This is a genomic window from Lentzea sp. NPDC036949, from assembly GCF_055608075.1.
Window position 1 is genome coordinate 168,058 of the sequence record NZ_JBVJRA010000011.1, and the last position, 110,252, is coordinate 278,309.

Sequence of the window (110,252 nt, forward strand, 5' to 3'; positions counted from 1 at the left end):
CGGCGACCAGCCACGAGATGTGCCAGACGTTCACCAGCACCAGCGCGCCGATCAGCAGCCACGCGTACAGCGAGGCGCCGAAGAACAGCGAGACGGCATTGGCCAGCGCGAACGTCCTGGTGCGCCACAGCCTCGTCTCGAGCGCGGGCACCGGGTGCCGCCACGAGCGCACGATGGCGACCGCCAGCAGCACCGCACCGGCGCCGAGCGCGGTGAGCGCCCGCCAGTCCCAGCGCCAGGTCTGCCCCTCGGTCACGCCCAGGGTGAGCAGGCCGACACCGCACGCCAGCACCGCCGTGCCGAGCAGGTCGGGCAGCTTCCCGCTGTGCCGCGCGGACTTCTCGGTCTTGCGGATGCCAAGCAGCAGCGCGACGCCCAGCGGCAGGTTGACCAGGAACACCGACCGCCAGCCGAACGCGTCGATCAGCACGCCGCCCAGCACGGGTCCGGCGGCAGCGGCGGCGGAGGCAGCGGCAGCCCACAGGCCGATGGCCTCCGCACGGCGTTCCGGCGGTGAGTCGACCAGCGCCACGGCCAGCGACGCGGGGATCATCGCGGCCGCGCCCACGCCCTGCAGCCCGCGGGCGATCAGCAGCACCGGCAGGGTCGGGGCGACGGCGCACAGCACCGACGCCGCGGTGAACAGGCCCACGCCGAACGTGTACAGCGAACGCCGTCCCACGACGTCGGCGAGCCGGCCGGCGGGTGCGAGCAGCGACGCGAACAGCACCGCGTACAGGGAGATCACCCAGGTGACGTCGGTGGCGGAGGCGTCGGGGAAGGTGCGGTGCAGGTCGGTGATGGCGAGGTTCGTGATGGTCGCGTCGAGCAGCGACAGGAACGTCGCTCCGCACGCGAGCAGCACGACGGTGGTGAAGCCGGGCCGGGTCATGGAGTCGACCATGGCAGTGATCGCCGGGCGGCTCTGGCGGTTTTGCGACATCACCCGTCCGGGCCGTGACCCGGTGCGGATCGTGTCGCAAAACTGCCAGTCAAGCGCCGGGGAATGCGCCACCATGATCAGGTGACGTCAGCACCACTGCCACCCGTGGAGTTCGCGGTCCCGCTCGGGGGACCGCGCAGGTTCACCATCACCCCCACGCCCATCGGGGAGCTGCTGCTCCTGGGCGACGGGGAGTCGATCACCGGCATCTACATGATGCCGGACCAGATGTACATGCCGGCGATCGCCGACGACTGGGTGCGCGACTCCGGCCTGTTCGGGGAGCTGGAACGCCAGCTGGACGCGTACTTCGCCGGCGAGCTGAAGGTGTTCGACGTGCCGCTCGCGCCACGGGGAACGCCCTTCCAGCTGGAGGTGTGGCGTGAGCTGAGCACGGTGCCGTGCGGTGTCACCACGACGTACGGCGCGATCGCCCTGGCCATCGGCAAGCCGACCGCGTCACGCGCGGTCGGTGCCGCCAACGGGCGCAACCCGATCTCGATCATCCTGCCCTGTCATCGGGTCGTGGGCGCGAACGGCTCGTTGACCGGTTACGGCGGCGGGCTACCGCGCAAGATGCGGTTGCTGGAGATGGAACGCGTCTGAGCAGCCGCGGCAGGCAGCCGCGTCCACCCCCGCGCGGCTGCCTGCTCCACCAGCACCGGGTCCTCGCCCACCACCACGGCGGTGCCGACGGCCAGCAGCATCGGCAGGTCCGTCGAGTGGTCGCCGTAGGCGGTGCACAGCGCCGGGTCCAGGCCGTGCGCCGCCATCACGGCGTTCGCCACGTCGGCCTTGTCCGGCCCGATCATCGGCGTGACGACCTCACCGGTGTAGCGCCCGTCGCGCACCGCGAGCCGGGTGCCGTGCACGAGGTCGGCGCCCAGCCAGGCGGCGATCGGCGCCAGGCACACCTCGAACGACCCGGACACCAGCACGGTGAGGTCGCCGCGGTCGCGGTGCCACCGGAACGCCTCCAGCGGGGCGGGCAGGAACAGCTCCTCCGGGTCGGGGTACGCGGAGAACCACTCCCTGCCCGCCGCCGCCAGCTCCGCGACCGCCTCACCGGCGAACACGCGGTAGTAGTCGCCGATCACCTCGGCCCGCGACCACCCGGCCGCGGCGAGCGCGCGCAGCCGGGTGGTGACCTCGGTGAACCGGTCGGGCCGGTGGTGCTGCAGGAAGCGGAACATGCTGCGGACGGCCAGCAACGTCTCGTCGACGTCGAAGAACGCGGCGCTCAGTCCCATGCGACCGGGAGCTCCTCCCACCCGCCGAGCGCGGCGTAGTCCTTCCACCGCAGCTCCTCCAGCGGCACCGCGACCCGCAGGCCGGGGAACCGGTCGAACAGGCTGCGCAGCGCGATCTCCAGCTCGGCCTTGGCGAGGTTCGCGCCGATGCAGAAGTGCGGCCCGAAGCCGAACCCGAGCTGCGTGGTCTCGGCGCGGGTGATGTCGCAGGTGTCCGGGTTCTCGATCACGGACTCGTCGCGGCAGCCGGACGCCACCGACGCGATCACCGCCGACCCCGAGGGGATCTTGACCCCGCTCAGCTCCACGTCGTCGACCGTGACGCGGATGGACGTGCCGCCGCCCAGCCCGTTGAGCCGCACCATCTCGTTGACCGCGGCGGGGTAGAGCGACGGGTCCTCGAGCAGCATCGCGAGCTGGTCGGGGTTGCGCACCAGCGTCACCACCGACGAACCGAGCACGGTGACCGTCGTGTCGTGCCCGGCGAGCAGCAGCAGCACGCCGAGGCTCACGATCTCGGTCTCGGTGATCGTCTCGTCGCCCTCGCTGTCGTGCTTGGCGACGAGCGAGCTGATCATGTCGTCGCCCGGCTCCGCCCGCTTGTCCTCGATCAGCTTGGCGAAGTACGCGCGCATGTCGGCGTTGGCCTTGGCGATCTCCTCGCCGGGGTACTTGGTCAGCGACATGAACCGGTCGGTCCAGCCGCCGAACAGGTGGTGGTCGGCGAACGGCACGCCGAGGATCGAGCAGATCATCCGCAGCGCCAGCGGCCGCGCCAGGTGCTCCAGCAGGTCGGCCGGCTGCGGTTGCGCGGCCAGCCCGTCCAGCAGCTCGTCGGTGACCTTCTGCAGGTGCGGGCGCATCGCGTCGATCTTCGCCGCGGTCAGCGTGGGGTTGGCGAGCTTGCGGAGCCGCGTGTGCCGCGGCGGGTCCATGCTCAGCATGCTGTTCGGGTCGGGCAGCACGTGCTGCGCCTTGGGCACGCCCGGCAGGAACACCGCCTCGCGGCTGAACCGGCGGTCGTTCAGCACGACCCGCGCGTCGTCGTGCCTCGTGACGATCCAGCCGGGGTCACCGGTCGCGAGCGAGACCGGGCACACCGGTTGTTCCCTGCGCAGCTGCGCGTACTCCTCCGGCGGGTCCACGGGACTCGTGCGCAGCAACGGGTAGGCGAACCGCGGAGTGTGTTCGGCCATGGCGGAACGTCCTTCCTCAGTGGGCGGTCAGTGCGGTGCGGATCAGGTGGTCGAGCTGCCGCGCGTCGAGCTCGGGGAGCCGGTCGAGCTCGTCGGCCACCTCCTGCGGGACACCGGTCGCGAGCAGCTTCGCCCGTGCCATGGCGCGGTGCTCGCGCCTGGTCTCCTCGCCGGCCGAGCCGGCGGCGTGGGCACGGCCCTCGGTGAGCCTGCGGCCGTCCTTGAAGACGAGGGTCACCACGGCACCCACGGCCTTGGTCGCGTTCTCGAAGGTCGTGCTGGGCGGACCGGGCGGTGGCGCGGCCCTGCCACCGGAGAAGTCGGCCAGCCACCCGCGGGCCCGCTCGCCCGCCTGCCTGACCGCCTCGCCCAGCGGGGCCGTCGCCCGCAGCAGGTTGCGGCTCAGCTCCGGGTCGAACCGCAGCCGCGTCCGCTCGGCGAGCTCCCAGCGGCGCGGGTCCGCGGTGGCGGGTCCGGTCAGGTCCGCGGGCGTGACGGCACCGGTGAGCAGCGCGGTGGCCACGTTGTACCCGACGGAGAGGTTCAGCGCCATGATCGCCGAACGTTCCCGGTCCAGGTACGGCGCGCCGTCCGCGTCCATGGCGATGGTCAGCCCGGCCGCCCGCACCTCGACCTCCGCGATGTCGTCCGCGTCCTGCGCGGTCAGCTTGTCGTGCAACGCCATCGCGCAGTCGATCGCGGCGTCCACGTAGGCACCGGCGGGGTGCAGCTTCACCGTCAGCGTCTCGGTGTGCCACCGCTCGCCGAACCCGCTCGTGATCACCTCGGGCGAGGGGACCTGGGAGACCTTGGCCAGCAGCCCGTTCGGGTGCTCCAACAGGTCCGGTGCGCCGGTGAGCCCCGCCGCCGCGGCGTCGCAGGCGTCCAGCGCGATGCGCACCGGCACCGCCGCGGACAGCACCTTGGCGTCGCTGCCCAGGAATGCCCTGCGCAGCGGCCACGGCGGTGCGCTCAGCGCGATGCCCCACGCGTTCACCCACGCCTCGACCGGGTCGCCCTGGGCGTGGGAGCGCGCGGCCACCGCGCCGACCAGCTGCGCGTAGCTCGCGCCCTGGCCGCGCAACGTGCCCAGCGCCGCCGCTGCGGTGACCCGCGCGGCGCACTCGCTCGACGCCACCACGGCGGCGAGCAGCGCGCGTCCGTCCAGACCGGACTGCCTGCGGTAGGCCAGCGGCACGTTGACCGTCGAGTGCGTCACGTGCCCCACGTACATGCTGTCCTCGTAGTACAGGCACGAGGACAGCCCGGCCAGCACGTGCGCGGCCCGCGCCGGGTCGTCGGCCAGCGGTGAGCCGAACGCCTTCAGCAGCTTCCACCCCAACGGGTGCGAGATGCCCGCCCGGAGCACCCCCAGGTGCGAGATGACCGCGCTGACCGCGTAGTCGGTGATCCGGGTGGGGAGGTCCGCGTACGTCAGCCGGGCGGCCCAGGTGGCCAGCTCCGTCGCGAGAGTGCGCTCACCGCTCATGCGTGCGTTCCCTGCGCTCGTCGTCCATCGTCCACAGTGCACAGCTGGTGGCGACCACCGAGGCCCTGGCCGACGCCAGCGCCTCCCTGGTGGGTTCGACCAGGTTCGGGTTGCCCCGCTGCGCCCCCTCGGAGACCGTCACGAGCCGCAGCGCGCACTCGACGGCCGCGATGCTGGCCTCCACCAGTGCTTCCTCCCTGCGGCCTGCCTCCAGGAGCTCGCCCAGCGCGTGCTCCAGCATGTCCCGCACCGACTTCCCCCCGGCCACGGCGGGTCAGTCCTGTTTCGAGACCAGGAACCGGCCGAGCACCAGGTGGTCGATCTCGGTGTTGAGGAAGCACTCGACGGCGTCGCGCGGGGAGCACACGATCGGTTCGCCCGCGACGTTGAACGAGGTGTTGACCAGGCAGGGGATGCCGGTCAGCTCGGTGAACCGGCCGAGCAGCTCCGCCAGCAGCGGGTTGCCCTCCTCGGTCACCGTCTGGATGCGCGACGTGCCGTCCACGTGCACGGCACCGGGGATGACGCTCACGTACTCCGGCCTCACCGGGAACACGAACGTCATGTACGGCGAGGACTTCTTCTTGCCCAGTTCGAACACCTTCGCCGCGTCGTCCTCCAGCACGATCGGGGCGAAGGGGCGGAACGGCTCGCGGTGCTTCACCCTGGTGTTGATGATGTCCTTGATGTCGGGGAAGCTCGGGTTCGCGAGGATGCTGCGGTTGCCCAGCGCCCGCGGGCCGTACTCGGTCCTGCCGTGGAACCAGCCGATGACCGTCTTCTCCGTCAGCAGCTTGGCGGTCTCACCGGCGATGTCGTCCATCACGACCCAGCGGACGCGGTCGGTGTACTGCCGCAGAACGGTTTCCACCTCGTCGTCGGAGTAGTGCGGGCCGAGGTAGGGGGAGGGGTCGCGGGTGGTGGTGCCGCCCGCGTACACCGCCGCGCCGATCGCGACGCCGGGGTCGCTCGCCCCGAAGCTCACGTGCGCGTCGGCGAACCGGGAGTTCTCCAGCAGCTTGGTGTTGTTGACGCAGTTGAGCGCCAGGCCGCCCTCGATCAGCAGCTGCGGCGCGGTGGTCCGCCGTTCGAGCTCCGCGACCTGGTGTGCCGTCACGACCTCCACCATGTCCTGCGCGGCCCGCGCCACCCTGGCCTGGTAGGACGGTTCCTCCCGGACGTCCTCGGAACCGCCGAAGATCCGGTCCAGCAGGGCGTAGTAGCCCCTGGTGCCGGCCGGGTCGTTCGGGATGGCGAGGGCGTAGCGGCCGTTCGGCAGCAGCTGCACGACCTCGTGCTCGATCAGCGGGTTGGGCTGCTCGGTGTCCGCGAACGCCGACAGGCCCATCACCTTGTACTCGTCGTTGTTCGGCATGAAGCCCAGGTAGCGGGTGATCTCGCCGTACAGCAGCGCGAGCGAGTGGGTGACGGTGATCGTCATGTCGTCGAAGACGGTGATCTCGCCGTCGCGGATCTCGCCTGCGATGGCGGAGCACATCTCCGCCCGGCCGTCGCTGATGAGGAACGCGGCGTCCCCGCCGTCGCTGAAGTGGCGGCCGCAGCTGAGGTGCGCCAGGTGGTGGGGGACCGTGACGATCTTCTCCGCCGGCACGTCGAAGCCGGTCCTCGCCGCGAGGTCGGCCCGGATGGCCTGGTGGCTCAGGATTCCGGTGTGGAGGTCGCCGAACCTGCGCAGCCGGTCGAACTTGGCCGCGTCCGGCAGCTCGGTGGCGGCGATCGCGTTGATCATCGTGGTGACCGTGGACGAGGGGAAGGACCAGGGGAAGGCGAACCTGTCCACCTGGTCGATCGCCACCCCCGCCTGGTCCAGGCAGTAGCGCAGGGACTCGATGGGGAAGTCCGAGGTCTTCTTCTCCCGGTTGAGCCGTTCCTCCTCCACGGCCACGACCAGCTCGCCGTCGATCATCAGCGCCACCGCGGCGTCGTGGCCGAGGATGCTGTGGCGGTCCCTGCCCGTGGCCCCGTAGAGGCCGGCGAAGAGTTCGGCGCCTCGGGTGAATCCGTTGTAACCGACGACGATCACTGCTGATCTCCCTTACCGGTCGGCCGTGAACTGGACTCATGCAACACGAGGGCGCTGACATCGCTCTGAGAACGGGCTGAGACCCGAACTTCAGCGCCGCGCCCCCGGTTGTCCGGTACGGCCTCCGGTCACCGGGGTCAGGCGGTGCGCTCCTCGTCCTGGCGCTTCCACAGCACCAGCAACGCCTCCAGCAACGTGGTCGCGGCGATGGCGTGGCCGCGGGCGTTGCAGTGGATCCGGTCGGAGGAGAAGATGCTCGGGTCGGCGGCCAGCGGGTGCGCGTGGTTCTCCGACTGCACACCGCCGTGCGCCTGCGCGACGCGCTTGGTCAGCGCGTCGAAGCGGTCGAACCGCTCGGCCAGCGCCGGTGCGTGCTCCGCGGGCACGAGCCCGGAGCGGGCGAGGTCGAACAGGCCGATCATCGCCAGCTGCGCGCCCTGCGCCACCAGCGGTCCGACGACGGCGGTCAGCTCGGTCTCCACGTACTGCTCGTCGAACTTGCGGCCGAGCACGTCGTTGCCGCCCGCCGCCACGATCGCGAGGTCCGGTGCGAACTCCAGCGCCGGTTCCAGCTGGGTGGCGCGGATCTCGGCGATGCGCAGGTCGCGTACCCCCAGGTTCAGGTACTCCACCGAGGAGCCGAAGGCGTCCGCGACCCGGCCGGTGCCGTCGAGGTCGCGGTAGCCCTCCAGCGGCTCGCGGATGCCCGCGGCCACGCTGTCGCCGACCACCACGACCCGCTTCCACGGGCTGGCGCGGACGAGCAGGTCGGCCTCGGCGGGCCAGGCGCAGTAGGGGTCGGCTTCCTCGCGCGCGTAACTGGTCATGCGGGCAACTCCACCACCGGGTGAGGGGTCCGTCTGGCGGTTTTGCGACATCACCACCCGTACGGATCACCGTGTCGCATTCCTGCTAGACCGCACCGGGGTGCCGGGGTGATGCTCGTGGTGTGCACAACGACAGCGAGCGGTGCCTTCGTGCCGTGCGGTCCAAGGACGCCCGGTTCGACGGGTGGTTCTTCACCGCCGTCGTCACGACGAAGATCTACTGCCGGCCCAGCTGCCCGGTGGTGCCGCCCAAGGTGGAGAACATGCGGTTCTACCCCAGCGCGGCGGCCGCCCAGCAGGCCGGGTTCCGCGCCTGCAAGCGGTGCCGGCCGGACGCGAGCCCCGGTTCGCCCGCGTGGAACGTGCGCGCGGACCTGGTGGCGCGGGCCATGCGGCTGATCGCCGACGGGGTGGTCGACCGGGAGGGCGTTCCCGGGCTGGCCCGGCGCCTCGGGTACAGCACCCGCCAGGTCGAGCGGCAGCTGCTCGCCGAGATCGGTGCCGGTCCGCTGGCGCTGGCCAGGGCCCAGCGGGCGCAGACGGCCAGGCTGCTGATCGAGACCAGCGCCCTGCCGATGGTCGAGGTGGCGCTGGCGGCCGGGTTCTCCAGCGTGCGGACGTTCAACGACACCGTGCGCGAGGTCTTCGCCCTGTCCCCCACGGAACTGCGGGCGCGCGCCGGCAAGAGGAAGAGCCCGGTGGGAACGGCGGGCGCGCTGACGTTGCGGCTGCCCTTCCGCGCCCCGCTGGCGCCGGACGAGCTGTTCGAGCAGCTGGTCGCCACCGCGGTGCCCGGTGTGGAGGAGTGGCGCGACGGCGCCTACCGCCGCACCCTGCGGCTGCCGCACGGCCCCGCGATCGCCGAGCTGCGGGCCCTGCCCGACCACGTGAGCTGCCACCTGACGCTCACGGACCTGCGCGACCTGTCGATCGCGATCAGCCGGTGCCGCTTCCTGCTCGACCTCGACGCGGACCCGGTGGCCGTGGACGACCTGCTGGGCCGCGACCCGGTGCTCGCGCCGCTCGTGGCCAAGGTGCCGGGCCGGCGGGTGCCGCGCACCGTGGACGGCGCCGAGTTCGCCGTGCGCGCCGTCGCGGGCTCGTCGTCGGCGAAGCTGGTGGCCGCGCACGGCGACCCCGTCGTGGACCCGGGCGGCGGGCTCACGCACCTGTTCCCGAGCCCGGACCGGCTGCACGAGGCGGACCTGCCCGTGTCACCGCGCAGGGCGGCCGCGATCCACTCGGTGGCCGGCGCGCTGGTCTCCGGTGCGGTGGACCTGAGTGTCGGCGGCGACTGGGCGCAGGCCCGCGCGGTGCTGGGCGGTCTCACCGGCATGGGCGGCACCACCGTGGAGACGATCGCGATGCGGGCGCTGGGCGACCCCGACGCGTTCGCGGTGGACACGCGGGTCCGGCAGGCGGCGGGGGAGCTGGGGCTGCCGTCGTCCGCGGAGGCGCTGGAGCAGCGGACGGGGCAGTGGCGGCCGTGGCGGGCGTACGCGGCCCAGCACCTGGCAGGCCGCTGACACCCGCCCGCCGCGGTTCCCGGAACCGTGTCCGGGGAGGCGGCCGTCAGCAGCGCAACGGCTCGATCTCCAGGTTCAGGACCGGGTCGCCAGGACGCCCGGCGAAGCCGAGCCGCCCGGTGCCGGACTCCCAGCGGAACGAGTAGTCGCCACTCGCCACCGGCAGGTACCCGTCGTCGGTGCGGTAGGAGCCGACGCGGGTGCCGACGCCCAGCGGCCCGGTCAGGAACACGTCACCGGAGCCCGCGAACAGGAACGACGTCTCGCGCACCACGACCCGGCAGCCGTCCGGCGGCAGCACGGTGTAGGTCGCCAGGGCGTCGCCCAGCCCGGACAGCAGGGTCGCGAGCGTGGTCAGCACGGCGACCACCCGGAACGGCCACGGGGTCCGGCCCCGCCAGCGGACCACCACGACCAGTCCGGCCGCCACCAGCAGCGCACCGGTGACCGCCCAGTCCGGGACGACCCACCCGCCGGCGACCACCACCAGCCCGGCCGTCCAGGCCACCAGCGCGGACGTTCCGGCAGCGACCACCAGCACGACGACGGCCACCCGCGACCGCTCCAGTTCCCCCAGCACGTGCCGCACGCTAGGTCCGAGTTGTGCGCGAACCGTGAAGGCGTTGTGGAGGATCAGAAAGCGGTGTCGCGCAGTTACCGGGGAGCGGCCCGGCCTCGGTCGTGGATACCGTGTGGCCACAATGCTCAGAGGGGGCCTGGAGATGAGGCGGATTCCGTCGTTTCCCGCTCGGATCGCGTCGCTGAACGACGGTGTCGTGGCGACGGCGGACGCGTACGGCGCGTGGCTGAGGACGTTCTACGACGTCCGCGCCCGCTGGCACCGGCGGTTCTACCGCCTCAGCGGCGTCGCGGTGATCTTCGTCGGCGCGGCGCTGCCCGTGCTGACCAGCCTGGAGTACCCCGGCAAGAGCTGGCTGATCTCGCTCGCCGGTGTGCTCGTCGCGGGCCTGACCGGGCTGCGCGCGTTCTACCGGTGGGACCAGTCGTGGATCCTGTTGCGCAACACCGAGATGGCGGTGACCGCCGCCTACCTGGAGTGGAAGGCCGCGCCGGGCAACTTCCCGGTGACCGAGGAGCCAGAGCAGCGGCTGGTGCAGGAGAAGAACGCCGCCGCGTTCATCGACCGGCTGGGGGAGCTGCGGGAACGCGAGGCGACCACCTACTTCAAGGACATGGCGTTCCCGAGCACCAAGTCGTGACGGGATCGCCGGCGGTCGTCCTCGCGTTGCTCGACGGCCGGGAATAGCAGCGGCCGTGCGGCGTTGTAGGCGGCGGAAGGAGGTTTCATGAAGGACAACTTCACCGACTACCTGCCGAACGGCCACGTGTCGCCGGACCGGTGGGTGACCGCGACGCACCTGTTCGACACCGGCCACGAGGAGACCGCGGCCGAGAAGTGGGAACGCGCCCAGCTGCTCTTCGAGGCCAAGGAGTACACCAGGGCCGCGACGCTGCTGGCCGAGGTGGTCGACGAGGTGCCGTTCCAGGCGGACCTCTGCCTCCTGCTCGCCCGCGCCTACTACCACTCGGCCCAGCTGACCAAGGCCGAGGCGCAGCTGCGGGTGCTCGTCGACCGCGACCCGGTCGACCACTACGCCCACCTGCTGCTCGGCCGCACGCTGGAGCGCCAGGGGCGGTCCGACGAGGCCACGCCGTGGCTCCGCCTGGCTGCCGCCCTCTCCGGCGAACCGGTGGCCTGAGCACCTCCGGTCCCGCGCCGGTCTCGATGAACGCGGCCGGCGCGGTCACCCCGGTTGCCGGCGCCACTTCTTGAACGACTTGATCACGTCGCCGTTCGTGAGCTTGCCGTACCACTCGCTGTGCGAGTCCTCGAGCTGCGAGGCGAGCGACTCGATGCGGAGCCTGCCCTCCGGCCTGGCCCGCAACGCCCAGGTCGCGGCGGCGGCCACCCCCTGTCCCCTGGCGATGGTCTCCGCGGTGCGCTCGACCTGGCGTCGGTCGCGGCCGCTGAGCCCGAACGACGCCCAGACGCCCGTGATGATCCAGTCCGCGGCGGTGATCCACACGAGGTTCGTGAGCGGCCCGCTCTTCCAGTCCCGCACCCCCACACCGTCGAGGTTGCGGTTCGTGATGGAGCCGTTGGGGTGCCGGACCCGTTCGATCTCCGCGGCGAGTTCGCGCAGCGAGCTCGCCGGGAGGTCCGACAGGTTGCGCAGCAGGAAGTCGCCCGCGTCGGGCAGACGCTCAGCCACCCCCGGATCGACGGGGACGTTCTCCACGTCGACGGTCTGAACTTCCTCGCGACGGCCGAAAATGCCCATGGCTGCTCCTGGTCGGGGACGCGGTGGTCAGGAGATCGTCTGTCCGACCGTGTGCGTGCACCTGCCGTTGCACTTCGGGCAGTGCTGCGTCTTGCACTCGTAGCGGCCGTACGGTCCGTCGGCCTTCTGCACGGTCTCGTAAATCCACATGGAGACATCGCAATGTGGACACTTCGGAGCCATAGTGGACACACCTTTCCGGCTTGGTGTCGAGGTCTTACGGCACCTGTTTCGACGCGTGCCGACAGCTCGTTACACCGGATCGGCGGGTTGCTCTGTTCGGGGAAACCTTTCCCGCTCCAGGGGAATCCTGTTGTCCTAGACGATGTCCAGTTTCGCGAACGCCCGCAACAACCCCGGCGCCGCCCGGCTGGCCAGCCGGGCCGCCTTCGCCTCCGCGGTCACCGGCACCACCGCCCGGTTGCGCCGCACCGCCGTGACGATCTCCGCCGCCACCCGCTCCGGCCCGAAGCCGCGCCGCGCGTAGAGCCGTGACGCGCGGTCCTGCTTGCGCCGCTCCTCGTCGGCGCTGACCCCGGAGAACGTCGTGGTGGCCGTGATGTTCGTGTTCACCACCCCTGGGCAGATCGCGCTGACCCCGATCGCGTGCGGTGCGAGCTCGGCACGCAGGCAGTCCGACAGCATGAACACCGCCGCCTTGCTGGTGGCGTACGCCGAGAGGATCTTCGACGGCAGGTAGGCGGCCGCCGAGGACAGGTTGACGATGTGGCCGCCCTCGCCGCGTTCCACCATCAGCTCGCCGAACGCGCGGCACCCGTGCACGACGCCCCACAGGTTGACGTCCAGCACCCGTTGCCACTGCTCGGTCGAGGTCGACAGGAACGACCCCGAGTGCCCGATGCCAGCGTTGTTCACGACCACGTCCGGCACACCGTGCTCGTCGGCGACCTGCCGCGCCCACGCCCGCACCGCCTCCTCCGACCGCACGTCCACCTCGTAGGCGTGCCCGTCGGCCAGCGCCGCGGTCTCCTCAGCCGCCGTGAAGTCCACATCGGACACCACGACCCGCGCACCCGTCGCGGCGAAGGCGAGAGCCGTCGCCCGCCCGATTCCGCTGCCGCCGCCGGTGATCACGACGAGCTCGCGCGGGGGAGTGGAGTCCGCGATGAACTCCCTGATCATCCGCGCCACCGGCTCCGGGTGGCTCAGCGGCGCCCAGTGACCGGCGGCGATCCGGCGCCGGCGCAGGGACGGCACCCAGCGTTCGAGGTCGAGCGGCTCGGTGCGGATGTAGCGGTCGCGGGTCGGCTGCACGACCTGCACCGGCATGGGGGCGACGCGCTGCCGCGGCGAGCGCATCACCTGCCGGATGTTGGCCCGGTACAACGAGATGCCGTTCACGGCGTCGGACGCGATGGTCCTCGCCGGCCGCGCGTCAACGCCCTCCAGCCGCTGCAGCACGCCACCCCAGCGGCGTGCGAGGTACAGGCGCCAGAACGCGGGCGCGACGACCGGCAGCTGGAACGCGGCGACGTACCAGGAGCGGAGGAACTGCTTGACGTGGGCGAGCGACAACCGCTTCCGCGACCAGTGGCCCAGGTGGTCGAGGCACGGTCCGGAGATCGAGGTGAACGTCGCGATCCGCGCGCCCGGCGTCGTGACCGCCTCCCACGACTGGATCGACCCCCAGTCGTGCCCGACCAGGTGCACCGGCTCGTCCGGACTGACCGCGTCGACCACCGCGAACAGGTCCCGCGCCAGGTGTTCGAGCCGATAACCGTCCTCAGTGGACGGCGCGGTGGACCCACCCGCGCCGCGCACGTCGTAGGTGACGACCCGGAAGTCCCCCTCCAGCAACGCCGCGACCCGGTCCCACACCGCGTGCGTGTCGGGGTAGCCGTGCACCAGCACCACCACCGGTCCCGACGTCCCGCGCACCTGCACGGCCAGGTCGACCTCTCCGGAGCGAACCTTCACATCTCCTCCAACACCAGGCAGTCGCCGCAGATCCGCACGCCGCACGTGCCGGCACGTCGAGGGTTACCCGCTGCGGTGCGGTCCCACCGCGAACGGTTGTCCGGCTCCGTCCTCGGCCCGACGATTACTACGCACGCGTAGCTTTGTGAAAGCTACGCCACCGTAGCAATATGGACCCGTGAGCACAACGCGCAGGAAGTACGCCCCCCGCCTGCCCCCGGAAGAACGCCGCGAGCAGCTGCTGGACGCCGCCCTGGGTCTCATCTCCGCCGGCTTTGACACGGTGACCATGGAGTCGGTGGCCCGCGCGGCGGCCGTCACGAAGCCCGTGCTCTACGACCTGTTCGCCAACCGCGCCGAGCTGATCTCCGCCCTGCTGGACCGCGAGGCCACCCGCGCCACCGACCAGGTCCTCGCCGCCCTGCCCACCGACTTCGCGACCCGCGCCCCCGACGACGCCTTCGCCGACGCCGTCCGCGTGTTCGTGCAGGCCGTCGTCGACTGCCCGGACCGCTGGCGCCTGGTGCTGCTGCCCCCCGAGGGCACCCCGCGCGAGTTCCGCGCACAGGTCGAGCTGGTGCGCTCCGGCGTGCTGGCGCAGATCGAGGAGCTCGCCGCACTCGGCCTGGAGGAGCTCGGCGGCCTCGGCGGCCTCGACTCCGCCCTGCTGGGGCACGCGATGCTGGCGCTGGCGGAGATGTCAGGGCGGCTGGTGCTGACCGATCCGGAGAAGTTCACACCGGACCGGCTGGTGGCGTTCGTGACTCGGATCGCGCACGGCCTGCGCTGAGAACCTCGCGTGAGCCGTTCAGCTCCACGCGGGTGTGGGTGGCTGCTTCCTGTGACCTCTTCGGCGCAACGGCGTGTCACTTTGCGTCATCGTGGAGAGTTATCGGAATTCTCCACGTCAACATGCAACTCGTACGGCGGATGCAGTCGATTGAGTTGCGCTTCCCCGATGCGAAAAAGTGACAGTAGAAGGACAAAAGCTGGACACCATCTTATTTGACGCGTGGTGCCGCGAGTAGATCGTGCCTACCGTGTTGAGCAGGAGTTATGTGTCCAAACCGGTCTGACTCCGACTTTGCTGCGGGTGGTTGACCCTCTATCGCGTGATCCTTGTGCGATGTTACGGCGGTGCTTCTTGCGTCATTCAACTGACTGTGCCGCTGGCTTCATTGGGCCGTTCGAGCGCAATTGAGCCAATTGCACTGCTCCACTCAGGTGATCTTGAGCGGTGGCCCGTCCGGTTCCGTTGGAGTGAGGCGTACAACTACACACCGTGACAGTCGTCGCCGATGTCTCCAACGAACTGCGCAGGTGGCTCAAAACGCTCGACGACGCCGACCTCGGTGTCGTCGTGGTGTTGAGCGGGCCGCTGCAAGCGGCAGCCAAGCTCTCCCACGGTGCGGTCACCACACGCCTGCCGGTGCGCCGCGAGCTCAAAGCGGTCCGCGCCTGGCTGGCCAAGGCGCACACCCACCAGCTGGCACTGGTCGCGGAGGCCGTGCTGAGCCCCGCTGCCCACTTGCTGATCCACCACCTGTCGTTCAGCGAGGCCGAGGTCGCCGATCCGACCGACGAGCAGTTGAGCGCGATGCTCGTCGCCCTCGGACAGCTGGTGGGGCGGCTGACGCTGTACGGCCTCCTGCTCGGCAACGCCAGGGCCACTCCGGCCGCCACGCGTCATCGCGACGAGCTCGAACGCGCTGTGGGCGGCGCGGCCAGGAAGACCTTGTCAGACCTCATCGGGAGCGGGGAACACCACGTGACAGACCGTGCGAGCGCCGTGGGGGACGGCTACCGACTCGCCGAGAACGAGCTGCGGCTGACCGGGCTCCGCGACCTCGCCGCGGAGGTCTCGGCTGCTCTGCGGGCTGCGGCGCAGGTCGCCGACCGGGGAGGAGCGGTCGTCCTGACGGCGCCTCTCGAGGAGTACGCGAGCCAGCGGGAACAGTTGGTGCTGGCGCTGGACCTCCCGGAGCACGTGGAGTTCGTGGAGATCGAGGCGCGGGTGGAGGAGCTGCGCGCGGAGGAAGCCGACCGCCTGCGGGCAGAGGCCTCGGTCGCGGCGCGCGCCGAGGAGCTGCGCGGTCAGATCGCCGGCTTGGAAGCCCTGCTCGCCACTCTTCCCGAGGAGGCCAAGGCCGGGCTGCTGGACAGTTTGGCGGTGCTGCGCAGGGACCACGCGGCGTTGACGACCACAACGGACGCCGGCCCTGTGAGAACACCGGAGGAGAAGCCCGCGTCGGGACCGCGGCCGGACCCGGTCGCCGTGACGCCGGTCGCCGTGACGCCGGTCGCCGTGGCGGTCGACGAGGCGCTGCCCGAGACCGAGCCGAAGATCGTGGCCGAGCCCGTGAGCGAGCCGGAGCTCGTGCCACTGCCCCAGCCTGCGATCGAGCAGGAGACGTCCCAGTCGCCGTACGAGCTCGTTCACGGGTGGGACGAGGGCGACCCTCCGCTCGCGGTGGCGTTGACGCGTGCGGGCCGCCTCGGCGAGGCGTACTGGGTGACGGCCATGTCGGGTGAGGTCGACCGGCGCGCGTCCGCGCTGCGCTTCGCGGCCGCCGCCTACTCGGTGACGAGCAACGCCGAGGCCACAGCGGTGCTCGCGGCACTCGACCTCGGCGCACGGGAACTGAGCGAGGACCCGGAGGCCGCCGTCGTCGTGACCACGGCCGCGCTGCGGGCCGGCCTGGTGGCGGGCTGGGGGCACCCCCTGCTGGCTCAGCTCGAAGACGACCTCCCGTTGCCCGCGCCGTGGAAGACGCTGGTGGAAGCCTGCGTCGCCGCTGTGCGCCGTGAGTACCGGGTCGACTTCGAGGTCGGGCTGGTGCAGCCCGAGGAGGACGTGCACGAGGCACGGGCGGAGCTGGGCAGGCGGGCAGCCGTGCTGCTGGAGGAACTGCCCAGGCGCAAGAACAACTACCAGCGCGCCACCAGGGTGCTGCAGCGGCTGATGGTGACCGGACAGCCCTTGTGGAGCGCGCTCACGGTGGTGGTCGACTGGGGACGGGGAGCGCCGAACGGGCAGGCGGTGTCCGACCTGGTCGCCGAGCTCGCCGCACCGGACGCCGTCGAGCAGATGATCGAGGCCGCCGACGCCGAGATGCGCACCCCCAAACAGGCTCGGGTACCGATCGTCGCCACGGCCTTGCGCACACTGCAACGTGCCATCGAGGAGGTCAGGGCGGTCGTCCAGGAGGCGGACGCGGTGAACCGCCGGCTGACCGCCGCCGAGGCCGACGACGCGGCTCTCGGGGCGAAGGTCCTCCGCGAAGCGGCGGCGGCCGGTGCCGCGGAGGTCCCGCCGGGCATGGTGGGCGCTGCGGTCTCGTTGCTGCGCAGCTGGCTCGAGTCGACCACGACCGCGGTGTGGACCGGTTTCAGCGCCGACGAGCCACCGCTGCCCGGTGGGGAACCCCGCATCGCGGAGCCGAGCGTCGACGTCCTCCTGCCGCTGCCGGACCTGCCCCGCGACCAGAACGGCCGCCCCGACCAGGAGGACCCGCGCACATCGGGCGTGCTGGCCAGGCTCGCCGAGCCGCTCGACCTGGACGCGGTGGTCCAGTCCTACTGCGACACCGGCGACCTCCGCAGTGCGCTGAAGGTGGTCGAGCTGGCCGAAGCCGGTTTCTGGCGAGAGAGCGAGGTGGCGGCCGCAGCGCGCGAGAAGGTCGCGGCAGCGAGGGAGACGCTCACCCGGCAGTTCCGCGGCGAACTGATGAAGGCGCAGGAGCTGTTCGCCAGGGTGCGCACCCAGAACCTCCTCGACCAGGACGAGGAAACGGTGGTGCACGGCCGCTTGGTCGCACTGGGCACCGTGCGCGACGACCGGTTCGACGAGGCCGCACGCCACGTGCGCGACCTGGTCGCCGACCTGCTGGCGAAGCAGCGGTCGTGGGTCGCCGAGCTGCGTGCGGAGCTCGCCGCGTTGAAGCTCGCAGACGAGGACGAGCGGCGGGTGACCGCGTTGCTCGACGACGACGACACCGTGACCGCTGCGGAGTTCCTGGCGTTCCTGCGCGAGGGCAAACCGCTGCCGGAGCACGCCGAGCTGATCGGTCACGACCTGAAGTCGTTCGCCGCGGTGCTGGCGGACGGTGCGGGGCGCGGCCTCGCGGCTCCGCAGACCGGTGCGGCGCCGTGGGCCAGGCTGGTGGTGCGCGACGGTGCGCCCGCCGAGCTCGGCCGGGTCGGTGTGCGGGCGTGGGACTCGTTGACGGACAGCAGACGGCACGGCAACGACGCGCTGCCCGGAGTCGTCAAGGACATCCTGCGCACCCTCGGCCTCAACTCCTCGGTCCGGCCGCGCGAGTACCAGCTGCGGCAGAGCCGCGGCTTCCGGAAGTTCCGCGTGCAGGGCGTCCCGAGCGACGGGTCCTACGTGTCGGTGCTCGGGTCCGCCGCCTCCGAGTTCACCGTGACCGTGGTGGTCGAGGAACGCCGTGGCCGGTCCGTCCTCGACGTGCTCGGTGCGGAGGAGGCAGGCCGGGCCAACATCATCCTGTACCTGCACCCGATGGACCTGTCCGCGCGGCGCCGGCTCGCGGCACAGGCCGTCAACTCCGCGGTGCAGGCGCTGGTGGTGGACCCCGCGGTGTTCGGCTGGGTCGCCGCGACGGCGCCGGGCTCGTGGAAGGCCACGCAACGCGTCACGCTGCCCTGGACGGCGCTGAGCCCCTACACGCCGTTCGTCGCGGGTCTGGTGCCGCCGGAGGTGTTCGTCGGACGGGCCAAGGAGATGGCCGAGGTGATCGACCCGAACGGCGGGTTGTTCGTCTACGGCGGCCGGCAGCTCGGCAAGTCCGCCCTGCTGCGCCGGGTGGAGGCCACGTTCAACGCGGTGGTGGACCAGCACGCCATCTACCTCGACCTGAAGGGCCGCGGCATCGGCGAGGCGGAGCCGGCGGGACGGATCTGGCGCGAGATCGTCGTCGAGCTCAAGGAACGCGGTGTGCTGACGTCGAAGGTGCCCGCGGACGTCTCCGCGGACGACGTGGTCACGCAGGTGCGGGCGTGGCTCGCCCACAGCCCGGGCAAGCGGCTGCTCCTGCTGGCGGACGAGGCCGATGCCTTCCTGACCGCGGACTCGCGCGGCGTGCCGACGGCGAGCGGTGTGGCGACCTTCTCGAACGTCTCGCGGCTCAAGGACCTGATGGAGTCCACCGAGCGCCGGTTCAAGGTCGTGTTCGCCGGTCTGCACCAGGTGCAGCGGTTCAGCGACCTGTCGAACGTGCCGCTCGTGCACGGCGGACCGGACATCCTGGTCGGTCCGCTCGCTCCCGCCGACGCGCGGCGGCTGGTCACCGAGCCGCTCGCGGCGCTGGGGTACACCTTCGAACAGCCGGAACTGGTGTGGCGCCTGCTCGCGGCGACCAACTACCAGGCGGGTCTCATCCAGATCTTCTGCGAGGAGCTGGTGCGCACCCTGCACAGCCGGGGTTCGCAGCTGCAGGACGTGCCGGTGCAGATCAGGGAAAGTGACGTCGAGGCCGTCGCCGCGAGTGACCGGGTGCGGGCGCGCATCGCCGAACGGCTGCGCATCACGATCAACCTGGAGGACCGCTACCGGGTCCTGATGCTGATCGTCGCCCTGGAGAGCCTGAAGGACTCGTTCAGCAGCAACTACGGCGCTGACGAGCTCCTCGGGCTGGCCAGGGAGCGCTGGCCGGCGGGCTTCGACGACATGACGGTCACCCAGACCAGGATCCACCTCGACGAGATGGTGGGACTCGGGCTGCTCATCCGGTTGTCCGGGCAGGACCGGTTCGCCGTGCGCAGCCCGAACGTGGTCAACATGCTCGGCACGAAGTCGGACCTGAGCCGTGAGCTGGAGGAGACCGACTTCGACCTGCCCTACCAGTACAACCCGCGCGACGCGCGCAGGTTGCTCGCGGTCGACGAGCAGGGAACCGAGTTCAGAAGCCCGCTCACCGAGGGGCAGCTGTCGGAGCTGACCGGTCCCGCCACCGCCGTGTCGGTCGTCGTGGGCTCCCTTGCGCTCGGGATCGACCGCGTCGCCGACGCCATCAAGAACTACGTCGAGGTCCGCAGCCTCAACATGGACGTGTGCAGGTCCGGCAACGACGTGACCAAGACACTGCAGGCCGTTGCCCGTCGCAGGCGCCGCACGGTGGTCGTCGCGGACCTCAGGGGCAAGTCGCCGGGGGAGGTGAAGCGCGCGCAGCAGATGCTGACCGAGGCACCGGTCACGGCGGTTCTGGTGCTGGAACGGGACGAGGCGGAGAAGCTCGGCGCCGACGTGGTGCGGCTCACGCGCTGGACGGCCGGCAGCCTGCGCAGTTGGCCGGAGTGCCCGTTCGACGTGCTGGCCGCCAGGACGAGGCTGATCGAGGCGACCGGCGGCTGGCCGGAACAGGTGGAGAACCTGATCAGCGTGGTGCGCAGGGGCCGGACCAGGGAGCAGGCGGTGGAGCTCGTGCTGCGCAACGCCGCCGACCCCGGCTGGGCGGCCAAGTTCCTCGAACGGGCGGGGGTGAGCGCCGGTCTGCGGGAGCGGATCGGAGTGTGGGTCGAGTACTTCGACCCCGGTGACTCCGTGTCGCCCGCGGACGTCGCGGCCGCACTGGAGATCGATCTCGCCAGTACGACGGAGCTGTTGGAGGAGCTGGCGGAGCTGGAGGTGCTCGACGAGGGCAGTTTCGGCGTCTCCCTCGACCGGATGGTGCACCGCTGTCTCGCGACGTTGTGCGCGTCGTCATGAGACCGGCGTGGGAGCTGGCGGCGTTGCCGGGGCCGCAGGCACACCTCGAGGCGGTGTCGAACGACTTGGCCGACGGGTTCACCTGCGTCTGGGTGCTGCCGGACGAGCTGGTCGAGAGGGGAGCGGCCGACGACCTCGTCGACCTGCTGAGCGGGTGGGTGGACAGCGTGCGGGTGCAGGCGCCGCAGCGGCGCCGCGTTCCGCCGCCGGAGGCTCGCCGCAGGGACCCGGTCGCGAACCTGCCCTCGTGGGCTCAGCAGAGCCTGGGACTGCTGGAACACGACGACGAGCCGCCGTTCGCGGTCCCGGCGGAGGTGGACCGGCCGGTGGAGACGGTGGTGGACAAGCTGTGCGAGCTGTTCGAGATCTCGCCCGAGGGTGATCCGCTGACCCGGCTCGTGCGGCACGACCAGGTCGCGGGCAAGGTGCTCGTCCTGTGCGGGTGGGACGGCTGGGACGTGGCGGATCTGGGGACCTGCGTCACCAGGTTCACCGCCGTGCTGAAGGAGCACGGCGTCTCGCCGGAGCTCAGGCCGCGGCTGCTGGTGGTCGTGAAGGCCGACGACGTTCCCCCGTCGGCCCAGAACGGTGCCGACCCGCTCACGACCAGGGTGCACTGGTGGTGGGACGTGTTCGGGCGACTGGACACCGCGACCGTCGCCGCTGCCGTGCGCAGGCAGTCGCGCTGGCGGAGCTCCAAGGGCAGGGCACGCGCGTTGCGCGAGCAGGTCGCCACAGAGGTGCTGGTCGAGGTCGCCGGACCTGACCTGCTGCTGGCCGACCACCTGGCCCGCTGGTGGGACGGTCGAGTGGGCACCCTCCTGGAACAGGTGGAGGCGTTGCCGTACGACACCGCCGACGACGTCCTGCCGGTGACCGTGGACGGCCGCGCGGACGGCGTACGTCCTCCCCACGCGCTCAGAGCCGCCTGGCGCAGAGGTGTTCTGGACAGGTGGGACGGGAGGGTGCGGGTGAGTCCGGCGGCGAAGGTGGCCGCCGCCGAACGCGGCAGCCTCGAGACACTGGTCTGGCGTGGACAGAGCCGTGTGCTCACCCCGATCGTGGACGACTGCCGAGCGCGACTGGAGAAGGCGTTGCGCTCCAAGGCGTCGAAAGCAGTCGTCGAGGAGATCGAGCGCGGGCAGGACTTCGCCGAGCGCCGCCGTACCGGGGACGGCACGCTGGAGCTGGGCTCCATGGCGTGGGCGGTCGGCACGGGCCGGGTGCGGCTGTCCCAACCGGACACCTCGCTGCTGTTCCAAGCCCGGAACGTGCGCAACGCCCTGGCCCACCTCTGTCCGCTCACCGACGAGGAGGTCGACGGTCTGGCCGCGGTGCTCCCGGAGTCGCTGTGGTGAGCGTTCGGGCCTGTGCCGCCGCCGTCGTCGTGCCTGCCGGAGAGCTCAGCGGGCCGCGCTGACCGCCTCCGCGATGGCCTTGTGCCCAGCCGGAGTCGGGTGCACGTCCGTCCGGTCGCAGAAGTACGTCAGCGAGCACACCTGCGCCACGGACGCCGGAACCGTCCCGTACTTCGGGTCCTGCGTCGTCTGCGTCAGCGGCTGGTAGGCCCCGGTCGCCTTCGTGACGTCCGCGAACTTCGCCCCGAACTTGCCGTACTCGGCCGCCAGCACCCCGTTGAACTGCTCGAAAATCGACACCGACAGGCGGGCGAGGTTCTTGCCGTCGGGGAACGACGGGTTCACCCACGCGCCGAGGAACACGTCCGGGTAGGTCAGGCCCACGATCTTCGTGTCCGGGGCCGCGGCGCGGAGCTTGGTCAACGCGGCGGCGACGTTCGCGCGGACGTCGGTGAGGGTGCGGTTCGCGCACTCCAGGGGTTTCTGGTCGAGGGCGCACGGGGTCAGGTCGTTGCCGCCGATCACCACCGTCACCAGGTCGACCTCCTTGCCACGCAACGTCTCCACGGCCGCGTCGAGCTGGGTGCGGCCGCCCGCGTCCTGGCCGCAGGCCGGCTTGGTGGCGAGGTCGGCCGAGGTCGCGCCGTTGCAGGCGAGGTTGACCAGCCGCAGGCCGGACTGCCGGGCGACCAGGGAGGCGAAGCTCTCGCCGGTGGTGCCGCCGGGGCCGAAGCCGGTCGCGTACGAGTCGCCGATCGACACGTGGACCTTCTCCGCAGCCGAGGCCGAGGCCGACGCGGACGACGGTGGTGGCGCGCTGGAGGCGGGGGAGGGGGCGGGTGGGGGAGTCGAGCAGGCCGTGAGCGCTACCAGCACCAACGCTGCCCAAGCCGGCTTCCGCACACCCGCCCCTTCCACTCGTTCGGCGGTTCCCAGGCTACGCGAACCGGCGCAACCGCAGGCTGTTGCTCACCACGAACACCGACGAGAACGCCATCGCCCCGCCCGCGATCATGGGGTTGAGCAGGCCCAACGCCGCCAGCGGCAGTGCCGCGACGTTGTAGGCGAACGCCCAGAACAGGTTGCCCTTGATCGTGCTGAGCGTGCGCCGCGACAACCGGATCGCGTCCACGGCGGCGGTCAGGTCGCCGCGGACCAGCGTGAGGTCGGCGGCCTCGATCGCCGCGTCCGTGCCGGTGCCCATCGCAAGCCCCAGGTCGGCCTGGGCGAGTGCGGCGGCGTCGTTCACGCCGTCGCCGACCATCGCCACGACGCGGCCCTCGTCCTGCAACCTCTTCACGACGTCGACCTTGTCGGCGGGCAGCACCTCGGCGACGACCTCGTCGATGCCCACCTCGGCCGCCACGGCACGGGCCGCGGCCTCGTTGTCGCCGGTCAGCAGCACCGGCCGCAGGCCGAGCGCGCGCAGGCCCCTGATCGCCGCGGCGGAGGTGGGCTTCACGGTGTCCGCGACCACCAGCACGCCGCGCGCCTCGCCGTCCCACGCCACCAGCACCGCCGTGCGGCCCTGCTGCTCGGCCTCGCGCCGGGCGTCGGCCAGCGACGACGGCACCCGCACGCTCCAGTCGCCGAGCAGACGCGACCGCCCGACCAGCACCGCGTGCCCGTCCACGACGCCTTGGACCCCGAGGCCCTCCAGGTTGCGGAAGTCCTCGACGGCGGGCACGTCACCGGCGGCGACGGCGACGGCCTTCGCGATCGGGTGCTCCGAGGCGTGCTCCAGCGCTCCGGCCAGCCGCAGCACCTGCTCCTCGGTCTCGCCGTCCGCGACGTGCACGCCCACCAGGCTCATCCGGCCGGTCGTGACGGTGCCGGTCTTGTCCAGCACCACCGTGTCCACCCGCCGGGTCGACTCCAGCACCTCCGGTCCCTTGATCAGGATGCCGAGCTGGGCGCCGCGACCGGTGCCGACGAGCAGCGCGGTCGGCGTGGCCAGGCCCAGCGCGCACGGGCAGGCGATGATCAGCACCGCCACCGCCGCGGTGAACGCCGCACCGGTGCCGCCGCCCGTGCCGAGCCAGAAGCCCAGCGTGCCCACGGCCAGCGCGATCACGATCGGCACGAACACCGCCGAGATCCGGTCCGCGAGCCGCTGCACCTCGGCCTTGCCGTTCTGCGCGTCCTCGACCAGCCTCGCCATCTGCGCGAGCTGCGTGTCCGCGCCGATGCGGGTGGCCCGCACGACCAGTCGCCCGCCCGCGTTGACCGTGGCACCGACCACCGCGTCACCGGGGCGCACCTCGACCGGCACGGACTCACCGGTGAGCATGCTCGCGTCGACCGCGGAACTTCCCTCCTCGACGACGCCGTCGGTGGCGATCTTCTCGCCGGGCCGCACCACGAACCGGTCACCGGCCCGCAGCTCGTCGGTGGGGACGCGGACCTCGCGGCCGTCGCGCAGCACCGCGACGTCCTTCGCGCCGAGCTCCAGCAGTGCCTTCAGCGCCGCACCCGCCCGCCGCTTCGAGCGGGCCTCGAAGTAGCGGCCGGCCAGGATGAACGTCGTGACGCCCGCCGCCACCTCGAGGTAGATGTTGCCCGCACCCGAGGTGCGTTCGACGGTGAACGTGAACGGGTGCGTCATGCCGGGAACACCGGCGGTGCCGAGGAACAACGCGTACAGCGACCACAGGAACGCCGCGACCACGCCGATCGAGATCAACGTGTCCATCGTCGCCGCGCCGTGCCGCAGGTTCGTCCACGCCGCCTTGTGGAACGGCCAGGCCGCGTACACCGCGACCGGACCGGCCAGCGCGAGCGACAGCCACTGCCAGTAGGTGAACTGCAGCGCGGGGACCATCGCGAGCACGACCACCGGCACGGTCAGCACGGTCGAGGTGACCAGCCGCTGCCGCAGCGGCGCCAGCTGGTCCACCGCCTCGCCCGGCTCCGCGTCCGCGGGAGCAGCGGGCAGCTCCGCGGTGTACCCGGTGGCCTCGACGACCTTCACCAGGTCGGCGGGCGTGCACCCGTCCGGGTAGCTGACCCGCGCCTTCTCGGTCGCGTAGTTGACCGAGGCCTGCACGCCGTCGAGCCTGTTGAGCTTGCGCTCGATCCGCGCGGCGCAGGAGGCGCAGGTCATGCCACCGATCGAGAGCTCGATCCGGTTCGCCTCAGTTGCCGTGGTCATGGCCGTCCCCCTCTCCCGTCGTGATCGTGAACTCGGCGGTGCGGACCACGCCGTCGTGCCGGAAGTCCAGGAACAGCCGGTACGTCCCGGCCGTCGGCACCTCCACCGCGAACCTCAGCCGCTCCCCGTCCTCCGGGTGCACGTGCAGGTACGCGAGGTCCGCGGCCCGCAGCGCGACCAGGTGGCCCCTGGCCCCGAGGTAGGGCTGCAGGTCGGTGACCGGCCGCCCGTCCTTCACGACCGTGACGGCCACCGCGGACGCCGCACCCGCGGTGAGCGTCCCGTCCAGGGTTACCTCGTACCCGTCGACCGTGAACGTCCTGCTGTCGTGGTCGTACCGCTTGGGCTGGTAGTCGCCCGCGACCTGCACGTCCGTGCCCAGCGTCAGCTTCGGCCCGCCCTCCGGCCGGAAGTCGGCGAACACGCGGTAGCTGCCCGGCTCGGTGAGCTGCAGCGGCCACGACCACGTGCCGTCCGCCGCCATCTCCGGGTGCACGTGCCGGAACCCGGACCCGTCGCGGTGCACCGCGACCAGGTGCAGCCGCTTCTCGTGCTCGACCGCGAACCGCGTGACCGGCTTGCCGTCCGGCCCGGTGATCCGGAAGCTCCGGTCACCCGTCACCAGGGTGTACCCGCTGTCCGAGACGGACAGTCCGGGCGGGACGGCGCCGGGTGCCTTCTCACCCGTGTCGCCGTGGGTGTTGCCCTGAGTGTTGCCGTGGGTGTTGCCGTGACCGGCGGCGTCCGTGCCGTCGCCGGTGTGCGCCGTCGCCGGTTCCGGCGGTGGCGGTGTGGTGCCGGTCGCCGCGCCCGCTGCCCAGGTGCCGCCGAACACGGCGGCCAGCGCCAGCCCGTACGCGGCGACCCCGTACCCGGTCCTCATCAGGCCACCAGCTCGTAGCCGGCCTCGGTGACGGCCGCGCGCACGTCGTCGAGGGCGAGCGGCGCGCTGCTGGTGACCGTGACCTGTCCGGTCGGCAGGTCGACCGCCACGGCGCCGACGCCGTCGATCGCGCTGACCTCCTCGGTGACCGAGGTGGCGCAGTGGCCGCAGGTCATGCCCTTGACGGTGTACGCGGTGGTGACGGACTCGTTCATGGTTTCTCCTCGTTCCAGGTCAGGAGCGAACCAGGCGTGCGATGGCGTCGCCGGCCTCCGCGATCTTCGCGTCGGCCGTCGTCCCGCCCTCGGCGATGGCCTGGCTCACGCAGTGCTTGAGGTGCTCGTCGAGCAGCCCCAGTGAGACCGCCTGCAACGCCCGAGTGGCCGCGGAGATCTGGGTGAGCACGTCGATGCAGTACTCGTCGTTCTCGATCATCCGCGCAAGGCCGCGGACCTGCCCCTCGATCCTCTTGAGGCGGCGCAGGTGGGAAGCCTTGTTCTCGGTGTAGCCGTGCACGTCCCGCTCCTTCTCCGGCCACCGCGCGGCCGGCCGTGCTGCCGGGGGCGCGGTGAGCGCTCACCGCATTTATACCCCAGGGGGGTATGGGTATGTCAAAGTTCTGTTCGGCAGGCGGTGGTCCGCACGGCTATCGTCCGTTCGTGAGTGATCGACAGGGGGCGGCCCGCACCGGGCTCGCGCACGACACCGCACGGCTCGCGGTGGTCGTCGGGGCGCTCGGCGTCGTGTTCGGCGACATCGGCACGAGCCCGATCTACACGATCCAGACCGTGTTCAACCCGGCCGACCCGCACCCGGTGCCGGTGGACGCGAACAACGTCTACGGGGTCGTGTCGCTGATCTTCTGGTCGGTCACGATCATCGTGACCGTCACGTACGTGCTGCTGGCGATGCGCGTCCACAACGACGGCGAGGGCGGCATCATGGCCCTCATCACGCTGCTGCGCCGGTGGAAGTCGAAGCAGGGCCGCAAGGCCGCCGCCACGCTCGCCGCGTTCGGCATATTCGGCGCCGCCCTGTTCTTCGGCGACAGCATGATCACCCCGGCGATCTCGGTGCTGTCCGCCGTCGAGGGGCTGAAGATCGTCGAGCCGGAGCTGGGCGAGTTCGTCGTGCCGATCACGGCGGTGATCATCGTCGGGCTGTTCCTGGTGCAGCGCAGGGGAACGGCGGTGGTCGGCCGGGTCTTCGGGCCGGTGATGATCGCGTGGTTCACGGCGATCGGCGCCGCGGGCGTCGTCGGCATCACGAGCCACCCGGAGATCCTCAAGGCGTTGTCACCGACGTACGCGCTCGGGTTCTTCTTCGGGCACTTCCACATCGCGTTCTTCGCGCTGGCCGCGGTCGTGCTCGCGGTCACCGGTGCCGAGGCGCTCTACGCGGACATGGGGCACTTCGGGCGGCCCGCGATCGCCCGCGGCTGGCTGCTGCTCGTGTTCCCGGCGTGTGTGCTGAGCTACATGGGTCAAGGTGCGCTGGTCCTGGCCGACCCGGCCAACATCAGCGGCCCGTTCTTCCTGCTGGTGCCGGAGTGGGGCCGGTGGCCGATGGTGGTCCTCGCGACGGCGGCGACCGTGATCGCGTCGCAGGCGGTGATCACCGGCGCCTACTCGGTGGCCTCGCAGGCGGCGCAGCTCGGGTACCTGCCGCGGCTGCGGATCGCGCACACCTCGGAGTCCACGATCGGCCAGATCTACGTGCCGTGGATCAACTGGGTGCTGATGGTGTCGGTGCTGACGCTGGTGTTCGCGTTCCGCTCGTCGGCGGCGCTGGCGTTCGCGTTCGGCATGGCGGTCACCGGCACGATCACCATCACCACGACGCTGTTCCTGTTCCTCGCGCGCTGGAAGTTCGGTGCGCCCGTGTGGGCGATCGCACTGGGCTGCGTGGTGCTGCTGGGCGTGGACCTGCTGTTCCTCGCCGCGAACCTGACCAAGCTGCTGCACGGCGCGTGGCTGCCGCTGCTGATCGCCCTGACCGCGTTCACCGTCATGACGACGTGGCAGCGCGGCCGGTCCATCGTGACGAAGGCCAGGCAGAACGCCGAGGGCTCGCTGCAGGAGTTCGTCGACGAGCTGCGCGAGCGGTCGCTGGTCCGCGTCCCCGGCACGGCGGTGTTCCTCAACCGCGGCAAGCAGACCGCCCCGCTGGCGTTGCGCGCCACCGTGGAGCACAACCAGGTGCTGCACGAACGCGTGCTGATCGTGTCCATCGAGACCGAACCGGTGCCGCGCGTCCCGTCCGACCGCCGGGTCGACGTGGACGACCTCGGGCACGGCGACGACGGCATCATCCACGTGAGCGCGCGCTTCGGGTACATGGAGACCCCGGACGTGCCGGCCGCGCTGGCGTTGCTGACCTCCGAGCAGACCGAGGGCGCCCTGGACCTCGACCGCGCCTCGTACTTCCTGTCGAAGATCGAGCTGCAACGCGGCACGGCACCGACGATGGCGGGCTGGCGCAAACGCCTGTTCGTGGCCACCTCGTACATCACCGCGGACGCCGCGGAACACTTCGGTCTACCCCGAGAGCGAACAGTGATCATGGGAGCGCGGATCGAGGTATAGCGTCGCTCCATGACGCCGGGGGAGATCGCCGAACGGGCACTGGAGAGGTACCTGGCGCTGCCACCGACCACCGCGCGGCCGACGGTCGTGCTGGTGGCGGGCATCCCGGGCGCCGGCAAGAGCACCCTGGCCGAGGGCCTGGCCCGGCACCTGCGCGTCCCGGTGTTCTCCGCGGACTGGGTGATCGGCGCCCTGGTGCCGTTCGAGGTGCTGACCGACGACAACGCCTGGCACGTGGTCGACACGAGCATCGCCGCCCTGCTGGCCCGGCAGGTGCAGCTGGGCGTGGACGTGGTCCTCGACCTCACCGCCCACACGCGCGAAGAACGCGCCCGCCTGCGCACCCTCACCGAACGCCTCGGCGGCGTGTTCGCCGGCGTCGAGTGCGTGTGCTCCGACGAAACCGTGCACCGCCAACGGGTCGAAGGCCGCGACCGCGGCATTCCCGGCTGGCGCGCAACGGTTCCGTGGGAGCACGTGCAGCGCATGCGCGGCCTGTGGGAGGACTGGCCCGAGGACCACCTCGTGGTCGACTCGGCCGCCGCCACCGCGCAGGAGTGCCTGAAGCAGGCGCTCACCGCACTGGGCAGGTAGGTGAGGCAGCCTCCAGCCGTCGCCGCGGGGGGATTCGAGAACGACTGGAGGCGAGTACGGGGGTCGGTGCGGCGGTCGCCTCTCGGCGAAAGGCACAACGAGGCTCCAGCCGGACGGTAATCCTCGAAGGCGGTTAGATGAGGCCCGGGGGACACGGACCGCACCGACCACCCCGTACAACGGCCGACCGGGCCGGGAGATTCCCGTGGGGCAGTGGGCTGCGCCACGTCCGTGGGCGTGGGGTGGGTCACCTGCGAACGGGCGCTGCGGTGTTCGCCGCAGCGCCCGGCACGGACCTCAGTACACCGGGTAGAAGTCCGCGTAGTGGTTCGGCGAGAAGTAGACCTGGCCGCTCGTGCGGTCGACCACGATCCGGGCCGCGTCCCGTGCCGCCCCGCACGCCCGTGGGTACACGTCGAACTCCTGGTAGCGGTGCCCGGCCGGCAGTTGGCCGTCGCGGTTGTAGTAGGTGCCGCCGGCGAAGTTGCACCGGCCGTCGGGCCAGTTGTTCCAGCCGCGGGTCGAGGGGTAGCCCTTCGACTCCCAGATCGAGTCGGCGGAGCGGGCCGCGGCGCAGCCGGAGATGCCGCAGGACTGGTAGACGCGGGCGTCGGCGGCAGGGGTGGCGAAGACCAGCAGTGAGGCGACGACGGCGAAGGCGGCGAGCAGGCGGTGAGTCCAGTGCGGTTGCAGGGTGTGCACTTCAGACCTCCATCAGCGGGGTGCGGACCTCGTGATCATGTCCACCGATCATCAAGACGGGGTGAACGGCGGGCGACCGGGGGTGCAACTAATGCTGTGACCACGGCTGATCGCCACAGTCGATCAAGTCCGAACAGGTGATTGCGTGGCTAGCGTGCAGCGATACGGTCGTCCAATGGCAGCACGAAAGCACTTCCTGGTGCTGTTGGCCCTGCTCACCGCCGCCTGCACCGCAGAGGTGGCGTCCGTTCCGCACCCGGCGGCGTCGCCGGAGAACACGCGTCCGTCGGTGAGCGACGAGCAGCCGCCGGTCCGGGTCGTGGCGGTCGTCGACGGGCGCACGGTCGAGCTCGCGGACGGCACGAAGGCGCGCATCTCCTACCTCGCGGAACCGAGCGGCTGCGGCGGCGAGGCGGCCCTGGAGTTCGCCAGGAAGACGTTGCAGGACAAGGAGGTCCGGGTCAGCAGCATCACGCCCGGCGAGGTCAGCCTGGTGCTGGAGGACGGCACGGACTACGCGTTGCTGGCGGTGCGCAGCGGCGTGGCGCGCACGACCGGTGTGGACGGTGGGCCGTTGACGCAGGCGGAGGGCGACGCGGCCCAGGGCAAGATCGGCCTGTGGGCGCTGGAATGCGCGACGGTCGCCCCGCCGCCGCCTCCCGCACCCTCCACGACGACCCCGCCGCCTCCGCCCTGCGCGGTGACGTACCGGGTGACCAGCCGGTGGCCCGGCGCGTTCCAGGCCGAGGTGACCGTGCGCAACGTCAGCGGTGTGCTGATCAACGGCTGGACGTTGCGGTGGCGCTTCACCGACGGCCAGACAGTGAGTCAGATGTGGAACGCGAGCCACGTGCAGGACGGCGCGGTCGTGAGCGCCACCAACGCCGACTACGCCGCGCTGATCACACCGAACGGGTCGATCTCGATCGGCTTCAACGGCGCCGCGACCGGGGCCAACAGCGCGCCGACGGCGTTCACGCTCAACAGCGCGCCCTGCCGCACCGACTGAGCGGGCTGCCCACCGGGGGCCGTCACGAGGCGGCGCAGTCCGCAGCGGCTTCCGGTGAGTGGAAAGCCGGACTCGACTACGAGCGCCGCTGATCTCTAGCGTGCAGTGGGTGACGACCAGCCAGCACGAGATCAGCGACGAGATCGCGAAGATCAAGGCCGACTCACCGGGGGGTGCGCCGCTGCTGGACTACCCGCCCTACCGCAGCTCGCTGCTGCGCCACCCGACCAAGGAGCCGCGGCACGCCGACCCCGAGGGCGTCGAGCTGGTCGCGCCGGTCTTCGGGCACTCCGACGTGGCGCCGGTCGAGGCCGACCTGACCGTGCAGCGCGGTGGGGAACCGATCGGGGAGCGCATCCGCGTGCACGGCCGGGTCGTCGACGGGGACGGGCGGCCGGTGCGCCGTCAGCTCGTGGAGATCTGGCAGGCCAACGCCTCCGGCCGCTACTCCCACCAGGGCGACCTGCACCCGGCGCCGCTCGACCCGAACTTCACCGGCGTCGGCCGCTGCCTCACCGACGACGACGGCTGGTACGACTTCACGACGATCAAGCCGGGCCCGTACCCGTGGCGCAACCACCACAACGCCTGGCGGCCGGCGCACATCCACTTCTCGCTGTTCGGCACGGACTTCACCCAGCGGCTGATCACGCAGATGTACTTCCCCGGCGACCAGCTGCTGGCGCTGGACCCGATCGCGCAGTCCATCACCGACCCCGCAGCCCTCGACCGGCTCATCGCCTCCTACGACCACTCGCTGTCCGAGCACGAGTGGCTGCTCGGCTACCGGTGGGACATCGTGTTGACCGGTAGCCACGCCACCCACCTGGAGGCCTCCGATGACTAGCGCGACCCCCGGCCAGACGGTCGGGCCGTTCTTCCACCACGCGCTGGCGTACCCCGGTGACAGCGAGCTGGTGCCGTTCGGCGCGGCGGGATCGGTGCTGCTGCACGGGTACGTCCACGACGGCGCGGGCGCCCCGGTGCCGGACGCGATGATCGAGATCCGTCAGGCCGACGCCACCGGTGCCGTGCCCGAGAGCGAGGGGTCGCTGCGGCGCCGCGGCTCCGCCTTCACCGGCTGGGGCCGGTCCTGCACCGACCGGACGGGCCGCTACTGGTTCAGCACCGTCGAACCCGGTGGCCCGGCGCCGTTCTTCGCGGTGGCGGTGTTCGCCCGCGGCCTGCTGGACCGGTTGTTCACGCGCATCTACCTGCCCGGCACCGACGGCGCGGTGGACGGCCTCGTGGCGCGGCGCGAGGACGACGGCGGGCTGCGGTTCGACATCCACCTGCAGGGCGAGAACGAGACGGTGTTCTTCTCGTTCCCCCGGCACCGGAGCTGACGCGTGCTGCCGGGGTCCCACCGGGCGGACAGCGACCTCGTCCGCGCGATGGTGCGGGTCGAGGTCGCGTGGGCGCGCGTGCTCGGCTCCGACATCGAGCCCGCCGTGCGGGACTGGACGCCCGAGCTGGACCCCGTCGAGGTCGAGGCGGCAGGGAACCCGGTGCTGCCGTTGGTCACCGCACTGCGCTCACGGGTCCCGGCCCCGGTCCACACGGGACTGACGAGCCAGGACGTCCTGGACACCGCGCTGGTCCTGCTGGCACGCGACGCGGTTGCGCGCGTGCGGGCGGACCTCGTACGGGTGGCATCGGCACTGGCACAGCTCGCGGACGAGCACCGGTCCTCGGTGATGGCCGGTCGGACGCTGACGCAGCACGCCGTGCCGATCACGTTCGGGCTCAAGGCGGCCCGGTGGCTGGACTCCGTGCTGGACGCGCTCGCGGACCTGGAGAGGGTGCGGTTCCCGGTGCAGTGCGGGGGAGCGGCCGGAACGCTGTCGCGGGCGGCACTGCGGGCCGACCCGGTCGAGGCCGCCGCGGCTTTCGCGCGTGAGCTGGACCTGGAATGGCCGGGCCTGCCGTGGCACACGCAACGGGCACCGATCACGCGCATCGGCGACGCACTGGTGCGGGTGACCGACGCGCTCGGCGTGTTCGCGGCGGACGTGCTGACGCTGGGCCGGCCAGAGATCGGCGAGGTGCGCGAGGCCCCGGTCGCGGGTCGCGGTGGGTCGTCGACCATGCCGCACAAGCAGAACCCGGTGCTCGCGGTGCTGGTGAACAGCGCGTCGCTGCGGGCGCCGGGGCTGGGCGCGCAGCTGCACCTGTGCGCCGCGCGGGCGGTGGACGAACGACCGGACGGGGCCTGGCACGCGGAGTGGCCCGCGTTGCTGGGGCTGGTGGAGCTGACCGTGGTGGCGGCGTCGCAGGCGGCGGAGCTGGCCGAGGGGTTGCGGGTGTTCCCCGAGGTGATGGCGCGGCGGGTGGCGGAGGTCGCCGCGGATCTGCTGGCTGAGCGGGGTGGTGACGGGGAACCGGGCGGCTACCTCGGGGCTGCGGGGGTGTTCGTCGATCACGTGCTGCGGCGGTGTGCGGAGTCGCTGGCGTTGGGAGTGTTGCCGGTGGGCGGTGCTGGGGTGGGCGTGGCTGGGGCGGGCGCGGCTGCAGCGGAGCCGGCGTCGGTGCGCGCGGCTTCAGCGGGCCCGGTTGGAGCGGGCGTGGCTGGGGCAGAACCGGCGTCGGCGAACGCGGCTCCAACGGAACCGGAACCAGTAGCTGCAAGTGCGGCTTCGGCGGAGCCAGCTCCAGCGGATGCGGCCGGGGCGGACGCGGCTCGGGCGGACGCGGCTCAAGCGGACGCCGCGGCGGACGTGGCCTCCACAGGCGCGGCTCCAGCGAACGCTGCTCCGGCGGGCGCAGCTCCAACGGATGCTTCTCCGGCGGACGCAACCTCTGCGGGCGCAGCTCCAGCGGACGCGGCCTCGATAAACGCTGCCTCGGTGGACTCGGCCCCGGCAAACGCCGCCCCACCAATCGCGGTCCCAGCCGAATCGATTCCGACTGGTCCCCCTCCAGGGGGCGCGCAAGCCCCCACTCCCATCATCTCAAAGGGGTCTGACAACAATGGCGGTTGAACTCACCCTGACCCGCCTCGCCGGCACCGAGAACTCCCAGCGCCTGCTGATCGTCGGCCCGTCCCTGGGCTCCTCGGTGTCCCAGCTCTGGCGCACCTGCGCCGAGCAGCTGGACGACGTCGAGGTGATCGGCTGGGACCTGCCCGGCCACGGCAACGGCAAGAACGCGACCGGGCCGTTCACGGTGCAGGACATCGCAAACGCACTGGAAAGGCCCACGCCAGACCGCCCCACCGCCTACGCCGGCGTCTCCTTCGGCGGCGCGGTGGGGCTCGAGCTCGCCACGAAAGGTGTCTTCGACCAGGTCTTCTGCATCGCCGCGGCCTCCAGGATCGGCGACCCCATGATGTGGCACGAGCGCGCCGAGCTCGTCCGCAGGGCGGGCACCTCCGTCCTGGTCGAGGGCGCTTCACGGCGCTGGTTCGCGCCGGGCTTCATCGACCGCGAACCGGCCGTGGCGGGTGCCATGCTGCGTGCCCTCACCGAGGTCGACGACGACTCCTACGCCTGGGCCTGCGAGGCACTTGCCGGGTTCCAGGCCGAGGAGGTGGAACGGTCGGTCCACGCCATCGCCGGACGGCACGACGTCGTGGTGCCGCCCGAGGCGATGGAGCAGCTGAACGCCGCGTCGTTCCACGTCATCGAGGACTGCGGCCACCTGCCGCCGGTCGAGAAGCCGGGAGCGGTGGCCGGTGTGCTGGCCGGGGAGTGGGCGCGGTGAGCTACGACGACGGCATGAAGGTGCGCCGGGAGGTGCTCGGTGACGCCCACGTCGACCGGGCGTCGGCGCCGGACGAGTTCACCGCCGACTTCCAGCAGTTCATCACCACGTACGCCTGGGGTGAGGTGTGGACGCGGCCGGGGCTCGACCGGCGGATGCGCAGCGCGATCACGCTCACCGCGCTCATCGCCAGGGGGCACTGGGACGAGCTCGCGATGCACGTGAAAGCAGCGCGGCGCAACGGACTGTCCACAGAGGAGATCAAGGAGGTTCTGCTGCAGAGCGCGATCTACTGCGGGGTCCCGTCGGCCAACCACGCGTTCGCTGTCGCGCGGCGTGCCCTTCAGGAGGAGATGTGAGCGTGACGCGCACCCAGGTCGGCATCGTCGGCGCTGGGCCCGCCGGGCTGATGTTGTCGCACCTGCTGTCGCTGCACGGGATCGACAGCGTCGTCGTCGACAACAGGTCCCGCGTGGAGATCGAGAACACCGTCCGCGCCGGCATCCTGGAGGCCGACAGCGCGCGGCTGCTCGTCGACTCCGGCGTGTCCGACCGGATGCTGCGCGAGGGGCACCCGCACGAGGGCATCGACCTGCGGTTCAACGGGGAGAGCCACCGCGTCGACTTCCGGGCGCTGGTGGGCGAGTCGGTGTGGCTGTACCCGCAGACCGACGTGTTCGTCGACCTCGCGAACGCCCGCGAACGCGACGGCGGCGACGTGCGGTTCGGGGTGCGCGACACGGCCGTCGACGTCGACGAGCCGGCGATCTGCTTCACCGACGGCGACGGCGTCCGCCAGGAGGTGCGGTGCGACCTGCTCGTCGGCGCCGACGGGTCGCGGTCGACCTGTCGCGCCCAGGTGCCGCAGGTCGAGCGCACGCACTACTTCCGTGAGTACCCCTTCGCCTGGTTCGGCATCATCACCGAGGCACCCAAGAGCGCGCCCGAGCTCGTCTACGCGCACTCGCCGCGCGGGTTCGCGTTGATCAGCCAGCGCACCGAGACCCACCAGCGCATGTACTTCCAGTGCGACCCCGAGACCGACGCGGCGGCGTGGTCGGACGAGCAGATCTGGGAGGAGCTGCAGACCCGCGTCGCCGGGCCGGACGGCTTCACCCTCAAGGAGGGGCCGATCACCGAACGGACCGTGCTGAAGTTCCGGTCGTTCGTCGCGGAACCCATGCGCCACGGCAGGCTGCTGCTCGCCGGCGACGCCGCGCACACCGTTCCGCCGACCGGTGCCAAGGGCCTCAACCTGGCGCTCGCCGACGTGAAGGTGCTCGCCGAGGTGATCGAACGCGCACTGCTCAAGGCCGACGACGACGCGCTCGACGAGTACGGGCCGCGCGCGCTGGGCCGGGTGTGGAAGGCACAGCACTTCTCCTACTGGATGACGTCGATGCTGCACACGCTGCCCGGCGCGGCCGAGTTCGACGTGCGCCGCCAGCTCGGGGAGCTGCAGTCGATCGTCGACTCCGAGGCGGGACGGCGGCTGCTGGCCGAGGGCTACACCGGCTCCTGGCCGGCTTGAGCGGGACTGGAGCCGCGAGGCGCACACTGCCGCGGTGGACATCGCCGCACTGCGCCTCGCCAACCAGCGGATCGGCACGTACGCCACGGCCGAGGCCGCCGTCCGCGCGCTCGGTGCCGTCCAGGCCCAGGACTACGGCCAGTCGCTGTGGGCACTGGGCCTGCGCACCGAACCGGGGGTGAGCGCCGACGTCGAGGAGGAGCTGCGCGCCGGGAAGATCGTCCGCACCTGGCTGATGCGCGGCACGATCCACTACGTGCTGGCCGAGGACGTCGGCTGGATGCTCGACCTGTTCGGCGCGCGCGACCTCGCCAAGCTGACCCCCAAGGCGTGGCAGTACCACCGGATGACGCCCGAGCTGATGGCGTTGGCGCGCAAGACGTTCGTGAACGCGCTCAGCGGCGGCGGGTGCCTGACCCGGCGCGAGATGATCGAGCTGATGGCGGGCGTGGGCATACCCGACGACCGGCAGCAGAGCTACTTCACGTTCATCCACCTCGCCCAGGAAGGCCTGGTCGTGCCCGGTCCGCCACGCGGCAAGGACCAGACGTTCGTGCTGCTGGAGGAGTGGGCGCCGCACCAGCGGTCGCTCGCCGGCGACGAGGCGCTCGCCGTGCTGGCGCAGCGGTTCTTCACCAGCCACGGCCCGGCGACCGTCGCCGACTTCGCGAACTGGGCAGGCATCGGGCTCAAGCAGGCCGCACGCGGGCTGGAGCCGGTGCGCGGCGAGCTGGTGCGGGAGACCTTCGACGGCAAGGAGTACTGGCTGCCGCCGGACCTCGAACCGGCCACCGGCACCTACCTGCTGCCCGCCTACGACGAGCTGGTCATCGGCTACCGGGACCGCGCCGCGTACTTCACCCGCTACGACGAGATCCCGATCTCCACCTACAACGGCATGTTCTACGCGACGATCATCGAGGACGGCCAGATCGCCGGGCTGTGGAAGCGGGTGCTGAAGAAGACCTCCGTGGACGTGGAGCTGCGGCCGCTGCCCGGCTTCGACGTGGACGCGCTGGCCGAGCACACCCGGCGGTTCGGCGAGTTCCTCGGGCTGCCGGTGCGGACGGTCGTGCGCGACGCACCGGAGGCCGGGTCGTCGAAGGTCAGCTGGCGGTCCCGCAAGTGACGTGACCGGCTGAGGCCGGTGTACGCAAACTGACGTAGACGGGATCAGAGCACGAACGGATGATGCGGTCGCCGCGGGCGGCGAGAGTGGGTGCCGACACCACGACCGAGGGAGCGCACCGCGATGATCACCACCCGCAAGCTCAGCGGCCGTGCCCGCAAAGCCGTGCTGCTCGTGCACGTCCTGGCGGCAGCGGCCTGGCTCGGCATCGACCTGGCACTGGGCATCCTGATCGTGATCGCCCTGTCCACAACGGACACGACCACGGCGGGCATCGCCATCCAGGCAGTGGACATGTTCGCGATCTGGCCGATGCTGGGCGCCAGCGTCGTGTGCATGGTCTCGGGCGCCGTCCTCGGCCTGGGCAGCAAGTACGGGCTCGTGCGCTACTGGTGGGTGGCCGTCAAGCTCGTGCTGAACGTCGGCATGAGCCTGCTGATCGCCTTCGCCCTGCGACCGGGAGTGCAGGAGGCGGCCCGCATCGGCACCCGCGTGCTGGCCGGTGACCCGGCCGCGGTGCTCCCGTCCGGCCTGCTGCCCCCGGTGGTGGTGGCACCGACGTTGCTGCTGGTCGCGTACGTGCTGTCGGTGTTCAAGCCGTGGGGACGAATCCGGCGGACGGCGCCCTCGGCGAAGGGCGAGCGCCGGGACCTCGTGGGAGCGGCCTGACACCGGCTACCGCAGCCACTCCAGCGCCAGTGCCGTCCGCTCCGACACCCTCGCCAACGGGGCCAGCTCCGGATCGTGCAGCCCACGGTCAAAGTTCGCGCGGTAGAGCCGCAACGAGTTCGCCCGCGACGCCGGATCAGCGTACATCTCACCCTCGTTGCTGCCCAGGCGCCTGCAAGTACCTCCAACTCGACATCGACAAGCACTTTGCTACCACCAACAGCACCGCTGGCCGTCTGCAGATCCAGGTCCGGTTCGACGGCGACGACCATGTTGGTGGTAGTTGGCGGCGATCCGATCAAGGGTTGGCGGTACTTGCAGACGCCTTCGGCAGCAAGGAGGGCAAGGCTGCCGATCAGGTGCTCAGAGCTGCTGGGTCAGGTTCACAGGGTTTCCGTCCGGATCGAACACGTGCGCCACCCGCTGCCCCCACGGCATGTCGTTCGACGGCCCCCGCACCCGCCCGCCGGCGGCCTCGACCACGGGCAGCAGCGCGTCGACGTCCTCGACGCCCACGCTCAGCACGATGCGCGGGGCCGCGGTCAGGTCGGCGTCCTCCGCCACCAGTCCGAGCTCGGCGTCCCCGAGCCGCAGCGTCGTGGAGAACACCGCACCGGTCGCCGGGTACCTGGCCACCTCGGTCGCACCGAAGACCTGCTCGTAGAACGCCTGCATCGGCCCCGGGTTCGGCGTCACGATGATGGGCTGGATCGTCATGGGAGCTCCTTTCGTCCACTCACCTACGGGACGGCGCGCCGGAACTCATCGGTGCATCGAACAACGGCAGGAAGTCCTCGACGTTGAGATACGTGCACGCACCCGTGACCAGCCCGTCGCGCACGTCGAGGAACACCAGCCCGAACGGCCGGTCCAGACCTGGCCGCAGCTGCCAGTACGCCGGCGACCCGTTCGCCGCGACCGGCACCAGCCACGCCCCCTCGCACGGCGAACCAGGCGCTTGCAGCACCGCCGCCATGGCGTCCCGTCCGCGGATCCACCAGCTGAACGGCGGCATCGACATCGTGGCGTCCTCGTGCAACAACGCCACCAACGCGCGCATGTCGTGCCGTTCGAACGCATCGCAGTACCGGCGGAGCAGCTCCTTCTGCGTCGCGTCCGCCGGGTCCACCGCCTCACCGGGATCGGTGGTGCGCACCGTCGCCCGCGCCCGTTGCAGCGCGCTGTTGGCCGCAGCGACCGAGATGTCCAGCAGCTCGGCCACCTCCGCTGCCTGCCACGCCAGCACGTCGCGCAGGATCAGCACCGCGCGCTGCCGTGCGGGCAGGTGCTGCAACGCCGCCACGAACGCCAGCCGCACCGTCTCCTTGCGGATCGCCTGGTCCTCCGGCAACACCCTGTGGTCCGGCACCGGCTGCACGAACACCCGCTCGTGCAACGGCGCCCCGAGCTCCCCGCCGGCCGGTCCCAGGTCCACGGCCAACGCACGCCGTTGCGGAGAACGCTGCATGTCGATGCAGATGTTGGTCGCGATCCGGTACAGCCACGTGCGCAACGACGCGCGCGAGGCGTCGAAGCTGTCGTAGGCCTTCCACGCGCGCACGAGCGTCTCCTGCGCGGCGTCCTCGGCCTCGAAACCGGAGCCGAGCATGCGGTAGCAGTAGCCGGTCAGCTCGACCCGGAACGGCTCCAGCGCCTCGATCACGCGCACGACCCTACGCGGACCGATGAGTTCTCGTCGTCCCTTCCGTACGACGTGCATGGACATCAAGGACGTGGTGGCCGCCGAACGGCGCGACCAGGCAGAACTGCTCGAATCCCTCACGCAGCAGCAGTGGGACTCCGCAAGCCTGTGCGCAGGCTGGCGCGTGAAGGAGGTCATCGCCCACACGACGCTCCCGTACCGCAGCTCACCGGGCCGCATCCTCAAGGAGGTGCTGAAAGCCGGCGGCAGCTTCAACCGCGCCTCCGACCGCATGGCCAGGCAGGACGCCGCGCAACTGTCCCCGCGGCAGCTCCTCGACACCCTGAAGGCCAACGTCCACCACCCCTGGACCCCACCGGGCGGCGGGCCCGTCGGCGCGCTCTCGCACGACGTCATCCACGGCCTGGACGTCACGGTCGCGCTCGGACTCGACCGGAAGGTGCCGCTCGACCGGCTGCGGCTCGTGCTCGACGGGGTGAAGCCCGGTCACGTCCGGTACTTCAAGTCCGACGTCAAGGGCAGGGAGCTGGTCGCCACCGACCTGGACTGGACGTTCGGCGCGGGGACGCCCGTCCGCGACGAGGCGCAGAACCTGCTGCTCCTCGTCTGCGGGCGCAGGCTGCCCTGAGGGTCTAGGCGGGCGGGGTGAGGACCTCTGCGCGCACCCGTGCCGTCGCCGCCGTCGTGGACGCGAGGAAGTCGGCCACCACCCGCCGGTCCTCGGGGGTCATGGCGCCCCACGTCGCCGCGAACTCGCGGGCGAGCGGCTGGAAGAACGTCGAGGCCAGTGCCTCCGCCGCCGCGTGCACGCGCAGTTCCACGCGGCGGCGGTCACCGGGGCTGCGGTCGCGGCTCACGTGGCCGGCGCGTTCCAGGCGGTCCAGCACCGACGTCGTGGCGGAGGCGCTGAGGTTCAGGGCGCGGGCGAGTGTGCCCGGTGTCATGGGGGAGTGGGCGGTCATGAGCAGGTTCAGCGCTGTCATGTCGGTGGAGTGCAGCTCGTGGGCCGCGCTGAAGATCTCCAGGAACCGGTTCGACTCCATCACCAGCGCCCGCACCAGCATGCTGAGTTCGTAGTCGCTTGCGTCGCTCACCCCGCCAGCATACTGTTTCGGTCATCGAAACTTTCGACGATCGAAGGACATAGGCTCATGAGGGTGCTCGCCGGGTTGCTTCTCGTCGTGTGGCTGGCGGTGGGAGGGTTCACCGGGCCGTACGCGGGCAAACTGTCCGAGGTCGCCGAGAACGACAGCAGCGCGTTCCTGCCGAACTCGGCGGAGTCCACACAGGTCGCGGAGCTGCAGAAGAAGTTCCAGCAGACCAACGCCATCCCCGCGATCGTGGTGGCCGAACGCCAGGGCGGGCTCACCGCGGAGGACACGCGGTTCCTCGCCGATCGGGGCAAGGGGTTCCAGGCCTCGCCGGTCATCCCGTCCCAGGAGGACGGGGACGCGGCGCAGATCGTCGTCCTGCTCGACCCGGCCAAGGACGTCAAGGACGGTGTCGCGGAGCTGCGGGACGGCTCGCGCAGCGCGCCGCAGGGGCTGACGGTGCTGGTCACCGGGCCGGCCGCGCAGGTCGCCGACCTGGTCGAGGCGTTCGGCGGGATCGACGGGTTGCTGCTGCTGGTCGCCGGCGCGGTGGTCGCGCTCATCCTGCTCGTCGTCTACCGCAGCCCGCTGCTGCCGCTCGTGGTGCTCGTCTCCGCCGTGTTCGCGCTCGGGCTGGCCAGCTTCGTCGTCTACCTGCTCGCGAAGTACGACGTGCTCGCGTTGAACGGCCAGAGCCAGGGCATCCTCTCCATCCTGGTCTTCGGCGCCGCCACGGACTACGCACTGCTGCTGGTGTCCCGCTTCCGCGAGGAGCTGCGGGACGAGGAGAACAGGTTCACCGCCGTCCGCTCCGCCTGGCGCGGCACGGTCGAACCCATCGCCGCTTCCGCGGGCACGGTCATCCTCGGCGTGCTGTGCCTGCTGTTCAGCGACCTCGACTCCAACAAGGGCCTCGGCCCGGTCGCCGCGATCGGCATCGGTGCCGCGCTGCTCACGGCCATGACGTTCCTGCCGGCGGTGCTCGCCCTGCTGGGACGGGCCGCGTTCTGGCCGTTCGCGCCGAAGCTGGGCTCCCCGCACCCGGAGACCAGCGGGCTGTGGGGGCGCGTGGCCGCCCTGGTGCGCCGCAAGCCGCGGGCCATCTGGATCGTCACCGCGCTGGTGCTGCTGGCGGGAGCGGCGTTCCTGCCGCAGCTCAAGGCCTCCGGCACGGCGCAGTCCGACGTGTTCCTCACCGAGGTCGAGTCCGTGGCCGGCCAGGAGGTGCTGTCACGGCACTTCCCCGGCGGCACCGGCTCGCCGACCGTCATCATCGCCAACGAGGGCAAGACCGCCGACGTCGTCGCGAAGGCCGCTGTGGACGGTGTGGCGAACGTCCGGCCCAGCGGGACCGCCGACGGCCTGGTGCGGATCGAGGCCACGCTCGCCGACGCGCCGGACTCCGACGCGGCGGTCGCCACGGTCGAACGCATCCGTGCGGCGGTGCACGGCGTCGAGGGCGCGGACGCGAAGGTCGGCGGGCAGACGGCGACGTTGCTCGACACCAGGACGACCTCAGAACGCGACCGGCTGCTGATCATCCCGATCGTGCTCGTCGTGATCTTCCTGGTGCTGGCGCTGCTGCTGCGGTCGGTGCTGGCGCCGTTGCTGCTGATCGGGACGGTCGTGCTGTCGTTCGCGGCCACCATGGGCGTGTCGGCGCTGGTGTTCAACCACCTGTTCGACTTCCCCGGCGCGGACCCGGTGGTGCCGCTGTTCGGGTTCGTGTTCCTGGTGGCGCTGGGCATCGACTACAACATCTTCCTCATGACCCGCGTCCGCGAGGAGACGCAGCAGCTCGGCACGGTCGAGGGCACCATCAGGGGCCTCAGCCTGACCGGTGGCGTGATCACGTCTGCGGGGGTGGTGCTGGCGGCCACGTTCGCGGCGCTCGCGGTGCTGCCGATCCTGTTCCTCACCCAGATCGCGTTCATCGTGGCGTTCGGCGTCCTGCTTGACACGCTGCTGGTGCGGTCGCTGCTGGTGCCCGCGCTGTCGGTGGACATCGGCGGCCGGATCTGGTGGCCCTCGAAGCTGAGGTAGGTGAGGATCACCCGCATGACCCCGACGCCACGACAGCTCAACCGCGCGACGCTCGACCGCCAGCTGCTGCTGCGGCGGGAACCGGTGGACGTGCCCAGCGCGGTCGAGCGGATCGTGGCGATCCAGGCCCAGGAACCGGCCTCGCCCTACCTGGCCCTGTGGAACCGCGTCGCCGGCTTCGACCCGGCCGACCTGGACGCCGCGTTCGCCGGCGGCACGGTCCGCAAGGCCACGCTGATGCGGATCACCCTGCACGCGGTCACCGCCGCCGACCACGAGGTGTTCCACCACGCGATGCTGCCCGCACTGCGCGCGTCACGGTTGTACGACAAGCGGTTCAAGGCCATGGGCATCACCGTGGACCAGGCCGACGCACTGCTGGAGCACGTGCTCGCGTTCGCCTCGGTGCCGCGGGCGAAGGCGGAGATCGAGGAGTTGCTGCACTCGCACGCCGGTGACGTCGGCCAGCCCGGTGTCTGGTGGGCGCTGCGCACCTACGGCGGGCTCGTGCACGCACCGACCGGCGGACCGTGGTCGTTCGGGCCGCGCCCGTCCTACCTGGCCGCGCGCACCGGGAGCAGGGAGCAGCTGGAGTGCGTGGCCGAGCTCGTCCGCCGCTACCTCACCGGCTTCGGGCCCGCCACCGTCGCCGACGTCAACCAGTTCACGATGCTGCCGCGCGGCACGATCCGCGCCGCCCTGGAGCTGCTGGACCTGGAACGGCACGGCGAGCACCTCGACGTGCCGAACCGGACGGTCCCGGACGAGGACACGCCCGCCCCCGCGCGGCTGATGGCGATGTGGGACAGCACTTTGCTCGCCTATGCCGACCGCAGCCGGATCATCCCGCCCGAGTACCGCAAGGTCGTCATCGGCAACAACGGCGACACGCTGCCCACCCTGCTCGTGGACGGGTACGTGGCGGGCGTGTGGCGCCCGCTTGCCGACGGAGCTATTGAGATGACCGCCTTCCACGCCCTGAAAGAGGACGACTGGGCGGCGCTGGCCGTGGAAGCGTCGGCGGTGCGCGAGTTCCTCGGTGACCGCGAACCCCAGGTCTACAAGCGCTACGGCAGGTGGTGGAGCGGCCTTCCGGCCCACGACGTTCGCACTGTGTGAAACGGCAACCTCTACAAAGGACTTCCACTGGGTCAGAACACCCGCGTGCAGAACGCCTGGACGGCGTACCGCAGCGGTCGCTGACCCTGCTGACACCGGGCCGCGTCCACCCTGGGCGCGGCCCGGTTCCGTTCAACGCCGGCCGCGCCGTGACGCCTCCCGCGCGAGAACCTCACGCACCGTGACCCCTGAGGGCCCTGACGGGTGAGACCCACGTCTCCCCGGCCTCAAGAACGCGTAAAGGTCGGCCCCCACCCCGTAAGGACGCTGTCAGGCCTCCCCTGAACAGGTGTTTCCTCGTGCACGCTTCCGCTCGTCATGGAAAAACCTGTCGTTGAAGGGAGCGGCGTCATGGCCGACCTGGCCTACGCGTTGCTGCTGATCGGGAGTTTCGTCGTGCTGGGACTGACGGTGCGCGGACTGGAGAAGCTGTGAGCACGGGACTCGTCGCGAACGCCGTCGCCGGCGTCCTCGCGCTCGCTCTGATCGTCTACCTGTTCGTCGCGCTCGTGAGGCCGGAGAAGTTCTGATGTCACCTCTCGTGGCCGGCCTGGCCCAGGTCGGCATCCTGTTCGCGGCACTGGCGGTCGTGTACCGGCCCCTCGGCGACCACATGGCCCGCGTCTTCCAGCGCGAAGGCCATTCCAGGGCCGAGGCGGCGATCTACCGCTTCGCGCGGATCGACTCGGACGCCGAGCAGAGGTGGAGCACCTACGCCTACGGCGTGCTGGGCTTCTCGTTCGTCGGCATCGTGTTCCTCTACGTGCTCCAGCGCGTGCAGTCCCTGCTGCCGTTCGACTTCGGCCGAGGCAACGTCGGACCGGGCATGGCGTTCAACACCGCCATCAGCTTCGTGGCCAACACGAACTGGCAGTCGTACGTGCCGGAAGCGGTCATGGGCCACACGGTCCAGATGATCGGCCTGACCGTGCAGAACTTCGTGTCCGCCGCGGTCGGCCTCGCGGTCGCCGTCGCGCTGGTCCGCGGGTTCGTCCGCAGCCGGACCGACCGGCTCGGCAACTTCTGGGTCGACCTCGTGCGCGGCACGCTCCGCATCCTGTTGCCGATCGCGTTCCTGTTCGCCGTCGTGCTGATCGCCTTCGGCGTCACGATGAGCTTCAAGTCCGGAGTGGACGTTGACGGTCAGCTGGTCGCCAACGCGCCCGTTGCCGGTCAGGAGGCCATCAAGGAGCTCGGCACCAACGGCGGCGGCATCCTCAACGCCAACTCCGCGCACCCGTTCGAGAACCCGAACGAGTGGTCGAACCTGATCGAGGTCTTCCTCATCCTGGTGGTCCCGGTCGCGCTGACCCGCACGTTCGGCGTGCTGGTGGGGGAGAAGAAGCAGGGGTACGTGCTGCTGGGCGTCATGGGCGGCATCTGGACCGCGATGCTCGCGGTCATCTGGGGTGCCGAGGCGAACGGCGTCCGGCCGCTGGAGGGCAAGGAGCTGCGGTTCGGCATCCCCGGCAGCGCGATCTTCGCCGACGCCACCACCGGCACCTCGACCGGTGCGGTGAACTCGTTGCACGACAGCTACACCGGGCTCGGCGGCGGCGGGGCGCTGCTGAACATGCTGTTCGGCGAGATGACGCCGGGCGGTGTCGGCACCGGCCTCTACAGCATCCTCGTCATGGCGGTCATCGCGATGTTCCTCGCGGGCCTGATGGTCGGCCGCACGCCCGAGTACCTCGGCAAGAAGCTGGGGCGCAGGGAGGTCACGGCCGCCGCGGTCTCGATCCTCGCGATGCCCACGGTGCTGCTCGTCGGCGCCGGCATCGCCGCGGTCCTGCCCAGCACGCGGGCAGCGCTCAACAACCCCGGCTCGCACGGGTTGTCGGAGATCCTCTACGCCTACGCGTCGGCCTCCAACAACAACGGCAGCGCGTTCGGCGGCATCACGGTCACCAGCGACTGGTTCCAGTCGTCGCTGGGCCTGTGCATGCTCTTCGGCCGGCTCGTCCCGATCGTCGCGGTGCTGGCACTGGCCGGATCGCTGGCGGCGCAGAAGAAGGTGCCGGTCACCGCGGGCACGCTGCCCACCACCGGGCCGCTGTTCGCGACCCTGCTGGCCGGCTCGATCGTCCTGGTCGCCGCGCTCACGTTCGTTCCCGCTCTCGCTCTCGGTCCCGTCGCGGAGGCACTGCTGTGACCACGAAACCCGGTTTCGCCGCGGCCCTGCCAGAGGCGTTGAAGAAGCTCCACCCGCGGCACCAGCTGCGCAGTCCCGTCATGTTCGTCGTGTGGGTGGGTTCGGTGCTGGTCACCGTGTTCGCGGTGACCGAGCCGCGCGTGTTCACCACCGCCGTCGCCGCGTGGCTGTGGTTCACCGTGCTGTTCGCGAACCTCGCGGAAGCCGTCGCGGAAGGCCGCGGCAAGGCGCAGGCGGACTCGCTCAGGAAGACCAAGGAAGACGCCGTCGCGAGGCTCGTCAGCGGCGGCGTCGTGCCCGGCACCGAACTGGAGGTCGGCGACCTGGTCGTCGTCGAGGCCGGTGAGGTCATCCCCGGCGACGGTGACGTGGTCGAGGGCATCGCGACCGTGGACGAGTCGGCGATCACCGGCGAGTCCGCACCCGTCATCCGCGAGTCCGGCGGCGACCGGTGCGCGGTCACCGGTGGCACGACGGTGCTGTCGGACCGGATCGTCGTGCGGATCACGACCAGGCCGGGCGAGTCCTTCGTGGACCGGATGATCGCACTCGTCGAAGGCGCGGAACGGCAGAAGACGCCGAACGAGGTCGCGCTGACGATCCTGCTGTCGACGCTGACGATCATCTTCCTGCTGGCCGTCGTCGCGCTGCAGCCGTTCGCGATCCACTCCGGCGGCGAGCAGTCGGTGGTCGTGCTGACCGCGTTGCTGGTCTGCCTGATCCCGACGACGATCGGCGCACTGCTGTCCGCGATCGGCATCGCCGGCATGGACCGGCTGGTGCAGCGCAACGTCCTGGCCACGTCGGGCAAGGCCGTGGAGGCCGCCGGTGACATCGACACGTTGCTGCTCGACAAGACCGGCACGATCACGTGGGGCAACCGGCGCGCGACCGAGTTCATCCCGGTCGGCCCGACGTCCGAGGAGGAACTGGTCGCGGCCGCACGGCTGGCGAGCCTCGCCGACGACACCCCGGAGGGCCGCAGCATCCTCCAGCTCGCCGGCGGTGCACCGGCGAGCGACCACGAGAAGACCGGCGAGTTCGTCGCGTTCACGGCGCAGACCAGGATGTCCGGCATCGACCTGGGCGACCGCAGCATCCGCAAGGGCGCCGCGTCCGCGTTCGAGCTGACCGACACCGCACGCGAGATCGTGGACGAGATCAGTGCCCAGGGCGGAACCCCGCTCGTCGTGGCCGAGAACGGCCGGGTGCTGGGGATCGTCCGCCTGTCCGACGTCGTGAAGCCCGGCATGAAGGAGCGCTTCGCCGAGCTGCGGGCGATGGGCATCCGCACGGTCATGGTCACCGGCGACAACCCGTTGACGGCCAAGGCCATCGCCGAACAGGCGGGCGTGGACGACTTCCTCGCCGAGGCCAAGCCCGAGGACAAGATGGCCCTGATCCGCCAGGAGCAGGAGGGCGGCCGGCTGGTCGCGATGACCGGTGACGGCACCAACGACGCACCGGCGCTGGCCCAGGCCGACGTCGGCGTCGCGATGAACACCGGCACGTCGGCCGCGAAGGAGGCCGGCAACATGGTCGACCTCGACTCGGACCCGACCAAGCTGATCGAGATCGTGGAGATCGGCAAGCAGCTGCTGATCACGCGGGGGGCGCTGACGACGTTCTCCGTCGCCAACGACCTGGCGAAGTACTTCGCGATCCTGCCCGCGATGTTCGCGGCGATCTACCCGGCGCTGGGGCAGCTCAACGTCATGCGCCTCGCGACACCGCAGTCGGCCATCCTGTCCGCGGTGATCTTCAACGCGGTGGTCATCGTGGCGCTGATCCCGCTGGCCCTGCGGGGCGTCCGCTACCGGCCGTCCAGCGCCTCCGCGCTGCTGCGGCGCAACCTGCTGGTCTACGGCCTCGGCGGCATCGTGACGCCGTTCGCCGGGATCTGGCTGATCGACCTGCTCGTGCGACTCATCCCCGGGATCGGCTGACGATGACGAACTTCCTGAAGCAGTCGTGGGCGGGTCTGCGGATCCTGCTCGCGCTGACCGTGCTCCTCGGCGTGCTCTACCCGCTGGCGGTCTGGGGCGTCTCGCGCGTCCCCGGCCTGCACGCCAACGCCGAGGCCACCGGCACCACCCTGGTCGCCGTCGCACGCGAGGGCGACCGGTACTTCCAGCCGCGGCCCTCCGCGGCGACGCTGCCCGCCTCGGGCGGCTCGAACAAGGGCGAGCTGAACGAGGACTACACGAAGGTGGTCGACGAACGCCGCACGGCCGTGGCGCAGCGCGAAGGTGTGTCCGAGGACCGGGTGCCGCAGGACGCGGTGACCGCGTCGGCGTCCGGCCTCGACCCGCACATCAGCCCGGAGTACGCGGCGCTGCAGGTGCCTCGGGTGGCACGCGCGTCCGGGCTGTCCGAGGAGAGGGTGCGGGAGCTGGTGGCGGCCTGGACCTCCGGCACCTTCACCACCGCGGTCAACGTGACGGCGCTCAACCGTGCCATCGACGCCGCCACCCGGTGACCGCCGCCGGGGTCAGCTGAGGATCCACCTCGGCGCCGCTCCCGGTGTCGGCAAGACCTTCGCCGTGCTCGGCGAGGCCCACCGGCGCCGGGGGCGGGGCACCGAGGTGGTCGTGGGACTCGTGGAGACCCACGGCCGGGAGAAGACCGCCGCCCTGCTCGACGGGCTGGAGGTGGTGCCGCGCACGCGGGTGCGGCACCGCGGGCTCGACGTCGAGGAGATGGACGTCGACGCGGTCCTCGCACGCAGGCCCGAGGTCGCCGTCGTCGACGAGCTCGCCCACACCAACGTGCCCGGCTCCCGCAACGAGAAGCGCTGGCAGGACGTCGAAGAGCTGCTCGACGCGGGCATCGACGTGCTGTCCACGGTGAACGTGCAGCACCTGGAGTCGGTGAACGACGTCGTCGAACGCATCACCGGTGTGCGGCAACGGGAGACGGTGCCCGACGAGGTGGTCCGCCGCGCGGAACAGGTCGAGCTCGTCGACCTCACCCCGGAGGCGCTGCGCCGCAGGCTCGCCCACGGCAACGTCTACCCGGCGCACCGCATCGACGCCGCACTGGGCAACTACTTCCGGATCGGCAACCTCACGGCGTTGCGGGAGCTGGCCCTGCTGTGGGTGGCCGACCAGGTCGACGTGGCGTTGCAGCGCTACCGCAGCGAGAAGGACATCACCGACACCTGGGAGACCCGCGAACGCGTGGTCGCCGCGATCACCGGCGGACCGGAGAGCGAGACGCTGATCCGGCGCGCCCGCCGGATCGCGGTGCGGGCCGGTGCGGAGCTGCTGGTCGTCCACGTCCTGCGCGGCGACGGGCTGACCGGCGTGACGCACGGGCACATCGCCCGCTCCCGCAAGACCGCCGAGGACGTCGGCGCGACGTTCCACTCGGTGGTGGGCGACGACGTTCCGACGGCGTTGCTGGAGTTCGCCCGCGGTGTGAACGCCACCCAGCTGGTGCTGGGGACCTCACGGCGCTCGCGGGTCGCGCGGACGTTCGACGAGGGCATCGGTGCCGCTGTCGTGCAGGAGTCCGGCGCGATCGACGTGCACATGGTCACCCACGACGAGGCCCGGCGCGGGCTGCGCTGGCAGGTCGGCACCGACCCGTTGCCGGTGCGGCGCAGGCTCACCGGCTGGGGCCTCGCCCTGGTGCTGCCCGCCGGCGTCACCGCGCTGGGCCTGCTGTGGCGCGACGAGCTGGACTTCTCCACCGACCTGGTGGCGTTCCTGCTCGTCGCCTGCGTCGTCGCCATCGCGGGCGGGCTGGGACCGGCGCTGTTCTGCGCGGTGCTCGGCGCCGGGCTGCTCAACTACTTCTTCACCGAGCCCTGCCACAGCCTGGCCGTGCAGACGCCGGAGAACGTGATCACGCTGGCCGCCATGGTGATCGTCGCGACCGTCGTGGCGCTGACCGTCGACCGGGCGGCGCGGCTGGGAGAGCAGGGCGCGCGGGCGCGGACCGAGGCGGCGTTGCTGGCCTCGTACTCGCGGACCGTGCTGACCGCGCCGTTCCCGCTGGCGCGGCTGCTGGAGAAGATCCGGGAGAACTTCGGCCTGGACTCGGTGGCGCTGGTGGAGCGCAGAAACGGGGAGTGGTGCTGCGTGGAGCGCGCCGGGCGGGACTCCGGTCCCGTGACCGACGTGACGGTCACCGGTGACGTGCGGTTGCGGTTGAGCGGACGGGTGCTGCCCGCGAGCGACCAGCGGGTGCTGGAGGCGGCGGCCGGGCAGACGTTCGTGGCGCTGCGGCACCAGCGGATGGCCGCCGACGCCCTGGAAGCACGGCGGAAAGCCGAGACGTCCGAGCTGCGCACGGCACTGCTGTCGGCGGTCGGCCACGACCTCCGCACGCCGTTGACGTCGATCAAGGCGGCGACCGCGAGCCTGCGGGACACCTCGCCGGCACTGTCCGAACAGGACACCGCCGACCTGGTGGAGACCGTGGCGGAGTCCGCCGACCGGTTGACCGGCCTGGTGGACGACCTGCTCGACTCGTCGCACCTCGCGACCGGTTCGGTCGAACCGGTGCTGCGGCCGGTCGGCTGCGACGAGGTCGTGGCACGGGCGCTCGCCGGCCTCGGCGGCGAGGTGTCGGTCGCGGTGGCGGAGGACCTGCCGCCCGTGCTGGCCGACCCGGGGCTGCTGGAACGCGTGGTGGTCAACGTCGTCGACAACGCGCTGCGGCACGGCAGCCCGTCGCCGGTGGCGGTCCGCGGCAGCCGCCACGGCTCCTCCGTCGAGCTGCGGGTCGTCGACCACGGTCCGGGACTGCCGAAGAACGCCGGGCACACGGTGTTCGCGCCGTTCCAGCGCCTCGGCGGCCGTGCCGCCACACCGGGCGCCGGCCTCGGCCTGAGCGTCGCCAAGGGCTTCACCGCCGCCATGGGCGGGGAGATCAGCGCGGAGGACACCCCGGGCGGAGGGCTCACGATCGTGATCTCCCTGCCCGTCCACGAGGAGGCGCCATGACGTCCGTTCTGGTGGTCGACGACGAACCGCAGATCGTGCGCGCGTTGAGGATCAACCTCAGCGCCCGCGGCTACGACGTGATGACCGCGTACGACGGCAAGTCCGCACTCGGCGTGGCCGTGGAGGGCAAACCCGACGTGGTCGTGCTGGACCTGGGCCTGCCCGACCTCGACGGCGTGGAGGTGATCGCGGGCCTGCGCGGCTGGTCCTCGGTCCCGATCATCGTCCTGTCCGCCCGTACCGACTCCGCCGCCAAGGTCGAGGCCCTCGACGCCGGCGCCGACGACTACGTGACCAAGCCGTTCGGCATGGACGAGCTCCTCGCCCGCCTGCGTGCGGCCGTCCGCCGCGGCCTCACCCGCGACGTCGCCGACCCGGTGGTCGAGACGTCGTCGTTCGTCGTGGACCTGGCCGCGAAGAAGGTCCGCCGCGACGGCCACGAGGTGCACCTGACGCCCACCGAGTGGGGCCTGGTCGAGGTCCTGGCCCGCAACCCCGGCCGGCTCGTGTCGCAGAAGCAGTTGCTGCGGGAGGTGTGGGGACCGAAGCACCTCACCGAGTCGCAGTACCTGCGCGTCTACTTCGCCCAGTTGCGCCGCAAGCTCGAAGCCGACCCCGCCCACCCCCGGCACCTGGTCACCGAACCCGGGATGGGCTACCGCTTCGAGCTCTGACGCGGTTGCGGGAGAATCGGCGGATGGTCACAGATCCGACGATGGCCCGCATCGCCGAAGGCGTGGAGCTGCACCACCGCCGCGGTCAGCGGGAGGCCGCCCGCGAGCTGTTCGCCCGGATCTGGGACGACATCGGCGGCACCGGGGGCGACCCGCTGCACGTGTGCGTCCTCGCCCACTCGATGGCCGACGTCCAGGACGACGTGCACGAGGAGCTGGTCTGGGACCTGCGGGCGCTGGCCGCCGCCGACTCGCTCTCCGACGAGCGCACAGCGGAGGCCGGGGTGGCGCTGCCGGTGGCCGGGCTGTACCCGTCGCTGCACCTGAACCTGGCCGACTGCCACCGCAGGCTGGGCGACCTCGACCGCGCCCGCGACCACCTCCGGCAGGCGCGGGACACGATCGGCGTGCTCGGCGACGACGACTACGGGCGGCTCATCCGGGGCGGTCTGGACCGGCTGGAGCAGCGGCTGGCCGGTGGATGACGGCCGGCGCTACCGCAGCAGGCGGCGCAGCACCTCTTCGAGGTCGGCGGGCTTCGGCGTCCCCGGCGACACCAGCGCCTGGTACAGCAGCCCGCTGAACATCGCGGTGAGCGCCCGCGCGGTCGTCGAGTCCACTGTGGACTCGAAGACCTCGGTCAGCAGCCGGTCCCACGACGTGCTGGCCGCACGGAGCGCCGGCCGCCGCAGGGCACCGCCGTACAGCTCGTAGGCCAGCACGCTGGTCTGCCGGTGCTCGCTCGCCAGCAGGACGACGAAGCGCGCGAGCTCGGCGCTCAGGTCGGCATCGTCGGGCAGCGCGAGCGCCCACTCGCGCAGGCGTGCGACGTTGCGCTCGGCCACGGTGCGGACCGCGGCGTCGAGCAGCTCGTCGAGGCTCAGGAAGTGGTAGGTCGTGGAACCCAGCGGCACGTCGGCGCGGGCCGCGACGGCCCGGTGGGTCAGTGCCGGCAGGCCGCACTCGGAGATCAGCTCGACCGCGGCCTCGATGATCCGCTCGCGGCGGTGGGGGTCGTGCCGCCGCGCCATCCTCGCTCCTACCGGTTCGCCGAGCCCGTGCGCAAGGGGCATTCTCGCGGAGGACCACGATACGGAACGGTCCTGACCGGCGATGTGTACGTCAGTACATTCACGGCGTGCCCAAGACCCGGACGTCGCAGTGGTTGCCGGTGCGGCTGATCGCCATCGCCGCGCTGTTCCTGGTGTGGCAGCTCGTCGCGCTGGCCCAGCTCTGGCCGGCGGCCGTGCTGCCGAGTCCCCTGCAGGTGTGGGACCAGCTTCTGTCCACTTCGGACTTCACGAACGGGCAGGGCGGCTACGCCGGTTCGACGCTGGCCGAACGGCTCGGCGTCAGCCTGCGCCGCGTCGGCTACGGGTGCTTCTACGGCGTGCTGCTCGGGCTCGTGCTCGGCCTGGCGATGGGGCTGGTCCCGGTCGTCCGAGCGCTGACCGAGCCCGCCGTGGCGTTCCTGCGCGCACTCCCGCCGCTCGCGTACCTGAGCCTGCTGGTGATCTGGTTCGGCATCGACGAGGAACCCAAGGTCTACCTGCTGATGATCGCCGCGTTCCCGCCGGTGGCCGTGGCCGCCGCGGCCGCGGTGAGCGGGGTCAACCGGCAGTACGTCGAGGCCGCGCAGGCGTTGGGCGCCAGCGCGTTCGACGTGGTCCGCGCGGTGGTCCTGCCCGCGTCGGGACCGGAGATCCTCACCGGTGTCCGGATCGCCGTCGGCATCGCCTACAGCTCCGTGGTGGCGGCGGAGACCGTGAACGGCGCGGACGGCATCGGCGGGATGGTGCTCAACGCCCAGCGCTTCAACCAGACCGCGGTGGTCGTCCTCGGTCTCTTCGTCATCGGCATCACCGGCCTGGTCATCGACTCGCTGATCGTGGCCGCCCAACGCGCGTTGTCCCCATGGCGCGGACGCGCCTGAGACCGAGGAGTCCCGATGTCGATCTCGCGCAGGAGCGTGCTCGCCCTGCTCGCCGCCGCCCCGGTGCTGGCCTCGTGCGGTGTGGGCGGCTCGTCGCCCTCCGGCGGCAAGGGCGTGCGGGTGGCGTTCCAGAACTTCGCCGACAGCACGCTGCTGGTGAAGGACCGGCAGGCGCTGGAGAAGGCCTTGCCGGACCACCGGATCACCTGGACCGCGTTCGACTCCGGTGCGAGCATCAACACCGCGTTCCTGGGCGGTGCGATCGACCTCGCGGTGATCGGCAGCAGCCCCGCGGCCGCCGGTCTCTGCCCGCCGCTCAGCATCCCGTACCAGGTGATCGAGCTGCTGAACGTGATCGGCGACAGCGAAGCGCTCGTGGTGCGCGGGGCCACCGGCATCACGAAGATCTCCGAGCTGGCCGGCCGCAAGATCGCCGCACCGTTCAGCTCCACCGCCCACTACAGCCTGCTCGCCGCGCTGGAGCTGGCCGGGGTGGACGCGGGAACGGTCACGCTGGTCGACCTCGAACCGCAGAACATCCAGGCCGCGTGGCAGCGCGGTGACATCGACGGCGCCTACGTCTGGACACCGGTGCTGGGCGTGCTGCAACAGGACGGCGTGACGCTCACCGACAGCGCGAAGCTCGCGGCCGCCGGCAAGCCGACGCTCACGTTCACCGTGGCGCGCAAGGAGTTCCTCGACGCCAACCCCGACGTCGTCGACAAGTGGCTGGCCGCGACGAACGACGCGCTCAAGCAGGTCAAGACCGACCCGGCGGTGGTGGCGGCCGCGGTCAGCCGGCAGATCGGCATCGGGGAGGCCGACGCACTGGCCCAGCTCAAGCAGAACATCTACCTCGACCACGACGAGCAACGCGGACCCGACTACTTCGGCACCGCGCAGGCGCCGGGACAGCTGGCGAACCGCCTGCGCGACACGGCGGAGTTCCTGCGCGGGCAGAAGAAGGTCGAGCAGGTGCCGGACCTGGCGGCGTTCCAGGCCGCGCTGCGCGTGCCGGGAGGCGGACGTGCGTGACATCTGCGAACTGCGCGGGGTCGAGCACGCCTACCCGACCAAGGCCGGTCCCGTGCCGGCGCTCGGCCCGCTGGACCTGACGGTGGAACCAGGGGAGTTCCTGGTCGTCGTGGGCCCGTCCGGGTCGGGCAAGAGCACGTTGCTGCGCCTGCTGGCGGGCTTCGAACGCCCGTCCGCGGGGAACGTGGCACTGCTCGGCCACCCGCCGGTGCCCGGCAGGGACGTCGGGGTGGTGTTCCAGCAACCCCGGCTGTTCCCGTGGAGCACGGTCTCCGGCAACATCACCACGGCGCTGAAGTGGGCGAAGGTCCCGAAGCCCGATCGCAGGGCGAGGGCGGCGGAGCTGCTGTCGCAGGTCGGGCTCGACGGCCTCGGCCCGCGCCGGACCTGGGAGATCTCCGGCGGCCAGCAGCAGCGCGTCGCCATCGCCCGCGCACTGGCCGCACGACCGCGGCTGCTGCTGATGGACGAGCCGTTCGCCGCGCTCGACGCCCTGACGAGGGAACGGCTGCAGGAGGACGTGCGCGCGCTCGCCGGTGACGGCAGGTCGGTCGTGTTCGTGACGCACAGCGTGGACGAGGCCGTGTTCCTCGGCAGCCGCGTCCTCGTCCTCACCGACCGGCCGGGCCGGATCGCCCTGAGCCTGCCCGTCGACCTGCCCCGCCACGGCGTGCCGGCCGACGACCTGCGCGGCTCACCCCGTTTCGCGGCACTGCGCGGTGAGGTGTCCGCCGCGGTGCGGGCGACCCTGTCCTCCCGGTCCGACCAGCTCGTGGAGAAGTCATGACGCTCTCGTTCGAACCGCTGACGATCGCCATCGGCGCGCAGGTGACCGGCGTGGACCTCGCGGACGAGCTCACCGCCGGGCAGGTGGCCGCGATCCGCCGGGCCCTGCTGGACCGCAAGGTCCTGGTGTTCCGCGGTCAGCGGCTGACCCCGTCCGCGCACCGCGCGTTCGCGGCGTCGCTGGGCGAGCTGACCCCGGCCCACCCCGTGGTCCCCGGCCTCGACGACGAGCACCCCGAGATCTACGTGCTCGACAGCGGTGACGGCGGCAAGGCCCCGGAGTGGCACACCGACGTCACGTTCACCCGCACCCCGCCGCTGGGCTCCGTCCTGCGCGCCGTGGACCTGCCGCCCACCGGTGGCGACACCTGCTGGACGGACCTGGAAGCCGCTTACCTCCGGCTGTCACCACCGGTGCGCGAGCTGGCCGACCGGCTCGAAGCGGTCCACGACGGCCGCAAGGACTTCGAGGAGCTCCTGCACGTCCGGCAGTCCGGCGAGGGCAACGTGTGGGAGGGCGAGCGGGTCCGTTCGCTCGACCCCGTCACCCACCCGGTCGTGCGCGTGCACCCGGAGACCGGCCGCCGCAGCCTCTTCGTGAACCCCGGCTTCACCACGCACCTCAAGGACGTGTCGGAGGCGGAGAGCCGGGCCCTGCTCGACCTGTTCTTCGCCGTGATCGGCCGCCAGGAGTACAGCGTCCGGCACCGCTGGGCGCCCGGCGACGTCGTGGTGTGGGACAACCGCAGCACCGCCCACCTCGCCGTGGACGACTACGGCGACCAGCACCGCGTCATGCACCGCATCACCCTCCGCGGCGACCGGCCCGCCGGGGTGAACGCGCACGCATGAGCGCCGGACGCCCGCCTATTCCGCGTCCCGTCGTCCGCGGCTTCACTGGCTGTCATGACCATCGCTCACCCGCCGACGCCGAACACCGCCCTGTGGCTGTACGCCCACCCGCGCCGCGACTCGCTGAACGACCACCTCCTGCAGGCCGGGACCAAGGCGTTGTCCCAGCGGTACGACGTGACCGTCTCCGACCTCTACGCCCAGGGCTTCGACCCGGTGCTGTCCCGCCGCGACCTCGGCGACCTGGCCGACCGGCCGGGCAACATCTCCGAGCTGGTCGGCCAGGTCTACGCCGACGGCGGGCTGCCCGCGGACGTCCTGGAGGAACAGGCCAAGGTCGCGGCGGCCGAACTGCTCGTCGTGCAGTTCCCGCTGTGGTGGTACGGCCCGCCGGCGATCCTCAAGGGCTGGTTCGACCGCGTGCTCACCAGCGGCTTCGCCTACGGCGACCTCGATCCCGAGCTCGGCGTGCCCCGCCGGTACGGCGACGGCGGCCTGGGCGGGCGCAAGGCGCTGGTCGTGGTCACCGCCGGGGAGGACGAACGCTCCATCGGGCCGCGCGGGATCAGCGGCGACCTCGACTCCCTGCTGTTCCCGATCACCCACGGGGTGCTCTGGTACATCGGGATCGAGGCACTGGACCTGCACGTGGTGCACGACGCCGACTCGCTCGGCGCCGAGCAGGTGGAACGCGAGGTCGAGCGGTTGGTGACCAGGCTCGGCGGAGTGCAGGACGAACGGCCGCGGCTGTTCCGGCGGCTGCGGGACGGGGAGTACGCGGGCACCCGCGCGTTGCGCGAGGACCTGGCGCCTGGTCGCACCGACCTCGGGATTCACCTGGCCGATCGCGACTGACCACCGGCCAGCAGCCCGCGCACGAAGGCCGCCTGACCGACGTGCTGCAGGTCGTCCTCGACCACGCTGACCAACCGCACCGCACGGGTCACCGGCGGGTCCCACGACTCGTCGACCACCGCGGACAGCTCCGCCGGCTCCAGCTCGCGCAGGTAGGCCCGCGTCCGCTCGTGCACGGCCCGGTGGTACCCGAGCAGCAGCTCCGCCGTCGCGACCACCGCGGCGACCTGGCCGGCGTCGTGGCCGTAGCCGGTGTCCTCCTCCGGCAGCGGGAGGCCGAACCGCTCCACCCAGCCGTCCGCGGTCCACACCTGCTCGGTGCCCGCGAGATCGGCGACGTGGTCGTCCTGCACGCGCGTCAGGTGCCAGACGAGCCAGGCGATCGAGTTGGCGGAGCCGCCGAGGCGGTGCGCGAGGTCTTCGGTGGACAGATCTTCCAGGACACGCGCCACCGCCTGCTCGACGCGGTCGAACCCGTCCAGCAGCACGTCCATCGGGCTGATCTCGGTCATGGCCCCGAATACCCGCGGTGGCACCCGATTCCACCTGTCCCCGGTTACCCGAACGGCGGTTGCACCGTAAGCTTTTTCCCGCCGATAGTGCACATTCCGCTGGGACTGGGCAGTCGAACCCCTGGGGGCATCAAGCGTGACAGATCCGTTGCGCGCGGTTCGACTCCTCACCACCGCGTTCGCGTGGCTGGGTGGCGCCGCGCTGACCGGCAACCTGCTGTTCGCCGGCGACGGAGCCGTGCGCTTCCCCCTGGCCGCGCTGGTCGTGCTGGTGCTGGGCTCGTGGTGGCTGCGGCCGCACCGCGACGGCTGGGTGGTCGCGGTCGTGGAAGGGGTCGTCACGGCGGGTGCGGCCGTGGTCCTCCCCGCCCCGCAGCCCGTTCTCGCGTTCCTCTTCGGCACGACGACACGGCGCGCGTTGCACGGCGGTCCGTGGCGCTACCCGGTGAGGTCGCTGCTGGGGCTCGGCGGGTACGTGGGCGGGGTGTGCGTGTCGTTCGCCGGGCCCGGCCGGGCCGAGCCGGGTGTCGTGCTGGCCGCGGTGTTGCCGTTGCTGGGGCTGGTGATCGGGGCGTTCGCCCTGCACGAGACCGTTCGCGCCGTCCGGGCGCAGGAAGCCGCCAACCGCACCGTGGACGCGCTGCTCCAGGCCACCCCGATCGGGCTGGCCCTCCTCGACGAGCACGGAACACCGCGGCTGCACAACGACAGCGCCCGCCGGCTGTTCGGCTGGGACGATGGCGGCAGCACGGTGCCCTGCCCGCACGGTGCCGGCATCACCCGGTGCGCGGACGGGTGCGCGACCGCGGCCGGACCGGTCGAGGTCGAGACGGCCGGCGGGCTGGTGCTCGCCGTGCACACCGGACCGGTCGAGCAGGAGAACGGAGCCGAGCACACCGTCGTGGCCGCCGTGGACGTGAGCAAACGCCGGCTGTGGGAACGGGCGTTGCGCGACAGGGCCGAGCGCGACGAGCTCACCGGCCTGGCCAGCCGAGCGCACTTCCTGCACCTCGTGGGCGAGGCGGTGCGGGCCAACGCCCTCGTCGGGCTCCTCGTCGTGGACCTGGACAGGTTCAAGGACGTCAACGACGCCGACGGGCACGAGGTGGGCGACCGGTACCTCAAGGCGGCGGCCGCGCGGATACGCGCCGCCCTGCCCGCCAAGGCCGTCGCTGGACGGCTCGGCGGCGACGAGTTCGCCGTGGTCGCGCCGGGGTTCGGCGTGCGCGACACCGTGCGGCTCGCGAAAGCCGTGCTGACCGGTCTGAACGGCGCCCCGGAACCGTTCGGGGCGAGCGTGGGCGTCGCGGTGTCGCAGGCCGGTGCGGACGAGCTGCTGCGGGACGCCGACACCGCCATGTACGTCGCGAAACGGGAGGGCGGGAACCGGGTCCGCCTCTTCCGGCGGGAGATGGGGGAGCAGGCGCTCGCCCGCCAACGCGACAAGGCCGACCTGCGCACCGCGGTGGACGAGGACCAGCTGGTCGTGCACTACCAGCCGATCGTCGACCTCGCGACGAACGCGGTGACGAGCGCGGAGGCGCTGGTCCGGTGGCAGCGTCCCGGACAGGGGCTCCTCGGGCCGGACGCGTTCATCGGGCTGGCCGAGGAGACCGGGCTCATCGTGCCGCTCGGCCAGAAGGTCCTCGAAGCCGCGTGCGCCCAGGCCGTGCGGTGGAACGCCGAGGGACGCGCGCTGGGCGTGACGGTCAACGTCTCGACGCGCGAGCTGTCGAGCCCCGGGTTCCTGCCGCGGCTGCACCGGGTGGTCGCCACGACGGGGCTGGTGCCGGACCGGCTGACCATCGAGGTAACCGAGAGCGTCTGGGCCGACGAACCGGCCATGCGCAGCCTGGTCGCGGTGCGCGAGGCGGGCATCCGGGTGGCGCTGGACGACTTCGGCACCGGCTACTCGTCGCTGAGCTACCTGCAGCGCTACCCGTTCGACGTCGTGAAGATCGACCGGACGTTCACCAGGGAGCTGGGCGACAACGGCCGCACCGAGGGCGTGATCCGGTGCATCATCGCGCTGGCCGGCGTGCTGGACGCGAAGACCGTCGCCGAGGGGATCGAGACGCCGGAGCAGGCGGACTGGCTGCGCGACGCCGGGTGCTCCTACGCGCAGGGCTACCTGTTCGGCCGGCCGGCCGACGTGGCCGACTGGGACGCTCGGACGTCCGCCGCGCACAGCGGACCTGGTGCGGCACCGGGTCCGGCGCGCTGAGCCCGGCCGAAAGTACGAGGTGCCGTAGACGCCGCGTCGCGGGAACTGGTCGGATGGGTGGCGCCCGAATCCCCGTCGCGAAAGGACTGCCGTGCGCAGCAGCTCGACCGCCGCCGTGGTGCCCGCCGTCGTCACCACCCTCGTCCTCACCCTCACGACCGCGCCCGCCGACGCCGCACCCGACCCGTTCTCCCGGTACGCCGGACAACAACTGAGCTGGGGACAATGCGCGTTCACCGCGCAACCCGACGCGTTACCCGCCGAGTGCGCGCACATGACCGTGCCCAGGGACTGGGCGGCGCCGGACACCGGCCGGGACCTGGTCGTCTCGATCAGCCGGGTCGCCGCGTCCGGGGAACACCTCGGATCACTGCTGCTCAACCCCGGTGGTCCCGGCGCGCAGGGCACGTCGCTGCCCGGTTCGCTGGCGGCCCTGCAACCCCGGCTGCACGAGCGCTACGCGCTGATCGGCATGGACCCGCGCGGGACCGGAAGGGAGGGCGGCACCGCGCCGGACGAGCTGCCCGAGACGTGCGACGTGCCGATCGGACGGTTGTCGCCGCGCACGGACCTCGACGCGCGTGACCGTTCGGCGGACAGCACCACCGAGCACCTGAAGCAGCCGCGTGCCGTCGCGGAGGCCTGCCAGAGCGAGGCGATCACGCCGTTCATCACGACCTGGCAGACCGCGCACGACGTCGAACTGCTCCGCATGCTGCTCGGTGAGTCCAAGATGGACTACCTGGGCTACTCCTACGGCACGTGGCTCGGAGCCAAGTACGCGTCGCTGTTCCCGAAGAGCGCGGGCAAGGTCGTGCTCGACTCCAGCACCGACTTCCAGGGCCGCCTGCAGGCCGCGTTCGAGGCGTGGCCGCGGATCAACCAGCGGATGTTCGAGGGTTCGTTCCTGCCGTGGATGACGCGGCAGTTCCCGGAGGCCGGCACCACACCCGCGGAAGCCGCGGCCAACTGGGAGCGCGCCCGCCGGTTCTACGCCGGCGCCGGCACCAGCCCCGACCAGTTCGACGCGATCTTCACGGGCATGGGCTCGACGCTGCGCTGGGTCCTGGGCGCGCTGGTGTTCGTGCTGGGCGTGCGGGGAGCGAACGGCGAGACCACGCCGGCGGCGACCGGTTCCGCTCTTGCGCCGCAGCTGGACGCGCAGTCCCGCGCGGTGTTCGGCACGCCACTGGAGGCGCTGACCCCGGCGGTGGTGGCAGCGGCACTCGCCGACGACCCGTCCGACTACCTGCACGTCCCGGCGACCCGCTACGCCGTGGCGTGCGGTGACCAGCCGACCCGCTCGGCGGCCTGGTACCGGCGCCTGTCCGACCGGCAGGGACCGCGGTACCCGCTCTTCGGCTGGCAGTACGGCCTGGGCGAACCGTGCGCCTTCTGGTCCGACGCGCCGCGGCAGCAGCTGCCGGTGCTCCCGGCGGAGGTGGCCGGCCGGGTGCTGGTCGTGCAGGGTGAGCTCGACCCGCAGACCGGGTACGAGCAGGCCAGGTCCGCGGTGCGCGCGGCACCCGGCGTGAGCCTGGTGTCCGTGGCGGACAGCCCGTTCCACGGCCAGTACGGCTTCGAGGACGACCCCTGCGTCGACGGCGCGGTGAACGTGTTCCTGCTGCGCGGCTCCCGGCCGGGGAACATCACCTGCCCCGGCGTGCCGCTGCCGAACGAGACCGAGGTCCACCCGGTCCCCGGCCCGGTCGGCTCCGCACCGGCCGTCACCGCGGCGACAGCTCCCCGGCCGTCGCTCCCGGCGCTGCGCGCGTCCGTGCGCGCGATGATCAGCGACGTCAACAGGCCGTTGCGCTGACCGCGGTGGGCGCGTGGCGGGACGGTGCCGAGGCGGCCCTGCCCGGCCTACCGCGCGGGCCGGTCAGCCCCTTGCGACGCGAGAATCCCGTCCAACATGGTGTCGACGATCCACGCGCTGCGCTCCTCGTTGCTGCCGCGCACGAAGATCGCCGAACCGAGCGCGGCGAGCATCGGGTGCCGTTCCCGGTCGGCTGACTCGAGCGTGCTCACGAGGTCGCTGAGGTCCTGCCCGCCGTTCTCCCGGCGGCCGTCCCACTCCGCGGCCGCCGCGGTGGCCTGCTGCAGCAGCAGGTCGGTCGCCCGAGCCGCCGGTTCCGGCTCGACGCCCGCCGCCGTGAGCAGGCGCATCAGCAGTTCGATCAGGTCGAGGTAGTGCGGTCCGTCCGGCCACACGAACAACGCCGACCGCGCGATGCCCGCGTGGCTCGCCAGCATCGTCGAGTAGTCGGCGAGCACGCGGTGCAGCCGCCCGCGCCACGGCTCGGTCCCGTCCCAGGTCAGGTCGAGTGCTGCGATCAGCCGGTCGATCAGCAGGGAGCTCAGCTCGGTGGCGTTCCGCACGTACACGTAGAGCGATGCCGGACCGGTGTCGAGCGCTCCCGCGACCTTGCGCATCGTCACGGCCTGGGCGCCTTCGGCCGCGAGGATCGCCATCGCGGCGTCCACGATGCCGTCACGGGTCAACGCGGGTTTCGCCGGCCGCTCACGGCGGCTGACCGGCATCTCTCGGGCCATGTGACCAGCATAGCAACCGCCGAACTGGATCGTGACGAACATGTTCGTTACGATCGCGTTCGTCAGTACCGCTGCGAACGAGAGTTGCACGCCGATGTCTGTTTCCGCAGTCCCACCGCCCGTCAGGGCGTCGAGGCGAACGCTCGCGATGACGCTCCTCGTCGTCCTGCTCGCCGACGCCATGGACCTGATCGACGCGACCATCGCCAACGTCGCGGCGCCGTCCGTGGTCGCGGACCTCGGTGCCGGGCCGAGCCTGATCAAGTGGCTCGGCGCGTCCTACGCCCTCGCACTGGGCGCCCTCCTGGTCGTCGGGGGTCGCATCGGCGACCGCTTCGGGCAGCGCCGGACGTTCCTGGTCGGCCTGACCGGGTTCGTCCTGGCCTCGGCGGTGGCGGGGCTCGCCGTCGGTCCCGGCATGCTCATCGGCGCACGGGTCGCCCAGGGCGTCTTCGGCGCGCTGCTCATCCCGCAGGGCATGGCGATCATCACCGCGACCTTCCCGAAGGACGCGCTGCGCAAGGCCTTCGGCCTCTTCGCGCCGATGCTCGGCGTCTTCGCGGTCGCCGGCCCGTTGCTCGGCGGCGTCCTCATCGACGCCGACCTGTTCGGCCTTCGGTGGCGGCCCATCTTCCTGATCAACGTCGTGGTCGGCGGCGTGGCGCTCGTGCTGGCGTTCCGCTTCCTGCCGGCCGTCGAGGCCGACCGCACCGCCCGGGTCGACCCGGCCGCGAGCGGGCTGCTCGCCGTCTCGCTCTTCGCCTTCCTCTTCGGCCTGATCACCGGGTCCGAGGACGGCTGGAGCGCCCTCGCGGTCGGCACCACCGCCGCGGGCGTCGTCCTCTTCGCCGTCTTCTGCCGCCTGCAAGCCCGCGGTGAGCAGCCGCTCCTGGCCCGCTCGTTGCTGCGCAACCGCGGTTTCACCTCGGGACTGGTGATGGGACTGCTGGTGTTCGCGGCGTTCAGCGGCCTGATGTACGTCATCTCGCTGTTCTTCCAGCTGGCCCTGGGCTTCTCGCCGACCGCGACGTCGGTCAACCTGATCCCGCTCACCGCGGGCATCATGGGCGGCTCCGGGATCAGCACCGCGCTGCTGCCCAAGCTGGGCCGCAAGCTCGTCTTCGGCGGACTGCTCACCACCCTCGCCGGCACGGGAATCCTGCTGCTGGTGGTGAACGTGGCCGACGGCAACGCGACGTGGTGGCACAACGCCATCGCGACCGCCGTGATCGGCCTCGGCGCCGGCATCTGCTTCAGCACCATCTTCACCTTCGCCCTCGGGGACGTGGCAGCACAGGACGCCGGTGCCGCCAGCGGCTCGCTCAGCGCCGTCCAGCAGGTCGCCAACGGCATCGGCTCCGCGACGGTCACCAGCGTCTTCCTCGCGCTGATCACCACCAGCGGCAGCACCTCCGCCATGACCACGACGCTCCTCGTCGTCGGCGGCGTCATCGTCGCCTGCCTGGCCGCCGTGCCGCTGCTGCCCCGCACCGCTGCCGACACCGAGCACTGACCCGACCACCGCGAGGAAACGCCATGAGCAAGATCGTCGTCTTCGGCGCCAACGGCGCCACCGGACGTGCCATCGTCGAACAAGCCCGTCACGCCGGCCACAGCGTCCGGTGCGTCGTGCGCGATCCCGGCGCCTTTCGCCTCGCGCTGGGAGGAACGGCGTCAGAACTGGAGATCGTCAGGGGTGACGTGCGCAAGTACGACGACGTGCACGCCGCGATCTCCGGTCAGGAGGCCGTCGTCTCCGCGATCGGACCGTCCGGGCACCGGGCCAACGGCCTGTACTCCGCCGGTGCACGTCACTTCGTGGCCGCGATGACCGCGCACGACGTCGACCGGATCGTTGTGCTCTCCTCCAGCGGTGTGCGCCACGACGACCCCCACCACCCGCTGTGGTACCGCGCGGTCGCACGCACCGTCATGCGCGAGCTCTACGGTGACATGCAAGCGATGGAGACCGTTCTGGAACGCAGCACGGTGAGGTGGACCGCTGTGCGCCCCGCGCGGATCGTCGACACACCGCTCGCCGGGGACCACCGAGTCGGCGACGCCGAGAACCCCAGGGGTGGCACCACCATCAACCGTGACGACCTCGCCCGGTTCGTCGTGCGAGCGGCCACCGAGGACCGGTGGTCGCGGCGGTGGCCCACCCTGGCGCACTGAGGGGCGTTCTCTCGGCACGTCTCCTGGAACTCCAGGTCCGGCACGTACCGGCTCCACAGCTCACGGTCGAGCCCACCGCCCGTGACGGCACACGCGGTCTCGTCCACCCTGCCGCGCAACTCGAACGTCGGCGCGAGGTCCCACAGCACGAACGCGCCGTTGTGACCGGCCGTCGCCAGCAGGTCGCCGGACGCCGAGAACTCCAGGTGGTGCACGGCACCACCGTTGTCCGTCAGCGCCGGGCCCAGCTGCTGGGGCAGGATGCGGTTGCCGAGGTCCCAGAGGAACACGCCGCCGGAGATGCCGGTCACCATGATGTCGGCGGACGGCGCGAACTGCGCCGTGACGGAGCTCAGGGTGCTGTGCGGTACGAGCGGGTCGCCGAGCCGGCGGGGGTGCGCGGGGTCGGTGACGTCCCACAGGCGGGTGCCGTTCGGGTCGCCTGGTCCGTGCTCCCACCTGCCGGCCGAGTCGCCGGAACCCACGGCCTGGCCCGCGCTCGTCGTCGTCGTGGTCGGTGCGGCGACGGCGGTCGTGGTCACGGGTGCTGCGCCGGTGCCGCGCACGACCGCGAGCACGCGGCCGTCGCGCACCTGCTTGACCGTCAGGACGCCTTCGCCGTCGAGCAGCTGGGCCGAGGTGCCGGTGCGGGTCACCGGCTTGTGGAAGTTCAATCACGGTTGAGCCAAGACGGGCCACCGTACGTATGCCTGGTCATGCACCGCATGATCGAGGAGGACGCATGACGCACCGTGAAGCCGACAGACGGAAGTTCCGCCTGATCGCGTCTTTGTCAGCGGTCGCGGTGGTCGCTGCGGGCACCGCGACCGTGGCACTGGCCGCGAAGGACGGTGACCCGGCGCCGCGCAGTGCGTTCGTGCCCATCGAGCAGGTCAACAAGAACGTGGTGAACCCCAAGGTCGGCCAGAACGGCGCCGCGGGTGTGTTCACGGTGGACTGCGGCACGAACGAGAACGGCAAGTTCAGTGCCGACAACCCGGTCGCCCAGCCGGGTCTGCAGCACGGTGCGCAGCACGTCCACGACTTCGTGGGCAACCTGTCCATCAGCGCCGACTCGTCCGACGAGAGCCTGGAGGACGCGGAGACCACCTGTCGCAACGGTGACCGCTCGTCCTACTTCTGGCCGGTCGTGCGCATCAACCCCAAGGCCAACCCGGGTTCGTCCGGCTCCAGCCCGGACAAGATCAAGGAAACGGGTCCCGGCGAGGTCGCCTGCCCCGGTGTCGCCGACCGCCTGCCCGCTGTGCCGCAGCGGGTCCGCGACGAGGTGACCAAGAACCTCCAGCTGCTCGAACAGCAGCTCAAGGAGGCCAACGACCGCGTCGCGCGCACCGACAACCCCGGCGACCCGAACTTCGTCAACAACGCGATCCTCGGCCCGCTGCGCAGCAAGCGCGTGGCCACCCTCGACCGCATCGCCATCGCCATCGGCCGGTCCGCGCGCAAGCCCAACCTGGTCAACCTCGCCGACTGCGACGTGCGCTTCGGCCACGGCAACCACGGTGGCGGCGGCCACAACGGGCACTCGACCGCGCCGCGCAAGTTCTCCGGCCAGGGGATGTCCCAGCAGCAGCAACAGCAGCAGGAGCAGGACGCCGCCACGCCGACGATCAAGTGCCCGTCGGTCCGCGGTGCGCTGCCCGGCGTGCCCGACCAGGCGATCGAGGAGGTGGACCGCAACCTCGCGCTGCTGGACAAGCAGATCGCCGAGGCCAACCAGCGGATCGTGACCACCAAGGGCCAGGGCGGCCCGAACTTCGTCGACAACGCCATCCTGGGGCCGTTGAAGGACAAGCGCGTCGCCACGCTCGACCGGATCGCGATCGCGATCGGCCGCAACGGCGAACGCCCGCAGGGGCTCGACCGCCTCGCCCGGTGCGGCCTGAACGGCGGCGACCAGGGCGGTAACAACGGCGGCAACAACAACGGTGGCAACAACGGCAACGGGAACAACAACGGTGGTGCCACCACCACGACCGCCCCGCCCCTCGCCGCTCCCACCGGCCGCAACCTGGAGCTCGTCGGCAACGTCGGCAAGATCGTCCGCCCGGCCCAGGTGAAGATCGAGTACCGCGGCAACGCCACCAGCAAGGTCACCGGCATGCCGAAGTTCCTGAAGATGGTCACCGGTGACGCCAAGCCGACCAGCCGCGGCCCGGCCAACGCGCGCGCGACGTGGACCTGCAGCGGCTTCGAGGACCGGCTGTCCGACAAGTACGTGGTCTGCCCGCAGGGCAGCAAGGTCATGCGCGTGCACGACTTCGCGGGCTGCTGGGACGGTCAGAACGCCGACAGTGCCAACCACCGCGACCACGTCCGGTTCGCCGACAAGCAGACCGGTGCCTGCCCGCAGGGGTTCAAGGCCATCCCGCAGCTGCGGATCAGCATCTCCTACGACATCTCCCGCGACGTCCAGCAGAAGGGCCAGTACCAGCTCGACGCGTTCCCCGAGGAGAACCACAACCCGTTCTCCGACCACAACGACTTCGCCAACGTCAACTCCGAGCAGACGATGACCAAGATCGTGAAGTGCGTCAACGACGGCCGCAAGTGCCGGGAGTGACCTCCGGCTGAGCTCGTCCACGCGCGGGTGGTGCTCCGCGGACTTCACGTCCGCGGAGCACCACCCGCCTCGCATGTGCTGTCAGCGCAACACGAAGACCCGCGCCAGCCCCCACACCACGGTCAGCAGGAGGGTCAGCCCGGCCAGGCGGAGCGCAAGCCACCGCAGGTCGCGCTGCCGCCGTAATCGCATCGGCGCGCGTTCGTCCTCCAGGTGCGCGAAAACGGGCGCGAGGTGGTGCAGGAGCGCGATTTCGAGACTGGTGGCCCGGTCGATCCCGAACAGCACCGGTGCCGCGGTCCAGTCCTCGCCGAAGACCAGCGCCGCCCTGATCGCGTGGTCGTCCGCCTCCGGCAGGGGCGGGAGGTCCGGCAACGGGTGCGGGAACACCTCGGCCACCCCGGAGCGGAAGTGGTCGTACTGCCAGTTGTCGAACGGCAGCAGGACCACCACGCGGCGCGGATCGGCCGTCGCCACCACCTGCTCCAGCTCCCACCGCAGCCCCGCGCCCCGTCCCGCGCCGACGAGCACCAGCCGGGCGCGGTCGAGGAGCTCGCGCACCGTCTGCTGCCACTCGTCCCCGACGTGGACGCGGGGCGCACCGGCCGGCGGGAGGACCTCGCCTGGCCGCCCGATCGCCACCAGCGGCCCGACCGGCGCGAAGGCGCGCGCGAGCCGTTCCTCCTCGGTGCGGAAGTAGTCGAGCGCCGTGTCGCCGGTGCGCGCCAGCACGTCGTCGACCGCGAACGAGCGCAGGTAGAGCACGGGTGGCCGGGAGTCCGCGCTGAGCGCCGACCACCCGTCCACCGCGATGGTCCGCTTGTAGCCGGTCCAGCACCTGACGACGACGTGCCTGCCGATCGGCTGGGCGATCAGCTGGGCCGCGACGAGGCCGGCGAAGTACAGCACGCCGCCGCCGAGCCGGTCGCTCGTGAGCGCGATCGCCACCACCACCGCGACGATGAGCAGGCAACCGGCCACCGCGCCGCAGAAGTACGCCACGGCGCGCAGCACCGAGCGGGCCGGCTCCGGCTCTCCCACGTCAGCCCACCCAGCCCCGGTAGGCGTCAGGGTCGACGTTGCTGCCGCAGATCACCGTGACGACGTGACGGCCCGCGAACCGCTCGCGGTCCTCCAGCACGGCCGCCACACCGAGCGCCGCTGACGGCTCCACGACCAGGCCCGCGTGCTCCAGGAGCAGTCGCATGCCCTCGATGATCGGGGGTTCCCGGACGAGGACGGCGTCGTCAGCCACCTGGAGGAGGTCGTCGAGGACCTCGGGGATGGGGAACCGGCCCGCGACGCCGTCGGCGATCGTGTCGGCCGAGCCGGTCGTGACGACCCGGCGTTCGTGCCACGACCGGGTCAGCGCCGGGGCGCCCGCGGGCTGCACGCAGACCACCTCGGCAGCGGGCGCCTGCGTCTTCACGACGTGGCCTACGCCCGTGGCCAGCGCACCACCGCCCAGGGCGAGCAGGACGGCGTCGAACTCCCGGCCCAGTTCGAGACCGATCGTCGCGGCGCCCTCGCACGTCTCGACGTCCAGGCTGTCCTCGAGCAGCCGGATGCCGCGTTCGCCCGCGATGTGCGCGGCGCGTTCGCGGGCCAGCTCGAAGTCACCGTCCACCAGCTCCAGCTCCGCACCCAGCGCGCGGATGCGGTCGAGCTTGGCGGCAGGTGCCCGCACGGACGCCACGACCGTCACGGCGAGGCCGCGGCGGCGACCGGACCAGGCCAGCGCCTGGCCGAGGTTGCCCGCGCTGGCGCACACCACGGCCGTGCGCCCCTGTTCGGCGAGCAGGCCGGTGACGAGCTCGGTGCCGCGGCCCTTGAAGCTGCGCACCGGGTTCGCCGTCTCCAGCTTGATGCTCACCGCGCAGCCGAGCCGGCGCCCCAGCGCTTCGCACCGGTACAGCGGCGTGTCGAGGTAGACCGGGTCGATCCTGCGGCGGGCCGCCCGGATCCGGTCGAGGTCGAGCCGCGTCTTGAGCACACCGGGATCGTATCGAGCAGGACTGACAAATTCCGTTGCGCAGCGAGCCGCTGACTGGTCCACTGCGCGTGGCCAGTCGTCCGGACGAGGAGAGGCACATGCGCGAGGCGTTCGTGTTCACCCAGAAGGTATTCGTTGCCTATCTAGAGGACATGACGCTTGTCTCGCACCCTGAACCTCGGAGTTCTGGCCCACGTCGACGCCGGTAAGACCAGCCTAACCGAGCGGTTGCTGCACACCGCCGGTGTCATCGACGCACTCGGCAGCGTGGACGCCGGCAACACGCAGACCGACTCGCTCGCGCTCGAACGGCAGCGCGGCATCACGATCAAGTCCGCCGTCGCCTCGTTCGCCGTCGGCGACGTCGTGGTCAACCTGATCGACACGCCCGGCCACCCGGACTTCATCGCCGAGGTGGAGCGGGTGCTCGACGTGCTCGACCGCGCCGTGCTGGTGGTGTCCGCGGTGGAAGGCGTGCAGGCGCAGACCCGCGTGCTCATGCGCACGTTGCAGCGCCTGGAGATCCCGACCGTCGTGTTCGTGAACAAGATGGACCGCCGCGGCGCCGACGGCGACCGCGTGGCGCGCGAGGTGGCGCAGGAGCTGGCCACCGACGCGCCGATCTTCTTCGGGTCCGCGATCACCGGTGACGGCGTGGCCGAGCTGGTCGCCGCCGTCACGTCGTCGGTGCCGGACGACGACGCGGCCGGCGGTCCGTTGTCCGGCACGGTGTTCAAGGTCGAACGCGGCAAGGCGGGGGAGAAGGTCGCGTTCGTGCGGCTGTTCTCCGGGACCGTGCGCGTGCGTGAGCGGGTGCGGATCGGTGACCGTGAAGGGAAAGTCACGTCGATCGCGGTGTTCGACAGAGGTTCGGCGCCGCGCCGCGCCACCGCCGTGGCGGGGCAGATCGCGAAGCTGTGGGGCCTCGACGTCCGCATCGGTGACACGATCGGCACGGCTCACCGCGACCGCGTCCGGCACTTCGCGCCGCCGACGCTGGAAACCGTCGTGGAGGCGGACGACCGGGTGGCCCTGCACTCCGCGCTGCACCAGCTCGCCGAGCAGGACCCGTTGATCAACCTGCGGCTCGACGGCGACGACGTCGTGGTGTCGTTGTACGGCGAGGTGCAGAAGGAGGTCATCGAGGCCACGCTCGCCCTGGAGCACGGCGTCGCCGTCCGGTTCCGCGACACGAGGACGATCCGCGTGGAACGTCCTCGCGGCACGGGGGAGGCGGTGCGGGTGCTCGGTGAGAGCCCGTACGCGGCCACCATCGGGTTCCGGGTGGAGCCGGGGCCGGAGGAGTTCCGGCTGGAGGTGGAGCTGGGCTCGTTGCCGCTCGCCTTCTTCAGGGCCACCGAAGAGGCCGTGCGGGACGCGTTGCGCGCCGACCGCGTCCACGGCTGCACGGTCACGATGACGCACTCCGGGTACTGCTCACCGGTGAGCGTGGCGGGCGACTTCCGCAGCCTCGCGCCGATCGTGCTGCGGGAGGCGTTGGGGCGCGCGGGAACCGTGACGTGCGAACCGGTGCACCGCTTCCGGCTGGAGGTCCCGCCGGACGCGCTCGCCGCCGTGCTCGTCGCGCTGGGCAAGGTCGGCGGAGTTCCGCTGACGACGACCGCGACCGTCCTCGAAGGACACCTCCCGGCGGCGAGGGTGCACGAGCTGCAACGCCGGCTGCCCGCGCTGACCCGTGGGGAGGGTGTGCTGGAGAGCGAGTTCGACCACTACGCCTGAGGAGTCCTGGTCCACAGGCTGATGTCGCTGCTCGTCGCCACCACCAGTGTCGCACCGGAGGGCGAGAAGCCGGCCGCGCGCAGCTCGGAGTAGTTCGCGTGGAAGACCTGCCACCACAACTCGCCGTGCGCTCCGCTGAAGAAGGGGCTCCCGGTGGACAGCAGCACCCGGTGGCTCGGCCAGTCCGGGCTGACGACGTCGACCGCCCACCCCGGAGCACCGGTGTGCAGGCCGCCGCCGTCCAGCCCGGCCATCGGCACGCGGAGGTGCGCGACCGGCCCGATCCCCTGGCACGTCAGGTCGTCCTCGACCCACCCCGACTCGTCGTCGCGGTCACGGGCCAGCCGTTCGCCGGTGGTGGTGTCGAACAGACCGAGCCCGGTCGAGGACGCCACCAGCAGCAGATCGCGGCCGTTGCCGGGGTGGGTGGCGAACCCCACGGCGAGCAGCCCGCCGATGGCGACCATGTGGTCGTCCGCCGGTCGCCACGGTGCGGGCGCGGGTACGGTCGGCGCGGCCAGGACCCTCGCCCGCAGGTCCAACTGGTAGTCGCTGAGCGCAAGCTCTTCCGGCATTGCGCGAGTGTGCCGCAGCGCGTCAGCCACGACGTACCGCACGCCGGTACTCGTGGTGCAGCTGAGCGAACCGCACGGGGTCGACCGCTGCCGGGTCGTCCAGCAACCTGACCAGCGCTGCTCCACCGCGCATCTCCAGCACGTCGACGCCCAGCCGGTCCAGGACGGGCGCCAGTGCCCGGCGGCGTTCGGCGCCGAGGTAGGTGAACCAGCTCAGCCATTGCGGCACCGGGGTGGTGTCGTCGAGCGGCTTCCGCAGCTCTGACCAGATCTGCTCCAGCGACCACTCGTCCTCCACGCGCCCGAACCGCCCACCGAACTCGGCCGCGACGGCGAGCCACAGCTCGGTGAGCGCCCGGTGCAGCTCGCGGAACGGGTCGGCGTCGGCGACCGGGGTCCGCCGGCAGTGCACCGAGTCCAACGACATCGACATGGAGTCGTCTCCACCACCCGGCCCGGTGGACAGCCACACGTCCACTTCGGACGCCGTCCACAGGTTGGTGGCGAATGATCCCGAGACGAGGCCCTGCACGAGCTGTGCCCGGTCCACGACGCGGTGGTCACCTTCGCGACCCGGCGACTTGTCGAAGCCGTTGATCCCTCCGCCCGGCCGCAGCGGCGACAGCCCGAACCCGTCGGCGAGGGCCAGCAGCCGTTCCACTGCCGCCTCGTCCCACGTCCCTTCAGGCAGAACCAAAGTCCACGACCAGTTCGATCCCATGTGAACACTTTGTCATGGCCGACCCGTTGCGCGAAAACCGGTTTTATGGCTTTCCCGGCGGAGGGTTAGCGTCGAATTCATGGATTGGAACCTGCGATCGGCCGAAGAAATGCTCGCCGCCCTGCGCGCCGGTGACGTGACCTCCGCGCACCTGACCGACGAGGCGATCACCCGCATCGAGCGGCACGACGTGGCGATCAACGCGATCTGCGCACCGGACTTCGACCGCGCCCGCGCCGCCGCTCACGCCGCGGACCAGGCCCGTGCCCGCGGCGAGGACCGGCCACTGCTCGGTGTGCCGGTGACGGTCAAGGAGTGCTTCAACGTCACCGGTCTGCCCACGACGTGGGGGATGCCCGAGCACCGGGACCACGTGCCGGCGGAGGACGCGGTGCAGGTGTCGCGGTTGAAGGCGGCGGGGGCGGTGGTGCTCGGCAAGACCAACGTCCCGCTGGGACTGCAGGACATCCAGAGCTTCAACGCCATCCACGGCACCACCAACAACCCCTGGGACCACACCCGCACCTCGGGCGGTTCCTCCGGCGGTTCGGCTGCCGCGCTGGCGTGCGGGTTCGGTGCGCTGTCCATCGGTTCCGACCTCGCCGGCTCCCTGCGCACCCCCGCGCACTTCTGCGGTGTGTACGCGCACAAGCCGACCGTGGGGCTGGTGGCCAGTCGCGGCATGGTCGCGCCCGGCGAGCCGGCGTTGCCGGTCGAGCTCGACCTCGCCGTGGTGGGGCCGATGGCGCGCACCGCCGGCGACCTGGGGCTGTTGCTCGACGTGATGGCCGGGCCGGACCCGCTGACCTCCGGCAAGGCGCACACCGTGAACCTGCCTCCTGCGCGGCACGAACGGCTCTGCGACTTCCGGGTGCTGGTGCTCGACGAGCATCCGCTCATCCCGACCGGTGCGGCCGTGCGGGCCGGTGTCGGCCGGGTCGCTGACGCGCTTGTCGCTGGTGGCGCTCGGGTTTCGCGACACAGTGCGTTGCTGCCGGATCTGGTGGAGGGCGCGCGGCTCTACACGGAGTTGATGTTCTCGAGTGCGGTGGCGCGGTTTCCCGTGGAGCAGCTGAGGGCACGCGTTGCCAGGTTGCGTGCGGACGACCAGGGGCTTGACGCGACTCGACTGCGTGCCATGGTGTTCAGCCACCACGACTGGCTGGCGGCACACAACCGCCGGGAACGGCATCGGCACCTGTGGCGGCAGTTGTTCGGTGAGTTCGACGTCGTGGTGTGCCCGGTGACGCCGACTCCCGCGTTCCCGCACGACCACAACCCTGACATGTTGGGGCGGCGCATCGAGATCGACGGGGTGTTGCACCCGTACTTCGACCAGCTGGTGTGGGCGGGGGTGGCGACGATGCCCGGGTTGCCTGCCACGGCCGTGCCGGCGGGGCGGTCTGATGAGGGGTTGCCGGTCGGGGTGCAGCTCATCGGGCCGGCGTTCGAGGACCGCACGCCGTTGCGGTTGGCCGAACTCCTTGAGCAGAACTGACCAGCCCCAGGGTGGACCGCGCGTTCCGGTTCAAGGGCAAGCACGCCGGGCCGCGCACCGCAGGGAGCTGGATCGTCCCGTCCGCGGTGCGCGGCCCGGCTGAGTGGCGCGTCAGAGGACGACGGGCCTGCCGCCGAGGGTGACGACGAGCCTGCCGTCGGAGGCGAACGACCAGCCGAGGCTCCCGCTGTAGGCGGAGCACCGGGAACCGTTGCTGCCCGACCAGAACTGGTTGGAGGAGTCGGCGTTGCCGACGACCTTGTCGTTGCTCCCGCTGCCGCTGCGGCAGGAGGTGTTGGAGCGGAACACCGAGCTGCCCGCGTCGAACGAGAAGTTGCGCTCGTCGTTGTCGATGCTGAGGTTGCTCGACACGGCCATGGAGCCGGTGTTGCGGTTGTAGGTGAAGCCGTGCTTGCCGTTGTCGTAGGCGATCGTGCGGCTGATGGTGTGGTTGACGCCGATGTCCTCGCCGCCGAGCTTGAAGCCGTTGCGGTCGCCGTTGCCGGCCTGGCCGCCGTTGCTCAGCGTGCCGTTCTTGAACGCCAGCGAGTCCTCGATGGTGACCGCGCCGATCGGGCCGGTGTCGGACTTGGTGTAGAGGTCCCAGCCGTCGTCGATGTTGTTGTGCGCCACGGAGTAGCGGAACACGTTGCCGGGACCGGAGGTGAGCTTGGCCGCGAACCCGTCCGCGTCCTCGCCGTCGGAGTCGGCGTTGTCGTGCGACTCGGCGCTGAGGATCAGGTTGTGGGACGGCCACTGGTCCTTCGGCGTGGTCGACAGCATCCGGGACAGCTGCAGGCCGGTGTCGCGGTTGAAGCGGGTGACCGTGCGCTCGAAGATGTTGTAGCTGCCGCCGATGAAGATGCCGTTGTCGCCGGCGCGTTCCACGACGACGCCGTACACGTGCCAGTACGAGCCGTTCACCGCCAGGCCGCGGTTGGCCGGGTCCTCGGTCTGCGCCGAGAAGTTCAGCACCGGCGTCTCGCCCTGGTAGGCCGTCAGCTTCTTGCGGGCACCGGCGGTGCCGTTGTTGGTGGGCGGGATGGTCACCGTCTGCGCGAAGCTGTACGTGCCGCCGCGCAGGAAGATGGTGCCGCCCGCGGCCACGCGGGGGAGCGCGGAGGTCAGCGTGGTCGGGTCGGAGATCGTGCCGGACGCGCCGTCACGGCCGGTCGGTGACACGTACAGCGCGTTGGCCGGTGGTGTCCCGGTGGTGGTGGTGGTGGTCGTCGTGGTTGTGGTCGTGGTGGTGCTGGTGGGGCCGCCGCTGGTCGGGGAGAGCGTCCACTGCTTGGTCGTGGCGCCGTCGCACGAGTTCGTCTGGATCAACGCACCCGGTGCCGTGGCGTTGTCCTTGACGTTCAGGCACTTGCCGCCGTTGGCGTTGACCAGGCGGTGATCGGTGCCGTTCGGCGTCAGCGCCCACGTCTGGCTCGCCGCACCGGTGCACGTCTCCAGCTGGACGGGCTTGCCCGCGCTGGTCGAGGCGTCGCGCACGCCCACGCACAGGCCGCCTGCGGTGATGCGGACGCCGCCGCTGACCTCGGTCAGCACCCACTCCTGACCGGCGCAGGCCTGTTGGCGCAGCTGCGTCCCGCTCGCCGGGCTCGTGCCGGCGTCGAGGCACTGACCGCTGCCGGCGTTCTTCAGCACGTAGGTGCCCGCGGCGTTCGCGTTCGCCGCGATGGTGGGCCACGCCGCAAGCGCGGTCACCAGCGCGACGACGGCGCCACCCGACACCAGTCCGGCACGGGCCCGGCGTTGCCGCGCCAAGCGCGCGGGCTGTTCCGAAATTCCCACGGGAACTCCACTTCTCAACGGTGAGAGGAAGATTTTTCGGTCGGATGCGCGGCGGGTTTCCCGTCGGATGCTAGGAGCGTTCTCCGTGCGCGGTCAACGGCAAAAATGCGTGGTCAGGTCGATGTGTCCCAGTCGAATGCGTCGAATGGCCAGGTCATCGGCGTTCGAATGGATCATCTTTGTTCGCCGGGTGGATATGCGCTGGTCACACTCGTGAACAGAATGGTTGATTCCTCGGTTCACCACCGTGAATCTTGCGTGCTTTCGTTGTTCTTTTCTCGCGGCGTCACGGCCGGAGACCGGCGGCGAAGCGGTGCACGCTCCCGACGACCTCCGCGTACAGCTCCGGAACGGCCTCCCGGAACAGCAGCTCACCCGCGTGGCACAGACCCGCCACCGTCCGCACCGCCGACTCCACCCCGGCCTCGACCAGGGTGCGGTAATAGGCCAGCCCCTCGTCACGCAGCGGGTCGAGCTCGTTGACGACGACGGCGTGCGGCGGCAGCCCGGCCAGGTCGCCGGCGGTCGCGCGGTAGGGCCAGCACAGGGGATCGGTGTTGTGCCGGGCGCCGGGGTCGTACACCTCGGCGAGGATCGCGGCGCCCTCGCAGGAGATGAGGTACCCGTCGTTCTCGACGAGCGACGGCAGCTCCGCCTCGCGTTCCTGCGCGGGGGCGCCGTACCTGCCCGAGATGAACGGCACCATCGCGCAGACGCCGTCGACCGCGGCGAGCCGCCCTTCCCGCTTGGCGCGGATCGCGGTGGCCAGCGCGAGGTTGCCGCCGCCCGACTCGCCCGCCACGGTGAGCGCGGAGACACCCAGCTCCGCGCGGTGCCCGTGCACCCAGTCGAGCGCCGCTGCGCAGTCGTCGAGCCCGGCCGGGAACGGGTGCGCACCGAGCTCACCGCCGCCGTTGCGGAACTCGACGGCGACGACGACGAGTCCGGTGGCGGCCAGGTCGTCGTAGAACGTGGTGTAGACGGGCCACGAGCCCTGCAGCATCACCATGGCGCCGCCGTGCAGGTACAGGACACCGGGCAGCGGACCGGAGGAGTGCGCGGGCCGCGTCAGGTACAGCCGGAGCTCGTTGCCCGCCGGACCGGTGATCGTCTCGGTGTGGTGTTCCAGCCCCGGCACCGGTTGCCCGTCACCGAACAGCACGGCGTGGAACCGCTCGTTGTCCGCCTCCGCGGCCGCGACGAACGCCAGCAGCTGCTCCCGCGGGGCGTCGGGGCCGAACGGCGTGGGACCGGCGTTCCTGCCCATGCCGTGCGACGTCAGCGCTCGGACGAGCCGCGGGTCGGTGCGGGGGTCGGTGAGCAGGTTCCGTGCGGGATCGCCCAGGCGGCCGGGCCGTTCCGCTGTGCTGTCCGAGGTCATCGACACGCCTTCCTGCGCCGTCGCCCGAAAACGACTGTGTCCCCCGCACGTGCGTGCGGGGGACACAGTCGAGCACATCGGCCTACTTGAAGGCGTCCTTGACCTTCTCCACCGCTTCCTTCAGGTGGCCCTTGGTCTGGTCCGCCTTGCCCTCGGCGCGCAGACCCTCGTCGTCGGTGACGTTGCCGACGCCTTCCTTCACCTTGCCGGTGAGCTCGTCGCCCTTGGCTTCCAGCTTGTCATCGGCGCCCATGAGGTCCCTCTTTCCCTTGCCTGAGCTCACGTCTGAACGTCTCTCCGGGGATACCCGCACCGCGGGACTTGAAACACCTGCGGTTCGGGTCGAGTGTCCCCAGTGGACCGGTCAGAGGCTCATCAGCAGGTAGTACAGCGTGCTCAGCACGAGGGCTGCGGCGATGACGACGGCGGTGATCCTGATCCAGCGCTGGTTCATGGTCGCTTCCGTGCTCGGCGGCGGGACTGCACGCCAGCCTGACGGACGCGGTCCCGACTGGCAAGGACCACCGTCGAGTCAGGACTGGACCGGGTCAGGACTGGACCGGGCCGACGGACATGGTGGCCTTGTCCGCGGCGGAACAGGCCTGCTGCTCCTTCGGCACGAACAGGGCCGCGGTCTCACCCGGCGGGTAGATCCGCAGACCGCGCACGTCGGTGGGTGCGCACTCGGCCGGGTCGTAGACGCCGGCGTTCGTGATCGTCACGAGGCTCGACGCGCTCGCGCCGGGTTGCAGCGTCACGGCCGCCGGTTCAGCGCCCTCGCGGGTCGCAGGTGCGCCGACCTGAGTACCCGTGTCACCGGTCACGAACGAGACGCCGGGAAAACCTTGCAGGGTGCACGCGGCGGCGCCCTTGTTCGTGAACGCCAGGAGGTAGCGCATCTTGTTCATGCCACCACCGCCCTGGTCCGGGTTCAGGGCGAGGCCGAGGTCGGCTGACCGGCACGCGGCCGGGCCGGTGGAGACGGCCTGCTGGGTGGTCTGCGGGGCTGGGGCGTCCGGTGAGGGCGTGCCGGACGTGGTCGGGGCGGGTTCTGCCGAGCCGCCGCTCTGTCCGGTGCAGCCGGCCAGCAGGGCGGCGGTCGCGGTGAGGGTGGCGAAAGCGATGGTGCGCACGGTGGGCTCCTCCCGGTTTCGTGCATCGGCCGGGGCATGCCCTGCCTGCCATCGGCCGCACACATTTGTTGAAGCTCGTCACAACCACACCGGTCGTCCGGGGAGGAGCAGGCCGAAACGGACACCGCTCGTCTCAGGTGGCGTGGTCGCGGACGGAGTCCACCAGGGCCGTGACGGCGGGGTGCCACTCGCGACCGGCCGGGCCGCTGAGGACGAGGGTGCGCACGACGGGCTCCCGCAGCGGCAGCATGACCAGGTCCGCCGGCAGCATCGACGCCACCAGGCCCGGCACCAGCGACACGCCGACGCCCGCGCGGACCATCGCGAGCAGCGTGCCCAGCTCCCGCACCCGGTGCCGCGGGGTGAACGGGTGGCCGGTGTGCGCCTGCCGCACGTGCCGTTCGCAGCCGCCGCGGGAGAGCAGGAACGGGTCGTCGGCCAGGTCCGCGACGCTGACGTGCGACTGGCCCGCCAACGGGTGGTCGGTGCGCAGCAGGGCGTGGAAGGCGTCCTCGCCGACCTGCGCGCCGTGGCCGGGTGGCGGGTCCACGAGCACCGCCGCCTCGACCGTGCCGCCGGCGAGCCACTCCGCCACCTCGTCGTCCTCCCCCTCGAACACCCGCACGGCGACCTGCGGGAACTCCGCCCGCCACCGCGTCAGCAGGTCCGGCAGCAGGCCCTGGCAGACGGTCGGCGGCGCCGCCAGCCGGACCGTGCCGCGCACCCCGCCGCGACGGCGTTCGGCCAGGTCGGTGATCGCGGTCGACGCCGTCACCGCGGCACGGGCGTGGGCCAAGACCTCCTGGCCGAACGCGGTGGGCTTGGTCCCTCCGCGCCGGGACAGGACCGGGTGGCCCAGCGAGCGCTCCAGGGAGGCGACCGCGTGCGAGACCGCCGACTGCGTGATGCCCAGCGCGTCGGCGGCCGCACCGAACCCGCCCTCGTCGGCCACCGCGAGGAACGCCCGGAGCTGGGCGAAGTTCAGGGTCATGAGCCTCTCTCATGCTCGGCTGATCGTCACTTGTTGGACTCATGATGCCCCGCCGGGTGATGCTCCCGCCGTGGGATCGACTGGGAAGTTCGTGCTGCTGTCGGCGATCTGGGGCAGCAGCTTCGCCTTGATCAAGGTCGCGGTGGACGCGGGGGTGCCGCCGGTCCAGGTCGCGCTGGCGCGCTGTCTGTTCGGCGCGCTGGCGCTGTGGCTGATCTGCGCGGTGCAGAAGGCGGCGGTACCGCGTGACGCGCGCACCTGGGGACATGCGGCCGTGGTCGCGGTCCTGCTCAACTCGGTGCCGTTCACGCTGCTCGCCTTCGGTGAGTCCACAGTGGACTCGGTGCTGGCGGGGGTGCTGAACGCGACGACACCGTTGACGACGCTGGCCTTCGCGTTGCTCGTCGTACCGGGGGAGCAGGTGACGAGGACGCGGCTCGCGGGGCTGCTGCTCGGTTTCGCGGGTGTGCTGGTGCTGCTCGGGGTGTGGCGCGGGCTGGACGGCGACGTGCTGGCCGGCGGCCTCGCCTGCCTGGGAGCCACCACCTGCTACGGCGCCGGGTTCGCCTACACCCGGCGGTTCCTGTCCGGCGTGCCGCACCGGGCGAGCGCCCTGTCCGCCGTGCAGATCACCTGCGCCACCGTCCAGCTGGGACTGGCCGCACCGCTGCTGTCGGGGCCGCCGTCCTGGCCCGGCTGGTCCGCGCTGCTCGCACTGCTGGTGCTGGGCGCGGCCGGCACGGGCTACGCGTACGTGCTCAACCTCGACCTGATCCGGGCGGCCGGTCCCACGGTCGCGGCCTCGGTCACCTACGTGACGCCGCTGTGGTCCACCGCGCTCGGTGCGGTGCTGCTGGCCGAACCGGTGGGGTGGCACACCGTCGTGGGCGGGGCGGTGGTGATCGGCGCGATCCTGCTCACCCGGCGACCCGCGCGGCGGCCCCGTGCGGTGACCACGGCCGGATGACCGGCACCGGTCGGATCACTTCTCCGGCGAAACGGCTCCCGCGTGCCGAGCCGTCCCGCGGTGCGCGGTCAGCCAGGTCAGCGCACGCTTGCGGATGGTGCGGGTGCCAGCCCGTTCGGCCAGGTAGTGACCGACGAAGCCCAGCAGCGGCAGGGAACCCAGCACGCCGAGGAGCCGGCCGCCGGTGGGCCGGCTGCCCAGCAGCGAGTCGATGCCGCGCAGCTCCTGGGCGAGCCGCCACAGGGCGCCGCCGAGCCCCGCCTTGCCGCGGCTGGGCGGAGCCGTGGTGGTCTCCGCGCTCGTGAGCTGCGCGGGGAGCGTGCGGTCGAACAGGACCGCGGCGAGCAGGCGCGTGCGGGTGTCGGTGTCGGTGACGCCGCACTCTCCCGCGATGGCGCAGAGGATCAGGCCCTGGGCCGCGCTGCCGAGCAGGTCCTGCACGGGCAGCCGGCTGGCGAGCACACCGCCCAGGCCGGGGATGGCGGTGACGGCGGCGGTGAGCCTGCCGAACGGGCCGGTCCACCAGCGGACGCGCCGCGCGGTGTCCATCCGCGCCCAGGCCGCGGTGCCGGGGACGCGCAGCACGACGACCCGGCGCAGCACCCGCCTGGGCAGGCTGAGCGGTGTGTCGGCCACGACCTCGCGCGGCCCGGACCTGCGCACGGCGTCCAGGGCCGGCGAGGCGGTGCGGACGAAGGTGCGCAGCACCGCTGTCAGGTGCTCGTCGGAAACCGTTGCCGGCATGGTCACTCCCGCGATCGTCACATGGTGTGCGCTGAGGGGTACCCACACCTGCGCGGCTCATCACGTGCCGCGCGAGGGGAGGACGCGCCGGTTTTCCGCGCTACCCGCGGAATGTCTATTTTGGACTGTGTGACGGTGGTCGCCGAACGCAGATGCTCCTGCGGTGCAACGTACTCTCGACAACGGGTCCGACGAGAGGGAGCAGAAGCGCATGGGAAACCTGGGAGCAACCGAGCTGCTGATCATCGGTGCGGTCGTCCTGCTGTTGTTCGGCAGCAAGAAACTGCCGGAGATGGCACGCTCGCTCGGGCGTTCCGCGAAGATCCTCAAGGCCGAGTCCACCGGTCTGCGGCACGAGGAGCCGACGCCGGACCCCCACCAGGTCGCCCGGCTCCAGCAGCAGGTCGACGACCTCCAGCAGCAGCTGAAGAACGCACGAAGGAGTGCCGACCCGACCGGCTGATCGTGCGCGCGGGGGTGTGGGCGGACGTTTCGGACCGGTGTCCCACGGGGACTCAGCGGGCACGCGCCGGTCGTCGGTGACCAGGTGCGCCAACGTGGAGGTTCTCGATGCGTGCACTGGCCCTCGTCTGCAGCCTGAAGCCCTCGCCCGCCCCGTCGAGCAGCGAGCTCATAGCGAACCAGCTGCTGGCGGAGCTGCGGGCGCACGACGTGACCGGCGAGGTGGTCCGGGTGGTCGACCACGACGTCAAGCCGGGTGTCGAGGCCGACATGGGCGACGGGGACGCGTGGCCCGCGCTGCGGGAGAAGATCGGCGCGGCGGACGTGCTGATCCTCGCCACCCCGACCTGGATGGGGCATGCTTCCAGCGTGGCGCACCGCGTGCTGGAACGGCTCGACGCCGCGTTGTCGGAGACCGACGACGAAGGGCGGCCCGCGATGTTCGGCAAGGTCGCGCTGGTCGCGGTCGTCGGCAACGAGGACGGTGCGCACAAGATCGTCGCCGACCTGTTCCAAGCGCTCAACGACGTCGGGTTCTCGATCCCGGCCCAGGGGTGCACCTACTGGAACGGCCAGGCCATGCAGACCGTCGACTACAACGACCTGGGCGAGACGCCGGACGAGGTGAAGTCGACCAACGCCACGGCCGCGCGCAACGCCGCGCACCTGGCCAGGCTGCTGCGCGCCGACGGTTACCCGGCCGTGTCCTGACCGTCCTCCGAGAGGAACCCGTGCCCGCCGACCCGTCCGAGCTCGCCACCCGCCTGCTGCGCCTGCACACCGACCCCGAACTGCTCACCGTGGTCAACGTGTGGGACGTCATCACCGCCGAGGTCGTCGCCGGCGTCCCCGGCACGAAGGCGCTGGCGACCGCGAGCCACTCGATCGCCGCGAGCCGCGGCTACCCCGACGGCGAGCAGATCCCGGTCGAGGAGATGATCGCCGAGGTCGGGCGCATCACCGCCGCGACGGAGCTGCCGGTGACCGCCGACCTGGAGGCCGGCTACGGCGACCCCGGTGACACCGTGCGCCGCGCCATCGCCGCCGGTGCGGTGGGCGCGAACCTGGAGGACCAGCTCAAGCCGCTGCCCGAGGCCGTGGCGGCCGTCGAGGCCGCGATCAGGGCGGCGAACGCGGAGGGCGTTCCCGACTTCGTGCTCAACGCGCGCACGGACGCGTTCGTGAAGGCGGGTGACCGCGACCCCGCCGAGGTGCTCGCCGACGCCGTCGAACGTGGGCGGGCGTTCCTCGACGCCGGCGCACCGGTGGTCTTCGTGCCCGGCAAGCTGGACGAGGACCAGATCGGCACGCTCGTCGAGGCGTTCGGCCCCCGGCGGCTCACCCTGATCGGCCTGCCCGGCCTCCCGGCCCTCGCGCGGCTGCAGGAGCTGGGCGTGGCCCGCGTGTCCTACGGGCCGCTGTCCCAGCGGGTCGCCCTGACCGCGCTGGCGAAGCTGGTCGAGGCGGTGCACCAGGGCGGCGGTGTGCCGGAGGACACCCGGCCGCTCAACTGAGCGCCCGCACCGGGACGAACAGCCATCGAATGCTGCCCGGCAGCGCCCCGGCCGGGTGACGGACCGGGACGAGAACCGGAACGGAAGTCATTCGGACGGCGGTATCCAGCCGCTACCCGCGCATGGACCGGCCGGTACCGTAGTCGCCCCGCTCCCGCATCCGGGTAGTCCGCGAAATCTCGATAGGCGGCCATTCGGCTCCCCTTCCGACGTCAGGCGTGTCCGCGCAGCCACCGCATGGTGCCCGCGCGGGCACGCCTGACCGCGTTTCGGCACGTCGCCGGAATCCCAATTGAGAAATGCGCAGCCGGCCGGATGCATTTTCTGCACTTGACTCGGCGGGAAGCGGAGTTCTAAGCGCGTGCGCGCGTAAAGGTTTCACCGGCGTTAAGCGGACGTTTGTCCCGGTGGTGGTGTTGACGTGCCAGGAGGGCGATTGTAGGTTCGAAATCACGCCCTCTCCGGGAGGTTTGCGAATTGAGTCGAATCATTCACCAATTGGCGTTGAACGAAAATCATTGGCCTGCGTTGCCGGGTGTGCGCGAGGCGCTGGTGAACTCGCTCGCCGACGTCAACCTGACCGGTGACGCGCTCGCCGCGGGACTGGAGCGCAGGCTGGCCGCCGACCTCGGCACGACGCCGGACCGGGTCGTCGCCGGTGCGGGCTCCGGGGCGCTGCTGCAGCAGTTCCTGACCGCGCACTGCGCCCCCGGCACCTCCGTGGTGCACGCGTGGCCGTCCTTCGACCTCTACCCGCTGCTGATCCGCAACGCGGGTGCCGAACCGGTTGCGGTGCCCGGCGAACAGCAGGACTTCCGCGCGGTCGCGGCCGCCGTCACCGACGACACCCGTGTGGTGCTGGTCTGCAACCCCAACAACCCCACCGGCGAGGTGCTCGGCGAGGAGTGGTTGCGCTCGCTGCTCACCGCCCTGCCGCCGCACGTGCTCGTCCTGGTCGACGAGGCCTACCGCGAGTTCGCGGACCAGGCCGAGATCGCCGACGCGACAACGTTGTCAGCCGATCCGCGGCTCGCGGTGGTGCGCACGTTCTCCAAGTCGCACGGCCTGATCGGCCTGCGGGTCGGTTACCTCGTCGGCGCGCAGGAGGTGGTGGGACCGCTGCGGAGGGTGGCGCCGTTCCACCGGGTGCCCACCGTCGCCCAGGCCGCCGCGCTGGCCGCGCTCGACGCCGGGGCCCGCATGCGCGAGCAGTGCCGTGCGGTGGTCGCGGAACGGGACCGGGTCCGCGCGGGGCTGCGGGAGCTCGGCTACGACGTCCCGCCCAGCGGCGGGAACTACCTGTGGGTGCGGCTCGGGCCGCGCAACCAGGAGTTCATCGCCCACCTCGCCGAGCACGGGATCGCGGTGCGGGAGGTCGCGGGCGGCGTGCGCGTGAGCACCGGGGTGCCGGAGGCCAACGACGCCGTGCTCACGGCGGCCCGCGCGTTCAGCGGACGGCCGGTCGAGGGGGCCGTGCGATGACGGGCACGGTGAGCGAGGCGCTGCGCACCGACGACCCCGCCGAGGCGATCCGCGCCGCCCTCGCGCGCCGCCGTCCCCGCTCCGGTGACCGGTTCGGCGAGCTCACCCACTACGCCATGGCCGTGCCGGGGAAGCTGTTGCGGCCGTTGATGCTCGTCGCGTCGGCGGAGGCGGTCGGCGGCACCGCCGAGACCGCGCTGCCCGCCGCCGTGGCCGTCGAGCACCTGCACGTGGCGTCACTGGTGCACGACGACATCATCGACGGCGACGACCTGCGCCGCGGCCGGCCTTCCGTGCACGCGCGCTACGGCGTCGCGGACGCCATCGTGACCGGTGACGCCTTGTTGTTCGACCTGTTCGCCTCGGTCGCCGAATGCGCCGCGCCGCCGCGGGTGGTGATGGCGGTCGTCGCCGAGTTCGCCCACGCGGGCGGTGACCTGTGCCGCGGGCAGGTGCTGGAGTCCACGATGGTGTCGCCCGGCGCCACCCGGCCCGGCAGCGCGCTGGAGGACTACCTCGACGTCGCCGCCGCCAAGACGGGGGCGCTGTTCCGGGCCGCGTGCCGGGCCGGCGCGCTGCTCGGCGGCGGCTCCGCGGGGCAGGTCGACCAGCTCGGCGACTACGGCCACCACACGGGCGTGGCCTTCCAGATGCAGGATGACCTGCTGCCGTACCTCGGGGCGGGCACGTCGGGCAAACCCGACGCGAGCGACGCGGCCAACCTCCGTCCCACGTGGCCGGTGCTGCTCGCGCACCGCGAGGGCCGGCCGGAGCACCGCGCGGCCGTGGAGACCGCGCTGTCGGGTGCGCTCGAACCGGAGGAGACGCTGGAGCTGTTGCGGTTCGCGGTGACCGACAGCGGTGCGCTGGACGAGGCCCGCCGCGGCGCACACGACCGGTCCCGGCTCGCGCTCGCCTGCCTGCGGGGGCTGCCGGGCGCGGCCGCCACCGACCGGCTCGCGGCCATCGCCGAGATCGCGGTCGACCGTGACCGCTGAGGTGCGCGCGCTCCAGGCCACCGGGCACGCGGTGCGGGAGCGGGCACTGGCGCACTGGCAGACCTGGCGGCCCTACACGACGTGCTACCCGGCCCTGCTCGGCCTCGCGGGCGTGCTGGTCGCGGGCGGTGACCGGCCGGCGGAGATCGCCGCCGCCGTGCTGGCCCCCGTGCTGGGCTGGCTCGCCGGTCACTACCTCGGCGACCACTTCGACCGGCACCTCGACGCCATCGCGAAACCGCAGCGGCCCATCCCGTCCGGGCGGCTGTCACCCGCTGCGGCTCTGGCCACCGGCATCGGCTGCGCGGTCGTCTCGCTGGCCGTGGTCGTCGGGTTCAACTGGCGCGTGCTGCCGTTCTTCGCGCTGGCGGTCGGCGGGATCGTCGCCTACAGCGCCGTGTTCAAACGCCTCGGGTTCAGCGGGAACCTCAGCCGCGGCGTGCTGTCGGCGCTCGCGCTGGTGATCGGCGCGATGGTCGCGGTGCCCTGGCCACCACCGCAGCTGCTGCCCGTGGCGCTCGGGTTCCTGTTGCACGACACCGCGTCCAACCTCATCGGCACGGTGCGCGACGTCGACGGGGACCGCGCGGGCGGCTACCGGTCGGTGCCGGTGCGCCACGGCGTGCCCGCGGCGGTGCGGCTCGCCACCGTGCTGTGGGCGGCCGGAACCGCGGCGGTCGGCCTCGGCGCGCTGGTCGCCGCACGGCCTGGCGCCCAGCTCGCCCTGTTCGGTGTCGCCGTCGTGCTCGGCGGGTGCGCGCTGTGGGTGGCCCGGCCCGCGGCGCTGACCCCGAGGCGCGCGCTGCGTTCGCACGAGCTGCTCGTCGCGGAACGGCTGGTGCTCGCCGCCGCCGTGGTGGCGGGTGCGGCCGGCCCGTGGACCGCGGTGCTGGTCGTGGCACCGGCGCTCGCGTTCTCGCTCGTCCTGCAGGCCCGGATGCGCTCACGACACGAGTTCCCCGACGGGGCGGACAACAGAGGGGAGAGGTCATGACCTCGGTCGACACCGGCACCGCTGAGGAGCTGGAGACCGCCATCGCCGACGGTGCGCGGGTGCTGTTCGCCGCCCAGCGCCAGGACGGGGTGTTCGACTACGGGGCGAGCAGCCTGCGCTCCACGCTCGCGACCGCCGGCGCGATCACCGCGCTGCACTTCGCCGACCCCGGCGGTGCCGCCGACCTGATCGCGGCGGGCGCCGACCGGTTGCGCCGCACGCGCAACGACGACGGCGGCTGGGCGATGGTGCCGGGCCTGCCGAGCGAACCGGGGCCGACGGCGGTGTCGGCGGCGGCGCTGCACCTCGTCGACCCGGTCGCCAACGCGGCGGAGGTCGCCGCAGGACGGCGCTGGATGGCCGACTACGGGGGACTGGAGGCGATCCCGCACCCGGAGGTCGTGCTGTGGTGCCGCCAGTTCTACGGGTTCGCCGGCTGGCTCGCCCCGCACGAGATGCGGCGGTTCCCGCTGGAGCTCGCGCTGCTGCCCGGCCTGTACCGGCGGCTGTTCGACCTGCGGCTGCCGATGGCCTCCGCGCTCGGGCTCGCCCAGACCCGGCACCGGCCGCTGACCCGCCTGCAGCGGCTGCTGGCCCGCAGGGCCGAACCGAACGCGCTGCGGGTGGTCCGGCAGGCCTTCGAGCACGAGGGGTCGGCCGGGTCGTGGTCGGAGGACGCGTGGGTGACCGGTCTCGTCTGCACCGGCCTGGCCCGCGCGGGGCTCGGCCAGGACATGGTCGACGCCGCCGTGGGGTGGTTCCGGCGCACGATGCACGCTGACGGGTCTTGGGCGACGACACCGCTGGACGCCGCCTGGACGATGTACGCGGTGCGCGGCCTGGTCGAGGCGGGCTACCGCGACGACCCCAGGCTCGCGGCGTCGCGGGACCTGTTCGTCGCCCTGCAACAGCACCGGCCGTTCCTCGCCTTCGGCTGCCCGCCGGGGTTCTGGGGCTGGTCCGGCGCGCATGGCTGGCCCGCGGTCCTCGAGACCAGCGAGATCGTGTCCGTGCTGGCGAAGCTACCTGGCAGCGGGCAGGCCGGCGCGGTGCGCACCGCGGCGGGCTGGCTGCGCGACCGCCAGGACAGCCGCGGCTCGTGGGGACTGTGCGTGCGCAACACCAGGGTCGCCAACAGCGGCCCGTGCCCGATGACGACCGCGCAGGCCATCGACGCGCTGCTCGACGCCGGGGTGCTCGCCGGCGACACCCGCGTCCGCAGGGCGCTGCGGTGGCTCGGCCGTGCCCAGCTGCCGGACGGGAGCTTCGAGTCGGTCTGGTACCGGGAGCACACGATGGGCACCGCCGCGGTGCTGGAGGCCTTCGCCCGCAGCGGCCGCACCGGTGACGAGACGGCGGTCCGCGCGCGGTCGTGGCTGCTCGGGACGCGCAACGCCGACGGATCGTGGGGTGACGGCCACGGCGCCCCCGGCACGGTCGAGGAGACCGGCTGGGCGGTGTCGTCGCTGCTCGCGGCAGGGGAGGAGCCGGCCGCCGTCGCGACGGGGGTGCGCTGGCTGCTCGACGCCCGCACCGCCGAGGGCGGGTGGACACCGGAACCCGTGCACGAGTACGTGCGGCGGGTGAGCCGGTACGCCAACCCCGGCTTCACGCACGGCATGGCGTTGCGCGCGCTGGGCCGCTACCGGACGGCCGCCCGATGAGCGGGCCGGACGTCGTCGTCTGCGGAGCCGGGGTGGCCGGCCTCGCCACCGCCTGCGCCCTGGGGCGGCTGGGCCGCCGCGTGCTCGTGCTGGAGAAGCGGCCCACGCCCGCGCCCGTGGCGAAGGGCGAGGTGCTGCAACCGGGATCACTCGCGGTCCTGGCGGCCTGGGGCGTGACCGACCGGCTCGACCGCGCGGGCGCCACCCGGTTGTCGCGCCTGGTCGCCCGCTCCTCCGACGGCACGCCGCGGATGGTGCTCGACTACGGCCGGCTCCCGGCCGCGCACCCGTGGCTGCTGGCCCACGACTACCAGGCCATCCTCGACGCGCTCACCGACGCGCTGCCGGCCGCGGTGGAGGTGCGGCGGGGCGTGCACGTCCGCGACCTGCTGCGCACCGGTGGCCGGGTGAGCGGCGTGCGGTGCGACGACGGGGACGTCCCCGCCGCGCTCGTCGTGGCAGCCGACGGGATCTCCTCACGGCTGCGCGCCGCCGCCGGGCTCACCGCTGCGCGGCACGACTACCCGCACCGCCTGGCGGCGTTCGAGCTGCACGACGTCGACGACGTGGAACCGGACTTCTCCGCCTACGTCACCGACGGCGGGTTGCGGCTGCACTACCCGTTGCCCGGCCGGCGGGTCCGGCTCTACGTCCAGGTCGCGCCGGACGAGCTGCGCGGGCTCGACCGGGACGGGCTCGCCGGGTGGGCGGACCGGGTGCTGGCCGGATGTTCCGGACTCGCGCCGCTGGCAGGGCCGTTCCGCGCCGGTCTCGACCGCAGGCAGGTGCTGCCGGTGTCCCGGTCGACGGCGCCCGCCCTCGTCGCGCCGGGCTTCGCGCTGGTCGGGGAGAGCGGCCACTCGGTGCACCCGATGGCCGCGCAGGGCATGAACAGCTCGATCGCCGACGCGCACGAGCTGGCGACGGTGCTGCGCCAGGGCGGGACGCTGGCGCCCGACGTGGTCGACCACGCGTTGCGCCGCTACGACGCCGCCCGCAGGGAGAACCTCGCCCACATCGGCCGGACCAGCCACAACGCCGCAAGGATGATCACGACCCGGTCGTGGGTCGGTGCCCGCGCGCTCACCGGCACCGGCCGCAACGACCGCATCCGCCACGAGGTCATGCACACCATGTCCGGGCTGGGGGTGCGCCGGCTCACGCCGCTCGACCGGCTGCACCAGGTGGAGCTGCTGCCCGACCCGCGCGCGTCCCGGCTGCCGGACTGGGTGCGTGCCGCCTCCGCGGAGGCGGCACGGTGAGCTCACCCGCGGGCGTACTCCAGCACCACCAGGCCGTTCGGCCCGTCGATCCGCGCTCGCCGCACGAGACCGGCGGGCGCGGCGAGCGCGTCGAAGTCCTCCGGCCGGCGTTCCCGCCCGCCGAGCAGGGTCAGCGACTGCAGGTCGAACGACGAGTTGTTCTTCGCGTGCTCCTCGCCGGCGAGGACCTCGACCACGAGCACGCGCCCCTCGTCCGGGACGGCCTCGGCGCACCGGCGCAGGATGCGGGTGGCGTCCTCGTCGGGCCAGTCGGTCAGCACGCGGGACACGATCAGCACGTCGTAGCCGGTGGGCAGCGGGTCGAGGAAGCTGCCGCCGACGAACTTCGCCCTGCCGCCGAGGCCGGCGAGGAACTCCTCGGCCTCCGGCCTGACCTCGGGCAGGTCCAGCACCGCACCGGTCAGGTGCGGGTGCTCGGTCAGCACGGCGCCCAGCAGCGCGCCGGTGCCGCCGCCGACGTCGACCACGCTCGACACGGAGCTCCAGTCGTAGCGGGCGGCGACCTCCGGGCCGGTCTGCCAGGCGAACCCGGCCATCGTCGCCCCGAAGAACACGCGCAGCGCCTCGTCGTCGCGGTAGTCCGACCAGAAGTCCTTGCCGTGCACGACGCCGTAGGCCGACCGGCCGGTGCGCACGGCGTGCAGCATCCCGCTGTAGGCCAGGTCCATCTTCAGCCCGGGTCCTCCCGCGTCGAGCCACGACCGCAGCAGCGCGTTGCTCTCGTCGAGCAGCGCCCGCGACACCGGCGTGAGCGCGTGCTCACCGGGCGCCTGCTCGGCGAACAGGCCGACCGCCACGAGGTGGCGCAGCAGGCGGGCCAGCGCGTCCCGGTCGGCGCCGCACGCCTGCGCCAGGGCGGCCGTGGTGGTGTGCCCGTCGCGCACCAGCTCGGGCAGCCTCAGCGCGACCGCCGTCCGCACGGCGAACGGGGTGGCGAGGTCCACGAGGGCGGCGAGAGCGGCGGTACCGGAGCTGTCACTGGTCACGGCGATCCTTTCGGGAATTCCCTGGAGGTTCTGTGCTGATCTGAAGATTGCCGCTGAAAAGCGTTGGAAGCAAGCGTTCAGAAGATTTTTTGCACATCCGTTCCGTGTGTGCGGAATGGTTATCAGGAATGGGTGGAAAATGACCTCTCTCGACGTGCGTCCGCTCACCTGCGCACTCGGTGCCGAAATCCGCGGCATCGCGCTCGCCGACGTCGACGACGCCCTGTTCGACCGGATCCACCGGCTGCTGCTCGAACACCTGGTGCTGTTCTTCCCCGACGCCGCCGGGCTCACGCCGGAGGACCACAAGGCGTTCGGCAGGCGGTTCGGGCAGCTGGAGGTGCACCAGCTCCTGCCGAAGCTGCCCGAGCACGAGGAGGTCGTCGTGCTCGACTCCGAGCAGGGCGCCAAGGCCGACGTCTGGCACACCGACGTCACCTACGCCCAATCGCCGCCCATCGCCTCGGTCCTGCAGATCGCGCAGTCGCCCGCCGTCGGCGGCGACACGATGTGGAGCAACCAGTACCTGGCCTACGAGGCGTTGTCGGCGCCGATCCGGGAGCTGTGCGACGGTCTCACCGCCGTCCACGTGCTGGAGTTCGGGTCCTTCCGCAGCGAGGCGGAGCACCCGGTCGTGCGCGTGCACCCGGAGACCGGCCGGCGCTCCCTGTACGTGAACCGCATGTTCACCAAGCGCATCCCGCAGCTCACCGCCGAGGAGAGCGCGGTGCTGCTGCCGCACCTGTTCACCGTGTCGGAGAGCCCGCAGCGGGTGTGCCGCTACCGGTGGACCGAGGGCGCGGTCGCGGTCTGGGACAACCGCGCGACCCAGCACCACGCCGTCAACGACTACACCGGGCGCAGGGTCGGGTACCGCGTCACCGTCCTCGGCGACGAGCCCAAGGGCGACGGGGCGCGCTGGCCGGACCACCAGGTCACCGGCATGAGCGCGACCGCGGTGAAGGACTGAGCGCCGTGGACGACACCGAGTTCATGGACCTGTACTGGCGCGACCCGCACGCCGCGCTGCGCCACGCCCGCGACCACACCCCGGTGCGCGAGCTGACCTTCGAGACGGGACCGACCTGGCTCGTCACCCGGTACGCCGACGTGCGCGAAGGACTCGCCGACCCGCGGCTGGCCAAGGACTACCGCGCCGCGCTGCCCGCCGACGAACGCGCCACCGCGCCACCGGGTCTGCCCGCGCCCATGTCGCACATGCTCACCTCGCTCGACCCGCCCGACCACACCCGGTTGCGCAGGCTCGTCACCCAGGCGTTCACCGCCCGCCGCATCGCCGAGCTCCGCCCCCGCGTGCAGACCCTCGCCGACGACCTGCTGTCCGCGCTGCCCACCGACGAGCCGGTGGACCTCGTCGCGCGCTTCGCGATCCCGTTGCCGATGGAGGTGATCTGCGAGCTGATCGGCGTGCCCGAGCTGGACCGCGAGGACTTCGCGCACTGGTCGACCGTGCTGATCGACGAGTGCCCGGAACCCGAGCTGGTCCGCGCCTCGGCCCAGCTCGCCGACTACCTCGGCGGTCTGGTCGCGCTGCGCCGCGCCGACCCGGACGACGCCCTGCTCTCCGGCCTCATCGCCGCCTCCGAGAACGGCGAACGCCTCTCCGACCTGGAAATCGTCGCCATGGCGATGCTCCTGCTGATGGCCGGCCACGAGACCACCGCGGTGTTCGTCACCAACAGCGTGCGCGCCCTGCTCGCCGACCCCGCGGCACTGGAGCGGCTGAAGTCGGACACGGCGCCCGAGCTGGTCGAGGAACTGCTCCGGTGGGTCTCACCCGCCCTCAACGCCTCGCTGCGGTTCGCCACCGAGGACCTGGAGATCGCCGGGACCACCATCCCGCGCGGCGCCTCCGTCATGCTCTCCACGGGGGCGGCCAACCGCGACACCACCCGCTTCCCCGACGCGGCCCGCCTCGACCCGGACCGCGACACCACCGGCCACGTCGCGTTCGGCCACGGCATCCACCGCTGCCTGGGCGCAGCCCTCGTGCGACTGGAGGCGGAGGTCGCGCTGACCGCGCTGTTCGGCCGCTTCCCGAAGCTGCGGGCCGCCGCCGTGGAGGAGGAGCTGACGTTCCGGCGCAGTGTCCACGTGCACGCGCCGAGGACGTTCCCGGTGGTGCTCGGGCCGTCCTCGGGAGCCTGACGGCCGGTGACCGTCCACTGCCTCGGCTGTGGACGGTCACCGGCCTGTCGTGACCACGCCCATCGGTTGCACGGTCATCCGCAACCGGTGGCGCGGCGGTGGGTCAGGCCTTGTCGTACTGCGTGGGTCCCACGACCGCGGTGCAGCACCCCGGGTTCGCCCACCCCTGCGCCGTGAGGTTCCACGTGACCCGCACGCCTTCGGTGAAGTCGTAGTTGCAGGTCTTGGACGTGTTGTCGCCCTTGCTGTTCACGCACTCACCGGTCCTCGCCCCCGCCTGCCAGAACACCACGGCGGCCCGGCCGTCGGCCTCGTCGTCCCAGACCGTGAACGAGTCGCCGTAGCTCGTGAATGTCGCGTGCGCGAGCCGGTTCGGCCATGTTCCGTACACGTTGCTGCTGGAATCGGCCATCGCGGGCGTTGCCATGCCGGCGGCAACCGCCACCGCGACGACAGCGGACACCCCGAACTTCTGCGACAGACGCAAGGTCATCACTCCTCAGTGGACTCCGTTTGACTGAACAACTATGTATTCGACGTCACCGGTCATCGAGCTGATAGCCCGGATGTACGCACCGCAACGGCCATCAGGGTGAACTTGGACTGCGCGCAGTGGACGCTCCGTACACGCGGATGCTGTTCAGAAAAGCTTGTCCCACGGGTTGGAATGATGGCTTCTGTGGAATTGGGTCGACCTGCCAGACTTTGCGAGGAAAGGCCCGACTCGCATTGAAAAAATGAGTCAAAATGAGGTCGCCGCACTTTTGTTCGAATGCTGTTGTTCGTTGAATCGCACTGGGAGACGAATGTGGCCAGCACAGCACCCCCGCTCGTCGGCGGCAGCACCACCGTGCTGCCTCAGCCCCGGGCGGGCGCGGAACCCCTGTCGCGGCTGGCGGCCGAGGACCTCGACACCCTGCTGATGATCCGGCACTTCGAACTGGCCCTGCTGGAGCTGTTCTCGCAGGGTCTGCTGCACGGCACCACGCACACCTGCCTGGGGCAGGAGTACATCCCCGTCGCGCTCTACGCACTGCTGGACGAGGGCGACCACGTCTTCAGCAACCACCGCGGCCACGGCCACTACCTGGCCCGCTTCCGCGACCCGCACGGCCTGCTGGCGGAGATCATGGGACGCGAGGGCGCTGTGTGCAACGGCGTGGGCGGCAGCCAGCACATCCTCCGCGACCGCTACCTGTCCACCGGCGTGCAGGGCGAGAGCCTGCCGGTGGCCGCGGGGGTCGCCCTGCACCTGCGGCGGACCGAGCCAGGACGGATCGCGGTGGTGCACGTCGGCGACGGCACGTGGGGCGAAGGCGCGGTGTACGAGGCGCTGAACATGGCCCAGTTGTGGCGGCTGCCCCTGCTGGTCGTGGTCGAGAACAACAGGATCGCCCAGTCCACCCCGACCGAGCAGCAGATGGCCGGCACCATCCAGGCGCGTGCGGCGGCCTTCGGCATCCGCCACCACCACGTCACCTCTCACGACGTCGCCGTGGTGCGCCGGGAGCTGTCCGGCCTGGTCGACGACGTCCGCACCCGGCACCAGCCCCTGGTGGTGGAGTTCAGCACGAACCGGGTGGGCCCGCACAGCAAGGGAGACGACTCCCGCCCTGCCGAGGTGATGCGGCACGCGGCCGAGCACGACTGGTACCGCCGGTACGAAGCGCAGCACCCGGAGCAGTTCGCCGTGGCCGACCGGAACCAGCGACAGGCGATCGCCGAGGTCGTGCGCGAGGTCCAGGCCCGCCCCGCGTCCCGCTGGGAGCACTCGTGACGAGGCCGGAACGGGTGATCGGCAACCTCAACCGGGCCCTGCACGCGCTCCTCGACGACGACCCCCGCGCCTACGTCATCGGCGAGGACGTCGCCGACCCGTACGGCGGCGCCTTCAAGGCCACCCGCGGCCTGTCGGACCGCCACCCGGAACGCGTGATCTCCTCGCCGATCAGCGAGGGCGGCATCGTGGGCGTCGCCGCGGGGCTCGCGCTGACCGGCAACCACCCGGTCGTGGAGATGATGTTCTCCGACTTCGCCGCGCTCGCCTTCGACCAGCTCCTGAACTTCGCCAGCAAGTCCGTGTCGATGTACGGGCGCACCGTTCCGATGAGCATGGTGGTCCGCTGTCCCACCGGCGGCAACCGCGGCTACGGGCCGACCCACAGCCAGAGCCTGCAGAAGCACTTCATCGGCATCCCCGCGCTCAGCCTGCACGAGATGTCGCCGTTCCACGACAACGCGGACGTCCTCACCGCCATGCTCTCCAGCGAGCAGCCCTGCATGTTGTTCGAGGACAAGACGCTCTACGCCCGCACGATGCACCAGGGCGGGATCGTCGACGACCTGTTCCGGTACGAGCTGCTCGACGACCCGAGCCGGACCGCGCGCGTGTTCCCCGTGGACTGCGCCGACCCGGACTGGATCATCCTGGCCCCCGGCGGCCTGACCGAGCGAGCCGTCGCCGCCATGCGCACCCTGCTGCTGGAGGAAGAGGTCACCTGCGAGCTGCTCGTGCCCTCCCGGCTCCACCCGTTCACCGTCGAACCGCTGCTGGAGACGTTGTCCCGCGCCCGCCGCATCTGCGTCGCCGAGGACAGCGCAGCCGGTGGCACCTGGGGCGAGATGCTCGCCCAGCAGCTGCACCAGCACCTGTGGCACCGGCTGGCCCAGCCCGTGCTGCTGCTCAGCGCCCGGCCGAGCGTCATCCCCACCGCCGCCCACCTGGAGCACACCGTCCTGCTCCAGGCGCCCGCACTGCGCCGCGCCCTCACGGAGGCCTCCCAGTGATCAGCGTCAAGCTGCCCACCCTCAACACCAACGACGCGGGCTACGTCCTGGTCGAGTGGCTCGCCGAGCACGGCGCACGCGTCGAGAAGGGGCAGCCGCTGGTGGTGGTCGAGACCTCCAAGGCCCAGGAGGAGATCGACAGCACCGCAGACGGCATCCTCCACACCCTCGTCGCGGACGGCGCGGACTGCCGCCCCGGTCAGACCGTCGCCCACCTCTTCGCCTCCGCGGACGAGCACCGCGCCTACCTCTCCGCACCGGCCGCCGCCCCCGCGGCACCGCCGGAGCCGGCCACCGGTGCCGGTCTGACGCTCACCAAGGCGGCGCGCGCCCTCGCGGACCAGCACGGCCTGACCGACGACGACCTGCGCGGACTGGGCCGCACCGTGATCCGCGCAGCCGACGTCGAAGCGCTGCTGCCCAGCCCCGCACAAGCCGATGCCCCCACCGGCCAACGGCTGTCGGCGCAGCAACGGGCGGTGAGCGCCGTGGTCACCGAGTCGATGCGCACCATCCCGGCCGCCGCCGCCTACGCCAAGGTCGACGTCGGCCAGGCCCAGGACCTCGCCCGGCAACTGCGCCGGCGCACCGGCAGCGTCGTCTCCCTGGTCGGCCTGCTCGTCAAGGCGGTGGCGGACCAGCTCCCGGCACACCCGAGCCTGTTCACCCGGCTCCTCGACGACGGCACCGTCCAGCCCGCCGCCAGCGCGCACGTCGCGGTGGCCGTGGACGCCGGAAAGGGCCTGTACACCCCGGTCGTGCACAACACCGCCGCGTTGAGCGTCACCCGGATCGCCGACCTGATCACCGAGTTCCGCGACAAGGCCGCCCGCGGCACCTTCCGGGCCGACGAGCTCACCGGCGCCAACATCCTGATCGCCCCGCACACCACCGACGGCGTGGTCTTCGCCACCCCCATCGTCTTCCCCGGCCAGACCTGCGCGCTCTCCCTGGGCGGCATCGACGAACAGCTCGTCCTCGACCAGCAGGGCAGGCCGGAAGCCCGCCGGTTCGCCCACCTCGGTCTGGTCTACGACCACCGCGTGGTCAACGGCCGTGACGCGATGGTCTTCCTCGGTGACCTCAAACGAGCCCTGGAGGCACCGGCCGCCCTCGCGGCCGCCACCCCGTGAAGAAGCCCGTCGGCGGCATTCGGATGCCGCCGGTGATGACAGCCATGCCGAGAAGTTCTGGTCAGTCCCGAGGAGCTGCTGCCCGATGGAGAAGTTCGCCCTGCTGTGCGACGCCGTCGCCCACGTCCACGCCGGCCGCTCCGCGCAGGCCCGTCCTGCGCTGGAGACCCTGCAGAAGTTGCTCGGGCCCGAGGTGCAGCCGCAGGACGCGGCGTACGAGTTCTACCGGGCCGCACTGGTCAACCGGGTCGAGGAGCACGGCAGCCCCTCGGAGACCAACCTGTACCGGCAGGACTACGACCAGCCGCAGATCGACCTGTACTACCTGCTCACCACCCACCTGCCGTTCATGGACACGAGCCGGGTCGTCAACGAGCTGCTCGCCGGGCAGGTGGGCACCGCCGAGGACTTCGCCCTGATGTCGGTCGGCATCGGGCACGGCCGCCAGGAGAGCGCGCTGCTGCGCGGTCTCGCGACCGGCAACCCGGGACTGCGCCGCTGCACGGTCATCGGTGTCGACCCCGACCGGGAGAGCCTGGCCACGGCCGAGCGCACCCTGCGGCAGGTCGCGGCCGAGCACGGTGTCGAGCTGGACTTCCGTCCCGTGGCGAAGGTGGCGGAGGACCTCGACGACGCCGACTGGATGGGCCTGTCCCACATCGACGTCCCGCTGGTGGTCAACGCTTCTCTCGCGCTGCACCACATGCAGGACCCGAGCCCGGGTCACGACGCCAGGGACGAGTTCTTCCAGCGGTTGCGCGAGCTGAACCCGTGCGGGCTGGTGCTGAACGAGTTCGACACCGACCACCACGAGGTGTCCTTCCCGCAGCGGTTCTTCAACTCGTGGCGGTTCTTCGGCACCATCCTGCGCGCCATCGAGGCCGCTCCGGCCACCCAGCAGGAGAAGGACCACATGAAGACGTTCTTCGCCCGCGAGATCATGAACATCGTCGGCTCGCGCACCGACGACCAGCGCTTCGAGCGGCACGAGCCGGCCGCCACCTGGATCACCCGGCTGCGCCGCTGCGGCTTCGAGCCCTACGGTGACGCCCCGGGGCTCCAGGCACACCCGCTCCCCGAGGACTTCACGGTGCGCGTCCTGCCCGAGCAGGTCCGGCTCGGTTATCGCGGCACCACGGTCTGCTCGGTCATCGGCGCGCGTCCTGCCGGATGAGGCACACCGGCGCCTGACCGGGATGTCCAGTGTGGACGGTGAGGGCCGTCCACCTGAACGTCCGGAGAAGAGCCGCTGCGGGTCCTGCGGTTCACCGTCTGCTGTGGAGGGCGGCACGAGAAGAACGGAGCTGCACAGCTGAACCTCGCTGATAGCGTCGTTCGGGAGATGCCGCCTTTCCAGGCGCGGCCGGTTGCAGCCGAGAGGATGTCCGAATGACGTCACCCGATGACCTCGCGCGAGTGGTGGTCGGCCACCTGTCGGCCGCGCTCGACGTGCCCGTCGCCGAGATCGCCCTCGACGCACAGCTCACCCACCTCGAGAACGCCAGCTCGCTGCGGCTGCTCACCGCGGTCACCGCCATCGAGGACGAGTTCGCCCTCGAACTGGACCCCGACACCCTGGTGCGGGTGCGGACCGTGGCCGATCTGGCGAACCTGGTCGAAGCCGGGATCCGCTCCTCCGGGGCGCGCTGACCGGTTCGCGGCCGCCGTGCGTGATCTGGGCCCGGACTTCGCGGTCGTTCCGTTTATCGGAACAGGAGATGGTCGACACCCTGCGTCCTTCCTACGGTGAACCGGCGTTCGCACCGTCGTGACGGCACATCGGGACCAGGTGGAGGAAAGTCCAATGGGGCTGGAAGTCGACACGGCCACCCCTCCCGGTTCACGGAACGAAAAGCCGGGACTCCGCTGGCTCGCCGAAACCCAGGAGCTCCGCACCATGGCCGACCTGCTGCCGGTCCTCGCGCAGCGGACGGCCGGGGAGCTGGTCTTCCCGGAGCTGAACACCTCGCTTGCCCACCGGGAGATCCCGGCACGGGCGTACGGGGTCGCTGCGGAACTGCGCCGCGCGGGTCTGGACGACCGGCCCGGCCACCGGGTGGGAATCCTCGCCGCGACGTCGCCGGAGTTCGTCTCCGCGCTCTTCGGGGTGTTCGCCGCGAACGTCGCGGCGGTGCCGATTCCCGTGCCGTCGTTCGCAGGGGGACTGGAGTCCGCTCTGGAACGGATGGACGCGCTGGTCCGCAGCGCGGACCTCCGGTACGTCCTGGTGGGACCGCCGTTCGACGAGTTCGGTGCCGCCGTGCAGGAGCGGTACCCGGACGTCGCGGTGGTGCGCATCGCAGACTGCGCACCGCAGCCGGAAGTCCCGCGGTCCGCGACACCGAAACCGCAGGACCTGGCCGTGGTGCAGTTCAGCTCCGGGAGCACCTCCTCGCCCAAGGGGGCGATGATCGAACACGGTGCCCTGGTGGCCAGCGTGCTGGGCACAGCCGAGCGGGGCGGTGTGGAGGACGGGGACGCCGCGATGGTGTGGGTGCCGCTGTTCCACGACTTCGGGCTCGTGACGCTGCTGACCCACCTGGTGACCGGCAGCGACCTGCACATGTTCAGCCCCGTGACGTTCGTCCGGCGCACCGCGGAAACCCTCCGGTACTTCGCCGACCAGCGCATCGCGTTCTTCACCGGCCCGAACTTCGCCTACGACCGCATCCTCGACGCGGCCGCGGCCGGGCGGCTCGACGGCATCGACCTCACCGGGTGGAAGGCCGCGATCAACGCCGGTGAACCCGTTGCCTCCTCGACGCTGCGGCGGTTCGACGAACTGCTCGGCCCGCTCGGCGCCCGCCCGACCGTCATGACGCCGGGCTACGGTGCGGCGGAGTTCTGCGTGGGAATCTCGCTGCAACCCGCCGGCCGTGTCGCGAAGGTCGTCCACGTCGACCGGGCGTCACTGCGGGACGGCGGCCGGGTGGTGGTCCACGACGGCCCAGAACCCGGTGCGGTGCCCGTCGTGTCGCAGGGGCCCGCCTTCCCCGGCGTCGAGTTCCGGATCACTGACGGCGCGGGCGGGGAGCTGGACGAAGGGCACTTCGGCGAGATCGAAGCACGGGGGGCGAACATGCTGCGCGGCTACCTCGACGACCGCGCCGCCACCGACGCCGCGATCAGGGACGGCTGGTTCCGCACGCAGGACACCGGGTTCGTGCTCGGCGGTGAGCTCTACGTCTCCGGCCGGCGAAGTGACATGATCGTGGTGGCCGGCCGGAACTTCCACGCCCACGACGTGGAGACGGCAGTCCGCGACCTCGACGGCGTCTACCAGCGTCACGTGGTCGTCGTGGCGGACGTGTCCCGTGAGCGCATGGTCGTCGTGGCGGAGACGCAGACCGATGACCAGGCCGCCTTGGTCGCCGGCATCCGTGCCCGGATCGCCGATGAGGTCGGGCTGGCCGACGTCGACGTCCGGCTCGTCGCGCGGGGGTGGCTGCCGCGGACCAGCAGCGGGAAGTGGCGCCGTGGTGAGGTGCGCGAGCGGCTCTTCGCCGACAGCGGGGTGTGACCCGGTGTCCCGCGTCTTCGCGCTGAGTCCGAACCAGACCGACAACGACTCGATGCTGGCCGCGCTGGTTCGAGGAGACGCGGTTCAGCAGGTCGTGCTGTCGACCGGGCTCCGGGTCTGGGTCGTGGCCCGCTACGCCGAGGCGAAAGCCGTCCTGCTGGACAGCCGGCTGAGGAAGGACCCGGCGACGCTGTCCGATCCCGCCCACCTGTTCGACGGGGGCAGGCACCCCGAGGACAGCTACGCGGTGCTGGGCCGGCACGTGCTGAACACCGACGGAGCCGACCACCGCCGCCTGCGGGAGCTGCTCACCAGGTGCCTGGCCCCGAAGGCCGTCGACCGGCGCCGTCAGCGGATCGCCGAGATCGTCGCGACCAGCCTCGACACCCTGGCCGCCGCGACCGCGCCCGACCTGGTGACCGCGTTCGCCGGGCCGGTGCTGACGTCGGTGATGAGCGAGGTCATCGGAATCGAGAAGTCCCTCCTCGACCGGTTGCTCCCCGCTGTGCGAACAGTCGTCGCGGACGCAGATCCGCGGAGCGCGGAGGCGCGGGAAGCCGCGGACGCGCAGCAACAGCTCATCCTGGAGGCGATCGACGACCACGACCGGTTCCCCGGCACCGACACGTTGCTGAAGCTGGCTTTCCGCGACTACCACCCCGGCGGCAGGCTCAGCCTGGCCGAGGTGATGTCGATGGTCGCCCTGACCGTGTTCGCCGGAACCACGACCTCCACGACGCTGCTGGCTCACACCGCCGCTCTGGCGTCCACCAGGGAAGACCTGTTCGAAGCGATCACGGCCGGTCCGGCGTCGTGCTCGGCGGTGCTCGCGGAGGTCTTGCGCCGGTACCCGCCGACGCCGTGCGCGACCTGGCGGTTCACCGCCGAGGACGTGGAGGTGGGCGGGGTCACGATCCCGCGCGACGCCACCGTTCTCGTGGTGGTCGCCGCCGCCAACCGCGATCCGTCGGCCTACCCGGACGCGGATCAGCTCGTCGTGCCCCGCCCCGGCAACACCGGTCACATCAGCTTCGGGCACGGCCCGCACTTCTGCGCGGGTGCGCCGTTGGCGCTGACCACGGCGAACACCGCGCTCCCCGCGTTGTTCGCGCGGTTCCCAGAGCTGTCCCTCGCCGTCGCGCTCGAAGACCTGCGCTGGACGACGAACCTGGGTGACCGCACCCTGTTCTCCGTGCCGGTCCGCCTTCGACCCGACGAGCGGCCGGCATGAGGGTCGAGCGCACCGTCCGGATCACCGCTGCGACGACGTGGCTGCCCGACGAGCGCTACCCGGCGGCGAGTGCCGTCGCAGCGGGAGCGGTCACCGCGGAACAGGCCGCCGGGGCCGCGTGCTCCGAGGTGCCGGTCGGCGCCGCGGAGCCCGCCTGGTGGATGGGGTGGCAGGCAGCTCAGCAGTGCCTCGGCGGGCACGGCGTCGATCCCGTGGAGATCGACCTCGTCACCTACGCGGGCATGACTCCGGGAGAGGAAGACCCCTGGTCGCCCGCGCACCGGCTCGCCAGGGTGCTCGGCGCGTCCAGGGCGGTCGCGATCGGGCTGGCTCAGATGTCGAACGGCGGTGCCGCGGGAATCGGCTGGGCCGCCACCTCGATGCAGGCGGACGACAGCGTCCGGCACGCGTTGTGCACCACCGCGGGCAACTTCAGCGCGCTCCCGTACGACCGGTGGCGAACGGCCCCCGCCACCGTCTTCGGGGACGGCGCGACCGCCGTTCTGCTGGGCCGTGACGAAGGCCCGCTGGTCATCCGCTCCGTCGGCTCGGCAGGCCGTCCACAGCTCGAGGAGACCTTCCCGGCCTTCCACCCGTTCCGCCCGCTGCCCGAGCCGGTCTCCGGTCCCCAGGAGGACGCGCTCGGGTTCGCGGCGAACCTGAAGGGCTCCCGCGAGGTGATCCAGGAGGCCGTCGGCATCGCGCTGAACGACGCCGGTCTGGGGGACGAGGACACGGCCCGCGACCGCATCGCACTCGTCTCGTCGAACCGGCTGGGTGCGCAGGTGACGGACCAGGTCGTGCGGCGTGCCCTGCCACGTGCGCTGCGCGACCGCTACCGCGCGTTCGGGGCGGACACCGGGCACCTCGGGGCCGGGGACCTGCCGGCGAACTTGGCTGACATCCTGGCGGGTGACCTGCTGGGAGCCGGTGAGTGCGCGCTCCTGATCGGTACGGGCGCCGGGGCGACCGCCTGCGCGGTCATCGTCGAACGCGAGTAGCCGGGACGGCGACACCGACTGGCCGGTCTCGTGGTGCGCAGGTCCACGAGGATTCCGGATTCGGCGGAAACCTTTCCCGCAGCAGCGGCAACTTGCACGTAGGTCGGAAGACGATCACCGATCTCGGTGCCGTGCCAAGGCACGGCAGACTCAAGGAGCGCTGCTATGAGCAAGACCGGGTCCACTGCGGACCGCCGGGCCGGTGGACCGCGGGACGCAAGCACCACCGCGGCCGGTTGACGGTGATCACCGCGGCGCTGGGGGTGTCGGCGCCGGCCGGTGCGTACCTCGGGGTGGTGTGGGGCGACTCGGAGCCGGTGGCCGTCGACGCCGGTGCGTACTACCGGTTCGTGTCGGTGCGCAGCGGCAACGCGCTGGACGTGGTGGGAACGGACGGCGTCCGGATTCAGCAGGAGCAGCGCAGCCCTGACGCGGCGAGCCAGCAGTGGCGGCTGAAGCCGGTGGACGGCGGCTACCACCAGCTGGTCAACAACAACGGCAAGAAGGTCCTGGGAGTTCCGAAGGCCTCGGCGGAGCGGTGAAGATCGTGTCGCGCACCAGCGGCAAGGTCCTGTGCGCGGGCGACGGGGAGGGCGGCCGGGCGATCGTCCAGAGCGACGACCGCTCCACCGACCAGGGCAGGACGTTCCAGCGCACCGACCTGCCGTTCAAGCTCGGCGCCAACGAGGACGGCCGGTCGATGGGCGAGCGGCTCGCGATCGACCCCGCCGACAACCGCACGCTCTACCTGGGCACCCGCAAGAACGGGCTGTGGCGCAGCACCGACCACGGCGTGACGTGGAGCCAGGTGGCCGCGTTCCCGGTGAAGGACGGCGGCAGCAGTGGAATCGGGCTGTCCTTCGTGACCTTCGGACCGGTCGGCAGCAGGACGGTCTACGCGGGCGTCGCCGACAAGACGACCTCGCTGTACCGCTCCACCGACGGCGGGCCATCTGGGCGGCTGTGCCCGGTCAGCCCGCGGGGCAGCTGCCGCACCACGGTGTGCTGTCCGGCGACGGCTCGTTCTACGTGACGTACACCGACGTCCCCGGCCCGAACGGGGTGAAGGCGGGGTCGGTCTGGAAGCACACGCCGTCCACCGGGTCGTAGAAGGACATCTCGCCGATGCCCGGCACCGGCTTCGGCTTCGCGGGGCTGGCGGTCGACCCGCAGCGCCCGTCGACCGTGATGGTCACGACCCTGGGCCGCTGGTGGCCGTTCGACGAGCTGTTCGGCGGCCGGGAAAGCGGGTCACTGGTCCGTGGCGAGCAGGCGCCCCAGACCGCTGGCAAGCACGGCCGCGACGTCCAGCTCAGGGTCCAGCGCGGCGTTGACCAGGACGCCGTCGATCAGCGCCACGGCCAGCACCCCGAGCTCACCGGGGTCCTCGTCCCCGGCACCTGCGAAGTGCCGCAGTGCCTCGCCGATCTCGAGGCGGACGTGGCCCAGCGCGGCTCTTCTGCGCGCAGCGAGCTCCGGTGACCGTGCCGCCACGAGGGAGAACTCGGCGTTGGCCAGCAACCACCCCTGGTGCTCGAGCAGAAACCCGGCCAGCCAGGCACCGACAGTCCGCGCCACGTCCCCGCGGGCGGCACCGGCCGGGACCAGGTCCCGCCACTGGCCGAGCAGGGAGTCGGCGCGTTCCTCGACCAAGGCCAGGAAGAGGTCTTCCTTGCTGCTGAAGTTCGCATACAGCGCACCCCGGGTGAACCCGGCGTCGGCGGCGATCGCCTCCAGGGAAGCCGCGCCGTAGCCAGCGGCGCGGAAGACCTCGTACGCGGAGTCCAGGAGCGCGGCCCGGGTTTCACGGCGACGTCTGTCCCGGCTCGTCTCCCTGGAGCGTCCGGCTCTCGTACTCACGTACTCTTTGTACTACAGATACAGTGCGTATGTGAGATTTGCATCGTATGTGAGGTGGGGGTCATGAAGATCTGTCCCGAAGTCGGTGCCGTGCTTGAGGAGGCCGTCCGGGAGCACGCCGTGGCCGGTGCATCGGTGTGTCTGCTCGAGGACACCGGCGCCCGGTGCGCTGTCACCGGGGTGGCTCCGTCCGGGGTGGACACCGCTTACCCCGTGGGGTCGGTGACCAAGCCTCTGCTCGCGACCTTGGTCTGCCGCCTGGTGGCCTCGGGCGCGTTCGACCTCGACGCCCCGGCGGGCCGCCTGGTGCCTGAACTGGCGGGCACGACGATCACCCCACGCATGCTGCTGGCGCACACCGCCGGCCTGGCCGACGCCTGGGACGGCACCGCCTCGCTCGCCGAACTGCTCGACCGGTCCTTCACCGCCGAACCCAGGAAACTGTTCCACTACAGCAACCCCGGTTACGCCGCACTCGGCAGGCTCGTCGAGAACACCACCGGCCGGCACTGGATGAGGGCGCTGCACGAGCAGGTCCTCGCCCCGGCCGGTGCCGCCTCCGCCGACCTCGGCGCCGCCGACGGCTATCTCTCGGACGGGCAGGGCGGTTTCACACGCGGGCCGCTGTGGCCACCGGCCAGTCCGTTGTACGGGCCAGCGGGGGCCGGTCTGCGCGCCACCGCGGCTCACACCGCCAGGGTGGCGCTCGCCTGCGCCCGAGGGCGCACCGAACAGGGCCACACCCTGCTGCCGATGTCCCTGCGTGAGGAGGTGCTGCGCGAACAGGTCCGCCTGCCCGGTGTGCCACTGCGCTACCGGGGCTGGGGACTGGGCTGGGCGCTGCCAGTTGCGGGACCGCCTGGGGCCGTCCAGCACATCGGCGGCACCAGCGCGTTCGTACACGTGGAACCGGAGCGCGGACTGGCACTGGCCGTGCTGACCAACACCCTGGGCGGCTCGGCGCTCGGTGAACACCTCCTGGCACTGCTCGTCGGGCACCGCCCGGTCCCACCACAGGCCGGTCCCGGACCACGGGAGGTCCACCGCTACCTCGGCGAGTACACCTCCCCGACGTTGCGCCTCACCGTGCGCCCCGGCCCGGACGCCTCCCTGGTGGTCACCAACCCGTTGACAGGCCAGGACATCCCGCTGCACCACCAGACGGGCGACAGCTTCTGGGCCGACTTCGGCGGCATGGCCTCGGAAGTGACCTTCACCGGCGACGCCGGGGGCCGCGCGGACCGCGTGCACACGATGCTGCGCGTGCTGAGCCGGGCCTAGCTTGAGTTTCAACCTCTGAGTGGCTAGGTGTGACCCCGGTCAACCACGAGTGAAGCCCTTGGTCGATTCTTCTTCTTGCAACGGAAGAAGATCGAGACCAAGGCTTCAGTTGATCAGTGTGCACCATGGCCCGTAGAACGGGTGTCCCGGGAGTTGTCCGGGTTGCGGCAGGAGTTCTACCGGTGCCTGACCCGGCGGGCGGATGCGTTGTTCGAGCTAGCCGACGCGGTGTTGTGCGTGGACGGGCCGGTGCGGTCGGTGGCGGAGCTGTCTCTGGCTGGTGAGCATCGTCGTGGTCATGGCAGCGGTCGTGCCGCGCTGGCCCAGGGCCGGGTGGACGTTGATCGGTTGCGGACCGCGCTGGCAGGGGTGACACTGCCGCGGACGTGACCGCCCGCCAGATCCGCGGCGTGGTGGACCGCCTGACCGCGGCCAGGCAGTGGTCACCGGGGGATTCGGACGACCTGCTGGTCGCCGACGCCGGCTACGACGGCCCCCGCCTCGCGCATGTGCTGGCTGATCTGCCGGTCATCGTGGTGGTCCCGGCCACGGAACTCACGGTGCCGGCGTGACGAACAACCGCATCCAGCGAGCGCTGCGGCCACAGTCGAACGCGTCACTCACCAGCTCTGCGATGACCTGCAGGACATCGTCGAGGTCGTCGTCGGACAACCCGGCCAGGACCTGCCGCGCCAGGGCTCGGATTCCGGCGACGTCGCACACCGGCTCATGGACTTCACCGCGATGTTCGCGCGGGTGCTGGACCTGCTCGAGCCCGGTGACTGGGAGCGCATGCTCCCCGTTTCGCACCCGGAAGCGGTCGAGCATTCTGTGCGCTGGGCCGGCGGTGCACACGTTGCACGAGCTGCGGCACCACCTGCTGGACATCCGCCGCCGGTTCGACCGGTCACCGCGATGACGAACTGACCACAGGACGCGGGTCGCTCCAGCGGAACAGGTCGATGAAAGCGGCGAGGGCCGGCACTCGAGTCAGCAGGGAGAACACGCCGTACCCCAGCACACCGCCGACCACGTTGAAGAGCAGATCGTTCACGTCGGCCAGGTGGCCACCGCCCCAGAGGTTGCCGGTGAAGAACTGGCTCAACTCGATCACCGCGCTGAATGCCGTTGACGCGACTAGCACACGCCACCACGAAGGTGTGGCCAGAAGTAGCGGCACGATCATGCCCACAGGCATGAACACCAGGATGTTCGTCACCGCGTCACCCACGTCGTAGCCGTCGACCAGTCCGAAGTAGACCTTCCATCGCGCTTCCGTCGCCGGCGCGCTCAGGTAGATCGGGAACACCGTGTTCGCAACGACTCCGGCGACGTACACGCAGAGCGCGAGAGCGACACCGGCACGCGGCACCGTGAGACGGCCACGACGGTGCAGGACCCACAGCAACGCCAGGAAGGCCACCGCCGCCAAGGGAACCACCACCGGAAGCACCGGCACAGGATCGAACACGTCCACTCGGCATCAAGTCCTTTCAGGATTCACCGCACGGCCTTGGATCATCAGCGACGATCGCCCTGCGGGCGACCGCGCATCCTGCCACCGACTCCCTCATTGCGCAAATTTCCTCCCTTTCAGCAAATCCACCGTCTCGAATGGGCACCCGATCGTGTTGCGCGTGCCTTCTGCGAGTCGAAATGCTGTCCGACGTGCGAAAGCTGGTCGCGCCAGAACGAGATCCCCTGGCGTCGCAATGTCGACGCCCGGCACACCGACTCCCGTCCACAGCAGAACCCGTCATCACCAGTACAGGGTCTGCTGCACCGACAGGTGACATCTGAGTTGGCTTGCCGTGATGGTGAGCTGGGAAGATGTCGCTGTGTCCAAGCCCCACCCCCGGGAGTTCCGCGACGATGTCGTGCGGGTCGCCCGTGACCGCGAGCCCGGCGTGACCGTCGAGCAGATCGCGAAGGGCTTCGGGGTTCACCCGATGACCTTGTTCACGTGGCTGCGGCAAGCCGAGGTCGAGGAAGGCACCAAGCCCGGTGCGAGCCGGGCCGAGTCAGCGGAGCCGCGGGAGGCGCGCAAGCGGATCAAGCTGCTTGAGCAGGAGAACGAGGTCCTGCGCCGTGCAACCGCGTATCTGTCGCAGGCGAACCTGCCGGGAAAAGGCTCTACCCGCTCGTGACCGAGCTCACCGCCGACGGTATCCCGGTCGCGGTGACGTGCCGGGTCGTGAACATCGCTCGACAGCCGTACTACCGCTGGCGTGCCCAGCCGGTCACCGACACAGAACTCGGGCGGGCCTATCGGGCGAACGTGTTGTTCGACGCGCACCGCGACGATCCGGAGTTCGGCTACCGGTTCCTGGCCGACGAGGCCCGTGACGCCGGCGTGGCGATGGCGGATCGGACAGCGTGGCGGATCTGCTCGTCTATGGGCTGGTGGAGTGCGTTCGGCAAGCAACGCGGCCGCAACGGCAAGAAAACCGGTCTGCCGGTGCACGACGACCTGGTGCGCCGCGACTTCACCGCCGCGGCACCGAACCGGTTGTGGCTGGCCGATATTACCGAACACCGCACCACCGAAGGAAAGCTGTACTTGTGCGCGGTCAAGGACGTCTGCTCCAACCGGATCGTGGGCTACTCGATCGACTCACGGATGAAGTCCCGTCTCGCCGTCGCCGCGCTCCCCCTGCCGCAGGGTAGCTCCCCGATTCGCTCCACGGTGTTCTCGTCCATGCCGACATGGACGAACTCGTCGAGCAGGCCGTGTTCGCCGATCACACCATGCGCCGCGCAGCGGGCCTCCAGCAACTCCCGTGCCGAGGTCACGACGTGCTGCAGCACCGCTTGCAGGCTCAGGTCACTGGCCACTACGGCGTGCGCGTGCAACAGCTGCCGCAACCGGCCCTGAGTGGCGAGCACGTCCTGCGCCCGCGCCGACACCTCGTCGAGCAGTTTCTCCAGCTCCAGGCGTGGCAGATCAGCGGACGGCAACTGGAACCCACCCTGCGGCGGGCCGTCCGAGCTGTCAGCGGCACTGAAGGCGTTCGGCATGGCGTCCACGTCCCGTCGACCCTGGCGCGTGTCAGCGGGGTCCGGGCCAACGTAACAACACCTGGTGGAGCCGGGAGGTCACCCGGTCACCCTCGAACCTACGCCGAGCACGCTGGTAGCGATACCGTTTCGCGTCGCTGATCGCCACGGCGACAGGGTGCGAGTCTGCTGAGCGAAGTCCGCAGCGGAAGTCCCGCCGATCGTCACCCTGAACGGCGTCCGGTCCTCGGCTGGCTGCTTCCTGGTCACCAGATGTGGCCGCCTTCGGCTTCCCAGCGTTCTTCCGCCAGCCCAGCCTGGCGGGCCCTGGGGATGAGCACACGGCTGAAATGGTGGGCGTCCAGCGGCACGCCGTTGCCAGCCAGGATGGCCGCGACGCTCGCGGTCGAGTCGTGGCCGGTGGCGGACGCGTGCCGCACCCTCCGGGACGCCAGGCGGCACGACGAGCAGGCTGACCCGCCGGTGATCGGACCCGATCACCACGACGGTGTGCGGGTCGATCGATCGATCGGAAGCCTTCGAACCGGACCATTCAACCGTCGACGGGTGTTTTCCTTGCCACTGTGGTCCAGGTGTCGAGACGGTATGACACACGGTTGACCGGACCGAGCCGTGCGCCGAGCGCGGTGACCAGCACGGGGAGCTCGGCTGCCAGCTCGTCCGACCACGGCCACCAGCCGCCGTCGACGGGCCCGAGTGCCGCCCCAGGCGGTTTCAACTGCAAGCGCAACGCGAGACCGCGCCGGTCAGTCGGTGCCGTGCGGGGGGACTGAGCTGATCCGAGACCATCGCGACGCTCCTGTCTCCGGTTCACCCGATGAGTGGGCGCCGGTGATCGCTCCTGCGCCTGAGGCGGCACCAACGACACCGCCGTCCCTCCTTCGCCTCCGGTGCCCTCAGCCCACGCCGAGAACCCTCAGGCAGCGCCGGTAAGGGGACGAACACGACGTGCCGTGCACACGGCCGGGCGTCTTGCGCGTGTGCGACCGACCGGCACCGGGGCACGCGATGATCGAACGTTGTCCGGACAAGGGAGTATCGTTCCCAGAAAGTGCCCTGGACCCCGGCATGACGACATCCGACCGGGGGAATTCCCATGGCGCGTCTTGATCAGCTTCCCGCTACCACGGCGCGGTCGCGGGGATCGCGGAACCCCGCCGGAGCACGGTCGCGTCCGTCCAGCACACGGTCGGGCTGGGCCTGTTCAGCGCGGCGGAAGCCGACCTGATGATCGACCGGATCCTCGCGCTCACGACCAGGGACACAGCGCAGGCCTTTCCAGACAGTCCCAATGGAACAGTCACGTGACTGCTGTGTCCGCGAACGTCCGGCCGCTGGCGATCCGCTCCCGCTTGTGCCCGGCACGACGTGTTGCACGGTCAGATCGACATTTCAGCCAGAGTGATCTGGATCTTCGACGAGCGTGACTGGGCCTCCGTGGTGCGCTCGACCATCCGCCTCACAAGCAACCGGGCAGGCGCAACGTTGCCCGATCAAGGAGATGTCCCCATGACACCCCTCCTCCAACACGTGTCGACGGGCCGTCCGGCACGCGCAGCTGCTGTCCGGCCAGACTTCCAGCCAGATGGGGAGGTTCTGACCGTCACGGTGTGCCCTGCCCCGCCCGATGCGGTCGTACTCGCGGTGTGCGGCGAGGTGGACTCGTCCAACAGCCCGCTGCTGCGTGATCGTCTCCTCGATCACGTGCGACCCACTTGCCCACAACTGGTGGTAGACCTCACCGAAGTGACCTTCTTCGGTGCAGCCGGTATCACCGTCCTGGTCGCTGCCAGGGAAGCTGCGGAGACGGCGGGCATCAGGATGTGTCTGGTCGCATGTACACGCGTGGTGTTGCGGGCACTGACGATCACCGGACTGGACAGCGTGTTCGACGTCTGCCCCGACGTCGAACACGCCCGGCTGCGCATGACCGAGGTCGCCGCGCAGATCATCGGTCGATCCGTTGACGATGACGGCATCCTGCCGCGGCCACGCACGGGGCACCGTGCAGCATCCCCGGTGTGACCTCAGAAACCAGCATCATCAACAACGTCGTCTACCTGGACGGGCGGCATGCCGCGTCCCCGACCACGCTGGCCGACACCTTCCGAATGCTGGAGCGGCAAGCCAGCAGCATGGCCTGGATCGGCCTGTACCGACCGGCCGAGGCACAGCTGGTGGACGCCGCCGGCCAGCTCGGGCTGCACGGACTGGCGGTAGAGGACGCCATCACAGCCCACCAGCGCCCGAAACTGGAACGCTACGACGACACCCTGTTCGTGGTACTGCGCTCGGCCGACTACCGCGATGACACCGAGCGGGTCGAGTTCGGTGAGCTGCACCTGTTCGTGGGTCCCAATTTCGTGCTCACCGTGCGGCACGGCGAGACACCGGATCTGGCCGGCGTGCGGCGCCGGTTGGAGGCTCGGCCCCATCTGTTGCGGCTGGGCCCCGAGGCGGTGCTTTAGAGGTCCTAACAGAATGATCAACGTGGTGGCGTGCAGCATGTCGGATGTGGATCATGTTTGACCGTGAGGAGGGGTCAGTCGCCGCCGTGGATC

The 110,252-nt window shown here is 71.4% G+C and carries 111 protein-coding genes (1 of these 111 running past the window's edge); 69 read left to right on the forward strand and 42 right to left on the reverse strand.

Annotated features, from left to right (window positions below; genetic code table 11):
- On the reverse strand, positions 1–892 hold the 5' portion of the coding sequence (locus tag ACZ7CD_RS28820) for an MFS transporter (RefSeq protein WP_360387852.1). Its footprint begins 497 nt before the window's first position; only the first 892 of its 1,389 coding nucleotides appear in the window; its start codon is at positions 890–892; its stop codon lies off the left edge, out of view.
- Between the two features lie 10 nt (positions 893–902).
- Between ACZ7CD_RS28820 and ACZ7CD_RS28825 the strand changes: the two genes are divergently transcribed.
- Together ACZ7CD_RS28825 and ACZ7CD_RS28830 are read left to right on the forward strand one after the other, a co-directional pair.
- Complete coding sequence (locus ACZ7CD_RS28825) at positions 903–1,028, forward strand: hypothetical protein (RefSeq protein WP_360387855.1); 126 nt, start codon at positions 903–905, stop codon at positions 1,026–1,028.
- Complete coding sequence (locus ACZ7CD_RS28830; protein WP_470380103.1) at positions 1,025–1,549, forward strand: methylated-DNA--[protein]-cysteine S-methyltransferase; 525 nt, start codon at positions 1,025–1,027, stop codon at positions 1,547–1,549. The genes ACZ7CD_RS28825 and ACZ7CD_RS28830 overlap by 4 nt, the downstream gene beginning before the upstream one ends.
- Here ACZ7CD_RS28830 and ACZ7CD_RS28835 read toward each other — a convergent pair.
- The 6 genes from ACZ7CD_RS28835 to ACZ7CD_RS28860 form a co-directional block, all read right to left on the reverse strand.
- Positions 1,495–2,193 carry an HAD family hydrolase gene (locus ACZ7CD_RS28835; RefSeq protein WP_470380104.1) on the reverse strand — a complete coding sequence of 233 codons (699 nt, stop codon included), beginning with the start codon at positions 2,191–2,193 and terminating at the stop codon, positions 1,495–1,497. The genes ACZ7CD_RS28830 and ACZ7CD_RS28835 overlap by 55 nt on opposite strands.
- Positions 2,184–3,389 (reverse strand): cytochrome P450, encoded by a 1,206-nt coding sequence (locus ACZ7CD_RS28840; protein ID WP_470368455.1) that lies wholly within the window; start codon positions 3,387–3,389, stop codon positions 2,184–2,186. Before ACZ7CD_RS28840 ends, ACZ7CD_RS28835 begins: the two co-directional genes overlap by 10 nt.
- A gap of 16 nt (positions 3,390–3,405) precedes the next feature.
- A complete protein-coding gene (locus ACZ7CD_RS28845; protein WP_360387865.1) occupies positions 3,406–4,878 on the reverse strand; it encodes an MmgE/PrpD family protein in 1,473 nt (490 codons plus the stop codon).
- Positions 4,868–5,146 carry a hypothetical protein gene (locus ACZ7CD_RS28850; protein ID WP_360387868.1) on the reverse strand — a complete coding sequence of 93 codons (279 nt, stop codon included), beginning with the start codon at positions 5,144–5,146 and terminating at the stop codon, positions 4,868–4,870. Before ACZ7CD_RS28850 ends, ACZ7CD_RS28845 begins: the two co-directional genes overlap by 11 nt.
- A gap of 6 nt (positions 5,147–5,152) precedes the next feature.
- Positions 5,153–6,922 (reverse strand): carbamoyltransferase family protein, encoded by a 1,770-nt coding sequence (locus ACZ7CD_RS28855; RefSeq protein WP_360387870.1) that lies wholly within the window; start codon positions 6,920–6,922, stop codon positions 5,153–5,155.
- A gap of 137 nt (positions 6,923–7,059) precedes the next feature.
- On the reverse strand, positions 7,060–7,749 hold the full coding sequence (locus tag ACZ7CD_RS28860) for an SGNH/GDSL hydrolase family protein (RefSeq protein ID WP_470380105.1): 690 nt from the start codon (positions 7,747–7,749) through the stop codon (positions 7,060–7,062).
- 122 nt (positions 7,750–7,871) lie between these two features.
- Here ACZ7CD_RS28860 and ACZ7CD_RS28865 point away from each other — a divergent pair, with 122 nt between their 5' ends.
- Positions 7,872–9,275, forward strand: coding sequence for a DNA-3-methyladenine glycosylase 2 family protein (locus ACZ7CD_RS28865; protein WP_360387876.1), 1,404 nt, complete (start codon positions 7,872–7,874; stop codon positions 9,273–9,275).
- Positions 9,276–9,321: 46 nt separating this feature from the next.
- Here the strand turns inward: ACZ7CD_RS28865 and ACZ7CD_RS28870 are convergent, their stop codons facing one another.
- The gene (locus ACZ7CD_RS28870) at positions 9,322–9,855 is read right to left on the reverse strand and encodes a hypothetical protein (RefSeq protein WP_470380106.1); all 534 of its coding nucleotides are present in this window, start codon (positions 9,853–9,855) and stop codon (positions 9,322–9,324) included.
- 121 nt (positions 9,856–9,976) lie between these two features.
- On the opposite strand from ACZ7CD_RS28870, the gene ACZ7CD_RS28875 reads away from it, so the two are divergent.
- Both ACZ7CD_RS28875 and ACZ7CD_RS28880 read left to right on the forward strand, forming a co-directional pair.
- Complete coding sequence (locus ACZ7CD_RS28875) at positions 9,977–10,495, forward strand: DUF4231 domain-containing protein (protein WP_360387881.1); 519 nt, start codon at positions 9,977–9,979, stop codon at positions 10,493–10,495.
- A gap of 87 nt (positions 10,496–10,582) precedes the next feature.
- The gene (locus ACZ7CD_RS28880; RefSeq protein WP_458433141.1) at positions 10,583–10,996 is read left to right on the forward strand and encodes a tetratricopeptide repeat protein; all 414 of its coding nucleotides are present in this window, start codon (positions 10,583–10,585) and stop codon (positions 10,994–10,996) included.
- 45 nt (positions 10,997–11,041) lie between these two features.
- On the opposite strand, the gene ACZ7CD_RS28885 is transcribed toward ACZ7CD_RS28880, so the two are convergent.
- From ACZ7CD_RS28885 to ACZ7CD_RS28895, 3 genes are all read right to left on the reverse strand, one after another.
- Entirely contained in the window at positions 11,042–11,578 is a 537-nt protein-coding gene (locus ACZ7CD_RS28885) for a hypothetical protein (protein ID WP_458433140.1), read from the reverse strand.
- Between the two features lie 27 nt (positions 11,579–11,605).
- The gene (locus ACZ7CD_RS28890; protein WP_360387889.1) at positions 11,606–11,728 is read right to left on the reverse strand and encodes a hypothetical protein; all 123 of its coding nucleotides are present in this window, start codon (positions 11,726–11,728) and stop codon (positions 11,606–11,608) included.
- A 168-nt stretch (positions 11,729–11,896) separates the two neighbouring features.
- Complete coding sequence (locus ACZ7CD_RS28895) at positions 11,897–13,516, reverse strand: SDR family oxidoreductase (RefSeq protein ID WP_470380107.1); 1,620 nt, start codon at positions 13,514–13,516, stop codon at positions 11,897–11,899.
- Positions 13,517–13,694: 178 nt separating this feature from the next.
- On the opposite strand from ACZ7CD_RS28895, the gene ACZ7CD_RS28900 reads away from it, so the two are divergent.
- The 3 genes from ACZ7CD_RS28900 to ACZ7CD_RS28910 all read left to right on the forward strand — a co-directional run bounded on the left by ACZ7CD_RS28900 (position 13,695) and on the right by ACZ7CD_RS28910 (position 21,604).
- Entirely contained in the window at positions 13,695–14,306 is a 612-nt protein-coding gene (locus ACZ7CD_RS28900; RefSeq protein WP_470380108.1) for a TetR/AcrR family transcriptional regulator, read from the forward strand.
- A 492-nt stretch (positions 14,307–14,798) separates the two neighbouring features.
- Positions 14,799–20,246, forward strand: coding sequence for a hypothetical protein (locus tag ACZ7CD_RS28905; RefSeq protein WP_470380109.1), 5,448 nt, complete (start codon positions 14,799–14,801; stop codon positions 20,244–20,246).
- Entirely contained in the window at positions 20,243–21,604 is a 1,362-nt protein-coding gene (locus ACZ7CD_RS28910) for a hypothetical protein (RefSeq protein WP_470380110.1), read from the forward strand. The genes ACZ7CD_RS28905 and ACZ7CD_RS28910 overlap by 4 nt, the downstream gene beginning before the upstream one ends.
- Positions 21,605–21,649: 45 nt before the next feature.
- Here ACZ7CD_RS28910 and ACZ7CD_RS28915 read toward each other — a convergent pair whose 3' ends face one another.
- The 5 genes from ACZ7CD_RS28915 to ACZ7CD_RS28935 all read right to left on the reverse strand — a co-directional run bounded on the left by ACZ7CD_RS28915 (position 21,650) and on the right by ACZ7CD_RS28935 (position 26,154).
- The gene (locus ACZ7CD_RS28915) at positions 21,650–22,480 is read right to left on the reverse strand and encodes an SGNH/GDSL hydrolase family protein (RefSeq protein WP_470380111.1); all 831 of its coding nucleotides are present in this window, start codon (positions 22,478–22,480) and stop codon (positions 21,650–21,652) included.
- A 61-nt stretch (positions 22,481–22,541) separates the two neighbouring features.
- A complete protein-coding gene (locus ACZ7CD_RS28920) occupies positions 22,542–24,755 on the reverse strand; it encodes a heavy metal translocating P-type ATPase (protein WP_470380112.1) in 2,214 nt (737 codons plus the stop codon).
- Positions 24,739–25,638, reverse strand: a complete 900-nt coding sequence (locus ACZ7CD_RS28925; protein WP_470380113.1) for a hypothetical protein — start codon at positions 25,636–25,638, stop codon at positions 24,739–24,741. The genes ACZ7CD_RS28920 and ACZ7CD_RS28925 overlap by 17 nt, the downstream gene beginning before the upstream one ends.
- On the reverse strand, positions 25,638–25,853 hold the full coding sequence (locus tag ACZ7CD_RS28930; RefSeq protein ID WP_360387909.1) for a heavy-metal-associated domain-containing protein: 216 nt from the start codon (positions 25,851–25,853) through the stop codon (positions 25,638–25,640). The genes ACZ7CD_RS28925 and ACZ7CD_RS28930 overlap by 1 nt, the downstream gene beginning before the upstream one ends.
- Before the next feature lie 19 nt (positions 25,854–25,872).
- A complete protein-coding gene (locus tag ACZ7CD_RS28935; RefSeq protein ID WP_360387911.1) occupies positions 25,873–26,154 on the reverse strand; it encodes a metal-sensitive transcriptional regulator in 282 nt (93 codons plus the stop codon).
- 143 nt (positions 26,155–26,297) lie between these two features.
- Here ACZ7CD_RS28935 and ACZ7CD_RS28940 point away from each other — a divergent pair, with 143 nt between their 5' ends.
- Both ACZ7CD_RS28940 and ACZ7CD_RS28945 read left to right on the forward strand, forming a co-directional pair.
- Complete coding sequence (locus ACZ7CD_RS28940; RefSeq protein WP_470380114.1) at positions 26,298–28,223, forward strand: potassium transporter Kup; 1,926 nt, start codon at positions 26,298–26,300, stop codon at positions 28,221–28,223.
- Between the two features lie 9 nt (positions 28,224–28,232).
- Positions 28,233–28,817 (forward strand): P-loop nucleotide/nucleoside kinase family protein, encoded by a 585-nt coding sequence (locus ACZ7CD_RS28945; RefSeq protein WP_470380115.1) that lies wholly within the window; start codon positions 28,233–28,235, stop codon positions 28,815–28,817.
- Between the two features lie 297 nt (positions 28,818–29,114).
- On the opposite strand, the gene ACZ7CD_RS28950 is transcribed toward ACZ7CD_RS28945, so the two are convergent.
- Positions 29,115–29,519, reverse strand: a complete 405-nt coding sequence (locus ACZ7CD_RS28950; protein WP_470368444.1) for a ribonuclease domain-containing protein — start codon at positions 29,517–29,519, stop codon at positions 29,115–29,117.
- A gap of 175 nt (positions 29,520–29,694) precedes the next feature.
- Between ACZ7CD_RS28950 and ACZ7CD_RS28955 the strand changes: the two genes are divergently transcribed.
- From ACZ7CD_RS28955 to ACZ7CD_RS28995, 9 genes are all read left to right on the forward strand, one after another.
- Positions 29,695–30,528: a cellulose binding domain-containing protein gene (locus ACZ7CD_RS28955; RefSeq protein ID WP_470380116.1), complete on the forward strand. Its 834-nt coding sequence runs from the start codon at positions 29,695–29,697 to the stop codon at positions 30,526–30,528.
- 109 nt (positions 30,529–30,637) lie between these two features.
- Positions 30,638–31,375 carry a protocatechuate 3,4-dioxygenase subunit beta gene (gene pcaH, locus ACZ7CD_RS28960; protein WP_458433126.1) on the forward strand — a complete coding sequence of 246 codons (738 nt, stop codon included), beginning with the start codon at positions 30,638–30,640 and terminating at the stop codon, positions 31,373–31,375.
- A complete protein-coding gene (pcaG, locus tag ACZ7CD_RS28965; RefSeq protein WP_470373448.1) occupies positions 31,368–31,874 on the forward strand; it encodes a protocatechuate 3,4-dioxygenase subunit alpha in 507 nt (168 codons plus the stop codon). Before pcaH ends, pcaG begins: the two co-directional genes overlap by 8 nt.
- A gap of 3 nt (positions 31,875–31,877) precedes the next feature.
- A complete protein-coding gene (locus ACZ7CD_RS28970) occupies positions 31,878–33,509 on the forward strand; it encodes a lyase family protein (RefSeq protein WP_470380117.1) in 1,632 nt (543 codons plus the stop codon).
- Entirely contained in the window at positions 33,499–34,230 is a 732-nt protein-coding gene (locus ACZ7CD_RS28975; protein WP_470380118.1) for an alpha/beta fold hydrolase, read from the forward strand. Before ACZ7CD_RS28970 ends, ACZ7CD_RS28975 begins: the two co-directional genes overlap by 11 nt.
- Before the next feature lie 14 nt (positions 34,231–34,244).
- Complete coding sequence (gene pcaC, locus ACZ7CD_RS28980) at positions 34,245–34,589, forward strand: 4-carboxymuconolactone decarboxylase (RefSeq protein ID WP_360388376.1); 345 nt, start codon at positions 34,245–34,247, stop codon at positions 34,587–34,589.
- On the forward strand, positions 34,586–35,761 hold the full coding sequence (locus ACZ7CD_RS28985) for a 4-hydroxybenzoate 3-monooxygenase (RefSeq protein ID WP_470380119.1): 1,176 nt from the start codon (positions 34,586–34,588) through the stop codon (positions 35,759–35,761). The genes pcaC and ACZ7CD_RS28985 overlap by 4 nt, the downstream gene beginning before the upstream one ends.
- A 34-nt stretch (positions 35,762–35,795) precedes the next feature.
- Positions 35,796–36,890, forward strand: coding sequence for a winged helix DNA-binding domain-containing protein (locus ACZ7CD_RS28990; protein ID WP_360387937.1), 1,095 nt, complete (start codon positions 35,796–35,798; stop codon positions 36,888–36,890).
- Between the two features lie 123 nt (positions 36,891–37,013).
- A complete protein-coding gene (locus ACZ7CD_RS28995) occupies positions 37,014–37,559 on the forward strand; it encodes a hypothetical protein (RefSeq protein ID WP_470380120.1) in 546 nt (181 codons plus the stop codon).
- A gap of 6 nt (positions 37,560–37,565) precedes the next feature.
- Here ACZ7CD_RS28995 and ACZ7CD_RS29000 read toward each other — a convergent pair whose 3' ends face one another.
- From ACZ7CD_RS29000 to ACZ7CD_RS29010, 3 genes are all read right to left on the reverse strand, one after another.
- Positions 37,566–37,706 carry a hypothetical protein gene (locus tag ACZ7CD_RS29000; protein WP_470380121.1) on the reverse strand — a complete coding sequence of 47 codons (141 nt, stop codon included), beginning with the start codon at positions 37,704–37,706 and terminating at the stop codon, positions 37,566–37,568.
- Between the two features lie 216 nt (positions 37,707–37,922).
- Entirely contained in the window at positions 37,923–38,276 is a 354-nt protein-coding gene (locus tag ACZ7CD_RS29005) for a VOC family protein (protein WP_470373453.1), read from the reverse strand.
- A 19-nt stretch (positions 38,277–38,295) separates the two neighbouring features.
- A complete protein-coding gene (locus tag ACZ7CD_RS29010; protein WP_470373454.1) occupies positions 38,296–39,222 on the reverse strand; it encodes an RNA polymerase subunit sigma-70 in 927 nt (308 codons plus the stop codon).
- A gap of 55 nt (positions 39,223–39,277) precedes the next feature.
- Between ACZ7CD_RS29010 and ACZ7CD_RS29015 the strand changes: the two genes are divergently transcribed.
- Positions 39,278–39,850, forward strand: a complete 573-nt coding sequence (locus ACZ7CD_RS29015; protein WP_360387948.1) for a maleylpyruvate isomerase family mycothiol-dependent enzyme — start codon at positions 39,278–39,280, stop codon at positions 39,848–39,850.
- 4 nt (positions 39,851–39,854) lie between these two features.
- Here the strand turns inward: ACZ7CD_RS29015 and ACZ7CD_RS29020 are convergent, their stop codons facing one another.
- Positions 39,855–40,316, reverse strand: a complete 462-nt coding sequence (locus ACZ7CD_RS29020; RefSeq protein WP_360387951.1) for a MarR family winged helix-turn-helix transcriptional regulator — start codon at positions 40,314–40,316, stop codon at positions 39,855–39,857.
- A 57-nt stretch (positions 40,317–40,373) separates the two neighbouring features.
- Between ACZ7CD_RS29020 and ACZ7CD_RS29025 the strand changes: the two genes are divergently transcribed.
- From ACZ7CD_RS29025 to ACZ7CD_RS29065, 9 genes are all read left to right on the forward strand, one after another.
- Positions 40,374–42,356: an MMPL family transporter gene (locus ACZ7CD_RS29025; RefSeq protein ID WP_470380122.1), complete on the forward strand. Its 1,983-nt coding sequence runs from the start codon at positions 40,374–40,376 to the stop codon at positions 42,354–42,356.
- Positions 42,357–43,475, forward strand: coding sequence for a winged helix DNA-binding domain-containing protein (locus ACZ7CD_RS29030; protein ID WP_470380123.1), 1,119 nt, complete (start codon positions 42,357–42,359; stop codon positions 43,473–43,475).
- A 431-nt stretch (positions 43,476–43,906) separates the two neighbouring features.
- Positions 43,907–44,005: a K(+)-transporting ATPase subunit F gene (gene kdpF, locus ACZ7CD_RS29035; protein ID WP_065920105.1), complete on the forward strand. Its 99-nt coding sequence runs from the start codon at positions 43,907–43,909 to the stop codon at positions 44,003–44,005.
- Entirely contained in the window at positions 44,005–45,627 is a 1,623-nt protein-coding gene (kdpA, locus tag ACZ7CD_RS29040) for a potassium-transporting ATPase subunit KdpA (RefSeq protein ID WP_470380124.1), read from the forward strand. The genes kdpF and kdpA overlap by 1 nt, the downstream gene beginning before the upstream one ends.
- Positions 45,624–47,573 (forward strand): potassium-transporting ATPase subunit KdpB, encoded by a 1,950-nt coding sequence (gene kdpB, locus ACZ7CD_RS29045; protein ID WP_470380125.1) that lies wholly within the window; start codon positions 45,624–45,626, stop codon positions 47,571–47,573. The genes kdpA and kdpB overlap by 4 nt, the downstream gene beginning before the upstream one ends.
- 2 nt (positions 47,574–47,575) lie before the next feature.
- Positions 47,576–48,106, forward strand: a complete 531-nt coding sequence (locus tag ACZ7CD_RS29050) for a potassium-transporting ATPase subunit C (RefSeq protein WP_360387966.1) — start codon at positions 47,576–47,578, stop codon at positions 48,104–48,106.
- Positions 48,081–50,579: a DUF4118 domain-containing protein gene (locus ACZ7CD_RS29055; protein ID WP_470380126.1), complete on the forward strand. Its 2,499-nt coding sequence runs from the start codon at positions 48,081–48,083 to the stop codon at positions 50,577–50,579. Before ACZ7CD_RS29050 ends, ACZ7CD_RS29055 begins: the two co-directional genes overlap by 26 nt.
- Positions 50,576–51,253 (forward strand): response regulator, encoded by a 678-nt coding sequence (locus ACZ7CD_RS29060; protein WP_360387972.1) that lies wholly within the window; start codon positions 50,576–50,578, stop codon positions 51,251–51,253. The genes ACZ7CD_RS29055 and ACZ7CD_RS29060 overlap by 4 nt, the downstream gene beginning before the upstream one ends.
- A 23-nt stretch (positions 51,254–51,276) precedes the next feature.
- Positions 51,277–51,738: a hypothetical protein gene (locus ACZ7CD_RS29065; protein WP_360387974.1), complete on the forward strand. Its 462-nt coding sequence runs from the start codon at positions 51,277–51,279 to the stop codon at positions 51,736–51,738.
- A 9-nt stretch (positions 51,739–51,747) separates the two neighbouring features.
- Here ACZ7CD_RS29065 and ACZ7CD_RS29070 read toward each other — a convergent pair whose 3' ends face one another.
- Positions 51,748–52,284, reverse strand: a complete 537-nt coding sequence (locus tag ACZ7CD_RS29070) for a TetR/AcrR family transcriptional regulator (RefSeq protein WP_360387976.1) — start codon at positions 52,282–52,284, stop codon at positions 51,748–51,750.
- Between the two features lie 107 nt (positions 52,285–52,391).
- On the opposite strand from ACZ7CD_RS29070, the gene ACZ7CD_RS29075 reads away from it, so the two are divergent.
- Genes ACZ7CD_RS29075 through ACZ7CD_RS29095 form a run of 5 tightly spaced genes read left to right on the forward strand, consistent with a single transcriptional unit; the run spans position 52,392 to position 56,714 of the window.
- The gene (locus ACZ7CD_RS29075; RefSeq protein WP_360387979.1) at positions 52,392–53,186 is read left to right on the forward strand and encodes an ABC transporter permease; all 795 of its coding nucleotides are present in this window, start codon (positions 52,392–52,394) and stop codon (positions 53,184–53,186) included.
- A gap of 15 nt (positions 53,187–53,201) precedes the next feature.
- Positions 53,202–54,221: a taurine ABC transporter substrate-binding protein gene (locus ACZ7CD_RS29080; RefSeq protein ID WP_470380127.1), complete on the forward strand. Its 1,020-nt coding sequence runs from the start codon at positions 53,202–53,204 to the stop codon at positions 54,219–54,221.
- The gene (locus ACZ7CD_RS29085; protein ID WP_458433108.1) at positions 54,214–55,008 is read left to right on the forward strand and encodes an ABC transporter ATP-binding protein; all 795 of its coding nucleotides are present in this window, start codon (positions 54,214–54,216) and stop codon (positions 55,006–55,008) included. The genes ACZ7CD_RS29080 and ACZ7CD_RS29085 overlap by 8 nt, the downstream gene beginning before the upstream one ends.
- Positions 55,005–55,859 (forward strand): TauD/TfdA dioxygenase family protein, encoded by an 855-nt coding sequence (locus tag ACZ7CD_RS29090; protein ID WP_360387988.1) that lies wholly within the window; start codon positions 55,005–55,007, stop codon positions 55,857–55,859. Before ACZ7CD_RS29085 ends, ACZ7CD_RS29090 begins: the two co-directional genes overlap by 4 nt.
- A 54-nt stretch (positions 55,860–55,913) precedes the next feature.
- Positions 55,914–56,714: an NAD(P)H-dependent oxidoreductase gene (locus ACZ7CD_RS29095; protein ID WP_360387991.1), complete on the forward strand. Its 801-nt coding sequence runs from the start codon at positions 55,914–55,916 to the stop codon at positions 56,712–56,714.
- On the opposite strand, the gene ACZ7CD_RS29100 is transcribed toward ACZ7CD_RS29095, so the two are convergent.
- Positions 56,693–57,217 (reverse strand): mycothiol transferase, encoded by a 525-nt coding sequence (locus ACZ7CD_RS29100; protein ID WP_458434429.1) that lies wholly within the window; start codon positions 57,215–57,217, stop codon positions 56,693–56,695. The genes ACZ7CD_RS29095 and ACZ7CD_RS29100 overlap by 22 nt on opposite strands.
- Positions 57,218–57,362: 145 nt before the next feature.
- On the opposite strand from ACZ7CD_RS29100, the gene ACZ7CD_RS29105 reads away from it, so the two are divergent.
- Positions 57,363–59,450: a putative bifunctional diguanylate cyclase/phosphodiesterase gene (locus ACZ7CD_RS29105; protein WP_470380128.1), complete on the forward strand. Its 2,088-nt coding sequence runs from the start codon at positions 57,363–57,365 to the stop codon at positions 59,448–59,450.
- Positions 59,451–59,541: 91 nt separating this feature from the next.
- Positions 59,542–61,269, forward strand: a complete 1,728-nt coding sequence (locus ACZ7CD_RS29110; RefSeq protein ID WP_470376239.1) for an alpha/beta fold hydrolase — start codon at positions 59,542–59,544, stop codon at positions 61,267–61,269.
- 47 nt (positions 61,270–61,316) lie between these two features.
- Here ACZ7CD_RS29110 and ACZ7CD_RS29115 read toward each other — a convergent pair whose 3' ends face one another.
- The gene (locus ACZ7CD_RS29115; protein ID WP_360387999.1) at positions 61,317–62,006 is read right to left on the reverse strand and encodes a TetR/AcrR family transcriptional regulator; all 690 of its coding nucleotides are present in this window, start codon (positions 62,004–62,006) and stop codon (positions 61,317–61,319) included.
- Positions 62,007–62,154: 148 nt separating this feature from the next.
- Between ACZ7CD_RS29115 and ACZ7CD_RS29120 the strand changes: the two genes are divergently transcribed.
- From ACZ7CD_RS29120 to ACZ7CD_RS29130, 3 genes are all read left to right on the forward strand, one after another.
- Positions 62,155–63,519 (forward strand): MFS transporter, encoded by a 1,365-nt coding sequence (locus ACZ7CD_RS29120; RefSeq protein WP_470380129.1) that lies wholly within the window; start codon positions 62,155–62,157, stop codon positions 63,517–63,519.
- 23 nt (positions 63,520–63,542) lie between these two features.
- Positions 63,543–64,181 carry an NAD(P)-dependent oxidoreductase gene (locus ACZ7CD_RS29125; protein ID WP_470376241.1) on the forward strand — a complete coding sequence of 213 codons (639 nt, stop codon included), beginning with the start codon at positions 63,543–63,545 and terminating at the stop codon, positions 64,179–64,181.
- Between the two features lie 742 nt (positions 64,182–64,923).
- The gene (locus tag ACZ7CD_RS29130) at positions 64,924–66,765 is read left to right on the forward strand and encodes a DUF1996 domain-containing protein (RefSeq protein ID WP_470380130.1); all 1,842 of its coding nucleotides are present in this window, start codon (positions 64,924–64,926) and stop codon (positions 66,763–66,765) included.
- 81 nt (positions 66,766–66,846) lie between these two features.
- Here ACZ7CD_RS29130 and ACZ7CD_RS29135 read toward each other — a convergent pair whose 3' ends face one another.
- Positions 66,847–67,806 (reverse strand): hypothetical protein, encoded by a 960-nt coding sequence (locus ACZ7CD_RS29135; protein WP_470380131.1) that lies wholly within the window; start codon positions 67,804–67,806, stop codon positions 66,847–66,849.
- 1 nt (position 67,807) lies between these two features.
- Entirely contained in the window at positions 67,808–68,758 is a 951-nt protein-coding gene (locus ACZ7CD_RS29140; RefSeq protein WP_470380132.1) for a threonine ammonia-lyase, read from the reverse strand.
- A 159-nt stretch (positions 68,759–68,917) separates the two neighbouring features.
- On the opposite strand from ACZ7CD_RS29140, the gene ACZ7CD_RS29145 reads away from it, so the two are divergent.
- Positions 68,918–70,498 (forward strand): GTP-binding protein, encoded by a 1,581-nt coding sequence (locus ACZ7CD_RS29145; RefSeq protein ID WP_470380133.1) that lies wholly within the window; start codon positions 68,918–68,920, stop codon positions 70,496–70,498.
- Here ACZ7CD_RS29145 and ACZ7CD_RS29150 read toward each other — a convergent pair.
- Together ACZ7CD_RS29150 and ACZ7CD_RS29155 are read right to left on the reverse strand one after the other, a co-directional pair.
- Positions 70,489–71,073 (reverse strand): hypothetical protein, encoded by a 585-nt coding sequence (locus tag ACZ7CD_RS29150; RefSeq protein WP_470380134.1) that lies wholly within the window; start codon positions 71,071–71,073, stop codon positions 70,489–70,491. The two genes, ACZ7CD_RS29145 and ACZ7CD_RS29150, sit on opposite strands and share 10 nt — an antisense overlap.
- A 22-nt stretch (positions 71,074–71,095) precedes the next feature.
- Complete coding sequence (locus ACZ7CD_RS29155; RefSeq protein ID WP_470380135.1) at positions 71,096–71,794, reverse strand: hypothetical protein; 699 nt, start codon at positions 71,792–71,794, stop codon at positions 71,096–71,098.
- A 79-nt stretch (positions 71,795–71,873) separates the two neighbouring features.
- On the opposite strand from ACZ7CD_RS29155, the gene ACZ7CD_RS29160 reads away from it, so the two are divergent.
- Positions 71,874–73,292 (forward strand): amidase, encoded by a 1,419-nt coding sequence (locus ACZ7CD_RS29160; protein ID WP_470380136.1) that lies wholly within the window; start codon positions 71,874–71,876, stop codon positions 73,290–73,292.
- Positions 73,293–73,403: 111 nt separating this feature from the next.
- Here the strand turns inward: ACZ7CD_RS29160 and ACZ7CD_RS29165 are convergent, their stop codons facing one another.
- The 5 genes from ACZ7CD_RS29165 to ACZ7CD_RS29185 all read right to left on the reverse strand — a co-directional run bounded on the left by ACZ7CD_RS29165 (position 73,404) and on the right by ACZ7CD_RS29185 (position 78,597).
- Positions 73,404–75,092, reverse strand: coding sequence for an RICIN domain-containing protein (locus tag ACZ7CD_RS29165; RefSeq protein WP_470380137.1), 1,689 nt, complete (start codon positions 75,090–75,092; stop codon positions 73,404–73,406).
- 286 nt (positions 75,093–75,378) lie between these two features.
- The gene (locus ACZ7CD_RS29170) at positions 75,379–76,473 is read right to left on the reverse strand and encodes an alpha/beta hydrolase fold domain-containing protein (protein ID WP_470380138.1); all 1,095 of its coding nucleotides are present in this window, start codon (positions 76,471–76,473) and stop codon (positions 75,379–75,381) included.
- A gap of 82 nt (positions 76,474–76,555) precedes the next feature.
- Positions 76,556–76,726, reverse strand: a complete 171-nt coding sequence (locus ACZ7CD_RS29175) for a CsbD family protein (protein WP_360388041.1) — start codon at positions 76,724–76,726, stop codon at positions 76,556–76,558.
- Positions 76,727–77,021: 295 nt separating this feature from the next.
- A complete protein-coding gene (locus ACZ7CD_RS29180) occupies positions 77,022–77,606 on the reverse strand; it encodes a DUF4232 domain-containing protein (protein WP_470368414.1) in 585 nt (194 codons plus the stop codon).
- Positions 77,607–77,739: 133 nt separating this feature from the next.
- Positions 77,740–78,597, reverse strand: a complete 858-nt coding sequence (locus ACZ7CD_RS29185; RefSeq protein ID WP_470380139.1) for a LysR family transcriptional regulator — start codon at positions 78,595–78,597, stop codon at positions 77,740–77,742.
- 70 nt (positions 78,598–78,667) lie between these two features.
- Here ACZ7CD_RS29185 and ACZ7CD_RS29190 point away from each other — a divergent pair, with 70 nt between their 5' ends.
- The gene (locus ACZ7CD_RS29190) at positions 78,668–79,564 is read left to right on the forward strand and encodes a DMT family transporter (protein WP_470380140.1); all 897 of its coding nucleotides are present in this window, start codon (positions 78,668–78,670) and stop codon (positions 79,562–79,564) included.
- A gap of 15 nt (positions 79,565–79,579) precedes the next feature.
- On the opposite strand, the gene ACZ7CD_RS29195 is transcribed toward ACZ7CD_RS29190, so the two are convergent.
- Positions 79,580–80,308 carry a hypothetical protein gene (locus tag ACZ7CD_RS29195; protein WP_470368411.1) on the reverse strand — a complete coding sequence of 243 codons (729 nt, stop codon included), beginning with the start codon at positions 80,306–80,308 and terminating at the stop codon, positions 79,580–79,582.
- Between the two features lie 211 nt (positions 80,309–80,519).
- Here ACZ7CD_RS29195 and tatA point away from each other — a divergent pair, with 211 nt between their 5' ends.
- The 8 genes from tatA (at position 80,520) to ACZ7CD_RS29235 (ending at position 88,684) form a co-directional block, all read left to right on the forward strand.
- Positions 80,520–80,771, forward strand: coding sequence for a Sec-independent protein translocase subunit TatA (gene tatA / locus ACZ7CD_RS29200; RefSeq protein WP_470380141.1), 252 nt, complete (start codon positions 80,520–80,522; stop codon positions 80,769–80,771).
- 107 nt (positions 80,772–80,878) lie between these two features.
- Positions 80,879–81,481 carry a flavodoxin family protein gene (locus ACZ7CD_RS29205; protein ID WP_458433080.1) on the forward strand — a complete coding sequence of 201 codons (603 nt, stop codon included), beginning with the start codon at positions 80,879–80,881 and terminating at the stop codon, positions 81,479–81,481.
- A 20-nt stretch (positions 81,482–81,501) separates the two neighbouring features.
- Positions 81,502–82,284: an isocitrate lyase/PEP mutase family protein gene (locus ACZ7CD_RS29210; RefSeq protein ID WP_360388061.1), complete on the forward strand. Its 783-nt coding sequence runs from the start codon at positions 81,502–81,504 to the stop codon at positions 82,282–82,284.
- Positions 82,285–82,788: 504 nt separating this feature from the next.
- Positions 82,789–83,766, forward strand: coding sequence for an aminotransferase class I/II-fold pyridoxal phosphate-dependent enzyme (locus tag ACZ7CD_RS29215; RefSeq protein ID WP_470380161.1), 978 nt, complete (start codon positions 82,789–82,791; stop codon positions 83,764–83,766).
- Entirely contained in the window at positions 83,763–84,764 is a 1,002-nt protein-coding gene (locus tag ACZ7CD_RS29220; RefSeq protein ID WP_458433078.1) for a polyprenyl synthetase family protein, read from the forward strand. Before ACZ7CD_RS29215 ends, ACZ7CD_RS29220 begins: the two co-directional genes overlap by 4 nt.
- Positions 84,754–85,758, forward strand: coding sequence for a UbiA family prenyltransferase (locus tag ACZ7CD_RS29225; RefSeq protein ID WP_458433077.1), 1,005 nt, complete (start codon positions 84,754–84,756; stop codon positions 85,756–85,758). The genes ACZ7CD_RS29220 and ACZ7CD_RS29225 overlap by 11 nt, the downstream gene beginning before the upstream one ends.
- Entirely contained in the window at positions 85,755–87,422 is a 1,668-nt protein-coding gene (locus ACZ7CD_RS29230; protein ID WP_470380142.1) for a prenyltransferase/squalene oxidase repeat-containing protein, read from the forward strand. Before ACZ7CD_RS29225 ends, ACZ7CD_RS29230 begins: the two co-directional genes overlap by 4 nt.
- Positions 87,419–88,684: an FAD-dependent oxidoreductase gene (locus ACZ7CD_RS29235; protein ID WP_360388072.1), complete on the forward strand. Its 1,266-nt coding sequence runs from the start codon at positions 87,419–87,421 to the stop codon at positions 88,682–88,684. The genes ACZ7CD_RS29230 and ACZ7CD_RS29235 overlap by 4 nt, the downstream gene beginning before the upstream one ends.
- 2 nt (positions 88,685–88,686) lie before the next feature.
- Here ACZ7CD_RS29235 and ACZ7CD_RS29240 read toward each other — a convergent pair whose 3' ends face one another.
- The gene (locus ACZ7CD_RS29240) at positions 88,687–89,691 is read right to left on the reverse strand and encodes a methyltransferase (RefSeq protein ID WP_470376255.1); all 1,005 of its coding nucleotides are present in this window, start codon (positions 89,689–89,691) and stop codon (positions 88,687–88,689) included.
- A gap of 139 nt (positions 89,692–89,830) precedes the next feature.
- Between ACZ7CD_RS29240 and ACZ7CD_RS29245 the strand changes: the two genes are divergently transcribed.
- Together ACZ7CD_RS29245 and ACZ7CD_RS29250 are read left to right on the forward strand one after the other, a co-directional pair.
- Positions 89,831–90,661: a TauD/TfdA dioxygenase family protein gene (locus tag ACZ7CD_RS29245; RefSeq protein WP_360388078.1), complete on the forward strand. Its 831-nt coding sequence runs from the start codon at positions 89,831–89,833 to the stop codon at positions 90,659–90,661.
- Positions 90,662–90,666: 5 nt separating this feature from the next.
- Positions 90,667–91,860, forward strand: a complete 1,194-nt coding sequence (locus ACZ7CD_RS29250) for a cytochrome P450 family protein (protein ID WP_470380143.1) — start codon at positions 90,667–90,669, stop codon at positions 91,858–91,860.
- 103 nt (positions 91,861–91,963) lie between these two features.
- On the opposite strand, the gene ACZ7CD_RS29255 is transcribed toward ACZ7CD_RS29250, so the two are convergent.
- On the reverse strand, positions 91,964–92,353 hold the full coding sequence (locus tag ACZ7CD_RS29255) for a hypothetical protein (RefSeq protein ID WP_360388084.1): 390 nt from the start codon (positions 92,351–92,353) through the stop codon (positions 91,964–91,966).
- Between the two features lie 315 nt (positions 92,354–92,668).
- On the opposite strand from ACZ7CD_RS29255, the gene ACZ7CD_RS29260 reads away from it, so the two are divergent.
- The 10 genes from ACZ7CD_RS29260 (at position 92,669) to ACZ7CD_RS29305 (ending at position 102,565) form a co-directional block, all read left to right on the forward strand.
- Entirely contained in the window at positions 92,669–93,637 is a 969-nt protein-coding gene (locus ACZ7CD_RS29260; RefSeq protein WP_470380144.1) for a thiamine pyrophosphate-dependent dehydrogenase E1 component subunit alpha, read from the forward strand.
- Positions 93,634–94,647, forward strand: a complete 1,014-nt coding sequence (locus tag ACZ7CD_RS29265; protein ID WP_360388090.1) for an alpha-ketoacid dehydrogenase subunit beta — start codon at positions 93,634–93,636, stop codon at positions 94,645–94,647. The genes ACZ7CD_RS29260 and ACZ7CD_RS29265 overlap by 4 nt, the downstream gene beginning before the upstream one ends.
- A complete protein-coding gene (locus tag ACZ7CD_RS29270; protein WP_470380145.1) occupies positions 94,644–95,780 on the forward strand; it encodes a 2-oxo acid dehydrogenase subunit E2 in 1,137 nt (378 codons plus the stop codon). Before ACZ7CD_RS29265 ends, ACZ7CD_RS29270 begins: the two co-directional genes overlap by 4 nt.
- Positions 95,781–95,865: 85 nt before the next feature.
- On the forward strand, positions 95,866–96,954 hold the full coding sequence (locus ACZ7CD_RS29275) for a GRAS family protein (protein WP_470368401.1): 1,089 nt from the start codon (positions 95,866–95,868) through the stop codon (positions 96,952–96,954).
- A 215-nt stretch (positions 96,955–97,169) separates the two neighbouring features.
- Complete coding sequence (locus tag ACZ7CD_RS29280; RefSeq protein WP_360388099.1) at positions 97,170–97,430, forward strand: acyl carrier protein; 261 nt, start codon at positions 97,170–97,172, stop codon at positions 97,428–97,430.
- A gap of 154 nt (positions 97,431–97,584) precedes the next feature.
- Positions 97,585–99,300 carry an AMP-binding protein gene (locus ACZ7CD_RS29285; RefSeq protein WP_470380146.1) on the forward strand — a complete coding sequence of 572 codons (1,716 nt, stop codon included), beginning with the start codon at positions 97,585–97,587 and terminating at the stop codon, positions 99,298–99,300.
- A 4-nt stretch (positions 99,301–99,304) separates the two neighbouring features.
- Complete coding sequence (locus ACZ7CD_RS29290) at positions 99,305–100,531, forward strand: cytochrome P450 (RefSeq protein WP_470380147.1); 1,227 nt, start codon at positions 99,305–99,307, stop codon at positions 100,529–100,531.
- Entirely contained in the window at positions 100,528–101,532 is a 1,005-nt protein-coding gene (locus ACZ7CD_RS29295; RefSeq protein ID WP_470380148.1) for a beta-ketoacyl-[acyl-carrier-protein] synthase family protein, read from the forward strand. The genes ACZ7CD_RS29290 and ACZ7CD_RS29295 overlap by 4 nt, the downstream gene beginning before the upstream one ends.
- A gap of 242 nt (positions 101,533–101,774) precedes the next feature.
- Complete coding sequence (locus tag ACZ7CD_RS29300; RefSeq protein ID WP_470380162.1) at positions 101,775–102,074, forward strand: RICIN domain-containing protein; 300 nt, start codon at positions 101,775–101,777, stop codon at positions 102,072–102,074.
- The gene (locus tag ACZ7CD_RS29305) at positions 102,071–102,565 is read left to right on the forward strand and encodes a WD40/YVTN/BNR-like repeat-containing protein (protein ID WP_470380149.1); all 495 of its coding nucleotides are present in this window, start codon (positions 102,071–102,073) and stop codon (positions 102,563–102,565) included. Before ACZ7CD_RS29300 ends, ACZ7CD_RS29305 begins: the two co-directional genes overlap by 4 nt.
- On the opposite strand, the gene ACZ7CD_RS29310 is transcribed toward ACZ7CD_RS29305, so the two are convergent.
- Positions 102,558–102,728: a hypothetical protein gene (locus ACZ7CD_RS29310; RefSeq protein WP_470380150.1), complete on the reverse strand. Its 171-nt coding sequence runs from the start codon at positions 102,726–102,728 to the stop codon at positions 102,558–102,560. The genes ACZ7CD_RS29305 and ACZ7CD_RS29310 overlap by 8 nt on opposite strands.
- Before the next feature lie 55 nt (positions 102,729–102,783).
- Positions 102,784–103,392: a TetR/AcrR family transcriptional regulator gene (locus tag ACZ7CD_RS29315; RefSeq protein ID WP_470380151.1), complete on the reverse strand. Its 609-nt coding sequence runs from the start codon at positions 103,390–103,392 to the stop codon at positions 102,784–102,786.
- A 63-nt stretch (positions 103,393–103,455) separates the two neighbouring features.
- Here ACZ7CD_RS29315 and ACZ7CD_RS29320 point away from each other — a divergent pair, with 63 nt between their 5' ends.
- From ACZ7CD_RS29320 to ACZ7CD_RS29330, 3 genes are all read left to right on the forward strand, one after another.
- Positions 103,456–104,673 (forward strand): serine hydrolase domain-containing protein, encoded by a 1,218-nt coding sequence (locus tag ACZ7CD_RS29320; RefSeq protein WP_470380152.1) that lies wholly within the window; start codon positions 103,456–103,458, stop codon positions 104,671–104,673.
- Positions 104,674–104,814: 141 nt separating this feature from the next.
- On the forward strand, positions 104,815–105,063 hold the full coding sequence (locus ACZ7CD_RS29325) for a transposase (protein WP_470380153.1): 249 nt from the start codon (positions 104,815–104,817) through the stop codon (positions 105,061–105,063).
- A complete protein-coding gene (locus tag ACZ7CD_RS29330) occupies positions 105,060–105,245 on the forward strand; it encodes a transposase (RefSeq protein WP_470380154.1) in 186 nt (61 codons plus the stop codon). The genes ACZ7CD_RS29325 and ACZ7CD_RS29330 overlap by 4 nt, the downstream gene beginning before the upstream one ends.
- On the opposite strand, the gene ACZ7CD_RS29335 is transcribed toward ACZ7CD_RS29330, so the two are convergent.
- Both ACZ7CD_RS29335 and ACZ7CD_RS29340 read right to left on the reverse strand, forming a co-directional pair.
- Positions 105,229–105,501, reverse strand: coding sequence for a hypothetical protein (locus ACZ7CD_RS29335; protein ID WP_360388120.1), 273 nt, complete (start codon positions 105,499–105,501; stop codon positions 105,229–105,231). The two genes, ACZ7CD_RS29330 and ACZ7CD_RS29335, sit on opposite strands and share 17 nt — an antisense overlap.
- Positions 105,502–105,580: 79 nt before the next feature.
- The gene (locus ACZ7CD_RS29340; protein WP_360388123.1) at positions 105,581–106,150 is read right to left on the reverse strand and encodes a VanZ family protein; all 570 of its coding nucleotides are present in this window, start codon (positions 106,148–106,150) and stop codon (positions 105,581–105,583) included.
- A gap of 337 nt (positions 106,151–106,487) precedes the next feature.
- Here ACZ7CD_RS29340 and ACZ7CD_RS29345 point away from each other — a divergent pair, with 337 nt between their 5' ends.
- Both ACZ7CD_RS29345 and ACZ7CD_RS29350 read left to right on the forward strand, forming a co-directional pair.
- Positions 106,488–106,820, forward strand: coding sequence for a transposase (locus ACZ7CD_RS29345; protein ID WP_470380155.1), 333 nt, complete (start codon positions 106,488–106,490; stop codon positions 106,818–106,820).
- Positions 106,817–107,548: a DDE-type integrase/transposase/recombinase gene (locus tag ACZ7CD_RS29350; protein WP_470380156.1), complete on the forward strand. Its 732-nt coding sequence runs from the start codon at positions 106,817–106,819 to the stop codon at positions 107,546–107,548. The genes ACZ7CD_RS29345 and ACZ7CD_RS29350 overlap by 4 nt, the downstream gene beginning before the upstream one ends.
- Positions 107,549–107,936: 388 nt before the next feature.
- Here the strand turns inward: ACZ7CD_RS29350 and ACZ7CD_RS29355 are convergent, their stop codons facing one another.
- Together ACZ7CD_RS29355 and ACZ7CD_RS29360 are read right to left on the reverse strand one after the other, a co-directional pair.
- The gene (locus ACZ7CD_RS29355; protein ID WP_470380157.1) at positions 107,937–108,110 is read right to left on the reverse strand and encodes a hypothetical protein; all 174 of its coding nucleotides are present in this window, start codon (positions 108,108–108,110) and stop codon (positions 107,937–107,939) included.
- A 113-nt stretch (positions 108,111–108,223) separates the two neighbouring features.
- The gene (locus ACZ7CD_RS29360) at positions 108,224–108,559 is read right to left on the reverse strand and encodes a DUF5994 family protein (RefSeq protein WP_470380158.1); all 336 of its coding nucleotides are present in this window, start codon (positions 108,557–108,559) and stop codon (positions 108,224–108,226) included.
- Positions 108,560–109,092: 533 nt separating this feature from the next.
- On the opposite strand from ACZ7CD_RS29360, the gene ACZ7CD_RS29365 reads away from it, so the two are divergent.
- Entirely contained in the window at positions 109,093–109,716 is a 624-nt protein-coding gene (locus ACZ7CD_RS29365; RefSeq protein ID WP_470380159.1) for an STAS domain-containing protein, read from the forward strand.
- Positions 109,713–110,159, forward strand: a complete 447-nt coding sequence (locus tag ACZ7CD_RS29370) for a CorA family divalent cation transporter (RefSeq protein WP_470380160.1) — start codon at positions 109,713–109,715, stop codon at positions 110,157–110,159. Before ACZ7CD_RS29365 ends, ACZ7CD_RS29370 begins: the two co-directional genes overlap by 4 nt.
- Positions 110,160–110,252 lie beyond the last annotated feature (93 nt).

Bases quoted from the DNA above. Each gene is read 5' to 3' on its own strand.
- ACZ7CD_RS29170 (WP_470380138.1), bottom strand. From the start codon at position 76,473: ATGACCTCGGACAGCACAGCGGAACGGCCCGGCCGCCTGGGCGATCCC.
- ACZ7CD_RS29175 (WP_360388041.1), bottom strand. From the start codon at position 76,726: ATGGGCGCCGATGACAAGCTGGAAGCCAAGGGCGACGAGCTCACCGGC.
- ACZ7CD_RS28945 (WP_470380115.1), top strand. From the start codon at position 28,233: ATGACGCCGGGGGAGATCGCCGAACGGGCACTGGAGAGGTACCTGGCG.
- ACZ7CD_RS29220 (WP_458433078.1), top strand. From the start codon at position 83,763: ATGACGGGCACGGTGAGCGAGGCGCTGCGCACCGACGACCCCGCCGAG.
- ACZ7CD_RS29015 (WP_360387948.1), top strand. From the start codon at position 39,278: ATGGACATCAAGGACGTGGTGGCCGCCGAACGGCGCGACCAGGCAGAA.
- pcaC (WP_360388376.1), top strand. From the start codon at position 34,245: ATGAAGGTGCGCCGGGAGGTGCTCGGTGACGCCCACGTCGACCGGGCG.
- ACZ7CD_RS28920 (WP_470380112.1), bottom strand. From the start codon at position 24,755: ATGACCACGGCAACTGAGGCGAACCGGATCGAGCTCTCGATCGGTGGC.
- ACZ7CD_RS29125 (WP_470376241.1), top strand. From the start codon at position 63,543: ATGAGCAAGATCGTCGTCTTCGGCGCCAACGGCGCCACCGGACGTGCC.
- ACZ7CD_RS29335 (WP_360388120.1), bottom strand. From the start codon at position 105,501: ATGCTCGACCGCTTCCGGGTGCGAAACGGGGAGCATGCGCTCCCAGTC.
- ACZ7CD_RS28975 (WP_470380118.1), top strand. From the start codon at position 33,499: ATGGCGGTTGAACTCACCCTGACCCGCCTCGCCGGCACCGAGAACTCC.
- ACZ7CD_RS28840 (WP_470368455.1), bottom strand. From the start codon at position 3,389: ATGGCCGAACACACTCCGCGGTTCGCCTACCCGTTGCTGCGCACGAGT.
- ACZ7CD_RS29255 (WP_360388084.1), bottom strand. From the start codon at position 92,353: ATGACCTTGCGTCTGTCGCAGAAGTTCGGGGTGTCCGCTGTCGTCGCG.
- ACZ7CD_RS29160 (WP_470380136.1), top strand. From the start codon at position 71,874: ATGGATTGGAACCTGCGATCGGCCGAAGAAATGCTCGCCGCCCTGCGC.
- pcaG (WP_470373448.1), top strand. From the start codon at position 31,368: ATGACTAGCGCGACCCCCGGCCAGACGGTCGGGCCGTTCTTCCACCAC.
- ACZ7CD_RS29130 (WP_470380130.1), top strand. From the start codon at position 64,924: ATGACGCACCGTGAAGCCGACAGACGGAAGTTCCGCCTGATCGCGTCT.
- kdpA (WP_470380124.1), top strand. From the start codon at position 44,005: ATGTCACCTCTCGTGGCCGGCCTGGCCCAGGTCGGCATCCTGTTCGCG.
- ACZ7CD_RS28825 (WP_360387855.1), top strand. From the start codon at position 903: ATGGCAGTGATCGCCGGGCGGCTCTGGCGGTTTTGCGACATCACCCGT.
- ACZ7CD_RS29155 (WP_470380135.1), bottom strand. From the start codon at position 71,794: ATGGGATCGAACTGGTCGTGGACTTTGGTTCTGCCTGAAGGGACGTGG.
- ACZ7CD_RS29080 (WP_470380127.1), top strand. From the start codon at position 53,202: ATGTCGATCTCGCGCAGGAGCGTGCTCGCCCTGCTCGCCGCCGCCCCG.
- ACZ7CD_RS29000 (WP_470380121.1), bottom strand. From the start codon at position 37,706: ATGTACGCTGATCCGGCGTCGCGGGCGAACTCGTTGCGGCTCTACCGC.
- ACZ7CD_RS28875 (WP_360387881.1), top strand. From the start codon at position 9,977: ATGCTCAGAGGGGGCCTGGAGATGAGGCGGATTCCGTCGTTTCCCGCT.
- ACZ7CD_RS29185 (WP_470380139.1), bottom strand. From the start codon at position 78,597: ATGACCCTGAACTTCGCCCAGCTCCGGGCGTTCCTCGCGGTGGCCGAC.
- ACZ7CD_RS29280 (WP_360388099.1), top strand. From the start codon at position 97,170: ATGACGTCACCCGATGACCTCGCGCGAGTGGTGGTCGGCCACCTGTCG.
- ACZ7CD_RS28925 (WP_470380113.1), bottom strand. From the start codon at position 25,638: ATGAGGACCGGGTACGGGGTCGCCGCGTACGGGCTGGCGCTGGCCGCC.
- ACZ7CD_RS29090 (WP_360387988.1), top strand. From the start codon at position 55,005: ATGACGCTCTCGTTCGAACCGCTGACGATCGCCATCGGCGCGCAGGTG.
- ACZ7CD_RS28885 (WP_458433140.1), bottom strand. From the start codon at position 11,578: ATGGGCATTTTCGGCCGTCGCGAGGAAGTTCAGACCGTCGACGTGGAG.
- ACZ7CD_RS28890 (WP_360387889.1), bottom strand. From the start codon at position 11,728: ATGTGGATTTACGAGACCGTGCAGAAGGCCGACGGACCGTACGGCCGC.
- ACZ7CD_RS28995 (WP_470380120.1), top strand. From the start codon at position 37,014: ATGATCACCACCCGCAAGCTCAGCGGCCGTGCCCGCAAAGCCGTGCTG.
- ACZ7CD_RS29275 (WP_470368401.1), top strand. From the start codon at position 95,866: ATGGAGAAGTTCGCCCTGCTGTGCGACGCCGTCGCCCACGTCCACGCC.
- ACZ7CD_RS29205 (WP_458433080.1), top strand. From the start codon at position 80,879: ATGCGTGCACTGGCCCTCGTCTGCAGCCTGAAGCCCTCGCCCGCCCCG.
- ACZ7CD_RS28930 (WP_360387909.1), bottom strand. From the start codon at position 25,853: ATGAACGAGTCCGTCACCACCGCGTACACCGTCAAGGGCATGACCTGC.
- ACZ7CD_RS29005 (WP_470373453.1), bottom strand. From the start codon at position 38,276: ATGACGATCCAGCCCATCATCGTGACGCCGAACCCGGGGCCGATGCAG.
- ACZ7CD_RS29050 (WP_360387966.1), top strand. From the start codon at position 47,576: ATGACGAACTTCCTGAAGCAGTCGTGGGCGGGTCTGCGGATCCTGCTC.
- ACZ7CD_RS29195 (WP_470368411.1), bottom strand. From the start codon at position 80,308: ATGCCGGCAACGGTTTCCGACGAGCACCTGACAGCGGTGCTGCGCACC.
- ACZ7CD_RS29285 (WP_470380146.1), top strand. From the start codon at position 97,585: ATGGGGCTGGAAGTCGACACGGCCACCCCTCCCGGTTCACGGAACGAA.
- ACZ7CD_RS29070 (WP_360387976.1), bottom strand. From the start codon at position 52,284: ATGGCGCGGCGGCACGACCCCCACCGCCGCGAGCGGATCATCGAGGCC.
- tatA (WP_470380141.1), top strand. From the start codon at position 80,520: ATGGGAAACCTGGGAGCAACCGAGCTGCTGATCATCGGTGCGGTCGTC.
- ACZ7CD_RS29230 (WP_470380142.1), top strand. From the start codon at position 85,755: ATGACCTCGGTCGACACCGGCACCGCTGAGGAGCTGGAGACCGCCATC.
- ACZ7CD_RS28835 (WP_470380104.1), bottom strand. From the start codon at position 2,193: ATGGGACTGAGCGCCGCGTTCTTCGACGTCGACGAGACGTTGCTGGCC.
- ACZ7CD_RS29095 (WP_360387991.1), top strand. From the start codon at position 55,914: ATGACCATCGCTCACCCGCCGACGCCGAACACCGCCCTGTGGCTGTAC.
- ACZ7CD_RS29065 (WP_360387974.1), top strand. From the start codon at position 51,277: ATGGTCACAGATCCGACGATGGCCCGCATCGCCGAAGGCGTGGAGCTG.
- ACZ7CD_RS29150 (WP_470380134.1), bottom strand. From the start codon at position 71,073: ATGCCGGAAGAGCTTGCGCTCAGCGACTACCAGTTGGACCTGCGGGCG.
- ACZ7CD_RS29120 (WP_470380129.1), top strand. From the start codon at position 62,155: ATGACGCTCCTCGTCGTCCTGCTCGCCGACGCCATGGACCTGATCGAC.
- ACZ7CD_RS29345 (WP_470380155.1), top strand. From the start codon at position 106,488: ATGGTGAGCTGGGAAGATGTCGCTGTGTCCAAGCCCCACCCCCGGGAG.
- ACZ7CD_RS29235 (WP_360388072.1), top strand. From the start codon at position 87,419: ATGAGCGGGCCGGACGTCGTCGTCTGCGGAGCCGGGGTGGCCGGCCTC.
- ACZ7CD_RS28955 (WP_470380116.1), top strand. From the start codon at position 29,695: ATGGCAGCACGAAAGCACTTCCTGGTGCTGTTGGCCCTGCTCACCGCC.
- ACZ7CD_RS28860 (WP_470380105.1), bottom strand. From the start codon at position 7,749: ATGACCAGTTACGCGCGCGAGGAAGCCGACCCCTACTGCGCCTGGCCC.
- ACZ7CD_RS28845 (WP_360387865.1), bottom strand. From the start codon at position 4,878: ATGAGCGGTGAGCGCACTCTCGCGACGGAGCTGGCCACCTGGGCCGCC.
- ACZ7CD_RS29245 (WP_360388078.1), top strand. From the start codon at position 89,831: ATGACCTCTCTCGACGTGCGTCCGCTCACCTGCGCACTCGGTGCCGAA.
- ACZ7CD_RS29115 (WP_360387999.1), bottom strand. From the start codon at position 62,006: ATGGCCCGAGAGATGCCGGTCAGCCGCCGTGAGCGGCCGGCGAAACCC.
- ACZ7CD_RS28880 (WP_458433141.1), top strand. From the start codon at position 10,583: ATGAAGGACAACTTCACCGACTACCTGCCGAACGGCCACGTGTCGCCG.
- ACZ7CD_RS29295 (WP_470380148.1), top strand. From the start codon at position 100,528: ATGAGGGTCGAGCGCACCGTCCGGATCACCGCTGCGACGACGTGGCTG.
- ACZ7CD_RS29060 (WP_360387972.1), top strand. From the start codon at position 50,576: ATGACGTCCGTTCTGGTGGTCGACGACGAACCGCAGATCGTGCGCGCG.
- ACZ7CD_RS29025 (WP_470380122.1), top strand. From the start codon at position 40,374: ATGAGGGTGCTCGCCGGGTTGCTTCTCGTCGTGTGGCTGGCGGTGGGA.
- ACZ7CD_RS29320 (WP_470380152.1), top strand. From the start codon at position 103,456: ATGAAGATCTGTCCCGAAGTCGGTGCCGTGCTTGAGGAGGCCGTCCGG.
- ACZ7CD_RS28910 (WP_470380110.1), top strand. From the start codon at position 20,243: ATGAGACCGGCGTGGGAGCTGGCGGCGTTGCCGGGGCCGCAGGCACAC.